Annotated in this window: 105 protein-coding genes and 1 pseudogene (2 of these 106 cut by a window edge); 75 read left to right on the top strand and 31 right to left on the bottom strand. The window is 59.7% G+C overall.

The genetic code is table 11. From position 1 onward, the window contains the following. The 4 genes from CCGE525_RS31765 to CCGE525_RS31755 form a co-directional block, all read left to right on the top strand. On the top strand, positions 1 to 159 hold the final stretch of the coding sequence (locus tag CCGE525_RS31765; RefSeq protein WP_120708161.1) for an ABC transporter substrate-binding protein. 861 nt of this gene lie to the left of the window's left edge; 159 of the gene's 1020 nt are visible here — the last part of the coding sequence; the start codon falls outside the window, past its left edge; it ends in the stop codon at positions 157 to 159. 107 nt (positions 160 to 266) lie between these two features. Then, the gene (locus CCGE525_RS39745; protein ID WP_342637445.1) at positions 267 to 728 is read left to right on the top strand and encodes an ATP-binding cassette domain-containing protein; all 462 of its coding nucleotides are present in this window, start codon (positions 267 to 269) and stop codon (positions 726 to 728) included. Continuing rightward, entirely contained in the window at positions 700 to 2739 is a 2040-nt protein-coding gene (locus CCGE525_RS31760) for an ATP-binding cassette domain-containing protein (RefSeq protein ID WP_342637444.1), read from the top strand. The genes CCGE525_RS39745 and CCGE525_RS31760 overlap by 29 nt, the downstream gene beginning before the upstream one ends. Next, on the top strand, positions 2736 to 3728 hold the full coding sequence (locus CCGE525_RS31755; protein ID WP_120708160.1) for an ABC transporter permease: 993 nt from the start codon (positions 2736 to 2738) through the stop codon (positions 3726 to 3728). The genes CCGE525_RS31760 and CCGE525_RS31755 overlap by 4 nt, the downstream gene beginning before the upstream one ends. Before the next feature lie 83 nt (positions 3729 to 3811). Here the strand turns inward: CCGE525_RS31755 and CCGE525_RS31750 are convergent, their stop codons facing one another. Next, positions 3812 to 4738: a L,D-transpeptidase family protein gene (locus CCGE525_RS31750; protein ID WP_342637443.1), complete on the bottom strand. Its 927-nt coding sequence runs from the start codon at positions 4736 to 4738 to the stop codon at positions 3812 to 3814. A gap of 429 nt (positions 4739 to 5167) precedes the next feature. Here CCGE525_RS31750 and CCGE525_RS31745 point away from each other — a divergent pair, with 429 nt between their 5' ends. Beyond that, positions 5168 to 5827 (top strand): peroxiredoxin, encoded by a 660-nt coding sequence (locus tag CCGE525_RS31745; RefSeq protein ID WP_120708158.1) that lies wholly within the window; start codon positions 5168 to 5170, stop codon positions 5825 to 5827. 72 nt (positions 5828 to 5899) lie between these two features. Here the strand turns inward: CCGE525_RS31745 and CCGE525_RS31740 are convergent, their stop codons facing one another. Next, on the bottom strand, positions 5900 to 7387 hold the full coding sequence (locus CCGE525_RS31740; protein WP_120708157.1) for a sulfatase family protein: 1488 nt from the start codon (positions 7385 to 7387) through the stop codon (positions 5900 to 5902). Positions 7388 to 7424: 37 nt separating this feature from the next. After that, positions 7425 to 8456, bottom strand: coding sequence for a LacI family DNA-binding transcriptional regulator (locus CCGE525_RS31735; RefSeq protein ID WP_120708156.1), 1032 nt, complete (start codon positions 8454 to 8456; stop codon positions 7425 to 7427). 185 nt (positions 8457 to 8641) lie between these two features. Between CCGE525_RS31735 and CCGE525_RS31730 the strand changes: the two genes are divergently transcribed. From CCGE525_RS31730 to CCGE525_RS31710, 5 genes and pseudogenes are all read left to right on the top strand, one after another. After that, complete coding sequence (locus CCGE525_RS31730) at positions 8642 to 10075, top strand: sulfatase family protein (protein WP_120708155.1); 1434 nt, start codon at positions 8642 to 8644, stop codon at positions 10073 to 10075. A 50-nt stretch (positions 10076 to 10125) separates the two neighbouring features. Next, positions 10126 to 11085, top strand: coding sequence for a formylglycine-generating enzyme family protein (locus CCGE525_RS31725; protein WP_120708741.1), 960 nt, complete (start codon positions 10126 to 10128; stop codon positions 11083 to 11085). Continuing rightward, positions 11082 to 11890 (top strand): annotated as a pseudogene (locus CCGE525_RS31720) (ABC transporter permease). The gene CCGE525_RS31725 and the pseudogene CCGE525_RS31720 overlap by 4 nt, the downstream one beginning before the upstream one ends. Continuing rightward, positions 11887 to 12657 (top strand): ABC transporter ATP-binding protein, encoded by a 771-nt coding sequence (locus tag CCGE525_RS31715; RefSeq protein ID WP_120708154.1) that lies wholly within the window; start codon positions 11887 to 11889, stop codon positions 12655 to 12657. Before CCGE525_RS31720 ends, CCGE525_RS31715 begins: the two are co-directional and overlap by 4 nt. 33 nt (positions 12658 to 12690) lie before the next feature. Continuing rightward, positions 12691 to 13665 (top strand): aliphatic sulfonate ABC transporter substrate-binding protein, encoded by a 975-nt coding sequence (locus tag CCGE525_RS31710; protein ID WP_414128039.1) that lies wholly within the window; start codon positions 12691 to 12693, stop codon positions 13663 to 13665. Positions 13666 to 13821: 156 nt separating this feature from the next. On the opposite strand, the gene CCGE525_RS31705 is transcribed toward CCGE525_RS31710, so the two are convergent. The 5 genes from CCGE525_RS31705 to bcsN are packed head-to-tail and all read right to left on the bottom strand — an operon-like array spanning position 13822 to position 22919. Then, positions 13822 to 16161, bottom strand: coding sequence for a cellulose synthase (locus CCGE525_RS31705; protein WP_120708152.1), 2340 nt, complete (start codon positions 16159 to 16161; stop codon positions 13822 to 13824). Further along, complete coding sequence (locus CCGE525_RS31700; RefSeq protein ID WP_120708151.1) at positions 16158 to 17207, bottom strand: family 8 glycosyl hydrolase; 1050 nt, start codon at positions 17205 to 17207, stop codon at positions 16158 to 16160. The genes CCGE525_RS31705 and CCGE525_RS31700 overlap by 4 nt, the downstream gene beginning before the upstream one ends. Then, positions 17204 to 19690, bottom strand: a complete 2487-nt coding sequence (locus CCGE525_RS31695; protein ID WP_205587495.1) for a cellulose biosynthesis cyclic di-GMP-binding regulatory protein BcsB — start codon at positions 19688 to 19690, stop codon at positions 17204 to 17206. The genes CCGE525_RS31700 and CCGE525_RS31695 overlap by 4 nt, the downstream gene beginning before the upstream one ends. Then, positions 19690 to 21879: a UDP-forming cellulose synthase catalytic subunit gene (gene bcsA / locus CCGE525_RS31690; RefSeq protein ID WP_120708150.1), complete on the bottom strand. Its 2190-nt coding sequence runs from the start codon at positions 21877 to 21879 to the stop codon at positions 19690 to 19692. The genes CCGE525_RS31695 and bcsA overlap by 1 nt, the downstream gene beginning before the upstream one ends. A gap of 56 nt (positions 21880 to 21935) precedes the next feature. Beyond that, on the bottom strand, positions 21936 to 22919 hold the full coding sequence (bcsN, locus tag CCGE525_RS31685; RefSeq protein ID WP_120708149.1) for a cellulose biosynthesis protein BcsN: 984 nt from the start codon (positions 22917 to 22919) through the stop codon (positions 21936 to 21938). Positions 22920 to 23259: 340 nt separating this feature from the next. Between bcsN and CCGE525_RS31680 the strand changes: the two genes are divergently transcribed. From CCGE525_RS31680 to CCGE525_RS31640, 9 genes are all read left to right on the top strand, one after another. Next, the gene (locus CCGE525_RS31680) at positions 23260 to 24210 is read left to right on the top strand and encodes a GGDEF domain-containing protein (RefSeq protein ID WP_120708148.1); all 951 of its coding nucleotides are present in this window, start codon (positions 23260 to 23262) and stop codon (positions 24208 to 24210) included. A gap of 243 nt (positions 24211 to 24453) precedes the next feature. Further along, on the top strand, positions 24454 to 25248 hold the full coding sequence (locus tag CCGE525_RS31675) for a bestrophin-like domain (RefSeq protein ID WP_120708147.1): 795 nt from the start codon (positions 24454 to 24456) through the stop codon (positions 25246 to 25248). Between the two features lie 101 nt (positions 25249 to 25349). Next, the gene (locus CCGE525_RS31670) at positions 25350 to 27911 is read left to right on the top strand and encodes a patatin-like phospholipase family protein (protein ID WP_245472220.1); all 2562 of its coding nucleotides are present in this window, start codon (positions 25350 to 25352) and stop codon (positions 27909 to 27911) included. 457 nt (positions 27912 to 28368) lie between these two features. Further along, positions 28369 to 30087 (top strand): thiamine pyrophosphate-binding protein, encoded by a 1719-nt coding sequence (locus CCGE525_RS31665; RefSeq protein WP_120708146.1) that lies wholly within the window; start codon positions 28369 to 28371, stop codon positions 30085 to 30087. A 169-nt stretch (positions 30088 to 30256) separates the two neighbouring features. Beyond that, a complete protein-coding gene (locus tag CCGE525_RS31660; protein ID WP_120708145.1) occupies positions 30257 to 33103 on the top strand; it encodes a peroxidase family protein in 2847 nt (948 codons plus the stop codon). Next, positions 33100 to 34515, top strand: coding sequence for a hypothetical protein (locus tag CCGE525_RS31655; RefSeq protein ID WP_245472219.1), 1416 nt, complete (start codon positions 33100 to 33102; stop codon positions 34513 to 34515). The genes CCGE525_RS31660 and CCGE525_RS31655 overlap by 4 nt, the downstream gene beginning before the upstream one ends. Before the next feature lie 128 nt (positions 34516 to 34643). Further along, entirely contained in the window at positions 34644 to 35138 is a 495-nt protein-coding gene (locus CCGE525_RS31650; protein ID WP_162950362.1) for a hypothetical protein, read from the top strand. A gap of 172 nt (positions 35139 to 35310) precedes the next feature. Next, positions 35311 to 37326, top strand: a complete 2016-nt coding sequence (locus tag CCGE525_RS31645) for an SUMF1/EgtB/PvdO family nonheme iron enzyme (protein WP_120708737.1) — start codon at positions 35311 to 35313, stop codon at positions 37324 to 37326. 61 nt (positions 37327 to 37387) lie between these two features. Next, positions 37388 to 37813 carry a Pepco domain-containing protein gene (locus CCGE525_RS31640; protein WP_205587494.1) on the top strand — a complete coding sequence of 142 codons (426 nt, stop codon included), beginning with the start codon at positions 37388 to 37390 and terminating at the stop codon, positions 37811 to 37813. 26 nt (positions 37814 to 37839) lie between these two features. Here the strand turns inward: CCGE525_RS31640 and CCGE525_RS31635 are convergent, their stop codons facing one another. Then, a complete protein-coding gene (locus CCGE525_RS31635) occupies positions 37840 to 38742 on the bottom strand; it encodes a LysR family transcriptional regulator (protein WP_120708143.1) in 903 nt (300 codons plus the stop codon). 94 nt (positions 38743 to 38836) lie between these two features. On the opposite strand from CCGE525_RS31635, the gene CCGE525_RS31630 reads away from it, so the two are divergent. After that, complete coding sequence (locus CCGE525_RS31630) at positions 38837 to 39871, top strand: aldo/keto reductase (RefSeq protein WP_120708142.1); 1035 nt, start codon at positions 38837 to 38839, stop codon at positions 39869 to 39871. Between the two features lie 9 nt (positions 39872 to 39880). Here the strand turns inward: CCGE525_RS31630 and CCGE525_RS31625 are convergent, their stop codons facing one another. Next, positions 39881 to 40651, bottom strand: a complete 771-nt coding sequence (locus CCGE525_RS31625) for a gamma-glutamyl-gamma-aminobutyrate hydrolase family protein (RefSeq protein WP_120708141.1) — start codon at positions 40649 to 40651, stop codon at positions 39881 to 39883. Between the two features lie 240 nt (positions 40652 to 40891). Continuing rightward, the gene (locus CCGE525_RS31620; RefSeq protein WP_120708140.1) at positions 40892 to 41629 is read right to left on the bottom strand and encodes a YoaK family protein; all 738 of its coding nucleotides are present in this window, start codon (positions 41627 to 41629) and stop codon (positions 40892 to 40894) included. 375 nt (positions 41630 to 42004) lie between these two features. Between CCGE525_RS31620 and CCGE525_RS31615 the strand changes: the two genes are divergently transcribed. From CCGE525_RS31615 to CCGE525_RS31585, 7 genes are read left to right on the top strand one after another with little or no spacing between them, the layout of a single operon-like run. Next, a complete protein-coding gene (locus CCGE525_RS31615; RefSeq protein WP_120708139.1) occupies positions 42005 to 42316 on the top strand; it encodes a helix-turn-helix domain-containing protein in 312 nt (103 codons plus the stop codon). Continuing rightward, positions 42313 to 44334, top strand: a complete 2022-nt coding sequence (hyfB, locus tag CCGE525_RS31610) for a hydrogenase 4 subunit B (RefSeq protein ID WP_120708138.1) — start codon at positions 42313 to 42315, stop codon at positions 44332 to 44334. The genes CCGE525_RS31615 and hyfB overlap by 4 nt, the downstream gene beginning before the upstream one ends. Next, complete coding sequence (locus tag CCGE525_RS31605; protein ID WP_120708137.1) at positions 44325 to 45281, top strand: respiratory chain complex I subunit 1 family protein; 957 nt, start codon at positions 44325 to 44327, stop codon at positions 45279 to 45281. Before hyfB ends, CCGE525_RS31605 begins: the two co-directional genes overlap by 10 nt. Continuing rightward, positions 45281 to 45946 (top strand): hydrogenase-4 component E, encoded by a 666-nt coding sequence (locus CCGE525_RS31600; protein WP_120708136.1) that lies wholly within the window; start codon positions 45281 to 45283, stop codon positions 45944 to 45946. The genes CCGE525_RS31605 and CCGE525_RS31600 overlap by 1 nt, the downstream gene beginning before the upstream one ends. After that, positions 45943 to 47406 carry a hydrogenase 4 subunit F gene (locus tag CCGE525_RS31595; RefSeq protein WP_120708135.1) on the top strand — a complete coding sequence of 488 codons (1464 nt, stop codon included), beginning with the start codon at positions 45943 to 45945 and terminating at the stop codon, positions 47404 to 47406. The genes CCGE525_RS31600 and CCGE525_RS31595 overlap by 4 nt, the downstream gene beginning before the upstream one ends. Before the next feature lie 12 nt (positions 47407 to 47418). Continuing rightward, positions 47419 to 48936, top strand: a complete 1518-nt coding sequence (locus CCGE525_RS31590) for a hydrogenase large subunit (RefSeq protein WP_120708134.1) — start codon at positions 47419 to 47421, stop codon at positions 48934 to 48936. A 12-nt stretch (positions 48937 to 48948) separates the two neighbouring features. Beyond that, positions 48949 to 49482, top strand: a complete 534-nt coding sequence (locus CCGE525_RS31585) for an NADH-quinone oxidoreductase subunit B family protein (protein WP_120708133.1) — start codon at positions 48949 to 48951, stop codon at positions 49480 to 49482. Between the two features lie 16 nt (positions 49483 to 49498). Here the strand turns inward: CCGE525_RS31585 and CCGE525_RS31580 are convergent, their stop codons facing one another. The 7 genes from CCGE525_RS31580 to CCGE525_RS31550 all read right to left on the bottom strand — a co-directional run bounded on the left by CCGE525_RS31580 (position 49499) and on the right by CCGE525_RS31550 (position 56791). After that, positions 49499 to 50356: a transporter substrate-binding domain-containing protein gene (locus tag CCGE525_RS31580; RefSeq protein ID WP_120708132.1), complete on the bottom strand. Its 858-nt coding sequence runs from the start codon at positions 50354 to 50356 to the stop codon at positions 49499 to 49501. 36 nt (positions 50357 to 50392) lie between these two features. After that, a complete protein-coding gene (locus CCGE525_RS31575; protein WP_120708131.1) occupies positions 50393 to 51157 on the bottom strand; it encodes an ABC transporter ATP-binding protein in 765 nt (254 codons plus the stop codon). Next, complete coding sequence (locus tag CCGE525_RS31570; protein WP_120708130.1) at positions 51154 to 51879, bottom strand: ABC transporter permease; 726 nt, start codon at positions 51877 to 51879, stop codon at positions 51154 to 51156. Before CCGE525_RS31570 ends, CCGE525_RS31575 begins: the two co-directional genes overlap by 4 nt. Further along, positions 51879 to 52598: an ABC transporter permease gene (locus tag CCGE525_RS31565; protein ID WP_120708129.1), complete on the bottom strand. Its 720-nt coding sequence runs from the start codon at positions 52596 to 52598 to the stop codon at positions 51879 to 51881. Before CCGE525_RS31565 ends, CCGE525_RS31570 begins: the two co-directional genes overlap by 1 nt. Positions 52599 to 52764: 166 nt before the next feature. Further along, on the bottom strand, positions 52765 to 53616 hold the full coding sequence (locus CCGE525_RS31560) for a transporter substrate-binding domain-containing protein (protein WP_120708128.1): 852 nt from the start codon (positions 53614 to 53616) through the stop codon (positions 52765 to 52767). Between the two features lie 75 nt (positions 53617 to 53691). Next, positions 53692 to 55374, bottom strand: a complete 1683-nt coding sequence (locus tag CCGE525_RS31555) for a M28 family peptidase (protein ID WP_120708127.1) — start codon at positions 55372 to 55374, stop codon at positions 53692 to 53694. Further along, complete coding sequence (locus CCGE525_RS31550; RefSeq protein WP_120708126.1) at positions 55367 to 56791, bottom strand: M20 family metallopeptidase; 1425 nt, start codon at positions 56789 to 56791, stop codon at positions 55367 to 55369. The genes CCGE525_RS31555 and CCGE525_RS31550 overlap by 8 nt, the downstream gene beginning before the upstream one ends. A gap of 191 nt (positions 56792 to 56982) precedes the next feature. On the opposite strand from CCGE525_RS31550, the gene CCGE525_RS31545 reads away from it, so the two are divergent. Next, the gene (locus CCGE525_RS31545) at positions 56983 to 57627 is read left to right on the top strand and encodes a GntR family transcriptional regulator (protein WP_120708125.1); all 645 of its coding nucleotides are present in this window, start codon (positions 56983 to 56985) and stop codon (positions 57625 to 57627) included. A 35-nt stretch (positions 57628 to 57662) separates the two neighbouring features. Here the strand turns inward: CCGE525_RS31545 and CCGE525_RS31540 are convergent, their stop codons facing one another. Together CCGE525_RS31540 and CCGE525_RS31535 are read right to left on the bottom strand one after the other, a co-directional pair. Next, a complete protein-coding gene (locus tag CCGE525_RS31540) occupies positions 57663 to 58751 on the bottom strand; it encodes a mandelate racemase/muconate lactonizing enzyme family protein (RefSeq protein WP_120708736.1) in 1089 nt (362 codons plus the stop codon). A 17-nt stretch (positions 58752 to 58768) separates the two neighbouring features. Further along, positions 58769 to 59524: a GntR family transcriptional regulator gene (locus CCGE525_RS31535; RefSeq protein WP_120708124.1), complete on the bottom strand. Its 756-nt coding sequence runs from the start codon at positions 59522 to 59524 to the stop codon at positions 58769 to 58771. Positions 59525 to 59701: 177 nt separating this feature from the next. Between CCGE525_RS31535 and CCGE525_RS31530 the strand changes: the two genes are divergently transcribed. The 4 genes from CCGE525_RS31530 to CCGE525_RS31515 are packed head-to-tail and all read left to right on the top strand — an operon-like array spanning position 59702 to position 64880. Next, positions 59702 to 60838: an ABC transporter substrate-binding protein gene (locus CCGE525_RS31530; protein ID WP_162950361.1), complete on the top strand. Its 1137-nt coding sequence runs from the start codon at positions 59702 to 59704 to the stop codon at positions 60836 to 60838. Between the two features lie 9 nt (positions 60839 to 60847). Then, a complete protein-coding gene (locus tag CCGE525_RS31525) occupies positions 60848 to 62581 on the top strand; it encodes an ABC transporter permease (RefSeq protein WP_120708122.1) in 1734 nt (577 codons plus the stop codon). Positions 62582 to 62594: 13 nt separating this feature from the next. Then, positions 62595 to 63680, top strand: a complete 1086-nt coding sequence (locus CCGE525_RS31520; protein WP_120708121.1) for an ABC transporter ATP-binding protein — start codon at positions 62595 to 62597, stop codon at positions 63678 to 63680. Between the two features lie 42 nt (positions 63681 to 63722). Beyond that, positions 63723 to 64880, top strand: a complete 1158-nt coding sequence (locus tag CCGE525_RS31515) for a mandelate racemase/muconate lactonizing enzyme family protein (protein ID WP_120708120.1) — start codon at positions 63723 to 63725, stop codon at positions 64878 to 64880. On the opposite strand, the gene CCGE525_RS31510 is transcribed toward CCGE525_RS31515, so the two are convergent. After that, the gene (locus CCGE525_RS31510) at positions 64874 to 65743 is read right to left on the bottom strand and encodes a LysR family transcriptional regulator (RefSeq protein WP_342637460.1); all 870 of its coding nucleotides are present in this window, start codon (positions 65741 to 65743) and stop codon (positions 64874 to 64876) included. The genes CCGE525_RS31515 and CCGE525_RS31510 overlap by 7 nt on opposite strands. Before the next feature lie 148 nt (positions 65744 to 65891). Here CCGE525_RS31510 and CCGE525_RS31505 point away from each other — a divergent pair, with 148 nt between their 5' ends. The 4 genes from CCGE525_RS31505 (at position 65892) to CCGE525_RS31490 (ending at position 69081) form a co-directional block, all read left to right on the top strand. Next, positions 65892 to 66569, top strand: coding sequence for a peroxiredoxin-like family protein (locus tag CCGE525_RS31505; protein ID WP_120708119.1), 678 nt, complete (start codon positions 65892 to 65894; stop codon positions 66567 to 66569). Between the two features lie 125 nt (positions 66570 to 66694). Further along, positions 66695 to 68095 carry an FAD-dependent oxidoreductase gene (locus CCGE525_RS31500; protein WP_120708118.1) on the top strand — a complete coding sequence of 467 codons (1401 nt, stop codon included), beginning with the start codon at positions 66695 to 66697 and terminating at the stop codon, positions 68093 to 68095. A 297-nt stretch (positions 68096 to 68392) separates the two neighbouring features. Next, positions 68393 to 68710 (top strand): DUF982 domain-containing protein, encoded by a 318-nt coding sequence (locus tag CCGE525_RS31495; RefSeq protein WP_120708117.1) that lies wholly within the window; start codon positions 68393 to 68395, stop codon positions 68708 to 68710. A 125-nt stretch (positions 68711 to 68835) separates the two neighbouring features. Beyond that, on the top strand, positions 68836 to 69081 hold the full coding sequence (locus CCGE525_RS31490) for a hypothetical protein (RefSeq protein WP_414127707.1): 246 nt from the start codon (positions 68836 to 68838) through the stop codon (positions 69079 to 69081). Positions 69082 to 69128: 47 nt separating this feature from the next. On the opposite strand, the gene CCGE525_RS31485 is transcribed toward CCGE525_RS31490, so the two are convergent. Then, positions 69129 to 69902, bottom strand: coding sequence for a TIGR01458 family HAD-type hydrolase (locus CCGE525_RS31485; protein ID WP_120708116.1), 774 nt, complete (start codon positions 69900 to 69902; stop codon positions 69129 to 69131). Positions 69903 to 70025: 123 nt separating this feature from the next. Then, positions 70026 to 70196, bottom strand: coding sequence for a hypothetical protein (locus tag CCGE525_RS38545; RefSeq protein ID WP_162950360.1), 171 nt, complete (start codon positions 70194 to 70196; stop codon positions 70026 to 70028). Positions 70197 to 70534: 338 nt separating this feature from the next. Between CCGE525_RS38545 and CCGE525_RS31480 the strand changes: the two genes are divergently transcribed. After that, positions 70535 to 71026, top strand: a complete 492-nt coding sequence (locus tag CCGE525_RS31480; protein WP_120708115.1) for a DUF4142 domain-containing protein — start codon at positions 70535 to 70537, stop codon at positions 71024 to 71026. 47 nt (positions 71027 to 71073) lie between these two features. Here CCGE525_RS31480 and CCGE525_RS31475 read toward each other — a convergent pair whose 3' ends face one another. Next, positions 71074 to 71514 carry a MarR family winged helix-turn-helix transcriptional regulator gene (locus CCGE525_RS31475; protein WP_120708114.1) on the bottom strand — a complete coding sequence of 147 codons (441 nt, stop codon included), beginning with the start codon at positions 71512 to 71514 and terminating at the stop codon, positions 71074 to 71076. Positions 71515 to 71662: 148 nt separating this feature from the next. Here CCGE525_RS31475 and CCGE525_RS31470 point away from each other — a divergent pair, with 148 nt between their 5' ends. Further along, on the top strand, positions 71663 to 72637 hold the full coding sequence (locus tag CCGE525_RS31470) for an alpha/beta fold hydrolase (RefSeq protein WP_162950359.1): 975 nt from the start codon (positions 71663 to 71665) through the stop codon (positions 72635 to 72637). A 65-nt stretch (positions 72638 to 72702) separates the two neighbouring features. Here the strand turns inward: CCGE525_RS31470 and CCGE525_RS31465 are convergent, their stop codons facing one another. Both CCGE525_RS31465 and CCGE525_RS31460 read right to left on the bottom strand, forming a co-directional pair. Next, on the bottom strand, positions 72703 to 73233 hold the full coding sequence (locus tag CCGE525_RS31465) for a chromate transporter (protein WP_120708113.1): 531 nt from the start codon (positions 73231 to 73233) through the stop codon (positions 72703 to 72705). 13 nt (positions 73234 to 73246) lie between these two features. Beyond that, complete coding sequence (locus CCGE525_RS31460) at positions 73247 to 73795, bottom strand: chromate transporter (RefSeq protein ID WP_120708112.1); 549 nt, start codon at positions 73793 to 73795, stop codon at positions 73247 to 73249. Positions 73796 to 73954: 159 nt separating this feature from the next. Between CCGE525_RS31460 and CCGE525_RS31455 the strand changes: the two genes are divergently transcribed. The 8 genes from CCGE525_RS31455 (at position 73955) to CCGE525_RS31420 (ending at position 82454) form a co-directional block, all read left to right on the top strand. Then, positions 73955 to 74653: an FCD domain-containing protein gene (locus tag CCGE525_RS31455; RefSeq protein WP_162950358.1), complete on the top strand. Its 699-nt coding sequence runs from the start codon at positions 73955 to 73957 to the stop codon at positions 74651 to 74653. Positions 74654 to 74721: 68 nt separating this feature from the next. Next, complete coding sequence (locus CCGE525_RS31450; protein WP_120708110.1) at positions 74722 to 75684, top strand: Bug family tripartite tricarboxylate transporter substrate binding protein; 963 nt, start codon at positions 74722 to 74724, stop codon at positions 75682 to 75684. Positions 75685 to 75739: 55 nt separating this feature from the next. Further along, positions 75740 to 76225, top strand: a complete 486-nt coding sequence (locus CCGE525_RS31445) for a tripartite tricarboxylate transporter TctB family protein (RefSeq protein ID WP_120708109.1) — start codon at positions 75740 to 75742, stop codon at positions 76223 to 76225. 10 nt (positions 76226 to 76235) lie between these two features. Beyond that, a complete protein-coding gene (locus CCGE525_RS31440; RefSeq protein WP_120708108.1) occupies positions 76236 to 77774 on the top strand; it encodes a tripartite tricarboxylate transporter permease in 1539 nt (512 codons plus the stop codon). After that, positions 77771 to 79153, top strand: a complete 1383-nt coding sequence (locus CCGE525_RS31435) for an MmgE/PrpD family protein (protein WP_120708107.1) — start codon at positions 77771 to 77773, stop codon at positions 79151 to 79153. Before CCGE525_RS31440 ends, CCGE525_RS31435 begins: the two co-directional genes overlap by 4 nt. After that, the gene (locus tag CCGE525_RS31430) at positions 79150 to 79905 is read left to right on the top strand and encodes an SDR family NAD(P)-dependent oxidoreductase (RefSeq protein WP_120708106.1); all 756 of its coding nucleotides are present in this window, start codon (positions 79150 to 79152) and stop codon (positions 79903 to 79905) included. Before CCGE525_RS31435 ends, CCGE525_RS31430 begins: the two co-directional genes overlap by 4 nt. A gap of 114 nt (positions 79906 to 80019) precedes the next feature. Continuing rightward, positions 80020 to 81387 (top strand): MmgE/PrpD family protein, encoded by a 1368-nt coding sequence (locus CCGE525_RS31425; RefSeq protein ID WP_205587493.1) that lies wholly within the window; start codon positions 80020 to 80022, stop codon positions 81385 to 81387. Continuing rightward, positions 81387 to 82454 (top strand): isocitrate/isopropylmalate dehydrogenase family protein, encoded by a 1068-nt coding sequence (locus CCGE525_RS31420; RefSeq protein ID WP_120708105.1) that lies wholly within the window; start codon positions 81387 to 81389, stop codon positions 82452 to 82454. The genes CCGE525_RS31425 and CCGE525_RS31420 overlap by 1 nt, the downstream gene beginning before the upstream one ends. A gap of 166 nt (positions 82455 to 82620) precedes the next feature. On the opposite strand, the gene CCGE525_RS31415 is transcribed toward CCGE525_RS31420, so the two are convergent. Together CCGE525_RS31415 and CCGE525_RS31410 are read right to left on the bottom strand one after the other, a co-directional pair. Then, positions 82621 to 83652: an aldo/keto reductase gene (locus CCGE525_RS31415; protein ID WP_120708104.1), complete on the bottom strand. Its 1032-nt coding sequence runs from the start codon at positions 83650 to 83652 to the stop codon at positions 82621 to 82623. Positions 83653 to 83883: 231 nt separating this feature from the next. Continuing rightward, positions 83884 to 84585: a GntR family transcriptional regulator gene (locus CCGE525_RS31410; protein ID WP_120708103.1), complete on the bottom strand. Its 702-nt coding sequence runs from the start codon at positions 84583 to 84585 to the stop codon at positions 83884 to 83886. Positions 84586 to 84739: 154 nt separating this feature from the next. On the opposite strand from CCGE525_RS31410, the gene uxuA reads away from it, so the two are divergent. The 10 genes from uxuA (at position 84740) to CCGE525_RS31360 (ending at position 93543) form a co-directional block, all read left to right on the top strand. Beyond that, on the top strand, positions 84740 to 85939 hold the full coding sequence (gene uxuA, locus CCGE525_RS31405) for a mannonate dehydratase (protein WP_120708102.1): 1200 nt from the start codon (positions 84740 to 84742) through the stop codon (positions 85937 to 85939). After that, positions 85936 to 87345, top strand: coding sequence for a mannitol dehydrogenase family protein (locus CCGE525_RS31400; protein ID WP_414128040.1), 1410 nt, complete (start codon positions 85936 to 85938; stop codon positions 87343 to 87345). Before uxuA ends, CCGE525_RS31400 begins: the two co-directional genes overlap by 4 nt. A gap of 132 nt (positions 87346 to 87477) precedes the next feature. Then, positions 87478 to 88500, top strand: a complete 1023-nt coding sequence (locus CCGE525_RS31395) for a Zn-dependent oxidoreductase (RefSeq protein ID WP_120708100.1) — start codon at positions 87478 to 87480, stop codon at positions 88498 to 88500. A gap of 59 nt (positions 88501 to 88559) precedes the next feature. After that, positions 88560 to 89369 carry a transporter substrate-binding domain-containing protein gene (locus tag CCGE525_RS31390; protein WP_120708099.1) on the top strand — a complete coding sequence of 270 codons (810 nt, stop codon included), beginning with the start codon at positions 88560 to 88562 and terminating at the stop codon, positions 89367 to 89369. 61 nt (positions 89370 to 89430) lie between these two features. Then, positions 89431 to 90105, top strand: a complete 675-nt coding sequence (locus CCGE525_RS31385; protein WP_120708098.1) for an amino acid ABC transporter permease — start codon at positions 89431 to 89433, stop codon at positions 90103 to 90105. Further along, a complete protein-coding gene (locus CCGE525_RS31380) occupies positions 90102 to 90779 on the top strand; it encodes an amino acid ABC transporter permease (RefSeq protein WP_120708097.1) in 678 nt (225 codons plus the stop codon). Before CCGE525_RS31385 ends, CCGE525_RS31380 begins: the two co-directional genes overlap by 4 nt. Continuing rightward, positions 90776 to 91525: an amino acid ABC transporter ATP-binding protein gene (locus tag CCGE525_RS31375; protein ID WP_120708096.1), complete on the top strand. Its 750-nt coding sequence runs from the start codon at positions 90776 to 90778 to the stop codon at positions 91523 to 91525. The genes CCGE525_RS31380 and CCGE525_RS31375 overlap by 4 nt, the downstream gene beginning before the upstream one ends. 4 nt (positions 91526 to 91529) lie before the next feature. Beyond that, complete coding sequence (locus tag CCGE525_RS31370; RefSeq protein WP_120708095.1) at positions 91530 to 92207, top strand: GntR family transcriptional regulator; 678 nt, start codon at positions 91530 to 91532, stop codon at positions 92205 to 92207. A gap of 104 nt (positions 92208 to 92311) precedes the next feature. Beyond that, positions 92312 to 92848, top strand: coding sequence for a recombination regulator RecX (gene recX, locus CCGE525_RS31365; RefSeq protein ID WP_120708094.1), 537 nt, complete (start codon positions 92312 to 92314; stop codon positions 92846 to 92848). A 95-nt stretch (positions 92849 to 92943) separates the two neighbouring features. Beyond that, on the top strand, positions 92944 to 93543 hold the full coding sequence (locus CCGE525_RS31360; RefSeq protein ID WP_120708093.1) for a DUF922 domain-containing Zn-dependent protease: 600 nt from the start codon (positions 92944 to 92946) through the stop codon (positions 93541 to 93543). Positions 93544 to 93557: 14 nt separating this feature from the next. On the opposite strand, the gene CCGE525_RS31355 is transcribed toward CCGE525_RS31360, so the two are convergent. Beyond that, positions 93558 to 94364 carry an IclR family transcriptional regulator gene (locus CCGE525_RS31355; protein ID WP_162950357.1) on the bottom strand — a complete coding sequence of 269 codons (807 nt, stop codon included), beginning with the start codon at positions 94362 to 94364 and terminating at the stop codon, positions 93558 to 93560. A gap of 152 nt (positions 94365 to 94516) precedes the next feature. Between CCGE525_RS31355 and CCGE525_RS31350 the strand changes: the two genes are divergently transcribed. From CCGE525_RS31350 to CCGE525_RS31325, 6 genes are all read left to right on the top strand, one after another. After that, positions 94517 to 95392: a transporter substrate-binding protein gene (locus CCGE525_RS31350; protein WP_120708091.1), complete on the top strand. Its 876-nt coding sequence runs from the start codon at positions 94517 to 94519 to the stop codon at positions 95390 to 95392. 80 nt (positions 95393 to 95472) lie between these two features. Then, on the top strand, positions 95473 to 96138 hold the full coding sequence (locus CCGE525_RS31345; protein ID WP_120708090.1) for an amino acid ABC transporter permease: 666 nt from the start codon (positions 95473 to 95475) through the stop codon (positions 96136 to 96138). A 1-nt stretch (position 96139) separates the two neighbouring features. Then, positions 96140 to 96787, top strand: coding sequence for an amino acid ABC transporter permease (locus CCGE525_RS31340; protein ID WP_120708089.1), 648 nt, complete (start codon positions 96140 to 96142; stop codon positions 96785 to 96787). A 5-nt stretch (positions 96788 to 96792) separates the two neighbouring features. Further along, positions 96793 to 97587 carry an amino acid ABC transporter ATP-binding protein gene (locus CCGE525_RS31335; protein WP_120708732.1) on the top strand — a complete coding sequence of 265 codons (795 nt, stop codon included), beginning with the start codon at positions 96793 to 96795 and terminating at the stop codon, positions 97585 to 97587. Between the two features lie 20 nt (positions 97588 to 97607). Further along, positions 97608 to 98069 (top strand): RidA family protein, encoded by a 462-nt coding sequence (locus CCGE525_RS31330; RefSeq protein ID WP_120708088.1) that lies wholly within the window; start codon positions 97608 to 97610, stop codon positions 98067 to 98069. A 13-nt stretch (positions 98070 to 98082) separates the two neighbouring features. Next, positions 98083 to 99285 (top strand): aminotransferase class V-fold PLP-dependent enzyme, encoded by a 1203-nt coding sequence (locus CCGE525_RS31325; RefSeq protein WP_120708087.1) that lies wholly within the window; start codon positions 98083 to 98085, stop codon positions 99283 to 99285. A gap of 12 nt (positions 99286 to 99297) precedes the next feature. Here CCGE525_RS31325 and CCGE525_RS31320 read toward each other — a convergent pair whose 3' ends face one another. After that, positions 99298 to 99717, bottom strand: a complete 420-nt coding sequence (locus CCGE525_RS31320) for a GlcG/HbpS family heme-binding protein (protein WP_120708086.1) — start codon at positions 99715 to 99717, stop codon at positions 99298 to 99300. 350 nt (positions 99718 to 100067) lie between these two features. On the opposite strand from CCGE525_RS31320, the gene CCGE525_RS31315 reads away from it, so the two are divergent. From CCGE525_RS31315 to CCGE525_RS31285, 7 genes are all read left to right on the top strand, one after another. Further along, on the top strand, positions 100068 to 101120 hold the full coding sequence (locus CCGE525_RS31315; RefSeq protein ID WP_245472218.1) for a LacI family DNA-binding transcriptional regulator: 1053 nt from the start codon (positions 100068 to 100070) through the stop codon (positions 101118 to 101120). Between the two features lie 82 nt (positions 101121 to 101202). After that, the gene (locus CCGE525_RS31310; RefSeq protein WP_120708085.1) at positions 101203 to 102810 is read left to right on the top strand and encodes an ABC transporter substrate-binding protein; all 1608 of its coding nucleotides are present in this window, start codon (positions 101203 to 101205) and stop codon (positions 102808 to 102810) included. Between the two features lie 10 nt (positions 102811 to 102820). Then, the gene (locus CCGE525_RS31305) at positions 102821 to 103789 is read left to right on the top strand and encodes an ABC transporter ATP-binding protein (protein WP_120708084.1); all 969 of its coding nucleotides are present in this window, start codon (positions 102821 to 102823) and stop codon (positions 103787 to 103789) included. Beyond that, positions 103782 to 104648 (top strand): ABC transporter ATP-binding protein, encoded by an 867-nt coding sequence (locus CCGE525_RS31300; RefSeq protein ID WP_120708083.1) that lies wholly within the window; start codon positions 103782 to 103784, stop codon positions 104646 to 104648. Before CCGE525_RS31305 ends, CCGE525_RS31300 begins: the two co-directional genes overlap by 8 nt. Before the next feature lie 12 nt (positions 104649 to 104660). Next, positions 104661 to 105587, top strand: coding sequence for an ABC transporter permease (locus CCGE525_RS31295; RefSeq protein ID WP_120708082.1), 927 nt, complete (start codon positions 104661 to 104663; stop codon positions 105585 to 105587). A gap of 24 nt (positions 105588 to 105611) precedes the next feature. Next, positions 105612 to 106499 carry an ABC transporter permease gene (locus tag CCGE525_RS31290; RefSeq protein WP_120708730.1) on the top strand — a complete coding sequence of 296 codons (888 nt, stop codon included), beginning with the start codon at positions 105612 to 105614 and terminating at the stop codon, positions 106497 to 106499. A 40-nt stretch (positions 106500 to 106539) separates the two neighbouring features. After that, positions 106540 to 107352: a glycerophosphodiester phosphodiesterase gene (locus CCGE525_RS31285; protein ID WP_120708081.1), complete on the top strand. Its 813-nt coding sequence runs from the start codon at positions 106540 to 106542 to the stop codon at positions 107350 to 107352. A gap of 35 nt (positions 107353 to 107387) precedes the next feature. Here the strand turns inward: CCGE525_RS31285 and CCGE525_RS31280 are convergent, their stop codons facing one another. Continuing rightward, entirely contained in the window at positions 107388 to 108314 is a 927-nt protein-coding gene (locus CCGE525_RS31280; RefSeq protein ID WP_162950356.1) for a succinylglutamate desuccinylase/aspartoacylase family protein, read from the bottom strand. A 350-nt stretch (positions 108315 to 108664) separates the two neighbouring features. On the opposite strand from CCGE525_RS31280, the gene CCGE525_RS31275 reads away from it, so the two are divergent. The 6 genes in view from CCGE525_RS31275 to CCGE525_RS31250 are tightly spaced (at most 46 nt apart) and all read left to right on the top strand, a layout consistent with a single transcriptional unit that may run on beyond the window. Then, on the top strand, positions 108665 to 109414 hold the full coding sequence (locus CCGE525_RS31275) for a GntR family transcriptional regulator (RefSeq protein ID WP_245472217.1): 750 nt from the start codon (positions 108665 to 108667) through the stop codon (positions 109412 to 109414). A gap of 46 nt (positions 109415 to 109460) precedes the next feature. After that, positions 109461 to 110390, top strand: coding sequence for an ABC transporter permease (locus CCGE525_RS31270; protein WP_120708078.1), 930 nt, complete (start codon positions 109461 to 109463; stop codon positions 110388 to 110390). Next, positions 110387 to 111247: an ABC transporter permease gene (locus CCGE525_RS31265; RefSeq protein ID WP_120708077.1), complete on the top strand. Its 861-nt coding sequence runs from the start codon at positions 110387 to 110389 to the stop codon at positions 111245 to 111247. Before CCGE525_RS31270 ends, CCGE525_RS31265 begins: the two co-directional genes overlap by 4 nt. A gap of 5 nt (positions 111248 to 111252) precedes the next feature. Further along, complete coding sequence (locus CCGE525_RS31260; protein WP_120708076.1) at positions 111253 to 112044, top strand: SDR family NAD(P)-dependent oxidoreductase; 792 nt, start codon at positions 111253 to 111255, stop codon at positions 112042 to 112044. Between the two features lie 20 nt (positions 112045 to 112064). Beyond that, positions 112065 to 113012, top strand: coding sequence for a polysaccharide deacetylase family protein (locus tag CCGE525_RS31255; protein WP_120708075.1), 948 nt, complete (start codon positions 112065 to 112067; stop codon positions 113010 to 113012). Beyond that, on the top strand, positions 113009 to 114072 hold the 5' portion of the coding sequence (locus tag CCGE525_RS31250) for a gamma-glutamyltransferase family protein (protein ID WP_120708074.1). It continues 481 nt past the right edge of the window; the window shows 1064 of its 1545 coding nt (coding positions 1–1064); its start codon is at positions 113009 to 113011; the stop codon falls past the right edge of the window. The genes CCGE525_RS31255 and CCGE525_RS31250 overlap by 4 nt, the downstream gene beginning before the upstream one ends.

Genomic DNA, 114072 nt, shown 5'->3' with positions numbered 1-114072 from the left:
GCGCTCGCAGAAGGCGCGAAGGCGCCCAAGATGATGATCATGCCGGTCGCGACCGTGGATTCCAGCAATCTCGCTGAATACGCAAAGCTGCCGGGCGGACAGATCATCAGCCCGACATACTCGCCGGATTGGGTGAAAGAGAACCTCCTAAGCAAGTGACGCATTGGCCGGGATGGCAGGCCTTGGGTCGCGCCATCCCGGCCGTTGACTGCCACGGCGCGGGATCGATGATCCGACTTCGTAATCGAAGGGTGCAAAACATTCCCATGAAGCTTAGTCCCCATGAATTTGATGCGGCTACAACGGAAGACGGCGCCGCATGCCTTGTGGCACTGAAAGACATCGTTAAGTCCTACGGTTCGACTATTGCGAATTCCGGCATCAGCCTGTCCATAAATCCCGGCGACGTCATCGGGCTCGTCGGCGGCAATGGTGCCGGCAAATCAACGCTGATGAAGATTCTCTGCGGAGGGGCATCTCCCGATTCTGGGAGGATCGCGTTTTCCGGCACGGAGATTCGCCCCGACGATTACGGTCCTGCCGAAGCTCAGGCGCTGGGCATCCGCATGGTGCATCAGGAGCTTTCGCTTTGCGGCAACCTGTCGGTGGCAGAGAACTTCTTCCTCGAGCTTCCTCAGGGCGCGAAATTTCTCCCGGGCTGGCGTTCCCGTTATCGCGATCAGGCGCGCACCGCGCTCGATGCCGTTTTTTCCGGGATCAGCCATTGATGTCGATTCAGGCGTTGCCAATCTGACGATCGGCGAAAGACAGATTGTGGAAATTGCTCGAAGCGCAGCCGTGCCAGGGGTGCGTTTGATCGTTCTCGACGAACCGACCTCGTCGCTCGATCAGGATCGTTCGCGTCAATTGCGTGCCTATATTCGTCGACGGTCGGCCGAAGGTGTCGCATTCATCTTCATCAGTCATAAACTGCAGGAGGTCATCGACATAGCGACGAAGGTCGCCGTCCTGCGGAATGGCCAGATGGTCTGGAATGGCGCTGCATCGGAAGCGTCGATAGAAAAGCTGGTTCAGCTCATGGGCGGCGACGTGAATGCGATCAAGGCGCATGGCACGGCTGCGACCGCCTCCGCTGCCGAGGAAATCATCAGGATCGGCGGGAAATTTACCGCGGGGCTAGACAGCGATGTCGCAATCCGTCGGGGAGAGATCGTCGGGCTGGCCGGCCTGGAGGGCAGCGGCCAAAAGGAACTGCTGGAAGCTATTTTTGCAGGGCGGCGCTTCGCGAAATCCGGTGTCGAACATCAGCAGAAAATCGGTTACATCGCCGGCGACCGGCCGAGGGAAGGCGTCTTCCAGCAATGGAGCGTGCTGTCCAATATCAGCATAAGCAAGATTGCCGGACTTAGCCCTCTCGCTTTCATCTCGGATAGCGCGGAACGCTCGGCCGCCGGAAGGCCCGCCGATGATTTGCGGCTAGCACGCAACCGGTTCGATTCCAACATATTGGAGCTGAGCGGTGGCAATCAACAGAAAGCGCTTGTGGCGCGCGCGCTTGTCGACGATGCGCCCGTCATTCTTTTAGATGATCCGACACGTGGCGTCGACATCGCCACGAAGCAGGACTTCTATCGCATTTGCAACGAGATCGCCGCTGCAGGCAGAACTCTTGTCTGGCTTTCGACCGAGGAGGCCGAGCTGCTCACCGCAGATAGGGTGCTGGTGTTTTCCGGAGGCCGCATTGTCGAAGAGCTCGTCGGTGAAGAAATCACGGAGGAAGCGATCGTCGCCGCGTCATTCGTTCATCAGTCGACATCGGCCACCTGGGCAGGCGAGGAAAAGGCAAAGAGTGGTCGTTACGCAAGGTGGGCAGTTCATCCCGCATCATTCGTGAGCTTGGCGGTGGTTCTCGCCGTGATGGGTGCGGTGAATCCCGCAACTGCTTCTGTCTTTGGTCTGGATCTTCTCCTCATGCCGGCGCTTTCGTTGGTCCTAGTTGCGATCGCCCAGATGTTTGTCGTCGGCGGCAGCGAAATTGATCTTGGGGTTGGAGCCTTTGCCGGATTGATCAGTGTCTTGAGCGCAACGCTTCTGTACGACCAACCGGGCTATGGGGTGTTCGCAATCACCGCGGCCTTGGCTGCCTATGCGGCGCTAGGCGCGCTGATCACAGCGCGAAAAATTCCGGCAATCGTCGTCACCCTCGGCGCCTCGTTCATTTGGCTCGGGATTGGTTATTCCATTCAGCCCACTCCCGGTGGATCCAGCCCTGATTGGCTGAGCGCCGCCTTCGGATGGTCGCTCGCTAGCCTGCCAACGTCCGTGATACTGATCATCGCCGTCGGCGTGGTTGCTGTCCTTATCGACCGAACGCCATTGGGTGTGGTGCTGCGCGGCTTCGGTGCCAATGCCAACGCGATGACGAAGTCCGGCTGGAGATCCACCAACTATGCGCTGTTTCGCTATCTTATCTCCGGACTGTTTGCCGCGGCTGCCGGGCTCTCGCTAACGGCGATCAATACCGCGAGCGACATCAATTCCGGAAATTCCTACACACTTCTTAGCATCGCCGCGGTCGTGATGGGCGGATCCAGCCTCATTGGCGGCATCATATCGCCGGCCGGAGTGGTAGCCGGAGCAGTCACCTTGTCCTTGATCGGCGCGCTGCTCGGTGTGCTGAACGTGTCAAGCGATTATAATGCGGCAGCCCAAGGCATCGTCCTCATACTGCTTCTTGCATTTCGAAGCATGGTCGCTGATCGCAGGAGCGAAAGATGAACCGGCTCAACACCTTTGCACAGAAAAACCGATGGGTTTGGTCGGTTTTGGCAGTCGTCATCCTGTGGATCGTTCTTTCCTCTGCCACCGGTCGGTTCAGCATCTCCAATCTGTCCGGAATCGTGTTGTCTGCGTCATTTCTGACATTGATCGGTCTTGGTCAGATGTTCATCGTGACGACTGGCAGGGGCAACATCGACCTGTCGATCTCATCGGTCATCACGCTCAATGCCTATCTTGCGCTTATCGTGATCCGTGGCGACGATCACAACCTTGCCATGGGACTGGCAGTCGCTGCTGTCCTTGGGCTGGCCATCGGATTGGCGAATGCGATCCTGGTTGTGAGGCTCCGGATTCCGGCAATCATTGCGACCCTTGCAACTGGCTACGTTTTGGCGACAGCCACATTGCTGGCCAACAAGGCAATTCCGGGCTTCGTCGTCAGTCCGACACTGAAATACATTGCCAGTGCCCGCCTCGCCGGAATTCCGGTGATGACGATGATCGCGGTCATCTGCGCGGGCGTGGCGGCTTATGTCCTGCGCTACACCGCCTATGGCCGCAAGCTGTCGGCTGTCGGGCAAAGCCGCGCGGCCGCCCATCTTGCCGGCATACGCGTTGGCCGGATCGTCACGTCGACGTTTCTGATCTCGTCGGTTCTTGCATCGTTTACCGGCCTTCTGCTTGGCGCATATGTTGGCGGGGCCTTTCTGGAGATGGGGCAGCCTTATTTGCTTCAGTCGATTGCCGCCGTCGTGCTTGGCGGAACGCTCATTTTTGGTGGCTCGGCGACGGCGCTTGGTACCGCCTTGGCGTCAGTGCTTCTCATTCTCATCGTGACCACCATGCAAATTCTTGGGTTGCCTCCAGGCGCTCAGGATATGGTGCAGGGGGTCGTTGTAATCCTCGTCCTTGCGCTGGCGGGCCGCGAAACTCGAACGAGACGCGTGGCTCGAGCTGCTCCAACTGGAGCACAGACGCCCGTTTGACGAAAGCACATGGAAGTGGCTACCGCCGCCGAAACAGGTCCAAACTATCATCCGTAATCCGTAATCTGTGCCGCGAGCGACGATCAGTCGACAAACTCGACGACCACGCCGGGCTTGACCATTCCGGCCAACTCTTCGACATCCCAGTTCGTCAGCCGGACACATCCATGAGAACCGGCCTTGCCGATCAGTTCTGGGTTGGGTGTTCCGTGGATCCCATAGGTGGGGTCAGTCAGATCGATCCAGACAGTGCCGACGGGGTTATTCGGTCCGCTGGGCAGCTTCAGTATCTTCCAATTGCTGCCCAGCTGGAAGTTGATTTTCGGATTATACGTGTAGGGCGGCATCCGCGCGACGCCTTTGACCTTATGCGTGCCGGTCGGCGAGGGCGTTTCCTCGCTGCCGATCGTGGCCGGGTATGCGGCCAGTAACGAACCATCTTTCGCAAAGGCCATGACCTGTCCCGATTTCTTGTGCGCCTCGATCCTTTTGACCTGGCCGGAGCGTGCGGCACCGGGCATGGCCACCGAAACCGATTCTCCTGCAGCAAAGGAGGCACCAGGATTGAGAGCCTTGAAGAGATTGATATCCATATGGAAACGCTCGGCAAGCTTTTCGGCGATGCTCGTATAGCCGAGGTGGTGCATCTTTGCCTGTTCGGCATAATCCTTCGGAATCCTGTCGACGAGATCCTTTCCGTCGTCTTCCGATATGACATACGGCTGAATGGCGGGGGCATCGTCAGGGAGCCGGCCGATGACGTCCGGATCCAGCTTTCCGTCGACCGGAAGATGTTGCATGATCTCGAAGCCGGCAATCGCCTTGCCGAGGTTTTCGCCGTTATGACCGTCGATTACTCCGGGAGACGAGCCGGTGCGGTCGAGAAGTACCTGAAGATGGGCGATCGCGGGATCAAATCTGGATCGGGAGTTGGCCGGTCGGTCGGTCGATATCGACGTGATAGCAGCGTTGTTGACCTCTTCCGCTGTGAGCGTCGCTGCGGCAGCCATGCCAGCCAAGGTCAGTGAAAAGATGGGTACGAGGCAGAACGCATTATTCATAAATAAAAGAAGCGGCAGGCAAGGAACTTGTTCCGCCGCTCGCGCTGAATTTCGGTAAACCGCTCTGTCACCGCGGCGATCCTATCTGGTGGCGGGCACACTTACGAGCAAGAACGTAGACTTTTTCAACAATAAGGCGCCCGAAATGGCACCGTTGACGCAGTAGGTGCTGGCAAGGCCGTATATTCAGCTTATTGATTTTATAGCAATATTTCTCCTCCAAGGCGGCATTGAGTCTCGAATTTTGCGCTTGACTCGGATCTAAGAGAGGGCTTCTTTCGCTGAAATCGTCCAATCAATTTTTCCCTAGGAAAACTCTAACTGGACGCGACAAGATAATTTTGACCAGGACGACGATCCGATGATGGAGGACACACCATGAGCCTGCGTATCAACGATGTAGCACCCGATTTTACCGCCGACACGACCCGCGGACAGATTCAATTTCACGACTGGATCGGCAACGGCTGGGCCGTGCTGTTTTCGCATCCCAAGAATTTCACGCCGGTCTGCACCACCGAGCTCGGGGCAATGGCGGGTCTTGAACAGGAATTCGCCAAGCGTGGCGTCAAGATCATCGGTATTTCCGTCGATCCGGTCGAAAGCCACAGCAAGTGGAAGAGCGACATCAAGACGGCGACCGGCTTCGAGGTCGAATATCCGCTGATCGGCGACAAGGACCTCAACGTCGCCAAGCTCTATGACATGCTGCCGGCCGGCGCCGGTGAAAGCTCGGAAGGCCGCACGCCTGCCGACAACGCGACCGTGCGCTCGGTTTTCGTCATCGGCCCCGACAAGAAGATCAAGCTGATCCTCACCTATCCAATGACGACGGGCCGCAACTTCAATGAAATCCTGCGCGCCATCGACTCCATTCAATTGACGGCGAAGCATCAGGTTGCCACGCCGGCGAACTGGCAGCAGGGCGAGGATGTCATCATCACGGCCGCGGTATCCAACGAGGACGCCATCACGCGTTTCGGCTCGTTCGACACTATCCTGCCCTATCTCCGCAAGACAAAGCAGCCGTCGGCCTAAGCAGGCCACGTCCGGGAACGCCGGCTCAGATCTGAGCCGCGTTCCTTCCTCACCGGCCGATTGCCTTGGGCTTCAGCGGGCTTCGGGTGTCTTCTTGATCGGGCTGTGGCCGGCACCTGCTTGGACGATTGCTTCCGTCCAGCCCTGTGTCTTGAGATCGCTGCGAATGCGCCATTTGAGAATTTCGTTGATCAGCAAACGTTTCGTATCCTGATGTTCGGGCTTGTCCCATAGGTCGTCGATCTCTTGCGGATCGGCGACAAGATCGAAAAGCTGGCCTTCGTCGCTCTCGACAAAGTGGATGAGTTTCCAGCGTTTGTCGCGGATCATCGTCATGAACTCGGTGCCGCTCAGGATGCGGTCACCCGCATGTTCGGCGAAGACGAACTCCCGACCTTCCGTCTGCTCGCCCGTCAAGTAGGGAAGCAGCGAGCGGGCTTCCATCCATTTGGGTTTTTGCATTCCCGCTAGTTCCAGGATTGTCGGCCCGAAATCGAACAGCGATGCGAGATCGTCGACGACGCGCCCGGACTGCACACGGCCCGGCGACCAGACGATGGCGGGAACGCGGACGCTTGGCTCGTACATCGTCCACTTCTGGCTGTGTCCGTGATCGTTGAGGCAATCGCCATGATCGGAGGTGAAGATGATGACGGTATCTTCCAGCACGCCGCGCCGGTCCAGCGCCTCGATCAACTTGCCGATTTGCGTATCGATCATGGAAACATTCGCGAAATAGTGCTCGCGCTGCCGGCGCAGTTGCTCCGGCGTCGGATCGGCCAGGTGCACGACGGCGTCATGGTCGACGGCGATGTGCTGTTCTCGGAGCTTTTTCAACGCGGATGGCTGGCGGTCCATTGCTACCTGGTCGCGAATGGCTTCCGGCAACTCGCGATCCCTGTATTTGTCGATATAGGCCTGGGTTGGGTCATAAGGCGGATGCGGACCGGGAATGCCGATCTGCAGCAGGAAGGGCTCCTCGCCGCGATATCGGTCAAGCCACATGGCCGCAAATTCCGGAACGAAATTGTCGGAGTGCAGGTCCTCCGGCAGCTCCCAGACGAAAGCGCCGAGCCTTTCATGGTAATCCTCCCGCCGCCGGTAGGTGACGCGACTTGGTTTCTCGTAGCCCCTTGCCCAGAAGGCCTTGTCCCAATTGTCGAGATAGAAAGGCAGGCGCTCGGTGGCGCGATCCTTGTTCTCGACAACATGGCGTTCGTGAAAACCGAAGGAATCCTCGAAGGGTGAGGTATGCATCTTGCCGACGTTCACACAGCGATAACCGGCCTCCGCAAGCTGCTGCACCCAGGTATGCGTCCACCGCTCATCGTTGCGGAAAACACCGTTGGTATGAGGATAGAGGCCGGTGAAGAGGCTGGCCCGCGACGGGGCACAGGAGGGCGAGGTCACGAACATATGGCTGAAGCAGACGCCCTCGCGCACCAACCGGTCGAGATTGGGCGTGTCCATATAATCAAATCCCGCCGCCGCGATCGTGTCGAAACGCTGCTGGTCGGTTATGATAAAAACGATATTGGGGGCTTTTTTTCCGTCTGGCACTTCGTTCTCCGTGTATCGGACCTTGCGAGCCCTTCTTTTAAATTTTGCCGGTGCTTTCCCGCCCCACGAGTTCCCATTCGACCGCAATAGTTCGGGGATCGCCGCCGTTGATCCGCGAGAGGATGGCGTCGGCAGTGAGCTGACCGATCCGCTGGCGGTTCGGCCGTACGGTCGAAAGGGTCGGAAACATGCAATTGGACGCTTCGCTATCGCCGAAAGCGATGACGCCGATATCGTCGGGAACCTTCTTCCCGCGCTTCCTCAGGGCGCGCAGGACGCCGAAAGCAACGACATCGCTGTTGCAGATGATGCCATCGATTTCGGGATCGGCATCCAGCAAGTCGTTTGCAAGCCTTTCGCCCAGGTCCGGATTTCCGCCCTCCTGGCTGGTGGACTTAACGACGGAGCGGAGCCCAGCTTCGGCGATACGCCGCGCCACACCGCGGGCACGCTTTTGCGCTCGCGTATCGTTTTCGCGGACACTTCCGACAAAGGCGAGCTTGCGGTAGCCGCGTTCCATCAGATGTGATGCCTGCGCCGCACCAACCGCCTCGTGATCGATACCGACGGCGGAATCGATAATGTCGCCACCGATATCCCACATCTCGATGACCGGCATGCCGGAGGCGCGAAGAAGCTCACCGACCTTGGGCGGATGGTCGACGCCGATGATCGCGACGGCGGCGGGCCGCCAGCTCAAAATCGAGCGGACAAGCCGGGTTTCCTGCTCGGGATCGTAGCGTGTATTGGCGAGCATCACCTGCAAGCCGCTTTCGAGGAGGGCGGACTGAAGCGTGTCGATGATCGACGCAAATTCGGAATAATAAAGCGACGTCACCACCACGCCGACGATATCGGAGCGGGTTCCGGCCAGCCCTCCCGCCAAGCGATTGGGAACATAGTTGAGCTCTTCCATCGCCTTGTTGATCTGCCGCCGCAGCTCCGTCCGCACGGTATGCGGCGCTCTCAATGCCCGCGATACCGTATTGACCGAAACGCCGACTCTGCCTGCAATCGATGCAAGCGTGGGTGCGGCTCTGCTCTCGTTTTCATCCGTATCGGCATTCATCGGGGCGGAGAACCTCTCGCAAAAAGTCGGAAAGTGAACGTTGCGTTAGCGATAACTTTATGCCATCGTTTCTATGAGGAGACAAGAGCGGATGCTTAATCAAGCCAGGTGTGACTGCTGGGGAGTTGGTCAAGACATCACGGCGCGGGCGTCCCGGATACAGCAATCTAGGAGCGTGTGTGCTGATGGCTGACAAGCCGAACATCATCCTGATCATGACCGATCAGCAGCGTTATGATTCCATCGCTGCGCTCGGTTTTCCCTATGCATCGACGCCCAATCTGGACGCGCTCGCCAAAAATGGCGTCACGTTCACGGACTGCCACATCACGGCTCCAAGCTGCGTTCCATCACGCGCTAGCCTCTTTACCGGATATTATCCGCACACGACCGGCGTTCTCAGCAACGGGCAGGCATGGCAACGCACTTGGGTCGAGCAACTGCGCGACGCCGGCTATCGCTGTGTGAATGTCGGCAAGATGCACACCATCCCCTACAATTCCGATTCCGGCTTCCATGAGCGTTACGTCGTCGAAAACAAGGACCGCTTCATGGAAGGGCGTTGGTATTTTGACGAGTGGGACAAGGCGCTCGCGGCACACGGACTGGTCAAGCAGCAGCGCGAACTCTACCGCAAGCGCGACGACTACAGGGAACGGCTTGGCGCCTTCGATTGGGAGTTGCCGGAGGAGCTGCATTCGGACGCCTTCGTTGCCAATATGGCGAAGTGGTGGGTCAATACCTATCCGCCGACGGAGCCGCTTTTCCTGCAGGTCGGTTTGCCCGGCCCGCATCCGCCTTATGATCCGCCTGCGCGCTACTCCGAAGCCTATCTGAAACGCGACGACCTTCCCTTGCCGAAACCGTCAAAAGAGGAGCTGGAGTCGCTGCCAACGGCCCTCAAGGAAAAGCGCATCCACGACGTCGAAGTGGATCACGATTCCGTCGTCTGGAGCCTCGATCCGACTGCGGAACAGATGCAGCGTCTTTGGTCGCATTATCTCGGCAATGTGACGCTCATCGATGACAAGATCGGCGAATTGCTGGAAGCCTTGCGGGAACGTGGCTATCTCGACGATGCGATCGTCATCTTCACATCCGATCACGGCGAATGCCTCGGCGAGCATGGCCTTATCCAGAAATGGTCGATGTACGAAGTCGTAACGCGCGTCCCGACCATCATCTGGTCGACAGCCGGCCGGTTCCAGGGTGGCCGCGAAGTCAACGGCCTTTGTCAACTTTTCGATCTCGGTCCGACGATCCTTGAATATGCAGGCATCCAGCCGCCGCAATCCTTCGAGGCACGCAGCCTCAGGCCGGCGCTTGAAGGAGGAGACTGGACGCCGCGGACGCATGTCTTCTGTGAGCAGGCCGGCGACGTCACGCTTACCGGCACTGATTTTATCACCGGCGTTCGCAGCGACCGCTGGAAGCTCGTGCATTTCAAGGGATCGGAGGAAGGTCAGCTATTCGACCTCGAGAACGACCCGAAAGAGATTCACAATCTTTGGGGCGATCCCGCGCACGCCGGCAAGCGGCAGGAGTTGCTGGATGTGCTGCGCGATTGGCTGATCGAATCGAATTTCCGGACGCGGGATGTGATGGTAGGTGCGCGGTGATATCGGCGAGCGTTTCACATCAGCCGACCATACCGGGTTCGCCCGACACCATGGTTTGGATAGAAGGCGGCAGTTTTCGGATGGGCTCCGAGAACTTCTATCCGGAAGAAGGCCCTGTTCACCGCGTTCGTGTCGATGGCTTCTGGATCGATCCTGCGCCGGTGACCAACCGTCAGTTTGCGCGCTTCGTGGCGGAGACCGGCTATGTCACGGTCGCCGAACTTCCGCCGGACCCGGCGCTTTATCCCGGTGCGGACCCGGCAATGCTCCAGCCGGGCTCTCTCGTTTTCCGGGCACCGAAGCGCCCCGAGGATATGCGGTTCTGGGGCGACTGGTGGCACTATGTTCCGGGCGCATACTGGCGTCGGCCCGACGGCATATCCGATCTCTCCGAAGACCTGATGGACCATCCCGTCGTTCATGTCGCCCATGTCGATGCCGACGCCTATGCGCAATGGGCGGGCAAGTCGCTGCCGACGGAGGCCGAGTGGGAATTTGCCGCGCGCGGCGGGCTCGATGGCGCCGATTATGGCTGGGGCAACGAATTCGAGCCCGACGGACGAAAGATGGCGAATGTCTGGAACGGCGCGTTCCCCATGCAGCCTTCGGCCGGCAAAGGAGATTTCGGCACATCGGCTGTCTGTTCCTATCCCGCGAATACCTTCGGCCTCTTTGATATGGTCGGAAATGTTTGGGAATGGACGGACGACTATTGGACGGACCGGCACCCCGGCGACGCGGAGAAAGCTTGCTGCGTTTCGGTCAATCCACAGGTCAGGGAGGCTGCGCAGAGTTTCGACCCGCAACAGGCGGCAATACGCATTCCGCGAAAGGTGCTGAAAGGTGGATCCCACCTCTGCGCACCGACCTATTGCCGGCGCTACAGACCGGCAGCGCGCCATCCGGAAATGATCGACAGCGCGACGACTCATGTCGGATTTCGCTGTGTCGTCCGGAACAAGCGAGGCGACGGCAGTTTTGCCGGCGCAGTCGAGAGGATTGATGGATGAGCGTAACGACGACCGATACTTCAACCGGCAAGGACCGCCCGATCAGACCGTTTCTGTCCCGTCCCGTCGGCATGTTCGCCGTCAATGTGCTTGCGGTCGTTGCCGGCATCCTGCTGTGGGGCTCCGTGACATCGCAGGGCGTCGTCGGGCTGCCCGGACCGATTACGGTGGCCTCCCAGGCTGTTGCTCAGGCTGAGAACGGACAGTTGCTTTCGGATGCGCTGGCGAGCGTCGGTCGCGTTCTGGCGGGCTTTGCACTTGGCGTGGTCGTCGCCGTTCCTGTTGGCTTTTTGATGGGCTGGTATCGTGTTGCGCGCGCCATCATCGAGCCCTACGTGCAGTTCTTCCGGACCATTCCGCCGCTCGCTATTATTCCGCTTGCCATCGTCACGATGGGCATCGAGGAAACGCCGAAGATTTTCGTGATTTTCCTGGCGGCGTTCCTGTCGAGCGTGGTCGCGACCTATCAGGGGTGATCAGCGTCGACAAAACGCTCGTCAACGCGGCGCGCGTCCTGGGAGCAGGAGACTTCACCATCTTCCGGCGCGTCATCATTCCCGCATCCACGCCTTACATCATGGTTGGCGTCCGCATCGGGCTTGGTTCTTCATGGGCAACCGTTGTTGCCGCAGAGCTGATCGCCGCCCAATCGGGACTCGGATTCCGGATGCAGCAGGCTCAACTCTACTACGATCTTCCGACCATCTTCGTGAGCCTGATCGCCATCGGTGTGCTCGGTCTCATCATGGACCGTATCGTTATGGCCGCGGACAAGGTTCTGACGGCCTGGCAGGAAAAATTATGACGACGAAAATCTCGTTTCAAAACGTATCGAAGAGTTTTGAGCTTACCAGCCAGAATGCGTTCGTGGCGCTGCAAAACCTGAATCTCGATATTGAAGACGGGGAGTTCATTACCGTGGTCGGGCCGTCCGGGTGCGGCAAGTCGACGGCGATGAATATCGCTGCCGGCCTCACCGCGCCTTCTTCCGGTCAGGTGCTGGTCGATGACGTAACGGTTAGAGGTCCAGGCCCAGAGCGCGGCGTCATCTTCCAGCAATACGCGCTTTTCCCTTGGCTGACCGTGCGCGAAAATGTGGAGTTCGGATTGAAGATTGCGGGACTTCCCAAGGAAGAGCGCCGCAGGATTGCCGATCACTTCATTGCGCTCGTCGGTCTTACCGATTTCAGCGATTCACTTCCGAAAACCTTGTCCGGCGGCATGAAGCAACGTTGCGCGATTGCGCGAGCATATGCGGTCAATCCGAAGATTTTGCTGATGGATGAACCTTTCGGTGCGCTCGACGCACTGACCCGCGTTCAGCTGCAGGACCAGCTTTTGACGATGTGGAGCAAGGAACGCCGTACGGTGATGTTCATCACCCATGATGTCGATGAGGCGGTCTATCTGGCAAGCCGCGTGGTCGTGATGGCTGCCCGGCCTGGGCGGCTTTACAAAATCATTCCGGTCGACCTGCCGTTCCCGCGCACCGAAGAGGTGAGGCTTTCGCCTGAATTCGCCGAGCTGCGCAATCAGGTGTGGCGTGCGGTCTACCATCCTGCATCGCATTAATGCGCAGACGATCACAAGGAGGAAATGGTCATGCTGACGAGACGTAATTTCATGATGACGACGGCAGCAATCGCTGCCGCCGGCAGTCTGCCGATCGCCTGGTCGGCGCGTGCCGCATCGGACACGATGAGCATCGGTTACATCGCGGACTTTCCCAACACCAGCGTCTTTGCCATCGCTGAAGATCAGAAGCTGTGGGATGCGGAAGGGGTCAAGCCCGACCTCAAGGTTTTCACGAATGGCCCGATCCAGATCCAGGCCATGGGGGCCGGCAGCCTGAATTTCGGTACCATCGGGCCAGGCGCTCTCTGGCTGCCGGCAAGCGGCCGTTCAAAGATGATTGGCGTCAACGATATCGGCTTCAGCGACCGTGTGATTGCTCAGTCGAGTATAAATTCGATCCAGGATTTGAAGGGCAAAAAGGTCGGTGTGCCGCAGGGCACATCCGGCGACATGATCCTTCGTATGGCGCTCGCCAAGGCCGGCATGTCCATTGCAGATATCCAGGTCGTGCCAATGGATCCGAGCACCATTGTTGCGGCGTTTTCCTCCAAACAGATAGATGCCGCGGGCATCTGGTATCCGCTGATCGACGCCATCAGGCCGCGCGTTCCGGATTTGAAGGAGCTCGCGGCAAATAAGGATTTCTATCCTGCCACTTCCTTCATCAACGCCTTCGTCGCTCGCAATGAAGTCGTCCAGGAGAATCCGAAACTGGTCACCAGCTTCCTTCGCGTTATGAAAAAGGCCATGGACTATAGGGTCGCCAATCTCGACCGTTCCATCGAATTGACGACGGCCTTTCTCAAGGCGCCGGCGGACACGACCGCCAAGGTCGCGCGAAGCCGCAAGATGCTGACAAGCGCCGAACTCGACAAATTTACGGAAGACGGGACGGTCAACAAGTGGCTCGCCGACTTCAATAGGATGTTCCAGGAATTCGGCACGGTCAAAAACCCGCTTCCGCCGGAGCAATATTACGAAGCAAAGCTGTTCGCCTCGGCATAAGCCAATCAACGCATACTTAAGATGCGGTGGCAGAACGGATCTCGCTGCCGCATCCGTTCCGGTGACTGGAAAGAGCGTCTGGCCCCTCACTTCACAAGGCTCAATGCTAACCGAGCTGGTAGGCGTCGGCCTGCTGCCGAACGTCAATCAATGAAATCAGTCGCTACGGTCCGGGTGGGTGGCGAGTCTCAGATCGATAAGGCCGCGATTTCCGTCCCTGTTGCCAGTCGCGGCCACGGCGTTGAATACTCGCCCCGCATCGTCGTACATTTTGAGATTGAGATAGCAGTAGCCGCGCAGAACCATCAGATCGACGCGTTCCTGCTGCAATTGCGCACGTTGATCGAGATAGATCAGGGTTTCCTGATAGCGCTTGGCGGCAAATGCCGTAAGCGCACGATCGGCCAGGATGGCAACCTGCAGCTCAGCGGCACGTTGGCGGCTGAGAGGAGCCTTGGCCGCGGCTACGGCCGCATTGTTGGCGAGCCCGGCGCGCAGATAGGCGAGGCTCTGTCCGTAGGCAGCGTCTTCGCGCGCCCTGCCGGGCGGGCCGTTCAGGGCGACCTCGAAGGCTTCGATGGCTTCCATCGGGCGGTTGAGGTCCATGAGGCACCAACCACGGGACAGCGCATCCGCCGGATTGAGGCGCTGGGCATTGATCGTCATAGAACAAGCGCGCGGCCCGCGTATGCCGCGTCGAGTGGTCGTGACTTGCGTCGCTGGCTGGCCATATCCCGTAGGCGCGACTGTGCGCTGGCGCGTGTTGACGCTGGTCTCGCGTGTCGCAGGCGGGGTTGCGAGCGGCTGCGGGCTGATGGGCGGAACGGTCGTTTGCGGTATCGTCTGATTTGGCGCAGGCAGCGGCACAGAGCCGAGGGGTGTTCGAGGTGTGGTCTCGCCGAGCCTGGCAATACGCTCCGAACGGCCCGCCCACAGCCGTTGAATTTCGGCCACGCCCTGCCGGTCATTTAACTGGTTGCGGGTGATGGCCAGGCCATAGGCCGAAGGTTCATCGTCCGGTTTCCAGCGCAACGCGGTTTCGAACCAGCGTGCAGCAGTTTGCGGCTGATTTAGCGAACGCGCGTACCAGCCGAATTCCTGTGCGGTCGGGACGTATTTCTGCTCAATGACTTCGGCGGCCATGCGGCCGAGCACGTCTTCACTGAGATTGGCGGGCGGTTGCAGCGCCATCACATTGGCGGTGGCCGCGAGGTAGGTTGCTGTCGCGTCCTTGGAATCGTTGCGCCATCTATACATGACGTCTTCAGCTTCCAGAGGCTTGTGATCGGCGATCAGGATCAGGGCCAAACCCTGCGATGCCGAGGCGGAATCATCCTTACTGCGTGCTGCGCGGAACCATTTTTCCGCTTCGCCATGGTTTTCCCGGCGCAGATGATACCAACCGAGGAGCAAGGCATCGGACGCGAGACCCTGGGTCTGAGCCGCGCGTTCAACCTGCGACAAGTAATCCGGTGCTACAGACAGTTTCGGATCATCATTGCCTTCAGCGACGAAGCGGCGCGCAAGGTCTGTGCGGATGCTGTCAAATTCCCGCCCGCCATTGCCGTCAGGTCTCTCCAGTGAAAGAAGATCCTGCATGAGCTGATAGGGCAGCAGCGCCGATGCCTTTTGTATGGTCGCCAGCCTCTCCTGGGGATTGACGCAATTCTTCAGGATGTAGACGTAAGCGTCCTGGCCGCGGGCGGCGCGGTTGGTCTTGATAAAAGCCTCCGCGACCCGCCACAAAATATCGATCTCGCTGCAGGTGAGCAGGCTCGGCGTGTTGGCGCCGATATCGACCACAGTTGCATATTGCTTGAGATCGGACGCGTTGACCAAACGAGCACGCGCTTCGGCGACATCGAGACGTTCCAGCAAATCGGCAGGTGGTTGCCATCCGGTTTCCGCCGCCTGGCGATCCGCAATTGCCTTGCGCAATTCGGCGTAGCGCCCTTCGGAATAGAGCTGCCACATGGCTTCGAGCTGCTTGTCGCTGTTTTGCGGGATGGCCAGCGGATCGGCGGGCGGCACCCAATTCGGATAAAGTGCTTGTAGGCGGGAAATCTCCGCCTGAAGGCGGGCCTTATCGCCGCGGCTTGCGAAATAGCGAAGTGCGCTCTCGTCGACTTTTGGCGGCTGCGCGGGCTGCGGTGTAGCCGATTGAGGCGCCGCTTGGGCAACGGTATCCGATGAGCCTGGTGCCACTTGCGATTCCGCTGACGTGTCGGGTGCCGCTTGAGCAGACGCTGGTGTGTCGGACAAAACTGCGGAAGGTGCCGTCGCCTGGATGCGATCGGCAACTGCTTTCATATCGATTGGTGGCGAGTTGAAGGCGGTATCGGTTGGCTTGATGCTTCCGGTCTGCGTAACTTGGTTATCCGGACGATTTTGCGCGACCAGTCTCAACCCCTCTTCGAGGCTCCCACCGTCTTTCATCGCGATGACAGATCCTGCCACCACGACTGCCGCAGAAACCGTAAGCAGCAAGGATTTCATAAACACTCCGGATGTTTTTCCTCGACAAAAGCCAAGCCCAACAATTGAAGGGTCGACGGATAGTAGAGTGACGGCACAAACTGCCGAACCGAAGCGGGCAATTTCGCCCCGCTTGTTACACACGCCAGAACATCATCAACAATTCGGTAACCTGGGTCCGCAAGGGGCTGCTTTGGCTTGCCCGTTGCCAGGTCGATGGTAGCCGGCTCATCGCCTTCGAACGTTATACCCGCCTGCAGCCGCGTCAGCAGTGCCGTATCGGATATCCCCGCTCGCGCAAGGTAAAGTGGGATGCGAATCGCATTATAGCCGAATTCGGCCTCGAAGCCGTAAGCGGGTCTGGGCATGGTACGCAGGCTCACCCAGTCCGCCGGCAACTTCCGCGGCCCGACCTGCATCGAGCGAAGCAGGGAAAGGCCGTCATCCGTCAGCCTTTGCCATTCATCCGAAGGCGCCAGCAGCGCCATAACGGGGATGGCTTCATAAACCCAGTAGGAGGGATTGACGACCGGTCCGTCATCACGTTCGGAGGCCGTATAGCCCTTGATACCTGGGAGGAGCAGCGTGCGACCCCCGGCGTGGACGACGGCATGTGAAAGAAGCGACTGTGCTATCGTCGCCGCCGCTTCCAAATAGTCTTTCTTATTCCATGCGGATCCCGCCAGCGCCAAGGCGTAGGCGATCAGCATGTCACCATCGGAGGCATTGTTCGTGTCCGTCACGTGGGGAGTAACGGCCGGGTCCCATTTCCAGGCCGCAAGACCATCGTCGCGCAGCAGCAATTCGGTTCGCGTGAAATACCAAATTTGCTCGAAATCGGCAGGACTGTTTGAAAGATAGGCAAGCAACAAGCCATAGCCTTGCCCCTCGCTGTGGCTGATATTGCCGTTTCCGTTATCGACGATGCGGCCGGTCGCATCGAGGAATTTCGCCTTGTAGGCAGCCCATGCTTGCGGATCAATTGCGGCGTGTTGCGCCGCAATTTGCTGGCACATCGTCATGAGAGCGATACAGCCGGTAACGACCATGGTGCGCCAGCGCCTCATTCGTGCCTGCCGATCTTTGCAAGAATTCCGGACGTCGTGACGCCGATCAGCACGAAGAGGATGACGAGGAGGAATGCGTAGGACAGAATGTTGGTCGAAAGCCAGTTGGCGGCAATCAGACGGTAGTTGGTGAACGACCAAGGCTGAGACATGACAAAGTCAAAACGGCTGACAGGTACCGTGTCGACCTTTCCGGTCTTGCTGGAATAGACGGTGATATGACCGGCGATCTTCGGCCAATCGAGCTGGGACGTTATGGCTTCGGCCCCTGCTCGCAAGTCCTTTGCCGAGGGCGCGGAGACGATCGTCCACGTGGATTCGCCTGTGACGCTTGTTCCCTGGGCAATCATGAAGCTGTTGACATTCGAGGGCGTGAAGACCTGCTCCGCACCGGGAATGAACTGCAGGGAACTCAGCGATATGTCGAAGTTTCGGCGCATCCAATCCTGAAACGACGAAATCTGTCGCTGCAATGCGCCGCCGCCAATTCTCGAGCGCCACTCGGCGAATGTGACTGCCGTTTCCGGCTCGGCGCTTTGGCCGGCTGTGACGGGACGCCAGGATGCCTGACTGGTGGTAGCGATATTCATTTGCGACAACGTCGTCGTGGGCATCTGGGAAATCGAGCCCACAAAGATCGCATCGCGGTTTCCGACGCCGCTCGGCGAAGCGATAAGATCCACCGCGATCGGATGTCCCGCGACGACAGCCATCTGGCCTAGCAATGTTGCGGTTGCAGATAAGGTGTCGGGATCTGCCCGATCGATGAACAGGGCTGCCGGCACGATACCGCGGTTGTAGGGATACCCGGTGCCCGCCAGTGCCGCGAGATTCGGACGCTGGGCGACCCGGGCGAAATCCGGCATATGAAATTCGCTTGTATCGAAAAGTGCAAAGCGCGGCGTTGTGTTGGAGGTGGTGCCAGGCAGGCAAACTTGGTCTTCATTGGTCAGCAACATGGCTTCCAACGTCACGGTGTTGAGACCTGGCTTGAAGTGGCGCATCGTCACGCGGATAGGCAAGTGCCGGAAAATGCCGCCGCTGGTCGCGGTAATAGGCTTCGTCGTGGCAATGCTTCCGTTTACATAGACATCGATATGGCTGCCCGGCTGGACATTTTTCGCATAGGCGGCATCGAGGAAGATCGTCGCCTCGCCATAAGCATTGGCATAGAAGTCCGAAGGGACCGCCACGTTGAAGCTGGTGTGGAAGCGGCGACCAGAAAATTCCGTGGTGTTGATTCCCAATTGCGAGAATGAGAGGCTTGTATCCCCAAAGAAGAATGGCGCGTCCGGCGCGGTCCACCGCTGGGTTACCAACATATCGCGAAGGACGTTCGGGTCTCTGTCTGTCGGCGAAACGATGGTATCGATTGCGCCAGAAACCGCCTGCCAGGACGGCCCGCTGACGAGCAGGATTGTTGAGCCGGTGCGTGGATCCTTGACAAACGTTGCCAATGCGGCGGTCTGTGCTGCCTCGGGTGCCGAAAACAAGGGCTGCAGTTCAGCGGGCGTCCCGACGAGCACTGTCATCTTTCCGGGACCGGGCGGAGGTAACGAGTCCGTACTGAAAGAGAAGGTTTCATTCGGCATTCCGCTCAGTAGCGAGAGGCCCTGAGCAAGTCGCAGCAGCGGTTTTGTGGTACCCGGCTGCGCCAAAGCCGGCACGACGAGGTTGAATTCAGTCTTGCCGGCGCCATCGACGCCGATTGCGCGGATCGCATCCGTGTTTGACGGTTTCTGCGCATCCTGTTCGGCGAAGCTCAGATAGGTCTGTGAGGGATCGATATCGGACCAGAGTTCATAGGTTGATTGCATGTTGCAATCGGTGCGGTGGCGTTGTGTTGCTTCGAAGGTCACCAGATTGGCGCCCGGCTGCAGCAGACCACGGGGGATGTCGAAGCTTATCGCCGACGCGTTATCGGGCGAACCGATCTGCTGCTGGCCAATTGCGCGATTGTTGAGAAGAATGGTCAGTTGCGACGCTTCGGGCGCTACGACGACGGCATTCTGATAGGCGAAATGGAACTTGGCTGGAGCGGCAGCCTGTTCCGGAGTGAGATAGATCGACCAGGATCTCCGATCATATTCGCCCTCCAGTCGAAAATCTGCAAACGGCATCACATATCGCCGGAATTCGCCGGCCGCGGGCGTTGCAGTGGCCTGTTTTACCACCGGAACGTTTTGCGCCGGGACGATGGGCGTGACAGCTTGCGGCACGCTTGTTTTGGGTGTGGTCGCTGGCGGGGTCACCACTTGCGGAACTGCCACTTGCGGAGTGGTCATTTGTGGAGCGGTCGCGGCTGGCGTCGTCACCTGCGGGGTGGTCGTTTGCGGTGCAGTTACCCGTGGCATCAATGTTTCCGGCACAATCGGCTTCGAACCTTTCGACCGTTCGCCGGACATGTCGAAGGGTGCCGTCTGCGCATGAACGATCGTGGCGGCGCCAAGCAGGAAAATAAGCGCGGAAAGGACGCTTTTCATCAATTGCTCGCCTCTACCCCTCGCTGCTCCGTCTCACGTTCGGATCGCACGCTGCGAAAAAGATAAAGCAATCCGCGGCTTGTCTGGTAAAGCGACAGCCCCAGGAACCAGATCGTTCCGCGAATGATGCCGGGATTGCGGCGACGAGCCTGCTGGAACTGTGTCCATTGATCGGAGTTTGCAAACACCAGATCCGCAATCAAGCGGTGATCCAGAGCTCCTTTGGGAACATATTGGCATCCTATTGTCGTTATCTCGCCAGCTCGCTGGATGTTGCGGACGATCACCGGCAGCGTCTCCATTTCCGCGCCGCTATATGGTTGAAAGCGGAGCACTCCTTCCGCACCCACGGCAATCGGATCAAGCTCCTTGTTGAAGACATTCAGCCGCGCGCCGTGAACGGAAACGTCCTCGATCGAGGCGGAATTCCACTTGCCGTTGACGCCGAATTCGCTGCGGCGATTGACCCTGACGCGGCGTGAGGATGCTCGCTCGCCACGCTCCGAAACGACGCCAAGCGCACAACCGGACAGGATCAGGTTGATCATGTTCCAGCCACCGACGACAAGCGTGACATCCGCTTTGTACGGCTCGGCATAGATGCGGTATATTGTTACCGCAACTGCGATGATCTGGACGGCGAAAATAACAAAGAAGGGGCGACTGATCTCCGAGAGACGACTGACCGAGATCGATTCGTCCTTGGCCGTGACCTTGAAAGTCGGCTTTCGCGGATTGAGCATGACCGAGATGACGGCAGGCAGCAAATGCACGGTCTGGACATATTCGTAGAGTTCCGAAATCCACGGCCAGCGGAAGGAACCGTAGAGATAGTTCTGCATCATCAGGTTCACGAGCATGTAGGCAAGCGTGTAGGCGAGAAATTCGCCGCCGGACGCCGTGAAGATTTCGAGATCGAAGAAAAGGTAGAAGAGCGGCGCGAACAGGAAAATGGTGCGAGGAAAGGGGAAGAGCCAGAAGAGTGTGGACGACATGTAGCAAAGGCGCTGCGGCAGCGTGAGGCCGCGTTTTAGCAGCGGGAAGCGAAAGCGGAGGATTTGCATCATGCCCTGGGCCCAGCGACTGCGCTGGCCGATGAAGCTCGCAAAGGTCGCGGGCTGCAAACCAGCGATTAGCGGCCTGTCAACATAGATACTGTTCCAGCCGCTGCCGTGAAGAGCCAATGCCGTTTCGCAGTCCTCGGTGATGCTGATCCCGCTGAACCCTTTTTGGGATTCCAGCGCGGTGCGGCTCAATACGGCGGCCGAACCACAAAAGAAGGCGGCATTCCACTTGTCCAGACCGCGTTGAATGATGCCATAGAACATCTCGTTCTCGCTCGGCATGTTGTCGAAAGTCCGAAGATTGCGCTCCAGCGGATCGGGATTGATGAAGAAATGCGGTGTCTGGACAAGAAAGAGTTTCGGATCGTCCTCGAAATAGCCGACGGTCTCGAGCAGGAAATCGCGGGCCGGTGCATGGTCGGCATCGAAGACGGCGATCAGGTCTCCGCTCGAATGTTTCAAGCCGTTATTGAGGTTGCCGGCCTTGGCATGCTCGTTGCGATCGCGCGTCAGATATTGGACGTCGAGATCTTCGCAGAGCTGTTTGAGTTCGTCGTGGCGCGCAATCGCTGCCTGTGATTCCAGAAGTTTGGTGGAGTTGCGCTTCTGCAATGTGCCGCCATCGTCGAGCAGCCAAACTTGGAGCTTGTCTGCTGGATAATCCATTGCCTTGGCGGAGGCGAGCGTGTTGGCGAGAAGCTTTGTGTCTTCATTGTAGGACGGGACGAAAACGTCGACGGAGGGAAATTGCTGTACCTTGGATGCGCGGGCGGGGCGTGAGGGCAGGGGCGTCGCAACGATGAAAAGGCTGAGCATCAGCATGGCGACGTTGTACATTTCTGCAAGATAGAGCAGCAGGCCAGGGATGAAGTTTTCCGGCTGGTTGACCGGCGGCAGCGTGTTGGTGGTTCGCCAATAGACGTAGCGCAACACGATCGATGTACCGAAAGCGAGCGCGATCAGACGCCAGGTTCCTTGAGCCTTGAGGACCTTGATGATCGCCATGAAGGTGACGATAGCCGTGCTGGCGACGAGTTGGGTCTGGAGATTAACCGGCAGTGTGATCAGTACGATTCCGCACAGCGAAACCAGAACCCATGTCAAGATGCTTCTTGCCGTATGCATCGGCGTCCCTTCGACGGTGATGAGCTGGGCGCCTGCCGGCGCGCCGTGTTATTTCATTACTTCCTGCAGGCCGCGGTCGTGACCGCGTTGCCGATACAATCTGGCGACGGCACTGCCGTGCCGTTGGTTCCCATCGTTCCCGGCTGACCCTGTATTTGTGCTGGCTCGGCTGTGACACCTGTCTGGGGCGTGGCACCTTGCTGGTCCGGCAAGGGTACGCGAGGGCCGACTGCTTGAGGTGGAGCCACGGTGACGGCTTGCGGCTTGACCGCGGCCCGGTGGCTGACGATTGCCGGGCGGATCGCCGGCGGCCTGGATTCATAGCCGATAGGCATCCCGGAGTTGCGGTAACCGCCCACGTCGGGATAGATCGGATCGCCAGGATGACCGAGCAACGCATCGGCTCCGCGTGGGGAACCGTAGGGGTTCAAGCTCTCGCCTTCGAATCCGCCGGCGATTGTATAGCCGTAGACGGTGCTCAGAAGCTGGCGCTCGGTTGCGTGTGCATCACAGAGCCGAAGTCGAACCTGAACCATGCTGAAGTTGCGCTGCTGTGCCGGCGTGGAGCGACCCGCACGGATTTGCTGCCAGGCATAAAGGCACGTATCTCCAGACCGGCTTCGGCCTGCAGCATAACCGAAAGGTCCGTAAGTGTTCTGCACGAAGTTTGCGGAGCGAGTGAGTCGAATACTCGGTATGGTTGCGGATATTTCACGGGAGATCGCACCTTCGCTGATCATTTTATAAGGTGTGCTGCCCAACCCGGGAGTTGATCCGGACACTCCGAGAAACTGTACTTTGAGGAAATTCTGACCGGGAATCGTCGATGAGGTGGAGAGCGAAATCGTCTGCTCAACGTCGTCTCCGTGCCCACGTTCGACCACGTTGACAATCGCAGGGCCGCCTGGCGGCGGGAACGCCAACGCTTTTTCACTCGGGACGGTTGCAGCGCCAGCCGATTGCCGCACCCCACCCGTTGTCGTGCAACTGGTCCCCAAAACCGCCAACGTTATGAACGTTATTATTTTGAGTAAGTGCATCTGTGATCGCGGCAATCGTTTGTCGTTATATTCACGGGCAAATTACGCGATTAATTTTGAAATCAAGCCCCTGTGTTCGGTATTTAGAATAAGCTCAATTATGGTTAACTATCAATTAACAAAGGAGAGGATTAGAGAAATCCGCGAACCCGGGACAACAGTTTCCCCCGCTTTTTCGAATGGACTTGCCAACGCACCGCCCATTGGCGGGAGCAGCTGGATGAGGCGTCGGTGCGTCAGAGCGCCACGATCTTTAAGCAAGCCGGTATTTTAGCTTTACGAATTTTTTCCGGCGGAGCATTTAGGTTCAAAGCTCCGAGTCCTTGTTACGAAGCGGGTTATGATTTCCCTGAACAACGGCACAAGAAAACTTCTTGACCAACTCGGCCCGATGGCGGCGGACACGCAGGTGTTGATCGCGCTCTATGATGCCGAGGATCGACTGCAATTTGACAATCCCGCATTTCGCTCTGCCTTCTTTATCGCGGCGGATGAGCATCCGCTCTGGGCGGATCTGATGCGACGCAATTACAGATTGAGACAGGGCACGGTGATCGCCGCGGCGGATTTTGAGGAGTGGCTGCGCTCCACGCAGTCACGGCGCGGCAAAGTGAGCTTTCGCGCCTTCGAGACGGACCTCCACGATGGCCGTTGGCTCTGGATGACGGAGACTGTGCGCGAAAACGGTTGGATGTTGTGCATTGCGAGCGACATCACTCGAATCAGGGCGAATGAGCGTGACTTGCGACAGGATCGCGATGTGGCAATCAAAGCTGCGCAGACGGACGAGCTGACGGGCGTCGCCAACCGACGCTTCGTCATGGCACGGCTGGAGGAGCTACTGGCAATACCGGTGGCCGCCGATCAAGCGCTCGGATGCCTCGCCGTCTTTGACATCGACAATTTCAAATATATCAATGACACTCTTGGCCACCACGCCGGGGATGTGATCTTGAGAGACTTCGCCGGGCTGATCCAGGCTCATGTGCGTCGAACGGATTGCTTCGGCAGGGTGGGGGGAGAGGAATTCGTGCTGGTCATGCCACGGACGCTGGCCGACGAAGCCGCGTGCATCATTCACCGCATGCTTGCGATCGTACGCGACAGCAGGCCGCTTCCGGATTCATCGGATTTTTCCTACACGTTTTCGGCTGGCCTGGCCGTCGCCAGACGGGGCGACGCGCTGGCGGAAGTTTATCGACGTGCTGACCTTGCCCTCTATGGGGCCAAACTCGCTGGTCGCGACCGGCTGCAGATCAATATAGATTTGCCTTCCGGAGAAAAACGATAGTCTCAATGCGCTCCTTTCGTGGCTATTCTCCACCTTTGGCCGGACATACTTATACTCGCGCTTTGTGAACAGGCCAAAATGATGGTGCATGCGCCCTGTCGTCTCGCCCGCGCTTGCGTTGGTCCGGGAATGGCAGGATTATGAATTGGGGACTGTTTCTCGTTTCTTGAAAACAGAGCAACCGGGTTTGCACGGGACCCGGCGCGATGAGGACTGAACGCGAACCAAGCTGGCGGCGAGATCATGGGCGAAATTCAGACAGCTATCGTGGCATTCGGTCTGCTGGCGGCGAGTGCCGCTATCGGATTTTTCTTGAGACAACGGCTGTCGGATCAGCATCTCTCGGATCAGAATATCGAGGCGCTACGGCTCGTGACGGGCCTGCTTGTGACCTTTACCGCCCTGGTTCTCAGCCTGCTCCTGGCATCGGTGAAGTCTTCTTTCGACACCACCGATCGTGATCGTCGCATGTATGCCGCAAGCCTTGCGGCGTTCGACCAATGTCTGCAGGGCTATGGAGCTGAGGCCGAAGCCATGAGAGCTATTCTGCGCGAATATACCGCCGGCGTTATCGCGAGCACTTGGCCTGATGAGGAGAAGCCGACCGGCGTCGCGCTTCCCAATCTGGCAGGAGTTGCTCGCGTCGGTGAGGATCGCACTTTGAAGGCCCTGATTACCGGTGTCGGGCTATCGCTTGCAGCGCTCGACCCAAAGGATACATTTCGTCAGAACCAGCTTGCTGCTTGCCGCCTCTCTTTTGACGACGTCATGCACCGGCGGGAGGCAGTGATCGAGGATGCACAAGGCACGATGTCTGGTCTTTTTTCGCGCGTATTGATGTTCTGGCTGATGTTGGTTTTCGTCAGCTTTGGCCTTCAGGCAAGACATAATCGCTTTACGGTCGTTGCGATCGGCATTGGGGCGCTGGCGATTTCGACCGTCATCTTCGTTATCGCCGATCTGGACAAGCCCTACGGCGGTGTCTTTGGAATACCGAGCACCTCCATGCGAAACGCGCTGGCGGATATGTCGCGTTAGTGGCGACGCTGGCAGGCTCTTTCGCCGCAAAACATTTCTGGTACTTTTCTAAAGCGCATTTTCTTCGGACAACAACCGTTCTCGGCGATTGGATGGGGCGCATGACCCTGGATTTCGAAGCAATCTTCAGGCGGGAACTGGATGTCGTCAATTTCCGGCGCCAGTCATTAGAGAGTGGCCGAGTCGAAGCGGACCGCGCCCGGCGCCACTCCACGACGCAAGGCACGGCGAGCACGAGGTTCCACGTCCCCCGTCATCTGGCGAAACTATCGCATGACCAAACCGGGGCAGGCAGACATGGCACGGTGCAAATGGAGACCGGCAGCAACCTGACGGGGCTTGCGTTTTCCGGCGGCGGCATCCGTTCTGCCGCCTTTTGCCTGGGTGCCTCGCAGGCGCTGGATTCGCTGACGCGTGACGGCGAGCCACATGTCTTCGACGCCTTCGATTATCTCTCTACCGTGTCCGGCGGTGGCTACATTGGCACATCCATCGTCTCGGGCATGATGCAGGAGCCCTATACGTTTCCTTTCACCAGCAAGCTCGATTCCCAGGAGACGCCGGAAATCCAGCATCTGCGAAACTATTCGAACTTCCTCGTCCCGAACGGAACGATCGACTATCTGACGAGCTTTGCGCTTTTGATGCGCGGATTGCTCGTGAACGCGCTGATCGTCCTGCCAGTCCTGCTTCTGCTTGCCGTGTTCACCGTCGCCTGCAATCCTCGTTCCACTGATCTGGGAGAGCCGGACATCATCGGCTTTCCGCTCAGCGCCAGCACGCTCCCCTTGATCACCATCAAGGGGCTGGAAGCCTTCACATTGACGATCAATGTTACTATCGTCGTCCTATTCTTGATGTTCGTGAGTGCGATCGCAACCTCCGTGACATTTCAGACCAGCCGGCTGGTGACGCGCGAACGGCTTGCATGGATGCTCGGTGCGCTCGTGGCTGTCATCGCCGGCGCCTTTCTCATCGAACTTCAGCCACTCATCCTCAACGACATGTTCGAGGGGACAACGACCGCTACGGTTAAAATCGCTGGTCTCGAAAACAGCAGCCTGAACAGCCTCCTTCTGGCCATCGCGCACGTCGTTCCTGGGCTTGCCAGCGTTCTCCTCCCTACAGCGCTCGCGTTGATAAGTGCGGCACAAAAGCTCGCGAACATCGCAAGAGCGACGCTCGGAGAGGCGACCTGGACGGCAGCGCTGCAGAAATACGCGAGCCGCACCGCACTCTATCTTGCGGCCTTCGTGGTGCCGCTGCTGCTATGGGTCTCCTATCTCTATCTCAGTTTCTGGGCGATTACGCCCGTTGCCGACCTGGCCTCCGCTCCACCGCCTGCGCCCGTCGCGCCATCATGGCTTTCCGCCGTGTCTGTCCTTGTCGCGGACCATGTTCCGGCCATCGGGAGGCTCGGCGTCATCGGCTCGCTCTATCTGTGGGTGGCCTTGCTGCTTGCCTTCGTCTGCCTCTTCATCGGTCCCAACTCCAATTCGCTCAACCAGCTCTACAGGGACCGTCTCAGCCGGGCCTTCCTGTTTGAGCGTGTGCGTCTTGGAAGCCACAAGCCGTCGATTGATGTCGACCGGTGGAAATTCTCGTCGCTGAAACAGTTCGATGCGGAGAGAGGCCATTGGAACCGGGGAGCGGCCTATTCGCCCTATCTTCTCGTCAATACGACCATCAATCTGATCGCGTCGAAGGCCCTCAACAAGCGCGGCCGCAACGCCGACAATTTCATCTTCAGCCCCTTGTATATCGGCAGCCAGGCGACGCGCTATGTGCCGGTCAGGGAGATGGAGGATGCCGTCCCATCGCTGAGCCTTGCGACGGCCATGGCCACATCCGGTGCGGCAGCGTCTGCGAACATGGGAAATCATACCGTCAGAATATTGACCTTCAGCCTTTCCTTGCTGAACGTCCGCCTCGGCTATTGGCTCGCCAATCCAGCGAGGCTCGCCGCATTGCACCACTGGTGGAACCGATGGTGGTCGAATTTCGGTACCTGGTATTTTGCCAATGAATCCGCGGGCCGTTTGGACGAGAAGAAGCTGAATGTCTATCTGACCGACGGCGGCCACATAGAAAATCTCGGCATATACGAATTGCTGCGCCGCCGCTGCAAGGTCATCCTGGCAATCGATGCGGAAGCCGATCCGAGCATGACGTTTGAATCCTTCGTGAAACTCCAGGTCATGGCGCGTATCGATCTCGGTATCCGTATCGATCTCCCCTGGCAGGACATCCAGAAGAGAACATTGGAAGTGGCCAACGAGATAGCATCGAACACGGGTGCGCCGACGAGATCCAGAGGACCTCACGCAGCCGTGGGGATCATAGAATATGGCGAGGACGAGAAGGGCATACTGCTCTACGTCAAGTCATCGCTGACCGGCGACGAGAACGACTACATCTTGGATTACAAGCGGCGGAATCCGACGTTTCCGCACGAGACGACACTCGATCAATTTTTCAGCGAGGAACAGTTCGAGGTCTATCGCGCGCTCGGCTTCCATGCCGTCCAGCATTTTCTCAGTGGGACTGATGAGCTCGCACAGCCATCGGCTTTACCAGCCGGCTGGAGCGACGATCTCGTTGCCGCACTCGCCTTGCTCAATGTCCCGCGCCAGATGCGCGATGCCTTCAGCGCACGGCTTTAGAATCATGCCATGCGCATGCCTCCCGAAGTCGTTCCTGAACTTGAGTCGACCCGCCAGCGGCCGCGGCCTGACGGAATGGACATACGATCATAAATTGCTTTAGAAATCTGCGTTAAGCATAGTTGCGGCCGAGAAAAACCGGAGCACCGGTATGGTACTGTTTCCTTGTGGTAATCTGAGGTTGAAGTTTATTTCAAAATGCGCAAAGATAGCCTGAACGATCAGGGATGGCGCCATCATCCCGCCTAGTCGCAGTTTGATTCGACAGCATATTTCAGCTTCGATTGTTTGGATTTTTCGCGCGAAACGCGACGGGTCTGAGCAGGCAGATTTGGCTCTTATAGATATTTCCTAATATTCGCGAATGCTTGAAACGCAGGCAATGTCTTTCCGCATTGACAGTGCAGTTAGGAAATAGGCGCACCGGTTCATATGTGCGTTTTGGGGGGCGTTCTCGATGAGAGTCTACGAGGCGATCGTAAAGGCACTTGAGGGGGTAGGGGTCGGCGCCGCTTTTGGCGGAGCGGGCGAGAATGCGGCCGGTCTGATGCTTGCCCTCAAACATTCGTCAATCAAGGCCGTCATTACCCGCCACGAACAGGCGGCTTCATTTATGGCGTGCGGCTATGCCATGCATTCGGATCATTTGGGGTTTTGCTTTGCGACCGCGGGGCCAGGCGCCTTCAATTTGTTCTCCGGCCTGGCCGTTGCCATGTCGGATTCCTATCCGGTGCTGGCCGTTTCCGGCTATGCCTCCCTCGACTGGAAGGGAAAGGGCGCGCTGAACGAAACCTCCGGCGTCAGTCGCACTCCGGATTCGCAGGCGATGTTTGCGGCAACCACGAAGAAGTCATTTCTGCTGACCGATGCTGCCAAGACCTGCGACGTCGTCGAAGAGGCTGTTAATCTGGCCTTCGATGGCCGCCCCGGCCCGGTTCACATCCATGTCCCGGAAAACCTGACGCATCACGGCGTTTCCGTCGACAACTACCGCGATATCAATCTCCAGCGGCGTCCGGTGATACCGGATCCCAAGCGGGTGAGCGAGGTTGCCGGGCTTCTGGCGGATGCTGTTGCCAAGGACAAGAAGATATTGGCGCTGGTCGGCTTCGGTGCCGTTCGCAGCGGCGCCGGGCCGGAATTGACGGAACTTCTGGAACGCTATCAGATTCCCTTCGCGACGACGCTCGATGGAAAAGGCATCATCTCGGAGCGTCACCCTCTCTCCGTCGGTGTGTTCTGCGACAGCGGCCACAGCGCCGCATGGAAGGCTTTCCTTGATGCCGATGTGATCCTCGCGGTGGGGAATTCCTTCGCGCAGCACGCCACCTTCAATTTTCGCGATGACCTCCTGACCGGCAAAGCACTCGTCCATATCAACATCGATATCGGCGAGATCGACAAGGTCTACAAGGCCGATGCCGCGGTCATCGGCGATGCGAAGCGCGCGGTCGCTGCGCTCAACAAGGAAATGTGGCCGAAGGCCGCCGCCGTGCCGTCGAGACCTGCCGTGGGGCGCGAATATGACGCGGAGCGGATCGTCCACCTCACCGATAAAATCCATCCCGGACAGCTAGCCCAAGCCGTCTCCAAGCGCCTGCCGCAGAATGCCATTATGCTTGCGGATGCGGGCGCTCACCTTGCATGGCTCGGCTATTATCTGGAGCTTTCGCCGGGCCAATTCTTCCGCAAGCCCGGTGGGTTCGGGCCGATGGCTGGACATGTGAACGGCGCGCTTGGTGCCAAATGCGCCAATCTCGACCGCCCCGTTATCGTCGGCTGCGGCGATGGATGCTACCTGCTGTCGGGTTTCGAGCTCCTGACCGCCGTGCAGTATGACATCCCTGTTATCTGGATCATTTTCAACGACGGCGAATTCAAGCTCATCAAGCTCTATCAGCTCGAAGCTTATGCGGAATCGGGTCTGGTCGAATTCGGCAATCCGGACTACGTCGCCTATGCCAGGGCCTGTGGTGCCCAGGGATATAGGGTCGAGACGATCGAGGAATTCGAAAGCGCCTTTGAAGAGGCGCTCGCGCTGGGCAAGCCGGCGATCATCGACGCCCATATCACGCGACTTGCACTGCCGCATTACAGTCCTTCGCCGAAAGGGCTTCTCTCTGGGATCGCGGAAATGGTCGAGGATGGCATTCTCCCGGGTCGAGGCACGCAATAGCCACTTTGTTCGTCGACGCCATGCGTCGAAATGGGAAGGCGTTTCCCCGTCGCATCGCGGACGGCGCCGGGAAACGGGGGATCGTCCGCCTCTTTTTAGTCCCATGCATTCCCATCGATACAATGTGCCCGAAGCCATTGTCCGATGCGTTCAAGGAGGGTGAACGAGAATGGAGTGGAGTGAATCCTATCAAGGGGGCGTGGAGGCCGAGCGCTTGATGTTCGAGCGCCTCGCTCAGGATATGATGCGTGTCCAATACAAGACGCGCGCTTTTGCCAAAGCGGCCGATATTCAGCGCGCGTTTCACAGCAAGGCGGTCTTTGCGGCTATCGATGCCGAGCTGACGTTCGTCAATGACTTGCCGGAAAATCTGAGGGTTGGCTTTGCCGAGCCGGGTAAGAGCTATTCCGCGATCCTGCGTCTATCGAACGCCAGCGGTTACGGCCAGCCGGACTATAAGCCCGATCTGCGTGGCTTGGCGGTGCGGATCAACATCTCGAATCAGGAGACACACGATCTCCTGGCGACAAATTTTCCGGTTTCCCATGCACGCGATGCCAGGCAGTTCGTTGCCTTCGCCAAGGCGACGGCGGGGGGAGGCTTAAGCCGGCTCTTCGGCGTGATCGGCCTCGCCTTCACCTTCGGACCCTCCGAAACCCTGCGGATGATCCGCAACGTCACGACCGGCCGCAACCGGAAAATCCGCAGCCTGGCGCTCGAGACGTTCTGGAGCCGCGGCGCGATCTGCTGGGGTGACAGGCTGGCAGTGCGCTATCTCTTCCGTCCCGCACCGAACGCACCGCATGCCCCCGATCCGTCCGATGCCGACCCCGGCTATCTCTCCACCGAGCTCGCCCGGCGGCTGGAGGTCGGGGACATCAATTACGAACTCTGCCTCCAGCTTTTCGTCGATCGGAAGTCGACGCCGATCGAGGATACGTCCATCGAATGGACGGAGACCGCTTCACCTCCGATCAAGGTGGCGGACCTGAAGGTCAGCAAACCGAAGACCGGCGATGCCGAAACTATCGCCAATGCCCGCCTGGTCGACGAACTGGCTTTCAACCCCTGGAACACGACGGACGACTTCAGGCCGCTTGGCAATCTCAACCGGGCGCGCAAGGTGGTCTATGACGCCAGTGCCGCCTATCGCCATAGTTTCCGCTGGACGACCCCGGTGCCGCTTCGCAATCGGATAGCGGGAGGCATCGCGCGCGCCGCCTTCCTAGTCATCAACCGGTTCATCGCCTGGCACAGATTGCCGCTGCGGCTGAGCCTGCTCAATCTCGATGCCTTCCGCTACGTCTTGCGCGAAAAGAATCTGATCGGGACCGACCCTGTCGAGGCGCCGCCAGTTGCCCGCCCGACGCCGCCGCCGGGGATTGCCGAAGGCGAGCGGCAGATGCGGACCTATGACGGCACGTTCAACGATCTATCGGCGCCGAAGATGGGTGCGGTCGGCTCGACTTTCGGCCGCAACCTCCCCCCGGTTTTTGCGCCCGAACTCTTCGACACGCCCAATCCCGTGGTAGTCGCGCAGCAATTGCTGCATCGCGACGCGTTCATTCCGGCGCGTTCGCTCAACATCCTCGCGGCCGCCTGGATCCAGTTTCAGGTCCATGATTGGGTCAACCACGCCCGCCATCCGCTGGGGGAAAAGGACGTCGTCGTTGGTCTTCCCGCCGGGATGAAATGGACCAGCGAGGTCGGCGGCAAGCCGGAAGACGTGATGCGCATTGCCGGAAACATGGAAATGAGCGGCTATGACGGGAAGCCGCCCATCTATTTCGGCAATGCGGCCTCGCATTGGTGGGACGGATCGGAGGTTTACGGTCCCGATAGCAAGAAGGCAAAGGACCTGCGTGAGGGCCCGAAGATACGCCTGGTCGACGGGCACCTGCCGGTCGATGTCCACGGCTTCGAGGTGACCGGCTTCAATGAAAGCTGGTGGCTCGGCTTGAGCGCCATGCACACGCTGTTTGCGCGTGAACACAACCTGCTCTGTGACGAGCTTCGACGTCAGTACGGCAATTGGGACGACGAACGTGTCTACCAGACCGCCAGGCTGATCGTCACGGCGCTGATCGCCAAGATCCATACGGTCGAATGGACGCCGGCAATCCTTGCGACCAAGGCGATCGAGGTTGGCCTTTCCAGCAACTGGAACGGCCCACCGGCCAATGACTGGCTGACGAAGGCAGGCCTCTGGCTGGTAGATGCGCATGCATCCACCGGCATTCCGAAGACGATGCCGGACCATCACGGCACGCCCTATTCGCTGACCGAGGATTTCGTCACCGTCTACCGCATGCACCCGCTGCTGCCGGACGATTACTGTTTCTACAACCACAAGACCGGAGCGAAGATCGCCGAAAAGAGCTTCATGGATATACAAGGCCCGGGCGCCGACGAGATCATGCGGCAATATGGTCTTCGCAACACGCTCTATTCCTTCGGCACGGCCCATCCTGGCGCCATCACGCTGCACAACTTCCCCCGCGCACTTCAGGCGTTCACGCGTGACAAGGAGATCATCGATCTTTCCGTCGTCGACCTCGTGCGTACGCGGCGCCGTGGCGTGCCGCGCTACAATGATTTCAGGGCCGGCCTGCATCGGCCGCGCATCAAGCATTGGGAGGAGTTGTCGACCAATCCCGAGGACGTGCGGCTGCTCAAGGAGATTTATGGCGATATCGACCGCGTCGACACCGTGGTTGGCCTCTTTGCCGAACCGCCGCCGGAAGGCTTCGGTTTCAGCGACACCGCTTTCCGTATCTTCATCCTCATGGCGTCACGCCGGCTGCAGAGCGACCGGTTCCTGACGGTGGATTTCCGTCCGGAAGTCTATTCGCCCTTCGGGATGGACTGGATTGCCAATAACGGCATGACGAGCCTGATCCTGCGCCATTGCCCGGATCTGGCGTCGATGCTGCCGCGCAACGCCAGCGCCTTTGCGCCCTGGCGACCCGTCCTTTTCGGCGGCGAAAAGCAGGATCTGGAAAGGAGGGCATCATGACCGATCTTCCTGGAACAGATGATCTTTCGCCAGCAGGTGCGACTGGAACCTCGACAGGGAATCGCGGCCTCGACGCGCTTTTCCGCAGGCCACTGATCGAGACGATCTGGCGACGGCGTACCCATCGTGTCAGCCAGGGGAGCTCGGTGCTGGCCGGCACGATGAGCTACCAGTCGGAGCAGCCGCGCGAACCTCTTTCGGAACTCGAGGAGGCGATACTAATCGCCATCACCGGTTCGACGGGGCTCACCATGCCCGACCGGCCTTTCGAGGATCCGGCCACGCATCAACCGATCATGGCCAAGCCGAACCTTGTCATGGAGGGCCGCGCCGCTGGCAGCCCCGACAACGCCCAGGGCACGCATTTCTTCATGATCAACGACAGCGGCACCTATTTCATCCGCAAATTGTCGCCACCACCGGACGGCGAAAAAGCGCTGACGGCGGAAAGGCTGATTGCCCGGGCGGCAGAGGCGAAGGTGCGTATTCTCGATCACCGTCTTGATGTTCCGGACGGCAAACGCGCCTTTCCGGCCTATCTCGATTCCAATCGCTTCCTGTCGAACCTGCCGGGCACGACGATCTTCCTGCCGGTCGTCGATCTCTCGCGGCAATATATCAACGGCATGATGTACCTGTTGACCCAGCCGGACGGCGCCAGGCCGGCAATCGTGGATGACCGCAATTTCTATCGGCTCGCGGGTGTGAAGCGCTGGGTAGACAAGGGCTTTCTGAACAAGGATATCAAGATCCCGCTCGGCGTCATTGGTTCGCTGCGCACGCAGATCGAGGCCGACCTGCTGTTGCAGAATATATTCCTGACCGCCGACGCCATGGGGCTCGGTGCGTGGATCCATGGCTCCATCAGCCCGCCGGTTCTCGTCGGCGACCCGAAATTCGTGAAGACGTATGGCCCGATGCTGGGCTTCGACGTCGTCACGCCGCGCTGGCGCCTGATGGACATTTTGCGCTGGCAGGTACCGCTGCCGCGTTATTCGAATCTACGCAGCAACCCGATCGGACTCCGCTTCAAGGGCGAGCACCTGATCAAGGGCATGTCGCCGCCATATTACAACAGCATGGCTGACGCCGTTACTGCCGTCGTCGAGGAGAAGTTCGGCAAGAACGGCCTCTTTAATGACCAGGCGCTCTTCGCCGAGATTTATAAGGATGACTACGGCAAGCGCTATCTGGCGGAGGCTGCCGTCTACAACGACGATGTCATCGGCTGCGCGCGCGATATCTGCACCTATATCTACGAAACGCATGGCCGCTTCCCCGCCCATTGCGATGCGATCCACGTGCCGGGCGTCTGGTTGCAGGCGCATCATGTTGAGATCGATTACTATGACCGGTTCTTCAGAAACGGACTTACGGACGTTCACCGTACCCATCATCAGGACTGGCATTGACAAGGGCGCGGGCGCGTTTCTCGGACGCCGCCAAATCATGCGGGTACCTCTGGGCGTGATTTGTGTTTCGTCGTGCAAGGGAAGGTTTTGTATATTATAATTTTATCACGCAGTTTGGGGAGGTCGCGATGAACGACTCATGCGTGATATTGGCAATGGCCGCGATAGTCGGCTCCGGTTTGGGGGCAGGTGGCGCAGGTGCCTACGAATTCAATTCCGAGCGTGTCGTCTTTATGGATCCGATCAGGCCCCCGAATTCTGTCGGCGGCAATTCCGCCACTCAGCGGCCCGCACTTCCTGCGGCGATCAATGAAGGCAAAGTAGAGAACTATGGCGATGTGGCCCGCGATCGGACAACGGGTTCCGTCATGATCGACAGTCAATATGTCCGTAAACGGTTCATATGGCCTTGGGCTTCGTCGCCGACGCAAGATAGCCCGATGGGGGAAACACAGCGGAGCCGTGGAAATCGTAGCGGTGGTAACGGCGGCGGGTCAGGCAGTTCCGGATCGAGTGGTAGCGGCAATATGGGCAGTGGCTCGAGCACCGGCGGCTCGAGCGGCAACATGGGTAGCGGCTCGAGCACGGGCAGCCCGGGCGGGAGTGGCAATATGGGCAAGTAGCCGTTCAGGCAGTGGCGACAGCATGAAGTGAGTCAGCTTCGACAATGGGGGCAGGGGCGGCGAGACGAAGGATTTCGGTGGCTGCAATGTGCGAGATGGCTTTCCCGATGGATAGGATGCGAAACCGCTGTTTGCATTGGTCGACATTGTCTATGGGGCGGGCAATCCGGGCATGAGTGAGAATTGGGCGATCTGCATAGGGATAAATCGCTACGACAATTTGAGGCCGCTCGAGTACGCTCAACAAGATGCTCAAGCGATGAGCGATTTTTTCAGTACGACCGCGCATTTCAGCCGGGTCTATTTTCTCGCGGAGGACGCGCCGCCCTTGCCTTCGGATTTCGGAAGCCCGCTGCAGTCACGTCCGACCTTCGGCAATCTGATGCGTTTTCTGAGGGTGCGCTTCGAACAGCGTTTTCTTCGGCCGAGCGACAATCTCTGGTTCTTCTTTGCCGGCCACGGGCGGCGCGATCGGGATCAGGACTACCTGCTGCCGATCGATGCCGATCCCGGCAATGTCGAGGAAACGGGAGTTTCGGTGCATCATATTGCCGAGCGACTAAAACGCAGCGGCGCGGACAATGTCGTTCTGCTTCTCGATGCCTGTCGCAACGAAGGTGCGCGCGACGGTGAAGGTCTCGGTCTCGACAGACAGCAGGGCGCCGTCACCATCTGCTCCTGCAGCCCTTCGGAGTTCTCCTATGAGATCACCGAGCTTCGTCATGGCGCCTTCACCTATGGACTGCTCGAAGGCCTCAGAATGGAAGGCCAGCAGAACTGCGCGACGGTCGAGCGGCTGGACAATTATCTGAAATTCGCCGTCCCGGACCTATGCCGCAAATATGGAAAGCCCCGCCAGACGCCCTCGACCTTTGTCGAGCCGCTCGCCAAGCGCCACTTCATCTTGCTCCCTGCTCTTGCCTTGCCCGAGGATCTGGAGCCGCTGAAGCTCGAAGCGCTGGAGGCCGAAGCGAACGGAAATTTTGCCGAAGCCGAGCAATTGTGGTGGCGCATCAACGCTGTCGCGCCGGCGGACGCTCAGACGAGGGAAGGTATCAGGCGCGTTACCTTAAAACGCGAGTCCGACAACCTGGACAATCCCGGTGTTGCTGGATCGTCTCTGGAGGCCGCAAGCCGGGGACATGCCGTCAGTTCTCCAAAGATCCCGCGGCGGACGCTTCTCTACAGTGCCGGTGCCACGGGTCTTCTTGCAGCGATCAGCACAGGAGCATGGGTGGTTCGCAACAGGGGGATGCTGCGTCCTTCGCCCATACGTGCAGAGACGGTACCGGTGACGACCGTCGACGACAAGGGCGAGCTGCTTGATACGCGTTGGGAGAGTGTCGAAACCTTTAGCCAGCCTATCGATGCCGACAACGCCATCGAATTCAGCATGCTGCCGGCTGGCACTTACAAAATGGGTTCGCCAAATGACGAACTGCTGCGTGTCGGCAAATTCGAGCAACAGATTGACGTTACCGTCGGCCGTATCGCCGTCAGCCGCACGACGATCACGCAGCGAATATGGCGTGCCGTGCTTGCTGCCCATCCCGGCCAGATCGGCATTTCGCTGTCGGCCGCGCCGTCCTCTTTTCCTGGCGACGACCGCCCTGTGGAAACCGTCACCTGGCAGCAGGCCGACGAATTCTGTGCCAGGCTCTCCGATCTGACCGAACGCTCCATTCGACTGCCAAGCGAAGCAGAATGGGAACGTGCCTGCAGGGCGGATACGACGACGGCTTTCCATTTCGGACCGACCTTGACGCCGGTGCTTGCCAATTATTGCGGCACGGGCGGCGCGGTTTGCGGCATGAGCTTCGGTGAAAACGTCTCCCGCCCCGATTATGCCGACGTCGCTTATCCCGATGGGGCCTATGCCAAGGGGCCGCAGGGGACGTTTTACGGGTCGACGAAGCCTGTCCGATCCTATCCACCGAACCGCTTTGGCCTCTTCGAAATGCACGGGAATGTCTGGGAGCATTGCCTCGACAATTGGAGCGCCGATCTCGGATCGATACCGCGCGACGGCAGCCCATTTGTCGATCCTAAATCCGACATCCGCGTGCTTCGCGGCGGGTCCTTCTCGCACAACCCGGCGATTTGTCGCTCGGCCTATCGAGACTGGATGAAGGAAACCCTGACGGGATGGGAGGGGCGGGTCGGTTTCAGGGTGGTCTGCGTGATTTGAGCGGCATGCAGAGAATTTTCCGATGCACATCCGTTGACAGGACACGATAGGAGCACATGACATGAATAGGGAAATCACGATCATTACCGACGCGGCGTCCTCGGCTGGTTTTGCGACCGGGCCGATCATCGGCGACCAGGGTGCGCGGGGTAGCGACGATATCGGAGGCGGTTTCGGCTCCATCCTGGGCTCGCCGTTCAAGGCCGTCAGCATCGGCGCGGATGCGCTGAAGGAGCAGATGACCAACCTGCTCGAGGTCGTGCAGCATGTCTTCGACCAGCCGCTTAGCAGGCTGGCGTTGGCACTTGACGAAGTCGAGCTCTCGGTCGAGATCAGCTCGGAAGGCGAGGTTCGCGTCTTTGGTAGCGGCGGCAAACTGGGCGGCAACGGCGCAATCAAACTGGTCTTCAAGAGGCGAGAGCCTCCTGTTGCGACGCAAAGTTTCGCTGACGCAAGTGGAATTCCAGATGGAGCTCGGCGGTCATAAAAGGAATGTAGGCGCGGCCAATCTCGTCACAGTCTGACTTTGTTGCGCAGGAACTCCAGAAGTGCCCGGACACGCGCCGGCAGGGGGCCGCCCAGACCGATGTAGACGGCATAAAACTCCTCCACATCGCCTAGGTTGAGTTCTTCGAGAACGGGCACCAGACGGCCCGCATCGATATCCGCTTTGACTGCGAAGGCCGTAAGCCGCGCCATGCCGGCACCCACAAGAGCAAGGTGGCGCATGGCTTCGCCATCGCTGACCTGCAGGCCCGGCGTAACGGGAATTGTGACTGTTTCGCCGCCGCTCCGCATGGGCCAGCCTTCGATGGCACGCGAATAGGAAAAGCCGATGCGGCTATGTTTTTCGAGCTCGGCGACCGATTTCGGCGCGCCGTGGCGTCGGAGATAATCCGGCGAGGCTACGATGACCTTACGTGCGACGCCGAGTTTGCGGATGGTCAAGCTGGAATTCTTGAGCGGACCGGTGCGGATTGCAACATCGGCTCGCTCCTCCATCAAATCCACGACCCTGTCGGTGTGAACGATATCGAGCGAGACGGCGGGATGCAGCGCCGTGAAAGAGGGGATGAGTGGCGCCAGCACATGATTGCCGAAGGAGCCGCTGGTATTGATGCGGATGCGTCCGGCGGTCTGCTCGCCGGCCGAGGCGTAGCGCTCGGCTTCGGCAATATCGGCGAGGATCGTAACGCTGCGCTCATAGAAAGCGCATCCCTCCGGGGTCAACTGCAGGCGCCTTGTCGAACGGTTGACAAGGCGCGCACCGAGGCGCGCTTCAAGGCGGGTGACCAGTTTGCTGACGGCCGATGGCGTCATGCGGCAGGCTGCCGCCGCGGCGGTGAAGCCGCCGAGTTCGACGGCGCGCACGAAGACCTCCATTTCGCCGGAGCGATTAATGTCCTGACGGCTCATGATGAATTGAAATCACAAATGAGTTTCTCCTAAGCAATCTATATCACGTCAAATGCAACGTCTATCTCTCTTGAAAGCGACAGGAGACAGAGCAATGGAATACAGAAATCTCGGCGCATCCGGCCTGAGGGTGCCGGTGTTGAGCTTTGGAGCCGGTACCTTTGGCGGCAGCGGTCCGCTGTTCAGTGCCTGGGGAACAACGGATGCGATGGAGGCGCGGCGTCTCGTCGATATCTGCCTCGAGGCCGGCGTCAATCTTTTCGATACCGCTGATGTCTACTCTGCCGGTGCATCGGAAGAGGTGCTCGGCCAGGCGATACGGGGCCGGCGTGACGCCGTGCTGATCTCGACCAAGACCGCGCTTCCTACGGGCGATGGACCGGGCGATTGGGGAACGTCGCGCTCACGGCTTATCAGATCGGTTGACGACGCTCTCCGCCGCCTCGGCACGGACTATATCGATCTGCTGCAACTGCACGCCTTCGATGCCTCGACGCCGGTCGAGGAGACGCTCTCCGCACTCGATCGTCTCGTGGCGGCGGGAAAGCTTCGCTATATCGGCGCCTCCAATTTCGCAGGTTGGGAACTCATGAAATCGCTGGCTGCCTCAGAAAAGCATGCCTATCCGCGCTACGTGGCGCATCAGGTCTATTACTCGCTTGCGGGCCGCGACTACGAATGGGAGCTTATGCCGCTCGCCGCTGACCAGAATGTCGGCGCGCTCGTCTGGAGCCCACTTGCATGGGGTCGGCTGACGGGCAAGATCCGCCGCGGCCAACCGCTCCCCGAGAAAAGCCGCCTGCACGACACCGCGGCTTACGGGCCACCGGTCGACGACCAAGGGCTCTTCGACATTGTCGAGGCGCTCGATGGCATCGCGGTAGAAACAGGCAAGACGGTGCCGCAGATCGCGATCAACTGGCTCATCAACCGGCCGACCGTTTCAAGCGTCATCATCGGCGCGCGCAACGAGGAGCAGTTGCGACAAAATCTCGGTGCGGTCGGCTGGTCGCTGACGAAGGAGCAGATCGACATGCTGGATCAGGCAAGTTCGGTGACGGCGCCCTATCCTTATTTTCCCTATAGGCGCCAGGAAGGGTTTGCGAAATTGAACCCGCCGCTTGTTTGAAGCTTTTGCTTACCGGCTTTCCCGATGCCTTCTTACCGCGTCGCCGAAGGTCTGGAACAAGGCACGGTTCACGGGATTGCTTTGGGGATCGTATTCCGCATGCCATTGCACGCCGAGCGCAAAACCCGGGGCGTCCCGGAACCGGATCGCCTCGATCGTACCATCCTCAGCAACACCCTCCGCGACGACCCTCTCGCCGAGCTCCAGAATGCCTTGCCCGTGAAGGGAGTTTACCCGGATCACGTCCCGGCCAAAAATGCGCGCGAACGTTCCGTCCGGGACAAGCCGGACATCGTGGCGATCGGCAAAAACCACCTCGGGATCGGGGTGGATTTCGCCATTCTCCAGGCGGGGCATCCGATGGTTCATGCGTCCCGGCAATTCCCGAATTTCGGGATGCAGCGACCCGCCGGCCGCGACGTTCATTTCCTGAAAACCGCGGCATATTCCGAAGACAGGCAGGCCAAGCGCAACGCAAGCCTCGATCAATGGCAATGCCAAGGCGTCGCGCTCCTGGTCATAGGGTTCATGTTTGGGGTCCGGCGCGGTGTTGAATCGACTCGGATGTACATTGGCCCTTGCACCCGTCAGGAGCACGCCGTCGACGATCGCCAGCAAATCCGGAATGTTGGTGAGTTTCGGATTGCCGGCAAACATCAGCGGTAATGCGCCGGCAACCTCGGCTATGGCGCGGAGATTGTTTTCTCCGACGAGCTGGGCGGAATATTGGCTCTCCACAAGGCGGGTGTTCCCAATTACGCCGATCACGGGTCTCGTCATTTTCTGGTTTCACCTTCAAGTCGCAAATGCCAGCAGCGTGCGCCTCAATCGTCAGGTTTATCCGAGAGGTTAGCCAACACTATCGCCGTTTGTGCGACGAAGGCGCAAGAACTATCGCGGCCTCAAAGCGAAATACACAATTTCGAAATCTGAACAGAGCGGGCGATGAGCGAGGGGGAAATCAGGACTTCGCTATAAAGCATTGAAGGGGCGCCGCTAGCGGAATCACCGGCTCATGTTCTACGAGGCGGTACCCAGAGCGGACAGCGTCCTTTTCGCGCGCCGAATTGCGTCCAGCGCGATCATCATCAGCAATACCGCGGCCATAATGAGAAGGTATCCGCCGACGGCCCGGTAGATGACGACGCCCAGAATGCCGCCGATCAAGAAGGCAGCAATCGTGTAGAGATGCAGCCGGAGCTTGGTCAGATTGTGCCGAGCCTCGGTTTTGGGCTCGCGTCCGCATAAAATGTCGAAGGCGATCGCGAGCTCGATGCCGAGATCGGTGGCCATCCCCGACACATGCGTGGTACGCACACGAGCGTCCGAGATGCGAGTGACAACAGCATTCTGCACGCCCATCAGGAAAGCAAGGCCCGGAACGAGAACCGGCACGCGCCAGCTGGCCAGCAGCCAGAGATCTGCGCAACCGAGAAGGGCAAGCAAAGCCGCTTCGGTCAGAATGCTGTAGGCGTAAATGGCGTGGACGTTGCGGCGACGTCCCTCGTTGACGATCAGTGTCGACACTGCCGCGCCAAGCACGAATGCCACCACGATCCCGCCGTAGAACAGAGCGGAGAGCCCTTGGCCGATGGCGAGATGATCGGACAGCGTGGATACATTGCCGGTCATGTTGGCGGAGAAAAAGCCGACGGAATAGAAGGCCGAAGCGTTTAGCGCGCCGGCGATCGCGGCAAGCGAAGCGGCAAGACCACGATCGATCTTTTCGTTACGGTGAGAACCCTGTCTTACGAGCATGTGGTGTGAGCTACTGGCGTGGCGGCGTGGGGATTGCCGAGAGGGGAGGGACTTTGGATTTAGGTGCTTTTATCTGTTGCCTTGCGGGAAAATTTCATTGGTTCGATATCGGAGGAGCTTTCGTTTGCAGGCGCTTGAGCGGGCCGGTTCGTCATCCTGAGCGATAACGGCTAACTCCTGTGGCGCTCTCGTCGGCCACGAATGACTCCTTGGTGGATCAAATAATTTCAAACTTACTCCCTGGCATCGCATCTTAACAAGTGACGATTCGCCTCAGGAAGATGCTGATACATCAGAATCTTGATTTTAGACATCAATAGGCACATCATAGACGTTAATTATCAGTGTCTGTGCAAGATAAGCGATGGTTGAATCGTGATTACTGCCGCTCAGATGCGGGCCGCCCGGGCCCTTCTCGGTATCGACCAGCGCCAGCTGGCCGAATTGGCGGGAATTTCTGTTCCGACAATCCAGCGAATGGAGGCGAGCGCCGATGTGGTGCGCGGCAATGTCGACTCTTTGATGCGTCTCCTGGCTGCACTTGATGTTGCCGGCGTGGAGGTGATCAACGAAGGCGCGACAAGTGTGGACGGCGGGCGAGGGGTCAGGCTCAAGTCGAAATTGAAGCCCTCCGGGAGCGGTGCGGTCGAATCATCTGCGCCGCCCGCAGCGAGGGGGCAATCGTGACGCCGGTTTCCGTCTTGTTGTTATGCGTGGCGGCATTGCTTGGGACGGGGGTTCTGGCGGTGCCGCTGATCCGTTCGACGCGATCAATGCAGGTTGTCTACGGCGCGAGCCTGGTTTTCTCTGCCATCGCCTTTGTAATCGCGCTTGCATATCTCGTCGCGGGACTTCCTTCCGCCGAAGCGTCCGGGCTGGTTCTTCCCTTCGGTCTGCCGTGGCTCGGAAGCCATTTCCGGCTCGATGCGCTTGCGGCCTTTTTCCTGATGGTCGTCAATCTCGGCGGTGTCCTTTCGGCTCTCTATGGCCTTGGATACGGCCGTCATGAACACGCGCCGCATCGCGTGCTGCCGTTCTTTCCCGCCTTCCTTGCCGGTATGAACCTGGTGATCCTGGCGGACGATGCCTTCACCTTCCTCATTTCCTGGGAGTTCATGTCGCTCGCTTCCTGGGCGTTGGTGATGGCCCACCATCGCGATGCCGACAATCGAAGGGCGGGCTACGTCTACATCGTCATGGCAAGCTTCGGCACGCTGGCCCTGTTGCTCGCCTTCGGCCTGCTTGCAGGATCTGCCGGCGATTATAGCTTCACAGCCATGCGGGTATCCGCCCCTCCGCCATTCGTGGCCGGTCTCGCACTCATCCTGCTGCTGCTCGGCGCCGGTTCCAAGGCTGGTCTCGTGCCGTTGCATGTCTGGTTGCCGCTGGCGCATCCGGCCGCCCCAAGCCATGTTTCCGCGCTGATGAGCGGCGTCATGACCAAGGTCGCGGTCTATGGCTTCATCCGGGTGGCCTTCGACCTGCTCGGCATGCCGAGCTGGTGGTCGGGTATCGTCGTGCTGATCATCGGCAGCGCAACCGCTGTCCTCGGCATCCTGCAGGCGCTGATGGAGAGCGATCTGAAACGGTTGCTCGCCTACAGCACCATCGAAAATATCGGAGTGATCTTCGTCAGCCTCGGGCTGGCGCTCGCCTTCAAGGCGAACAATATGGGGCTGGCGGCGGCATTGGCGCTGACGGCCGCGCTCTTCCATGTCCTCAACCATTCCTTTTTCAAGAGCCTGCTCTTCTTCGGCGCTGGCGCGGTGCTAACGGCGACGGGTGAGCGGAACATGGACAAGCTCGGCGGCCTGATCCATCGCATGCCGGTCACCAGTGTCTTTTTCCTCGTCGGCTGCGTCGCGATCTCGGCCCTGCCGCCATTCAACGGCTTCGTTTCCGAGTGGCTGGCGTTCCAAGCCATCCTGCAAAGCCCCACGGTGCCGCAATGGGGCTTGAAGATTCTCGTGCCTGCAGTGGGCGGCATGCTGGCTTTATCGGCTGCCCTTGCCGCTGCCTGTTTCGTCAAGGCATTCGGCGTCACCTTCCTCGGCCGTCCTCGTACGACTGTGGCCGAACAGGCGGCGGAGGTCGATCGCTTCTCGCTCGCGGCCATGTCTGTGCTAGCCGCGCTGTGTCTTTTCGCGGGCATCCTGCCCGGGATCGTCATCGATGGGCTTGCGCCCGTAACATTGTCGTTGATCGGAGACCGGATGCCCGTACAGACGGATATTCCGTGGCTGTCGATCGTGCCGATTGTAGAAAGCCGCAGTTCCTATAACGGTCTTCTGGTATTCCTGTTCACCCTCTTCTCGGCGTCGCTGACCGCCTATCTCATCCACCGCTTTGCCTCGCGGGGGCTGCGCCGGGCACCCGCGTGGGATTGCGGCTTTCCACAGAGCAGCCCGGCAACACAATATACCGCGGGCAGCTTCGCCCAGCCCGTACGGCGTGTTTTCGGAACGCTGGCTTTCCGCGCCCGTGAGGAGGTCGACATGCCGGCGCCCGGTGATCTCCGACCGGCACATTTTGTCGTCGAGACACATGATCTCATTTGGGAGCGGCTCTACCTGCCGATCGTCGGCGCCGTCGGTTTCGCTGCCGAAAAGCTCAACCATCTGCAATTCCTGACGATCCGGCGCTATCTAAGCCTGGTTTTCCTCGCGCTCGTTTTCCTGCTGTTGGTGCTGGCGCTATGGTCGTGATCTCCGCTCTTTTCATCCAGGCTTTTCAGATGGCGCTCGTCGTGCTGCTTGCGCCGCTGCTGACCGGTTTCATCCGTCTGATCAAGGCGCGATTGCTGCGTCGGCGGGGGCCGTCCATGATCCAGCCCTACCGCGACATCCTGCGGCTCCTGCGCAAGGAAGTGGTGCTGGCCGAGAACGCGTCATGGTTGTTCAGGGTAACGCCCTATCTGATCTTCGCCGTGACCTGGGTCGCAGCCGCTATCACCCCGACTTTCGCAACCGGCCTGATTTTCAGCTGGACAGCGGATCTGATCGCTATCATTGCATTGCTTGGCAGCGCGCGTTTCTTTCTGGCGCTTGCCGGCATGGACGTCGGTACCAGTTTCGGCGGTATCGGATCGAGCCGCGAAGCGATGATCGCGACGCTGGCCGAGCCGTCCATGCTGCTGATCATCTTCACGCTGGCCCTCATAGCGGGTTCGACCCAGCTTTCGACCATCGCCACTTTCATGACCTCCCCGCAAGTGGGGCTGCGCGTCTCGCTGGCAATCGCCTTGATCGCCCTCGTGATGGTCGCGATCGCCGAAAACGCCCGTATCCCGGTCGACAATCCAGCAACTCATTTGGAGTTGACCATGGTGCATGAAGCCATGGTGCTCGAATATTCCGGACGGCACCTAGCGATGATCGAACTGGCCGCATCCCTGAAGCTCCTGCTCTACATGTCCCTGATCGCCTGCATGTTCGTTCCGTGGAAACTTGCCGTGGAGGGAGAGGGTCTTGTTGCCTATCTGGTGGGCATATTTGCTTATCTCGCCAAGCTTGCGATCGGCGGCGCTCTGCTTGCGCTGTTCGAGACCGCGACCGCCAAGATGCGGGTCTTCCGAGTACCCGAATTCCTGGGCGCGGCGCTCATGCTTGGTCTGCTCGCGACCCTGCTGCGATTCGTTTCGAGGAGCCTGTGATGAACGGACCGGTCTTCGACATCGCCCATATGCTCGCCGGCGGCCTGGTCCTGGTCAGCATGATGATGCTCTATCAGGATCGTCTCTACGCACTGCTCAACGTCTTCGCGTTGCACTCCTTGATATTGACCCTGTCGGTAGCCTGGCAGGCTTTCGTCCACGATGCCCCGCATCTCTATGTCACGGCGGCAATCGCCCTCGTCTTCAAGGCCATGGTCATCCCCGTGGTGCTCCATCGCATGATCCGCCAGCTCGGCATCCACCGCGAGATCGAGACCGTCGTCGGCATCGGCCCCACGATGCTCGCCGGCATCGGCCTTGTCGCTTTGGCGACGGTGGTGATGCTTCGGGTAACGCCGGGGGCCGATCCTTTGGCGCGGGAGGACCTCGCTTTCGCCTTGTCGGTCTTGCTGCTGGGGTTGCTCATCATGGTGACGCGCCGCAACGCCGTCAGCCAAGTCGTGGGCTTCATGTCGCTTGAGAACGGGCTGGTGCTTGCGGCAACCGGCGCCAAGGGCATGCCACTGGTCGTCGAGATCAGCGTCGCCTTCTCGATCCTGATCGCCTTCATTGTCATCGGCGTCTTTCTGTTTCGCATCCGCGAACGCTTCGATACGGTCGACGTCCGGGCGCTTGATGATTTCAAGGGGAGACGGCGGACATGAACGCGTTCTCCTCCGTCTTGGCCTTCGATGCGGTGACCGCCGTCCTCGTGATACCGGTCGCTGCGGCCGTACTCCTGGCGCTTTTGCCCGGCTATCGGATGACGGCGCGGCTGAACGTATTCGCAAGCCTGCTGACCTTGCTCGCCGCTCTCTCCCTGTTCGTCACCGCGCGGCCGACACCGGGACAATATTTGCTTGTCGACGATCTCAATATCGTCTTCATCGTCCTCAACAGTTTCGTGGGCTTTACCACCAGCATATTCAGCGCCACCTACATCGCGCATGAATTGGAAACCGGCCGGCTGACGCCTGCGAACCTTCGTTTCTACCACGCCATGTATCAGATCATGATGTTCGGTATGAATCTCGCATTTGTGTCGAACAATATCGGTCTGATGTGGGTTGCCGTCGAGCTTGCGACGCTCACCACCGTATTGATGGTCGGCATCTACCGCACCCATGAAGCACTGGAGGCTGCCTGGAAATATTTCATTCTGGGCAGCGTCGGCATCGCGTTTGCGCTCTTCGGCACCATTCTCATCTACCTCGCGGCGCAGCCGGTTGTCGGCGAGGGCTATGATGCCATGGTCTGGACTATCCTGATCGATCACGCCTCGGTTTTCGATCCAGCGCTTCTCAACGTCGCCTTCGTCTTTCTGCTGCTTGGCTATGGCACCAAGGTCGGTCTCGCGCCACTGCATGCCTGGCTGCCGGACGCCCATGCCGAGGGGCCGACGCCGATTTCGGCGGTTCTGTCCGGCTTGCTCCTGAATGTCGCGCTCTATGCGGTCTTGCGGTTCAAGATGCTGCTGTCGGCCAATCCCGAAGCTCTTGCGCCCGGACCGCTGATGATGACGATGGGGCTTGCCTCGCTGATTTTCGCGGCCTTCATGCTCTACCGCCGCCGCGATATCAAACGCCTGTTCGCCTATTCTTCAATCGAGCATATGGGCATTATCGTCTTTGCCTTCGGCCTCGGCGGACCGCTCGCCAATTTCGCCGGACTATTGCATATGGTCATGCATTCGCTGACCAAATCAGCGATCTTCTTCGCGGTCGGCCATATTGCTCAGGTCAAGGGAACACAAAGGCTCTCCGCCATCCGCGGCTTGACGGAAACGCATCCGGGGCTCGGCTGGGGCCTGCTGACCGGCGTCATCGCTATCGCCGGCCTGCCTCCGGCGGGAATATTCATGAGCGAGTTCCTGATCGTCAGCTCAGCTTTTGCCAAGCAGCCGCTGCTTGCCATTCCGCTCGTCTTCGGATTGCTGGTCGCGTTCGGTGCTTTGTTGTTGCGGCTGACGGGGGCCGTATTCGGGCAGCCACGCGGCAATACTGCGCCCGCCGAGGCATCCTATGTGCCGATGTATGCTCATCTTGCGCTGGTGCTCATCGCTGGCGTCTATCTGCCGTCACAGCTGGTGGCCTGGTTCCAGCATATCGCCAACCTTCTTCGATGATGCGGGGGAGAGATGTCGACGCTCAGTTATATCCTCGAGAAAGGCCGTTCCGTCCCGCACCACGCTCCGTGGCCGCGCGCCATCGCTGATGCGGATTTATGGACATCGGCGATGCGGGCGTTGTCCGAAGGAGGCCTGGTCCTACTCGGTCTTTGGGGCGAGGGAAGCGCGGTTCATATGGCCTTGCTGGATGAACCGGCCGGCACGATCGGCGCCCTCAGCCTGGAAGGGCTGGACAGCGCCGGCTATCCTTCCGTCGCGCAATCGCATCCGCCGGCGCTGCGGCTGGAGCGGGCAATCCGCGATCTGACCGGGCTCGAACCCCAGGACTTGCCGGACAGCCGGCCGTGGCTCGATCACGGCCGCTGGGATTTGCGCCACCCCTTAGGAGAACGCGGGAGTGCGTTGCCAGAAGTTAGTCCCTATGCCTTTTTGCGTGCCGAGGGCGAAGGCGTGCACCAGATCCCTGTCGGCCCGGTCCATGCCGGCATCATCGAGCCGGGACATTTCCGCTTTACAGCCAATGGCGAGACGGTCGTCCGCCTCGAGGAGCGGCTCGGCTATGTCCACAAGGGGACCGAGGCGCTGATGGCAGGCGCGGATCTGAGCCGCGGAGCGCAGCTCGCCGGGAGAGTGTCCGGCGACAGTACGGTCTCCTACGCCTATGCCTTTGCGCAGGCCGTTGAGGCCGCAGTTGGGCTCGTCGTTCCGCCGCGGGCGATCTGGCTGCGCGCTTTGATGGCGGAATTGGAACGGCTCGCGAACCATGTTGGCGACATCGGCGCCATCTGCAACGACGCGGCGTTCCCGCTGATGCTGGCTCATTGCGGCGTGTTGCGCGAGCGCGTGTTGCGCGCGTCCAATGCCGCCTTCGGTCACCGTCTCATGCGCGACCGTATCGTACCCGGCGGCGTCGCCAGCGATCTGAACGACGATGGAGCGGCCGGTTTGCGAAGCCTGCTCGCTGAAATCCGCCGCCGATTTCCGCCTCTGGTCGAGCTCTACGACAACACCACCTCGCTGCAGGACAGGACGGTCGGCACAGGCAGGCTGCGCGCTGAACTGGCACGCGAATATGGGGCAGGCGGCTACGTCGGGCGGGCCTCCGGACGCGGTTTCGACGCCCGGCAGGTCTTGCGCTACCCGCCTTATGATAGCCTGGCATTCGACGTTCCGGTACTCAACGACGGCGATGTCAACGCTCGCGTCTGGATCCGGATTCGCGAGGTGGAGCAGAGCCTATCGCTTGTCGAGCAGATACTCGACCACCTTCCAATCGGACCGATCTTCAACGCGATCCCTACCGTTGACGACCGTCGGGAAGGCATAGCGCTCGTCGAGGGTTTTCGCGGTGACATACTGGTCTGGTTGCGGCTTGCGCCGGGGGGCAGGATTGACCGCTGCCATCTGCGCGATCCATCCTGGTTTCAGTGGCCGCTGCTGGAAGCGGCGATCGAAGGCAACATCGTTGCCGACTTCCCGCTCTGCAACAAGTCGTTCAATTGTTCCTACTCCGGTCATGATCTTTGAGGGCAAGGTCGAATGCGAAAGCTCCTCTTCGGAAACCTGATGCGCCTGCCGCTGACTGAACCGGCGCCACTGCCTTCCGATGCGGCGATGGAGGAACTCGCCAATGCCGTCGACACCGCATCCCGCCGGCGACTCGGCCGCAGCCTGTCGATCCGCGCAGTCGATGCCGGTTCCTGCAACGGTTGCGAGCTGGAGATGCAGGCGCTGAACAACCCCTTTTACGACATAGAGCGCTTCGGTATCCGCTTTGTCGCCTCGCCACGCCATGCCGATGTGCTGCTCGTGACTGGACCGGTGACGAAGAACATGCGGGAAGCCCTTGAGCGGACGTATAATGCTACGCCCGCTCCCAAATGGGTCGTGGCACTTGGCGGCTGCGCCCGCGACGGTGGCTGCTTCGCAGGCAGCTACGCCGTCGTCGGAGGAGTTTCGAAAGTCGTACCCGTGGACCTCCATATTCCCGGCTGCCCGCCATCGCCGACGGATATTCTCCGGGGTTTGCTTGCTTTGCTTGAACGCGCGAGCATGGGAGGCCGCGCGTCTTGACGGCGGGCCTCAGGCTTTAGCGCGGTGTTACGTCGAAGCCGAACCATTTTTGCGAGAGCTTCGCGATCGTTCCATCGGCTTTGGCGGCGGCAATGGCGTCGTTGAACATTGCCTTCAGTTCCGGATCGGTCTTGCGCAGGCCCACGGAGCTGCCGCGTCCAAGCAGGCCGCCCTGAAAGCGCGGACCGGTCAGCACGAAATCGCCGTTACCGGGTTTGGTGGCCGCCGTCGACAGGTAAGCGGTCGAAGCCATAATCAGATCGACGCGGCCGGCCTTGAGATCCAGATCGTGTTGTTCAGTCGTCTTGTATTCCTGGATGGTAACGACATCCTTCAAGTATTTCTGCAGGAAGGTCTCGGCGATCGATGCCGTCTGCACGCCGATGGTCTTGCCCTTCAGCATGGGTTCGAGTTGCTTAAGAGCGTCGATCGCGCCCTGCTCGTTCGATGCCAGCGAGAAGACCTGGTCCTTCAGCGGCAACTGCGCAAGCGGATCGGATTTCAGGGTTGCGAAAGTTTGGCCGGTCGTGCCGTAGGAATCGCTGAAGGCAATGATTTCTTCGCGCTTCGGCGTTGCCGACATGCCGGAAATGATGGCGTCGAACTTGCCGGCTTGCAGGGCGGGGATCATACCGTCGAAGGACTGGACGACGGTCGTGCATTCCACCTTCATGTGGGCGCAAAGATATTTGATCAGGTCGATTTCGTAGCCGTCCAGCGTGCCGTCCGCCTTGGTGAAGTTCCAAGGGCGGAATTCACCTTCTGTGGCGATCGTCACATGCGTCCATTTCTTTTCCTCCGCATGTGCGACGGTCGACGCAAGGACGAGCGTCAAAACGCTGAGAGCCTTCAGCAGAAACCTCAGATGTTTCATTGTCATTGTTCCCTTTTTTGTTGTGAGATGAATGGTTTATTTGGAAATGAACCGGCGGAAGCGCTCCGATTGCGAGCCGCCGAAAACCTCATGCGGCTCGCCGTCTTCTTCGATCTGCCCCTTGTGGACGAAGATCACACGGCTGGAGACGTTGCGGGCAAAACCCATCTCGTGCGTGACGACCAGCATGGTGCGTCCTTCCTCTGCGAGCCCGCGCATGACGCGCAGGACTTCGCCCACCAGCTCGGGATCGAGCGCCGATGTCGGCTCGTCGAACAGCATCACCTTCGGCTGCATGGCAAGCGCGCGGGCGATGGCGGCGCGCTGCTGCTGCCCACCGGAAAGATGGGAGGGATAATGATTGCGCTTATCAGCGATGCCGACCTTGGCAAGCAGTGCCTCCGCCTCCTCGACGCATTCCGCTTTTGGGCGGCGCTGCACGTGGATAGGCGCTTCGATGATATTTTCCAAAACGGTCTTGTGGCTCCAGAGGTTGAAGCTCTGGAACACCATGCCGAGCCTGGAGCGGATGCGGTCGACCTGCCGGCGATCGGTCGGACGGGCGCCTTTACGGCCGGACTGCATGTGAATGGCCTCGCCGGCCACTGTGATCTCGCCGGAATCGGGCGTTTCCAGCATATTGATGCAGCGAAGGAAGGTCGATTTTCCCGATCCGGACGAGCCGAGAATGGAGACGACGTCGCCCTCTTGGGCATCAAGCGATATGCCTCTCAGGACTTCCACCGGGCCGAAGCTCTTGTGCAGGTTCCTGACGCTTAACGCGGGAGCCGTGTCGGTCATGGCGCATCTCCTTCGGTGGTCGGGATAAGAAAGGGCCGAGGTTCGCGCAAATGTGGGCTCAGCCAGTATTCGAGCAGTTGAACGAGGCGGGTGAGCACGAAGTTGATGGCAAGATAGATCGCGCCCGCAACGACGAAGACTTCGATGGCGCGATAGGTTTCCGAGATGATTTTGGCGGCAACGCCGGTCACCTCCATCAATGTGATGATCGAGGCAAGGGAGGTCGCCTTGACCATGGAGATCATTTCGTTGCCGTAGCCCGGAAGCGCCTGGCGGATGGCGAGCGGCAGGATGATGCGACGAAACTGCATGAAGCGCCCCATGCCGCAGGCGCGCGCCGCCTCGACCTGCCCATGCGGAACCGACAGCAGACCGCCGCGGATGATTTCGCTGGCATAGGCGGCGGTATTCAGCGTGAGCGCCAGGACGGCGCACCAATAGGGTTGGCGCAGGATCGGCCAGAGAATGCTGTGACGGATCGCCGGGAATTGACCGAGACCGTAGTAGATCAGAAAGATCTGGACAAGTAGCGGCGTCCCTCGAAACATGAAGACATAGAAGCGTGCGAACCAGTCGAGGACTGCAACGCCTGACAGTCGCGCCATGGCGAGCGCCAGCGCCAGCGCGGCGCCGAAGAGGATCGACAGGCCGGCGAGCGAGAGCGTCAGCGGGATGGCCGCAATCAGGCTGACGAAGGTTTCGCTGAGGAAATTCCAGTCCATCAGGCCCTCCTGACGCCGCGGTTGAAGTAGCGCTCCGCCTGACGCATCAGCACACCGGACATCGTCGAGATGGCCAGATAAAGGAGCCCGGCGATCAGATAGAAATCGAAAGGCAGGCCGGTGGAGCCGGCGCCGACCTGTGCCTGACGCAGCAGTTCAGCAACTCCGGTGATCGAAACGAGGGCCGATTCCTTCAGCACCACCTGCCAGACATTGCCCAGGCCAGGCAGCGCATGCCGCAAGGTGAGGGGGGCTACGATGCGCCGGAAGCGCAGCCAGCGCGACATGCCGCAGGCGATCGCCGCCTCGATCTCACCGCGGTGCACGGCCTTGAAGGCGCCGCGAAAGACTTCCGTCTGCTGCGCGCCAGATGTGATCCCGACTGCCAGCGAGCCTGCCAGGAAGCCCGGAAAGCCGACAAAACCTTCCGCACCGAACAGGCGCCCGATAGCCGTTACCGCCGTGCTGCCGCCGAAATAGAGAAGATAGATGACCAGCAGATCAGGGATGCCGCGCAAAACGGTCGTGTAGGTGTCGGCGGCAATGCGCGTGGCGCTGCCACCGGAAACCTTGGCCCAGGAGCCGAAGCCGCCGATGACGATGCCAATGGCATAGCCGGTAATCGCGATGAGAATGGTCATCCAGGCGCCGGCCAACAATGCCTTCGCCCAGCCGTCGGGTCCGAAGCTCAGAATGTCGAAGAAGCGCGGCTGGTTCATTGTCGAACCAGCCGGATGCTGGGGGTCAAGACGGGGATTGGAGATGACATATCCATGATCTCGCTTGCGGAGGATGCCTTCCGACCGGGTTCATACGTTGCAAAGCCACGTCCGAGCGCCGGCCGGTGCCGTCATGTTCGGAAATGGCCGCCGGACGGAAAATGCCTCAGTTCGTGCCGAAGGTCGGCGTCAGGTCAAGCTTGCTCCACTTTTCCGAGAGCGTCTTGATAGTTCCGGCCTTAGCGGCATCTTCGATCGCCGCGTCGAACTTCGCCTTCAAGTCGGTTTCGCCCTTACGCATGCCGATAGCGACCTCCGTTGCCAGCATGGCGCCCTTCATCAGCGGGCCGGACATTTCCAGATCCTCGTTTCCGGGCTTGGCAAGTGCCGTCGTGCCGTAGACGCCGCTGTCGAAGCCGGCATCGATGCGGCCGGCCTTCAGGTCGAGATCGCGCTCGCCCGAGTTCTGGTAGGAACGAACGGTGACGTTGCTGCCGAAATAGGCATTGATCAGCTGTTCCTGGCTGGTCGACTGCACGACGCCGATAGTCTTACCCTTCAGTTTCTCGCCGATCTCAGCCATGACTGGATCTGCCGCCGCCTTGTCATTGAGATTCAGGCATTTGCCGGTATCGGGCAGCTCGTCGACTGTGCCGCCCTTCAGCAGCAAGAAGGATGCAACGCCGCTGGCATAAGGTACGGTGAAATCCACCACCTGCTTGCGCTTCTCATTGATACCGAGGGTCATGATGAGATCGTATTTTCCGGCATTGAGGCCGGGGATCATGCCGGCCCAATCGCCGGCGATCAGCTCGCAATCGACCTTGGCGCGAGTGCATAGGTCATTGATGAGATCGACATCCAGCCCGGCGAGCTTGCCGCTGGAGTTCATGAGATTCCAGGGAGGAAAGGCGCCCTCAATGCCGACTTTTACATGAGTCCAATCCTTGGCGTTCGCAGCGACTGGCGCAAAGGCAAGGGCAACGGCAATGGCCGTCAGGATAAAATTCTTCCTCATCTTTTCATTCCCCTTTTCGGTGCGGCGTCGTTGCCGCCAGTTGTGTGGAGCGTTATCCGCCCCTTGTCGGTTTCGTTAGTCGAGGGCGCCCTTGAGGACGGCGTTGGCTTCCCGCAGCGCATGCGCGATGCGATTGCGGGTCTGACGCGCATGGACCGTATAAAAAGCAGTGTCTTCGGAATGGGCCGGCAGTCGCGCAAGCTCCCGTATGCCATCGAGCGACGGCCAGGGTGTGTGCGGCAGAGCGGAATCCGGATGGAAGCGCTCACCGCTGGTATAGTTGAGCGGCACCAGCAGACGTGACGCACGCATCAGTGCCGCGTTTATCCGTTCCGCGGCAGCCTCCGTCGCGCCCGCCGAACGCTGCATCAGCGTTGTCGCCCATTGCTCGAGGTCCGCGGCCGAAGTTCGGAGCGTGCCGATATCCAGCTGCCCGGAGAGGTCTTTATCGAGACGCGCGAGCTCGTCGCCGAGCGATCGTGCATAGACCGCATAGTCGAGAGGGAGGACTTGAGCCGTCAGCAGACGGTGCAATACCAAAAGGATGATGCGCGTATCGCGGACGAGGTTGTCCGGGTCGATATGCTCGACAGTGTCATGCGGTGTATGCCACCACCAGCCAAGGGCCGTCAGCATCTTGACCGGGGACGGTGGCTGGTGGCTGAGGCTGCCGAACATGGAGGGAATGCCGACGCCCCAGAAAGATTGATCGGCGGCGCGGCCATGACGCCGGCCGGCATGTTTCTGCCCCGATACGGCTTCGATCGCTTCGGCCGCGACGGACCGCAATTCGTCGATGACGCCGGAGTTGGTGAGGACGGTCGCGCCTTCGCCGCCGGTGGAATCGACATTCACATGGGCGACGCAGCGGCGGTCGAGCTCGTCGAAATATTCGTCGGCGTACCAGGCCGAGCCGGAATAGCGGCCATGGGAATGGCCCGACCAGAAGCAGATACGTAGTCCCCGCTTCCATTCCCGCCGTCCGATGGCCAGCACTCGCGCCGCCTCGAGCATGGTCGCATTGGCGCCGCCATTGTCCATGACGCCGAAATGCCAGGTGTCATGATGGCCGGAGAAGAGGACGAAGGGGACGTCTTCGGCGCCGTCCGGGCCAAGCTCGGCAACGAGGATGGGCGTCTTGCGCCAGCCGGTATCGACTTCGGTTTCGATCGAGGCGCGAATCGTTTCACCATCGGCAAGCCGCTTACGAAGGGGCTCGCCGTTTTGCAGTGTGATTGTGCAGATCGCCGTCGTCGGAAGCCTGTTGCGCGTATGCTGCGAAGGGCTTCCCCACACCGGCGAGACGCACATTTCGTAAAGATGTTCGTTGGGGCTGATATGGATTTGTCCGATAGCACCGGCAGCACTTGCAAGTGCTGCCACCTCCTCTGTCGCGATGCCATCGACGAGAACGATCTTGCCATGGACATTCCGCCCGGAGAAATCAGCTTCATGCCCTTCGCCAACATGGACCAGTTCGGCGTCGATACCGCCGGCCGGCGTGGATATGGACATGGAATGCGTAATGCAGCGCAAAGCCTCGCCGTCGATCTCCACCCTGGCCTTGCCCGGCAGGCTGATGAAGGCATCATGGGATAGCAGCCGGGTATGATAGCCGTAAGCGCCCATTTCGGCCTGGAGATAGTGGAAGCTCTCCAGCTCTTCGGGAGTTCCCGAGAGTTTTACGCGCCGCGAGAATTCGCGGATATGCGCCATGAGGCGGTTGTAATCGGGCTGCAGGCCGGTGGCGTCAGGCATTGTTCTTCTCCGGCAGCGGCGGCTCTACATCATCGGGGATCGGATTGACGAAAGGCGTGCCGTCGAGACGCGCCTTATGATCCGACTTGGCTGCCTCGATGAGAGCGGGATTGCTGATGAGATCGAGGGCAGTGCTCGCCATGATCTTTGCGGCATGCTCCATGCCCTTATGGGCGGCAGGAAGCTTTCCCTGCGCAACAAGCTGCCAGGAATGGCCGGGCGTGCCGATGGCATAGGTGGCGCCGCGCATCTGCACGGTCGGCACGACCCAGCTCACTGTGCCGACATCCGTCGAGCCGACCAGCGTCCCGTCGCCGGCATCGAGCGGGAAGATGATATCGCAAAGTCCCTGGCTCTTCTTCGGCTTCAAACCGAAGCGGCCATAGGAGGCTGCGATATCCTCCGCGTTGAATGTCTCCTGGAATTTGCGTGCCGCCGCCTCATCTGCGCTGTCGAAGGCCGGCGGGCCAAGCCTTTCGAGATTGGCAAACATCAGCTCTTCCAGCGGCGTATTGCCGACCAGATTGGCGTCGCCGCTGATAATCTCGCTGCGCACAGTGGTCTCCGTCATCAAGGCGGCGCCTTCGGCGACCTTCTTTACCCGGGCAACAAGGCTCAACAATTCGGGGAGCGTGCGAGCCCGCACCAGGTAGCGCACTGTCGCTCGCGCTTGCACGACGTTGGGTGCTGCGCCGCCGGCATCGGTGATGGCGTAGTGGATGCGTGCCGTCGATGACATGTGTTCACGCATATAATTGACGCCGACATTCATCAGTTCCACGGCGTCAAGCGCGCTGCGGCCGAGATGAGGTGTCGCCGCCGCATGCGATGCGCGGCCGGAAAAATGGAAATTGATCTCGTTGCAGGCAAGCGAGATCGGATTGTTGACGCCGACAAAGGCAGCCGGATGCCAGGATATGGCGATATCGACGTCGTCAAAGACGCCGGCGCGCACCATGAAGCCCTTGGACGAGCCACCTTCTTCCGCAGGGCAGCCATAATAGCGCACCCGGCCTTTCAGGCCATTTGCGGTCAGGAAATCCTTAACCGCGGCGGCGGCCAACATCGAACCGGATCCGAGCAGATTATGACCGCAGCCGTGGCCATTGCCGCCGGCGACGAGCGGTCGTTCCTCGGCGATCCCCGCTTCCTGGCTGAGGCCAGGCAGGGCGTCGAATTCGCCGAGGATCGCAATCACGGGACCACCTTCGCCGGCTTCACCCATGACGGCCGTCGGCAGGCCGGCCACATTACGCTGAACGCGGAAGCCTTCCTGCTCGAGCAGAAGCGCGTGCTCGGCCGAGGAGCGGAATTCCTCATAATTGGTTTCCGGCATGCCCCAGATGCGATCGCTAAGGTCAAAAAAGGCTTGGCTTTTTTCTTCGACCGTATCCCAGATTTCTGATGAGTTTTTCATGGCGTTTCGATGAGGCTCGGATTATAGAGTTACCAAAATTGGCGCCAATTTAGGATACAAAAAATTTTTGCGCAATATATCGGCATGGATATTTTTTCATCAGCAGGGGTTTCCGGTGAGTTGCGCGCAACCGGCTACAGAAGTCCGCGGCAACATGATATCGATCGCAAGTAGATGGCAGGGGAATTGAGATGAGTGATGTCGGATTGAAGAGCGGCGACACGGGTGCCGAAGATGAGGCAACTCGCGACGTCACTGATCTCATTCTCCAGGATATCCTTGGAGGATTGCTCCTTCCCGGAACCTGGCTCAAGCAGATTGATCTTGAAAAGCGCTATGGCTGCACGCGGCCGGAAGTGCGCCGCGCACTGGACCGGCTAGCGCAGAAGCGGCTTGTCGAACACGTGCCAAATCGTGGCTACCATGTCTATGAGCCGGACGGCCGGCGCGCCGCGGAAGTCAGCGATATCCGCATAATATTGGAGACGGCGATTGCCGGCCAGATCGTCCAGAACGCTTCGCCCGACAGCATCCGGAAATTACGCATTCTGGCGAAGCGGTTCGACGAGACGGTTCTCCTCGGCACCATGCTGGAACTGTATGAAGCCAATCTGGCGTTCCATCGCGAATTGCTGACGCTCGGCGGCAACAAGGAATTGGTCGAGCTGATCACCGAGATCCGGCAACGCACCTCATCCGCGCCGGTTTCGCAATGGCGTACCCGGGCGCGTGTCGAACAGTCCGGCCGGGAACATCATCTGATGATCGATGCCATCGACGCCGGCGATGTCGAGGAACTGAAACGCCTCACGATACGCCATATCCGCCAATCCTAAGATCCCCACTGCACCTTCATTGGCAAATTGGTACCTCAACCCTCGACCTTGAATTTCTCCAATGCGATGTGGTTGAGGTCGAAACCGAGACCGGGGCGTGCCGGAGCGCTGATGGAGCCATCTGCATTCACCTCGAGTTGCTGGTGGAACATCGCGTCCTTCAGGCGATTGAGGCTGTTGTCGTAATATTCGACGATCAGCCCGTTCGGTACGGCGGCAACGAGATGGACGTGAATTTCCTGGTCACCGTGCGGCGCGACCGGGACATGGTTGGCGTCGGCATAATGGGCGCATTTTTGCCATTCGGTGATGCCGCCGAGAATCTGCGCGTCGGCGTTGAGCACATCTGCGGCGCCTGCGGTGATCAGATCGCGGAAACCGGTGATCGTATATTCGTTTTCGCCAAGCGCGATCGGGATATCCGTCCGGCGGACCAGGGCGGCAGCGCCGGCATTGTCCTCCGGCGAAAGCGGCTCTTCGAACCAGAAACAGCCGCGTTCTTCGAGAAAGCGCGCCATCTTCAGGGCGTCCAGGCGATTATAGGCATTGTTCGCGTCGGTCAGGACCGAGACTCCGGGGCCGACTGCTTCGATGACGGCATCGACACGGGCGAAATCATCAGCCAGCGGCACGGCGCCGATCTTCATCTTGATTGCTTTGGCGCCCTTTGCCGCCTTGTCGGAAACTTCCTTCTGCAAGCCGTCGAGACCCTTGCCCTTGCCGTAATAGCCACCCGCGACATAGGCGGGCACCGTATCGCGATAGCCGCCCAGCATCTGGTGGACGGATCGGCCGCATTCCTTGCCGATCGCGTCCCAGACCGCGATGTCGACGGCGCTCTGGGCGCGGGTTTCAAGGCCGCGGCGGCCGAACAGCTTCGGCTGGTAGATGAGTTTCCAGATCCGCTCGGTGTTGAGCGGCTGGCCGACGACGAGCTGCGCAATTTCGCGAAGCGCCTCGTAGACGATCTTGCCGCCATGCGTCCATCCGAGGCCGACGACCCCGGACTTCGTCTCCAGCTCAACAATCACGATTTGCGTATGGGTGTAGGTATAAAGCCCGTTGGTGATCGGTTCGTCATACGGCGTAGCATAGGCGGTGACGCGTGCGGACTGGATGGTCATGATATTCTTACCAATCGTCAAAGGGTCTGGTCAGGAATGCCTTGGGATGGCTGCGTTCCAGTTTGCGGCGCGGCATCGGATGTGAACCTGTGGGTCTCTGCCATCTTTGCCAAGAGGCGGTCGCGCGCCGCGGTGACATGATCGAAGACGGCGTCGCCGGCGGCTTTCGGGTCTTTTCGCTCGAGGGCCACAACCATTTTTTCGTGCTCGGCGATGACGGTTTCGAAAACATCCGGCGTATAGCCGCCGAAGCCATCGCCGACGCTGCGGACAACGCGGGTCCGTCCTTCCAGAATGAGCTCGGCCTCCGGATTGCGGGCGATAGCATAGATCCGCTTGTGGAATTTGACGTTCTCGAGCGCGGCGGGCACGCCGCCGCCGCTGCGGATCAAGGCGGACAGGGTCTCATGCAACTGTCTGATATCGCGAATGTCCTCATCGGTCGCGAGCTCCGCTGCCCGATGGGCAAGCAGGGATTCGATGCCGACACGGATGTCGTAGATGTTGCGGATATAGTCCTCGGTCACGGATTCGATCTTGAAGCCACGATGGGCGAGCGAGATCAGGATACCTTCACCCTCCAACTGCCGCAGTGCTTCCCGGATCGGCATATGACTGACGCCGTAACGCGTCGTCAGCGTGTCGATGGTCAGGTGCATGCCGGGCAAGAACTCTCCTGAGACCAGATCGGCCACGATCGCTCGTTTGACACGCAGATAAACCGGTTCATTGAGCGGGGGGACGCTGGCCAGACTCTTGGAACTCACCCTCATCAATCGGTCCTTTCGTTGCTCTGGAGCGGATCATAGCCGAATAGCCGGGCTTTTGCATCAAATCCTATATTTGCGCAAATCTTCCGATCAAGCGTTGACTCATCCTATATTTGCGCAAATATAGGATAGCAAGCGGCGATGGGGAGGAGCCTGTCGTCTTGTCAGGGAGGAATGCGAATGACGACCGATGATAGCGGCGGCGTGCCCGGATTCCGTCGGGAGATTTCCCGGCGACATTTGCTTCAACTGGGTGCAATGGGAGCCGCTGCCGCCGCGATGCCCTTTTCGGGCCGCGCTCTGGCCGAGGCAGCTCCGGACGCCGATCTGATCGCCGCCGCCAAGGCCGAGGGAACGCTGACCTATTATCATACGACTGCGATCGACATAACCGCGACCTGGACGTCGGCCTTCACCAAGAAATACGGTATCAGCACGCAGAATGTCCGCGGCCCCAGCTACCCGCTTTTCGACCGGTGGCTGACGGAGGAACGTGTCGGTCAGCACATCGCCGATGTCATTCAGATCACTGATACGGTGCTCATCGAATCCGCACATGATGAGGGGTTGATCGGCGAATATACGCCTCCCTCGGGCGCAGGCATTCGTCCGTCGATGAAAAAGGAGGGCATCTGGTACACGATCTTCGTCAACGCGATGGGGATCGCCTGGAACTCCCAAAAGGTCACGCCGGAGGAGGATAAATTGATCCGCGAAGGCGGCTGGCAGGCGCTGACAGATCCGCGTTGGACCGGTCGTATGGCCACCTCGACGCCGGCATCCGGCGGCAGCAGCTATTCCTTCGTCTATATGTTTCTGGGCGGCAAGCGAGACCAGTTCGGTCCCGCTTACGAGGCCAAGATCGCTGCCCTGAAACCGCAGATTTATGAAAGCAAATCGCCGATGTATGACCGGGTCGGTGCCGGCGAACATGCGATTGTCGATCAGGCGTCGCAGAGCGATATGGGCAATCTCTATCTCAAGGGCGCGCCGATCCGCTGGGTATTTCCTTCGCCGACGCCTGCCAATCTCACCGTGCAGGCGATTTCCGCCCATGCGTCGCATTCCAATGCGGCAAAACTCTTTCAGGATTGGGCCGCAAGCTCCGAGGGCCAGGCCGAGTGGTTCAAGCTCTCAGGCGTTGCCTCCGCGCGCGAAGATACCGTCGACGGCCGCAAGGCGAACAAGGGCGACTGGTACAAGGAGGATTGGTATGCCGATCCCACGGACCTTTACCTCGATTATCTGAACGATCCTGGCTACGTCGATCCGGGCAAACCCATCATCGCCGAATGGAACCAGATTTTCGGACGGTGAGGTGGCGACGTGTCGATAACGCAAACACAAACGCAGGCCATCCCGGCCGGTCGAGCCGAGGGCCTGCGGCGCCGGCGTGGGCTGGCATTACCGCTCGCGCTCGGCACTTTGCTGACGGTATTGGTGCTGCTGCCGATCCTGTTGATGTTTCTCGGCGCGATGCGGACGGGAACCTTCGTCGACCCCCGTGCTCAGTTTTCCCTGAGAAGCCTGCAGACCGTCTATACGACGCTGCCATATCTCAAGACGCTTTCCGTCACCATCGGCGCGTCGCTTCTCGTTTCGCTGATCGCCTGCCTTGTCGGGATCGCGCTAGCCTGGCTGTTGTCGCGGACAGACATCCGGGCGCGTGGTTTCATGGAGCAGTGCGTGATTGCGCCGCTCTATCTCTCGCCTTTCGTCGGCGCACTCGCCTGGCTGATCCTGGCCTCGCCGAATGCGGGCTTGATCAACGTGATAGCTCGCGACCTCCTCGGTATCCAGGGCGCCATAATCAATGTCGTCAGTGCCACGGGCGTCATCCTGATCATGGCCCTCTACAATGTGCCCTATGCCTATATGACTGTATCGTCAGCGCTGAAGGGCATGGACCCCTCGATGGAGGAGGCATCCTATCTGAACGGCGCCGGCGCGTTTACGACGGCTTATAAGATCACGCTTCCGATCGTGCGTCCGGCCATCATCTCGGCCTTCTTCTTCGTTTTCGTCCTGACCTGCGGCACCTTTTCCATTCCGGCCGCTCTCGGCGGTACGCAGGCAATGCCGTTCCTCGCCGTCGATATCTATCGTGCCGTCGCCACTTTTCCGCTCGACTATTCGCGAGCGGCAGCGATTGGAACGCTGATTTTCTGGATATCGCTGATCGGCGTGGCTTTTTATCGTTTTGCCTCACGGGTTGCGACGCGTTTCGTCACGGTGACGGCGAGAGGATACCGCGCCCGGCTCGTGCGGCTTCGCGGCTGGCGGTTCGCGGCTTTGCTCTTCATCCTGGCCTACGTGGTACTCGCGATCATCCTGCCTTATCTGGCGCTGCTCTATGTTGCATTCACTCGCTTTACCTCGTCGTCGATCCTCGATGCTCATTTCACGCTTGCCAATTTCGCGGCGGTTCTCGGATCGGTTTCGGTTCAACAGTCGGTTTTGAACACGCTGCTGGTCGGCATTCTTTCTCCCACGTTTTGCGTCGCGCTTGGCATCGTCCTTGCCTATGCGGTCCGCCGCCTTCGGGTGAGGGGTGGCGACATTCTCGATTATATCGCGATGTTCCCGATCGCGGTGCCGGGCATCGTCTTCGGCACCGGCATCTTCTGGACTTATCTGATGACGCCGGCCTACGGCACGATCTGGATCCTCGTCATTGCCTTCGTCGCCTCGTACATCCCCTTCGCCTACCGGATGATCGACACGTCGATGATCCAGATCGACAAGTCGCTGGAAGAAGCGTCCTCCGTCTGCGGCGGTTCGCATTGGCATACGGCACGCAAGATCACCTTCGCGCTGATCAAGCCGGGCGTGCTGTCGGCCTGGATCCTGGTCTTCATTTTCTCGATCCGCGAGATCAGCGCTGCGATTCTCCTGGCATCACCGAGCAATAAGGTGCTGTCGGTCATGTCCTGGGACTACCTCGAATTCGGCAATGTCCAGAACGCTACCATCATCGGCCTCCTGCAAACCGCGATCCTTGGCGCCGGCATTTTCGTTGGGCGTTTCGTGTTGCGCGTGAAGCTGTCGCAGGCCACCTAACGGAGGAAGTCTCATGGCTAGGCTGAAGGTCGAGGATCTTGTTGTGGCGTATGGCGCCGTAATCGCCGTCCGCGATATCTCCTTCACGGTCGAGGACGGTGAATTCGTTTCGTTGCTTGGACCGAGTGGTTGCGGCAAGACGACAACGTTGCGATGTATTGCCGGTCTCGAAGGTTCTTCAGGCGGAACCATCCGCTTGGGCGAAGCGATCATGGCGGCGGATGGCCGCGATGTGCCGCCCGACAAGCGCGGCATCAACATGGTCTTCCAGTCCTATGCTGTCTGGCCGCACATGTCGGTCTTCGAGAACGTCGCCTATGGGCTGCGCATCCGTCGCGAGCCCGCGGCCGATATCGCCAGGAAAGTCGGCGAGGCACTCAAGATCGTCGGCCTCGATGGCTTTGCCGGCCGCTATGGAACGGAGCTGAGCGGCGGGCAGCAGCAGCGTGTGGCGCTTGCCCGCGCCGTCGTCACCTCGCCGCGGCTGCTGTTGTTCGATGAGCCGCTGAGCAATCTCGATGCTGGCCTGCGCGACCGGATGCGCTTCGAATTGGTGGAACTGCAGCGCCGGCTGGGCCAGACGTCGCTTTACGTGACCCACGATCAGTCCGAAGCGATGCTGATGAGTGATCGCATCATCCTGATGAAGGACGGGCGGATCATGCAGTCGGGCACGCCGCGCGACCTCTACGAGCGGCCGGCTAGCCGCTTCGCCGCCGAATTCATCGGCAACGCCAACATCGTTGAAGCCGCAGTCATTCGCTCCGCCGGCGATCGCTCGGCGCAGGTAGTGCTCCCCGGCGGCGTGACCGTGGAAGGGCATTTTTCGCGCGGGCAAGACGTCCGCGCCTCAGGCCCGGTTCTCGCCTGTATCCGCGCCGAGAGCATCAGCCGCATCCCTGGCGACGAGGCTGGCGCGAATTGCTTCGATGCGCGGGTCGACTCCCTCGGTTTCCTCGGCCCGCTCGTCACCTGCAGTTTGCGGCTGGGCGAAGTGACGCTGCGTGCCGAACTGCCAGCGCGCCGGCCTCCGGCCATCGGCGACACCATCCGGATCCGGATCGAACCCGACGACGTCATCATCATCCCGGAATTGTGACCCGCATGCCCTGCGGACGAAACGGCACGAAAGGATTTGAACATGCGCATTGAAAGCATTGAAAGCATTTTTATCGACAAATATTTCTTCGTCGAGATCCGCACGGACAACGGACTGGTCGGTCTGGGCGAGGGCGGCGCCTGGGGGTTTCATGAGGCAACGGCCGGCGCGGTGACACGATTCAAGGACTACCTTCTGGGTGAGGACCCGCTGCGCATCGAACATCACTGGCAATACATGTATCGCTGGGCGCATTTCCGCGGCTCGGCGATCATGGCCGCGATCAGCGCTATCGATATCGCGCTTTGGGACATCGCCGGAAAGCATTACGAGGCGCCCGTACATGCCCTTCTCGGCGGCAAGGTGCGAGACAAGGCACGCGCCTATTATCATGTCTTCGGCGAGACCAAGGAAGAGCTTTTCACCGGTATCGAGAATGCCAAAAAAATGGGTTTTACCGCCGTCGGTCACCTCACCCCCTTTCTCGATTCCCGCCGCGAAGTGCCCTTTTTCCAGACGCATGCGCAGAAGATCGGCGACGCCATCGATACGGTTCGCGAATATCGCAAGATTGCCGGACGCGACATGGATCTCTGCATTGAGATCCACCGGCGGATGGCACCTTTCGAAGCCGTGCAGCTTGGCAGGGGGATTGAGGAGTTCCTGCCGCTGTTCATGGAAGATCCGGTCACGCCCGATAATCTCGATGAGATGGCCTATGTCGCCGACAAGATCGGCATTCCGATCGCGACCGGCGAGCGCATGACATCGCTGTGGGAGTTCCAGATGCTTCTGGCGCGCAATGCCGTGCAGATGGTCCGCCCCGATATCTGCATCGTCGGCGGCATTTCCGGCGCCCGCAAGATCGCTGCCCTTGCCGAGGCGTCGCATGTCGGTGTCGTGCCGCACAATCCGTTGAGCGCGGTGTCGACGGCGGCGTGTCTCCAGATTGCGGCGACGGCGCCGAACTTCGTGCTGCAGGAGTTCCCGAACGACACCTGGGACGTCACGGACAAGCGCCCGGACACCGACAGTTTCCTCGCCGGCGCCTCGCAACATGACGGCGAGGGCTTTCTGACGATCAGCGACGAGCCCGGAATCGGCATCACTCTGCGGCCGGACGCGGCAACAAAATATCCGTATCGCCCCCGAAAGATGCATACCCGTCTTCACGTCGACGGCTCCGTCGTCGATCAATGATGGAGCACTAAAGCTCGGATCGCAGCGTGTTTGCCAAATACTCGGTAAGCGCGCGCGCCTTGTGGGACGGCTGACGACCGCCCGGAAATACCGCATAGGCATCGACAGGATTCAAAGTGTAGTCGCTGAGAAGGCACGAGACTTCCTGCGGTTAGTTCGGTACGGCACATCCATACTGAAACGAGGGCTAGTCCCAGGCCTTCGACCGCGCAGGCAATCAGGCCGCTGGCAGAACTGACCCGTATTCGCCCGCTGACGGCGATAGAAGTCACAGTGTCGCCATGCTTGAAGGACCAGCCTTCTGGGCCGGGGTCGGACGGTCCTCTCAGGCAATCATGTTGGGCGAGTTCTGCGGGCGTGGCCGGCGTGCCCCGGCGAGCAAGATAGTCGGGCGAGCCAACAATAAGGCGCCGCGCGCTGGCCAGCCGCCGCGCGACGAAGCTCGAATCCGGCTGCCGGCCGAGGCGTAACGCCATATCGACGCCTTCGGCAACGAGATCCTCAAAGCGATCCGCCATCAGCATATCGATCGTGAGTGCCGGATGTCGGTCAAGGAATGGACGGAGCAGGGGCGCGATTTCCCGCGTGCCGAAGGCGACCGGCAAGGCAAGGCGCAGGACGCCCGAGAGACTGTCCGCTCCTCGCGCAGCGCTCTCGGCCTCATCGAGCCCGCTAAGGATCTCCCTTGCCTGATTAAAAAAAACACGGCCGGCATCCGTAGGCATCAGCTTGCGCGTGGTTCGCAGCAAAAGCTTGACGCCAATCCGTTCCTCCAGTTCCGCGATGTTGCGCGACACGGACGGCTGGGACAGACCAAACTCCCGCGCAGCCTTGGAAAAGCTGCCCGCTTCGATAGCGCGCACGAACAAGGTCAATTGCTGGAGTCGATCACTCATATGTCAAACGTATAGATCATATCCGATATCGACGGATACCCGCTTTTTCGTGAATAGGGCATCTTTTGGATGTGCGGTCGGTATAGGGCTGATCGGCAAGCCAAGGAGCACCGCCATGTTGCTTCAAGATCGCCTCGACGCTTTCAAAAGGGATTTCGAGTCCGGAAATCCCCCCTACAACATTCCCCGGACCATTATCGACGCTTTCCATCGGTCGACAACAGCGTTGGTTGCAACGGGTCAGGCAGAACGAGCTCTGCGCGCCGGCGACGTTGCCCCCGACCTTACGCTGGAAGGCTCCGACGGCACATTGGTCAGCCTCTCGGACTTACTTGCCAAGGGTCCCGCGGTGCTGACCTTCTACCGAGGCGCATGGTGCCCCTATTGCAACCTGGAACTTGCGGCCTTGCAGGAGGCGCTGCCCGAGATTGTCGCCCGTGGCGCCAGTCTTGTCGCCATTTCTCCGCAGACCGCTCCCAATAGCCGCAAGTCGATCCGTCAGCACAATTTGACTTTCCCCATGCTGCGCGATGACGGCGGTGAACTGGCAGCGAAGTTCGGCCTTCGCTGGAAGCTCTCCGAAGAGATGATAGGCGTTCATAAGAGCCTTGGGGCCGACCTTGAGGCGTTCAACGGCAATAACGCATGGACCCTTCCAATGCCCGCCCGTTACATCATCGATCGCGACAGTGTTATCGCCTATTCAGAAATCAATCCGGACTACACCAAACGGCCGGATCCTTCGGAACTTCTGCCGACCCTCGACCTTCTGGCGAGCAGGCGCGGGGCGTGACAGCCCGAAGACCCATAACCCAACCATCGCGCCCGGTGGTCAGCGGCAGCCTCACATCACTTCGATCGTGCCGATGGTGGCGATCTGATTGCATCAGCGTCAATGATTCCTGAAGGAGGAAACCCATGTCCAATCCAGAACAGTTCGATACCCTGATCCTCGGCAGCGGGCAGGGCGGTAAGTTGCTTGCCTGGCACTTGGCTCGTTCAGGGCAGAAGGTTGCCGTCGTCGAGCGGCGTTGGGTCGGAGGCTCCTGCCCCGCCGTCGCCTGCCTGCCAAGCAAGAACGAGATCTGGAGCGCCAGGGTTGCGCACGTCGCCCAGAATGCCGCCCCGTTCGGCACGGTCACGGGTCCCGTCAAGATCGACATGGCCAGGGTTCGCCAACGCAAACAGGAAATGGTCGATCGCGAGATTGCCTTTCACCTGAACGCCTACAAGACCAGTGGCGCCGAGCTGATCATGGGAAGCGGGCGTTTCGTCGCTCCCAAAACCATCGAGGTGGCGCTGAATGACGGCGGCACGCGCTTGCTGACCGGCAATGAGGTGGTCGTCAATGTCGGTTCGCATGCGGCTATCCCGAACATTCCCGGTATCGAAGCCGCCCGTGCTCTCACCCATATCGAAGCGCTGGAACTCGACTATGTGCCGGCGCATCTTCTGGTGCTCGGCGGCGGTTATGTCGGTATTGAAATGGCCCAGGCCTACCGGCGTTTCGGCAGCCGTGTCACGATCATCGAACCCGGCTCCCGACTGATGGCCCGTGAAGACGCCGATGTCGCCGAGGAAATGCTGCGTATTCTGACGAGTGAGGGCATAGAGGTGCTGCTCGGCGTCGAACCGATCAATGTTCGCGGCCTTTCCGGCGATGAGGTGAGCGTGACAGTGCGCTCGTCTGCCGGTGAACAGAGGATCGAGGGCAGCGACCTTCTTGTTGCTGTCGGGCGTGTTCCCAACACGGCGGATATCGGCTTGGAACAAGCTGGCATTGAGCTGAACGCTCGCGGTTTCATTCGCGTCACCGAGAGGTTGGAGACGACTGCGGCCGATGTCTGGGCGATCGGTGAATGTGCCGGCAGCCCGCAATTCACCCATGTTTCCGTCGACGATTATCGGATCGTCAGGGACAATATGGCGGGCGGCAACCGCAGGGCGGACGACCGGCTGGTTCCCTATGTCATGTTCACCGACCCGCCACTTGCTCGTGTTGGACTGAGTGAGGGCGAGGCGCAGCGGCAAGGTATTGCTGTGCGCATGGCAACGCTGCCGATGAGCAATGTTCTGCGCACGCAAGCGACAGAGGAAACCGAGGGCTTCATGAAAGTGCTGGTCAGCGCCGAAGATGACCGCATTCTGGGCTTTACCATGATCGGCTCGGAGGCCGGCGAGGTCATGGCTGCGGTCCAGACCGCTATGTTGGCGGGCCTGCCTTACTGGAAACTTCGCGACGCCGTTATCGTCCATCTGACGATTGCTGAAGGCCTGGGTCCGTTGCTGGGGAACATAGCGCCGCGATCGGCACGATAGTCGAATCGCCACGGTCGGCAAACAGGCCTGCGCCTGCTTGCCGACCCATCATGACGCCCTCAAGTGAAACGTCAGCAGCATGCCGCATATGGCATGCGTTGGTTTCGGCGAAGACTGCGAAATTGAGCATTCACCAGGGGATCTTTATCAACGGCACATGGACGGAAGATTATCTGGGCTTGTTTGAAGGGGAGACATCGACTTCGGAATGCCACCGGCCGCCCCTTGAACATGAAGGGGACGAGGGAATATCCTTAACTCAGGGTGATTCGAACAGCCTTCGAAAGGAGGAGGAAAATGCGGATCAACAACGCTCCCTGGATGCGGCCTGTCACTATTCGATTGCAGTGCGGTCTGGAACGGAGCTTCGGCGGCGCATACGATGCGCTGGATTTCCTCGAAAATGAGTGGCCCCTCCGGAATGGAGAGCCGTATGACCGCGCAGTCAAGACATGCTGCGGAGCATTGAATGGCGCGATCCCCTCGATCATCGCGCGCGAGGCTTTTGTTGCTGCGTGCCTGGAGGCAGATATGCCGGCGGTGTTGGCGCCTCGCAAGGCGATGCGGCAGCCGACTTCGGGATCTTCGCGGACAACGCGTTATACTGCAAATTGAGCAGACAGCTCCGCCCGGGCGGAGCTCCCTATTGGTGGGTATAGGTATCCCGTCGTCGCCGAACGAAGCTAATCTCTCCGGTCCGCGATGCCCGATATCAGCAGTGTTACAAGTTGGAGAAGACAATGGCTCCCGAAACAATGCCTCCCGAAGAGATGAACGACGTACTGACGAAGCTTCCGCTCCGCATCGGGGCCTATGTGCCCGAAGATCTGCTTGAAGATTGGTTTGCGCCGGGGACCGGCATGAACCCGGTCAGCAAGATCGCCCTCGATAACGCCGAAGCCTATGGCCGGCGCTTCGAGTGCGAATTCAAGTATTATCCGGAACGCTTCGAGGGCGTGTTTTGGAAATTCGTACCGGCGATGTAGGTCGGAAGCACCTCGACGTTCGCGGCACAATCATTTCCGGCACTCGGCTAGACACTGCGCGTCGCCACGATCCAATCGACAGCGGCGGAAATATCGTTGACCGTGGCTGTCGGCTGAGATCTGAAACGCTTCTCATCGCCGCGACGGTACTTGCCCGTACGGACCAGCAAAGCGTGGGAAAGTCCGGCTCGCAAGGCCCCTGCAACATCGGTTTCGGCATCATCACCCACCATAACAGCTTCCGTTTTCGGACAATGCATGCTGGCAAGCGCGGACAGGAAGAATTCGGGCGACGGCTTGCCCAGGACAATAGCGCGTCTTTGACTTGCGAACTCCAACGCTGCGACGAAAGCGCCTGCATCGAGGCTGAGCTTCCCATCCGCATCCTTGAACGTCCGATTCGGTGCGAGCGCCAGGAAGTTCGCGCCCTCGATCAATTGTCGAAATGCAGCGTTCAGGGTTCGGTAGTCGAAAACCTCGCCGGCATCGCCAACGACGAGAGCCTTGCCTTTGCCGCCCGCCAGATCGTGGAAATCCGGCGCCAGATCAGGGTGGACCAGGAGGTGGGGTGATCGCTCGTTGCGGCCAAGCCAATCGCGGGCGGCCTGCGCGGGGGTGAAGAGTTCGTTGCTCGCTACGGAAAGTCCGAATCTCTCAAGCCGGTTCAGAATCGCCTGCTTGTTTGAGCGCGTCGTGTTGCTGACGAAGCGGATGGGAAGGCCTGCTTCATGCAAGCGGGCAACGGCTGCTGTTGCGCCGGCTATAAGGTCTTCGCCATCATAAATGACGCCCGCGAGATCCAGAAGTACGCCGCTGATCATCGAAGCATATTACCCCAATCCTTCGCCGATAGCACCGTTGGTGGCGACAACCGGCGACTTGACTGCGATATTGTCCCTGAACACAGCACGCAGCCGCACCCGATGCGCTGCTGTCGCACGCGGTCAAAGTTTCAGTGCCAGGAGAAGCGCCAACAGCACGATGCCGACCAGACCGGCAATAAATACCCACCGCTGCCAGCGCCGCCACAAAATGATTTCACCCTGACGGACGTCCTCCGCGGAGAAAGTCGGTGGATGCTTGTTGGTGTCATCCGGGTTCTGCCGCTTGCTCATCCGGTTCCGTTCTCCGCTTCTTGTCCCTCGGACGATCTAGGATTTCAACTGCCTTGTCGGCCAAATGTTCCGGAAGGTCGGGATCGGCGGCCTCCGCGTATCGCCGTTTATGCCGGCTGCTCGCGGTTATCTTCCGTTGAAGATGATCCCGACAAAAAACGCAGGAACAATGTCCCTTCCCACACGGTTATCGCCAAAGCGGGAGAAGGCCACGAGCGACACGACAAGACGTGTCGTTGGGACAGGGGTTCACGGCGATTATCCCCGCCGACGTCAAACTCGAAATTTGGATCTTTTAACTGGAATGACGCCGGATCGTTCAAGCACGAGGTGTAGCGATGAAAAGCAAAATAATACTTGCGACTGCGACAATAATAGCCGGATGTCTGGTGGCTTCGTCGGCATTGGCAATAAGCGATAAGCAATTCCTGAGCGATGCGATCAAAGGCGACAACGCGGAAATCACACTCGGTCAGTTGGCTGCTCAAAAAGGCAGGAGCGATGGCGTGCGCTCGTTCGGGCAGACCTTGGTCACCGATCACCGCAAAGCGAAGGACGAGGCGACCGCTCTTGCGGCAGCTCTCGAAGTCAATGTTTCCGGCGGGGTTGCGGGGGAGGCACAACAAGAGCTCGATAAGCTCCAGCATTTGACCGGTTCCGACTTCGACAAGGAGTTCGTAAGCTTCATGGTGACGGAACATGAGAAGGCCATTGCCGAGTTCAAGCAGAAGGCCAGCGAAGGCAACAGGCAGGTCCCTGAACTTGCGGCGAAAGCTTTGCCGACGCTGCAGAATCATCTGCAACTCGCGCAGTCCCTGAGTGGGCATTGAGTACGCCGCTCGATGGCAAGTAGGCCGAGTGTTTCCCTAGACTCCGGCTATCGATCTCCTCCGAGCACCTTGCGCAGCTCCCGGACGTTCTGGTTCAACGCTTCGAATTGCTCAGGCGTCATGCCCGACCGCTCCACCAAGGTCTCGCCGAGGCAGCTGCTTCGGCTGAACAGAGCGCGACCGGTCGCGGTAAGCCACACATGGACCTGGCGCTCGTCGATCTTGCTGCGTCTGCGCTCGACGTGGCCGGCTTGTTCCAGCCGCTGCACCGGGGGTGTGATCGTACTTGATTCCAGTGCGAGCCGATCCGCAATTGCGCCGACCGTCAGCCCATCGTTCTCGCCCAATGTACATAGAACGAGATATTGCGGATAGGTGATGCCCATCGCATCCAGCATCGGCTTGTATGTGCGATTGATGGCGATGCTTGCAGCATAGAGCGAAAAGCAAAGCTGATTGTCCAACGGGACGGGCTTAGGTTCGGACATGGATGTCTTCCAATTGACACGCGCCTCCTTTATCTATCACGAAAAATGATATCGCGATAATTTTTTTATAGACAACAATTTGAAATGGCCTTAAACGTATATATATCGCGATAACAAATATCGCGATATGAAATTAATGGAGATTGAAATGAGCCAGTCGATCAATCAAGTTACCCGCCGAGGTGTCATGACGGCCGGACTCGGCCTGGCCGCCACGGCCGCCGTTATGCCCTTCGCTCAAACCACACAAGCCTCTCCCGCAAAGCAATCTTCGAAAGGTAAGGACACTATGAGCAGCAGCACGATTACGACCAAGGACGGAACGCAGATCTTCTACAAGGACTGGGGTACAGGTCAGCCGATCGTCTTCCATCACGGCTGGCCGCTGAGTGCCGACGACTGGGATGCGCAGATGCTGTTTTTCCTGAACCAGGGCTACCGCGTCATCGCCCATGACCGCCGCGGTCACGGCCGCTCGAGCCAGACGGCGGCCGGCAATGAAATGGATACCTACGCCGCTGACGTCGCAGAACTCGCCGCTCACCTCGACCTGAAGGGTGCCATTCACGTCGGCCATTCGACCGGCGGCGGTGAAGTTGCCCGCTATGTGGCCAAGCACGGCGGTAACGGCCGGGTTTCCAAGGCGGTACTGATCGGTGCGGTTCCTCCGATTATGGTCAAGTCCGAGAAGAATCCTGGTGGTCTGCCGATCGAAGTGTTCGACGGTTTCCGTGCAGCGCTTGCGGCCAACCGCGCCCAGTTCTTCCACGATGTTCCCGCCGGCCCATTCTACGGCTTCAATCGTCCGGGTGCGACTGTCTCGGAGGGCATCATCGATAACTGGTGGCGTCAGGGCATGATGGGCGGCGCCAAGGCTCACTACGACTGCATCAAGGCCTTCTCGGAAACCGATTTCACCGAGGATCTGAAGAAGATCGATGTGCCGGTGCTGGTGATGCACGGCGATGACGACCAGATCGTGCCGATCGCAGATTCAGCGCTTCTGTCTTCCAAGTTGCTCAAGAACGCGACATTGAAAGTCTATAAGGGCTTCCCGCACGGCATGGCCACCACCCATGCAGACGCCATCAATGCCGACCTGCTTGCCTTCTTCAAGGCATAACTATTCTCAGAAGAAGAGAGCGCCCGCCGGGAGGCGGGCGCTTGACGGACAATGTGTTGTCCGTCTCACACAATTCCATGCAGGCTTACAAAAATGCCGGCGCCGCACGCCAGCAAGAGCAGGGGATTGATGCGTGTTAACATGAGAACCGCAGTGGACGCGAGCGCGACACCTTCAGCCACCCACCCCCCATCCATCGCGTTGAAGAGAATATAGGTTGCGGCCAGGATCATGCCGGCGGCGATCGGCCTGAGGCCGGTTTCCAGGGCGATCTGCCAGCGCGCGCCCTGGAAACGCGACCAGACATGAGCCACGCCGTAAATCAGGAAGGCGGTAGGCCCAAACAGGGCGAGTGTTGCGACGACGGCGCCCCAGAAGCCTGCGACCTGCCAGCCGATTAACGTCGCCAACAATGAGCCTGGCCCTGGGGTCATCCGCGAAATGGCGAAGGCGTTGACGAATTCGGCTTGCGTCATCCAGTGGTGGACGTCGACGACCTGACGATGGATGTCGGCGATGGCGCTTTGCCCGCCGCCGATCGTCACGATGGAAATTGGTGCAAAGACGGTCAGCAGATCCCAAAGCGGATTTGACATCGGTCCGTCGTCCTCAGACATTGAAATAGGAGAGGGCGACGCTGACCGATCCGGCACCCAGCACAGTCCAAATCAGGGGCCAATGGAGGATGCCGATTGCAACGAAAGTGGCGATCATCAGGGCAATCGGCATGACCTCGCGCGGAACGCGCCAAGCTGCCGTCAATCCCATCGACAGTGATAATCCCACAGCCGCGGCAGCTGCTCCTTCGAGAAGCAGATGGGTTACATCGAACCGCATCAGTGAGGCGAACAAAGTCCCGAGCAGGACGATGACGATCCCGGGTGGGACGATGATCCCGAGAAAACCGGCAACGGCGCCCTTGCGGCCGAGCATGCGATAGCCGATCCAGATGGCCAGGTTCTTGATGTTGATCCCGGGCAAAGCCTGCGAAATGGCCAGCCCGTTGAAAAACTCTTCTTCCGTCATCCATTTCCGCATCTGAACGAACTCTCGCAGAAACCAGCCGCTTAATCCGCCACCAAAACTGGTGAGGCCGATGCGGGCGAAGATGAGAAACAGTCCGAGAGCAGTCGGGCTTTGACCTTGCGAATTCCGCATGGTGGCGCGTCCTTCTATATGTGCGGCGTCTGCAAATGGAGGATAGGGGCGCCATCGTTCTTATTGGCCGCCACGGCCTTTAGCAAGCGATGGAGGTACGGCAATTTCGTAAATTGAAATTTGTTGACAATTTACAGAATGCGATTTACGACTTCGGCCATGAAGACACCAGACCTAGATATCCTCCGTTTCCAGTCGATGACGAGCGTGCTTAAGCACGAGATCGAGCAGCTTGTTTTGTCGGGCCATTTCGCCAGTGGAGAGCGGCTGAACGAGAACGCCCTTGCGACGCGCTTTCAGGTGAGCCGCGGGCCGATCCGTGAGGCGTGCCGAGCGCTTGCAGAGAGTGGGTTGCTGGAGCTTATCCCCAACCGCGGCGTATTCGTGCGCAGCGTCAGCGAAGAGGAGGCTCTGGATGTCTACGATGTGCGCGCGGCGCTTTTCGGCTTGGCTGCCAGGCTTTCGGCCGCACGCATGAGTGAAGCCGACCTCGCCAAATTGGACGAGCTGTTGGATACGATGGACAGGTTCGCCGAGCAGGGGTCGCTCGACGAATATTATCCAGTCAACTTGAAGTTTCATCAGGCGATCTTGCAGGGGTCCGGCAACAAGCGGCTGGTTGATGACTATGCGGCTTTGATCAAGGAACTGCATCTCTTCCGCGCGAGAGGTCTGCTGCATGGCGGCGGTCTCGAGCGCTCGAACCTGGAGCACCGGCAGATTGTCGATGCCCTCAAGGCGCGCGATCCCGAGGCTGCATTCAGGGCAGCCTTCGATCACGTTCAGCGGGGTAAGGATCGAATGCTGCATGTCGAAGATCCCGGCAGAGCCAAGGAGCTAGCCGGCAAGACTGCCTAATTCATTTTTCTGAGATGGCGCTGAGGGAGCGACGTTCAACATCCAATTGCGATGGGAGGAAATATCGCATGGGAATTAATTTTAAACCTAAAGCAATTTCATTGGCGCTTGCACTCGTAACCCTGCCTTTCAGCGCGGCTATCGCTCAGCAAAAGTATCCTGCGCCGATCGTCAAGCTCGTCACGCATTCCAGTCCCGGCGGCGGTAGTGACGTGTTTCTGCGTGAAATGCTGCCCTATCTCCAGCCCTATCTGGGGCCGAAGCTGGTCGTCGAAAATGTCACCGGTGGCAGCGGTGCCAAGGCCATGTCGACGGTAGCCTCCTCAACGCCAGATGGTAGCTGGTTCTACGCGACGACGCCGACCTATATTTATACGTCCCTGCTCAGCACGCCCGAAGCGACCTACAAGGATATGGAGCCGCTGGTAAATGTCTTCTACGATCCTGAGGTGATCTACACCTCGGTGGATTCCAAGTTCCAGACGCTGCCGGATGTCATTGCCGCCGCTGAGGAGGGTCGTGGCAAATGGGGTGCTGCGAACCCTGCCTCGCTCGAGCGGCAGGTTCTCGAGCAGATCAAGGCGAAGACCGGCGTCAATGCGTCCATCATCACCTTCGAAGGCGGTGGCGATATGCAGATCAACGTGCTGAATGGCACGCTGGACATCGGCGTTGGCGAGATCGGCGAAATTCGCGCCCAACTCGATGCAGGCAAGCTGCGCATGCTGGCCGTTGTCGGCGACCACCGTCTGAACCTCTTTCCAGATCTGAAGACGGCGAAGGAACAGGGCATCGATGTATCGGTGGTCAAATTCCGCGGCCTTGCTGGCCCGAAGAACCTGCCCCCGGCGGTCATTGCGGCCTGGGAAGCGGCGATCCCGAAGCTGCTCGCAGACCCGAAATACAAGAAGATCTACACGGAAAACGATCTTGAGCCGGGCTTCATGAAGCATGATGAATACGTGAGCTTCATGAACAAGTTCGGCAGCGATACGCAGGCCTTCCTGAAGGCTTCCGGCGTCATCCAGTAACAAGCGGCGGCGCTATCGCCGCCTGCTTTCCCTTCGAGTTCAGAGGCTTCGTCCCATGAAACGCGATCTCGTTTGCGGCATCCTGATGCTCGCGCTCGCCATAGCCTATTACAGCGTTGCAGCAGCCATCCCGCACAGCATGCTCGCCGACTCCGTCGGACCGCAGGGCCTGCCGATCAGCTACGCGATCGTGCTCGGTATTTTGTCGCTGCTCTTGATCGCCAACACGCTTCTCGGGCGCGGCGGCGGTGTTCATGCCGTCGTCAGCGCCGGCAAGAACACGGTAAAAAGCGACCGTTACGCCGCGTTGCGTGCTGCCGGCATGGTGCTTATGGGCGCAGCTTACATCGCGATCCTGCCTTGGCTCGGATACATTCTGTCGCTGGCCCTCCTGATCTTCTTTGTCGCCTGGTATCTGGAACGTCGCCTTACGCCATGGATGCTGCCGATTGCCGCAGCCGGCGGCGTGGTTTTCTGGGTGATCTTCGTTGAAATCCTGCAAGTTCCGCAGCCTGCCGGGCTGTGGCCGTCGCTGATCTGAGGAGGACGGCATGGCTGTTTTCATGCATCTGCTCGATGTCCTGACCACGCCGGGCATCATCTTCGCAGCCTTCGCCGGTGTCGCCTGGGGCGTCGTTGGAAGCTCGATGCCGGGCATCTCCGCATCGATCGCAATGGCGCTCCTCCTGCCCTTCACTTACGGTATGCAATCGTCGATGGCGATCGTGCTTTTGGCGTCGGCCTATTTTGGCGCGGAATATGGCGGCTCCATTCCGGCCATTCTGATCCGCACGCCGGGGACCAATGCGGCGGCGGCCACTGTCCTTGACGGCTATGCAATGAAGCAGCAGGGTCGGGCGGGCGAAGCGCTTGGTATCTCGCTCTATTCCGGTATTCTCGGCGGCATTTTCGGGCTCGTTGTCCTGGTGCTGCTGACGGAGCCGTTGTCTCGTCTGGCGCTGGCCTTTCATCCGACCTCTTATTTCGCGCTAGGCATCCTCGGTCTGAGCGTCATCGGGTCGTTGGCCGGTGAAAATCTGATCAAGGGTTTGATGGCCGGCGTTCTCGGACTGATGATCGCAGCCATCGGCACCGATCCCGTGACCGGCCTCAATCGCTTCACCTTCGGCAGCCCGGAACTTCTCTCCGGCATTCCGCCGATCCTCGTTCTCGTCGGTCTCTATGCGCTGAGCGAGTTGATGGCGACGGCAAGCGAGCCCGCGTGGGACAAGGCGGATGCGGGTTCGGCTCGTGTCAGGTTCCCGAGCAAAGCCATCTGGAAACGGATCTGGCCGGCGCAACTGATCGGCATGATCGTCGGCGTCATCGAAGGTGTGACGCCTGGCGCCGGCGGGACAGTGGCAGCCTTTCTTGCCTATAACGAAGCGCGCCGCTGGTCGCGCCACAAGGACGAGTTCGGCAAGGGCGCACCGGAAGGCATCGCCGCGCCGGAAACCGCCAACACCACGGTTTCCAAGACCGCGCTCATTCCGCTGCTGAGTCTCGGTATTCCCGGTACGAACTCCACGGCCGTCCTGCTCGGCGGCTTCCTGATCCAGGACCTTATTCCCGGACCGATGCTGTTCGTGCAGCATGCCGATATCGTGTTTGACCTCTATGTCGGCCTTGGCGTCAGCGTCATCGCATTGCTTGTCGCAGGCTACGCCTTCATGCCGCCTTGCATCTGGCTGGTGAACCGGCCGAAATCCTACCTGATGGCGTTCATCTTCGCATTGCTGGTCTCCGGCGTCTACGCGATCGAATACAGCCTGTTCCAGGTCGGCGTTGCGCTGTCCTTCGGCGCCCTCGGCTATGCCATGCGTTATTTCCGGCTGCCGTTCCTGCCGATGGTGCTCGGTGTGGTTCTCGGATTCCTGATCGAATCCAACTATCGGCGGGCGCTGGTGCTCTCGGCCGGTGACTACTCGACCTTCATCACCGATCCGATCTCGGCCGGCCTGCTCGCCGTCGCACTTCTCTTCATCGTCGGCTCCCTCGTCGGACATGTCCGCGGCCGCCGCAGGAATGACAAGACAGCGCAGTCCTCCCAGCCTGCCCAAGAGTCCCAAATCGTGAAAGGCCACTCGTGAACCAGCATAGTCCTCTTGCCACGACCACCATCGCCGAGACTCTGGCGCAGTGGATCGCCGGCCTCTCCCGTGACGGGATTTCGAAAAAGGCGATCGACATTTCGCGTATGTTGATCGTCGACGTGGCGGGCCTCGCCATCGCCGCCCGGAACGAAGACTATGTCGCCGCAACGATTGCCGCGACCGACAAGGGTGTCACCACCGCGATCGGCCATCACGGCGGTTTCGATGCTTTCAGCGCCGCACTAATCAACGGCACCGCCGCGCATGGCGAAGATTACGACGATACTTTCGAGGGCGGGCCGGTTCATTCCGGCGCCGTCATCGTGCCGGCGGTGCTTGCCATTTGCGAGCGTGAGGGGCTTAGCGGCGACAGGCTCCTGAAGGGGGTCGCTGTGGGCGTCGAGCTTCTCTGCCGTCTGAGCCTCGTTGCACCGAAGGCAATCCATACAGCGGGGTTCCATCCGACCGCCGTTATCGGCACGGTCGCTGCTGCTGCGGCCGTTTCCGCCAGTCTCGGCCTCAGCGAAAGCGAGACGGTCTCGGCGATCGGCATTGCCGGCAGCATGGCGGCGGGTATCATAGAATACCTGGCCGAAGGCACCTGGACCAAACGCATGCATGCCGGCAACGCCGCCCAGTCCGGCATACGCGCGGCGCTCATGGCTCGCGGCGGGTTCCTCGGCCCTCGTACAGTGATGGAAGGCACACATGGTTTCTTCCACGCCTTTGCACCGTCACGTGAACCCGACTTCGGCGTTCTTCTCCGCGATCTTGGTCAAGATTGGATCATGGAGACCATCGCCTTCAAGCCCTATGCATGCGGGACGATGACGCAACCGTTTATCGACTGCGCTGTCCAACTCGCCGAGACCGGCGTCAGCGCGGATCAGATCGTGGAGATCGTCTGCGATGTCGGCGAAGGCACGGTGCATCGGCTATGGGAACCGCTTGCGGTCAAGCACGCGCCGCAGACGCCCTACGCCGCGAAATTCTCGACCCCCATCTGCATGGCTTTCGGCTTCCTCGATCGCAAGGCGGGGCTCGCGCAATTCACTGGGGAACGCATCGCCGATCCGGCAGTAAGGGCGCTTGCGGCGAAGATCCGCTATCGCATCGATCCGAACGACGAATATCCGAAGAACTTCACTGGCCATCTCCTGGCGACGCTTTCGGACGGTTCGCAGCTGGAATTCCGTCAGCCCTATATGCGCGGCGGCAAGCATGCGCCGCTGACGGTGGAAGAGATAGAGACGAAGTTCGTCGACAATGCCGTCTATGGCGGCTGGAGTCGGGAGACGGCACTCGCTTTTCTTACACTCTCGCAAACGATTTTCGACGGCGCTGATATCGATCGATTGAAGGAGTTTGCGCTGTGAGCGAACAGAGCCTCGCAGGCCGCGTCGCAATTGTGACAGGCGCTGCCCGCAACATTGGCCGTCAGATCGCGCTCGACTTGGCATCTGCCGGCGCCGCCGTAGTGGTCAATGCCCTCAGTTCTCGGGCAGAAGCGGAAGCAGCCGCGGCGGAGATTCAGTCCGCCGGCGGTCGCGCGATCGTAACATTGGCGGATGTCGCCACCGAGGAGGGAGCTCAACGGTTGGTCGCAAGCGCGCTTGACGCCTTCGGCAAACTTGATTGCGTCGTCAACAACGCCGCTAACCGCCGTGAAACGCCCTTTGCCGATCTCTCATACGCGGAATGGCGTGAGGTGTTGAGCATCATCCTAGATGGCGCCTTCCTGATGGCGAAGGCCGCGCAGCCGGCGCTTTCACGTTCCGACAATGCAGCGATCATCAACATCGGCGGCATGTCCGCCCATACGGGCGCGGCCAATCGTGCGCATGTGGTGACAGCCAAGGCGGGCATCGTCGGACTGACGCGCGGACTCGCGCATGACCTGGCGCCGCAGGGGATCACCGTCAATTGCGTCGTGCCCGGTATGATCGGCACAGCGCGTGGCCGTTCCTCAGCACAAAATCCCGCCCATCACGCCGTGCATGCCCCTTTGGTCGGTCGTCGCGGACGGCCGGAAGAAGTGGCCGCCCTGGTTCAGTTCCTCGCCGGTCCGAATGCTCGTTACCTGACCGGTCAGACGATCCATGCCAATGGTGGGGTCTTCCTGCCATGAATTGCAGTTTGCGCGATCGGCCTCCGGCCGGTCTTGCGACTTTCAACGGCAGCGGCTTTTCCCGAGCGCGTCTGCCGGCTCCCAAGACATTATTATTTTCGAAAAGGAATACCCATGACTGAAGTGACCCGGATTCTTGCGCGCTATCTGGTTCAGGCGAAGCCGGACGATGTTCCCGCCGCCGTCAAACGGGAAGCCGTGCGCTCGTTCCTGAACTGGCTCGGCTGCGCCGTCGGCGGTTCCGTTCATCCGACTCTCGATCGAGCAACGGAAGCGCTGCGGCCATTCATAGGCGCAGGCCAGGCAACCGTGCTTGGCCGCGGCGAGAAGACCGATATTCTCAATGCCGCGCTGCTGAACGGCATTTCGAGCCACGTCTTCGATTTCGACGATACGCATCTGCGCACGATCATCCATCCCGCCGGTCCCGTCGCTTCGGCCATTCTGGCCTTTGCAGAGCATCATCCGGTTTCCGGTGCCGATTTCCTGCATGCCTTCATTCTCGGCGTCGAAACCGAATGCCGGATCGGTAACGCGGTATATCCCGCCCATTACGATATCGGCTGGCATATCACCGGCACTGCAGGAGTCTTCGGCGCGGCGGCGGCGGTCGGCAAGCTCTTGAAGCTCGACGAACAACAGATGGTTTGGGCGCTCGGCATCGCCGGCACCCAATCCTCGGGGTTCCGCGAAATGTTCGGAACGATGTGCAAGAGCTTCCATCCCGGCCGCGCCGCACAAAACGGCATGACGGCCGCATTGCTCGCCAAACAAAATTTCACTAGTTCCGACCGTGTGCTGGAAGCGCCGCGCGGTTTCGCGCATGTGATGTCGGCCGCCCGCAATTTCGATGAGATCACCCAGGGCCTGGGCGAGCATTTCGAGATCAGTCTCAACACCTATAAGCCGTTCGCCTGCGGCATCGTCATCCATCCGGCGATCGACGGTTGCGTGCAGCTTCGCAACGAACACGGCCTGAAGGCCGAGGACGTTGCTTCGATCGAACTTGAGGTACATCCGCTGGTACTGGAACTCACCGGCAAGAAGACGCCGCGCACGGGGCTCGAAGGCAAGTTCAGCGTCTATCACTCGGCCGCTGCCGCGATCATCTATGGCGCGGCCGGCGAAGGCGAATATGACGACGACGTGGTGCGCGATCCTAAGGTCATTGCGTTGCGTGATCGGGTGAGCACCACTGCAAGCCAGAGCATCCACGAGGACGAGGTGAAGGTGCGGCTGACGACGATCGATGGCCGCGTTCTCGACAAGCATGTCGCCCATGCGATCGGTAGCCTGGAACGGCCGATGAGCAATGCGGATCTTGAAGCGAAATTCCGTGGGCTTGTCGATCCGGTGCTTGGTCAAGCCGGCTCGGCGGCTCTGCTCGAACTCGCCTGGAAGATCGGCGAACTCGCAGATGCCTCCGAAATCGCCCGCGCCGGCGCGAACGTTGCCAGGGCACGACAGGCGGAGGCTGTCTGATGCTCAGTATCGGGATCTTGAATGGCGACGATATCGGCCACGAGATCGTCCCCGAAACAATCGCGGCCATGCGCGCGGCGGCGGCCGTGACCGATCTGGAAGTTGCCTGGACGGCGTTGCCGATCGGCCGCGCCGCCTATGACGAACTCGGTACGACGATGCCGGCCGACACCTTGGAGCAGTTGTCGAAGCTTGACGGCTGGGTGCTGGGGCCGATCGGTCACCAAGCCTATCCGAAGAGTCCATCGGCGATCAATCCGCACCCGATCCTGCGCAAGCACTTCGATCTCTACGCCAACATAAGGCCGGCGCGTTCCTATCGCAGCCTTCCTTGCGTGCATCAGGGTGTAGACTTGGTAATCGTGCGGGAGAACAATGAGGGCTTTCAGCCGGATCGTAATGTCGTCGCCGGATCGGGTGAGTTCCGCCCGAGCGAGGAGATGACGATTTCGGTGCGTGTCATTACGCGCAACGGCTCGTCCAAGGTCGCGCGTGCGGCTTTCGAATTGGCCCAAAGCCGCCGCAAGAAGCTGACGGCCGTTCACAAGGATACGGTATTCAAGCTCGGCTGCGGCATGTTTGCCGAGGAATGCCGGCGCGTCGCCGAAGATTTTCCGGACGTCCAATATGAAGAGACGATGGTTGATACCTTCGCCATGCGTCTCGCAATGAAGCCACAGCAATATGACGTCGTCGTCACCACCAACATGTTCGGCGACATTCTTTCGGACGAGGCTGCCGGTCTTGTCGGCGGGCTCGGCATGGCGCCGGGCCTGTGTGCCGGGCCGGATCTGGCCATGGCGCAGGCGACGCATGGGTCTGCACCCGACATCGCCGGAAAGGGCATTGCCAATCCCTTCGCGATGATCGTGTCGGGGGCCATGCTTTTCGATTGGCTCGGTCGGAAGAAGCGGGAGCCGAAAGCGATCACGGCAGCTTCGCTTATGCGCGAAGCAGTCGACTCAATCATCGAAGAGAAGCAATTCGTTACCCCGGATCTCGGCGGCCGGTCGTCGACAAGTGAAATGGGCGAGGCCATCCGATCGAAGATCAAGGCGTTGGCCTAGCGTATGAGGTTGATAAAACTTGCTGTTCGGGATGTTTTGGCGCGATAACCTGCCATGTCCCGACCGGTAAGATTATCCTAGTGACGCCAATCTGCGCGTGACGAAGGCACTTCGCTTCGGTTGCGACTGGCGGAGAAGCAATGCCGCTCCGCCGTCTCGACACATCTTACCGGCCACCTTCGATCTTGCGGTGGCGCTGGTTGATGCCACCCTTGCCGTAGGGGTATTCTGCAGGCTGCGGCGCGCTGATTTCGTTGAGCCTGTTCATCTCCGCTTCCGATAGAGTCAGTTCTGCCGCACCGAGATTGTCGGCAAGCTGACCGGGTGTGCGGGCGCCGAGGATGACGGAGGTCACGGCCGGCCGTGCTGCCGTCCAGGCGAGTGCCACCTGCGCCATGCTGACGCCGCGTGTCTTGGAAATCTCTTCGACGACTGCGATGATCGCCCAAGTCCGTTCCAGCGCGTTGCGGGCGGCGTAGGATTCGCTGCCGCGATTGGGGTTTTCGCCGAGGCGGGTCGCCCCCGTCGGCATCTGGTCGCGTTTGTATTTGCCGGTCAGCCAGCCGCCGCCGAGTGGCGACCAGGGCAGAAGGCCCATGCCGGCATCCTGGCAAGCCGCGACGATTTCAAGCTCGATATCGCGGACAAGCAGGTTGTATTGCGGCTGAAGCGTGACCGGGCGCGTATAGCCGCGCGCCTTGGCGATTTCGACGGCCTTGGCGATATGCCAGCCGACATAGTTGGAAAAACCATAATAGCCGATCTTGCCGGCAGAGACGGCATCGTCGAGGAAACGCAGCGTCTCTTCGATCGGGGTCAGCGCGTCCCAGGCGTGCATCTGGTAGAGGTCGATGTGTTCGACACCGAGGCGTCGCAGCGAGTCATCCAGAGCCCGGTTGAGGTGCCGGCGTGACAGGCCGATATCGTTCGGTCCAGTGCCCATCGGGAAGCGCCCTTTGGTGGCGATAACCGCCTGTCGCGCCTCGGTCGGCCGCGCTTTGAGCCAGTTTCCAATGATCTCCTCCGACCTGCCGGCGCTGTAGACGTCAGCGGTGTCGATGAAATTGCCGCCCCAGGCGAAATAGTCGTCCAGCAATCTATGAGATTCCATTTCGTCCGCTTCTGCGCCGAAGGTCATGGTGCCAAGGCAATATGCCGTGACGACTGCCCCGCTGGGGCCGAGCTTGCGATAATCCATTCCTGCCTCCTCTGGTGGAGCACCTGCACCTGCACCCGCGCCGCAAAGCGGCCGGCAGAGCGAGAGCTCCGTGATCTATAGCGATGTCGTGCTTGAGATGGCCTCCAGCCATCGAATGACGTTCGGCGCTCCACGCGCTTCAGCGCGGGGGCCGCACTGCAACCATAGCCAATCATATCGCTGCAACCAAGTGGGTTCGGAAAATAAGCGGCGTCACTTTTGCTTTGTGGATCAATCAAAGATCTCGGGTCTCTTTGCCAACAGAGAATCGATGGTGCGGAACACCTGCTGGAGATGTTTGGCCATATGTTTTTTGGCAGCCGAAGAATTGCCCGATTCGATGGCGGCTACGATCGCCAGATGCTGCTCGTAGAGTTCAGCCAGGTGGCCCGGTTCGGGCAGGCTCAGAACACGAACGCGGTCGAGCTGGCCCTTGACATTCTGGATGACCTTCCAGGCTCGTGTCAGATTGACGGATACGGACAGAATGAAATGAAAATTTTCATCCTCCGCCAAGAAACCATCCAGATCGCCATGGTCGGCCGCACGCTTCTGCCGCGCCAGGCTCTCATGAAGACGGGCGGTGACGGCGGGGTCGGACATTCCCGCCACGCGCGCGACAACGGACACTTCAAGCGCTTCGCGAATGAACTGCGCCTCCAGAACTTCCGAAACACGGATCGGCGCAACGAATGTGCCGCGCTGGGGAAAGATATCGACCAACCCATCCTCGGCGAGCTTGATCAGTGCTTCTCGAACCGGTGTACGGCTGACGCCGAGCATGAGGGCGAGTTCCTTTTCGCTCAGGGCCTGCTTGGGCACGAGACGGAGATTGAGGATCGACTGGCGAATATTGCCGTAGATCTGCGGCGCCATCGGCAACTTCGGATCGATCGCAAGCAGGGATGTCGATTGTCTATCGGTCAGAGCCAATGTCGTTCTCCGGTGCGTGGTGGAACGCTTTTACCACAAAGGCGTGATGGCGCTCACAGACTAGCTTCATTGACATATTACCATGGTAGTGTATTTGAATCGAGAGTGATTATTGCCGGATTTGGTGGCGTCGGTTTTCAAAGGAAAAGTCAGGATGAGACATACGTGGAGATGGTTTGGACCGATCGACAAAGTCAGCGTCAGGGATGCCGTTCAGGCCGGCGCGGATGGCATCGTCAGCTCGCTCCACCACATTCCGACCGGCGTCGCTTGGCCATTGGAGGAAATCCGCAAGCGGCAGGATGAGATCCGGCAGGGCGGATTGGAGTGGGAGTTGGTCGAAAGCATTCCCGTTTCCGAGAGCATCAAGACCATGTCCGGGGATTGGAAAGAGCATGTGAAGGCGTGGGCGGAGACGCTGCGCCGTCTGGCCGAGGCAGGAATTTCCACGGTCTGCTACAATTTTATGCCTGTTCTCGATTGGACGCGTACGGATCTGCGCTGGACGACTCCAAGCGGAGCGAAGGCCATGCGTTTCGACCTCGTCGATTTCATCGCCTTCGATCTGAATATCCTGCAGCGGCCGGATGCGGCGACTGATTATTCCGCTGAATTGGTGGAGGTTGCCGCGCAGCGTTTTGCCGAGATGCCGGAAGAAAGGCGTTTGATTCTTTCGCGCAGTGTCGGCGCAGGGCTTCCCGGGCAGGCAGAAGCCTATACTCTGCCGGAACTGCGCACCGAACTCGCGCGCTACGGCGCCATCGATGCGGAACGCCTTCGCAGCCATCTGATCGACTTCCTGTCCGAGGTCGTGCCGGTCGCGGAAGGACTGGGCATGCGGCTTTGCGCGCATGGAGACGATCCGCCATGGCCGCTTCTCGGCCTGCCGCGTATCCTCTCGACTGAAGCGGATTACGCGCACATTCTGAAGGCGGTCGACAGTCCCACCAACGGCGTCACCTTCTGCACGGGCTCGCTTGGCGCGCGTGGCGACAATGATCTGCCGGCAATGGTCTCGCGGCTGGCTTCTCGCATCCATTTCGTCCACCTCCGAAATGTTCGCCGCGAAACGACGGCGCAGCCGGGTTCCTTCTTCGAGGACGAGCATCTTGAGGGAAATGCCGATATGGTCGCGGTGATTGCTGCAATCCTTTCGGAGGAGCGGCGGCGGAAGGCCGAGGGGCGTGCCGATCACACGATCTTCATGCGGCCCGACCATGGCCAGGAAATCCTTGATGACTTGGCGCGCGGGGCACAGCCGGGCTATCCTGCCATCGGCCGGTTGAAAGGCCTCGCAGAACTGCGTGGCATCGAGCGCGCCTTGTCGCACCCCCAATATGGATTGGCCCGCTGATGGAACGATTGACTGCTCGCACGCGATTACCCGCTTCGATCCACTCCCCTGCTTATGACAGGCACGCGCTAAAGCCGGGGATCGTTCATATCGGTCTCGGTGCTTTTCACCGCGCGCACCAGGCGGTTTACACGGATGCGGCGCTGGCGCATGCATTTGGAAACTGGGGCATTGTCGGCGTCAGCCTGCGGTCGACAGAGATCGCCCACGATATGCAGGCGCAGGATTGCCTTTATAGCGTTGTTGCGCGTGACAGCTCCGGCGATAGCGTTAGGGTTGTCGGCTCGATCGTGGAGGCGCTTGCGGCCAGCGAGGATGGGGAGGCTGTCCTTGCGAGGCTTGCCGATCCAGCTGTCCATGTCGTCACGCTGACTGTCAGCGAAAAGGCTTATGGCATCGACCCCGTCGGCGGTGGAATTGATCACGCCCATCCCGCGATCGCCAGTGACCTGAAATCGCCGACCCGCCCGACCGGCGTGATCGGTTATTTGACGGAGGGGCTCGCTCGACGACGGGACGCCGGTCTACCACCGTTCACGGTACTTTGCTGTGACAATCTCCCGAGCAATGGACGCATCGTCCGGCGCCTTGTGACCGAGATGGCCGCTGCGCTCGATCCAGGCCTGGCGGCATGGATCGAAGAAAACGTATCCTTTCCCTGCAGCATGGTCGATCGCATCGTTCCGGCTGCGACGGCCGAAACCCGCGCTCGTGCCGAAAAGCTGCTGGGAGCGGAGGACAGACTGTCGATCGAGGCCGAGACTTTCTCGCAATGGGTGATCGAGGATGATTTCGTTTCGGATCGCCCCGCTTGGGAAGCGGGCGGCGCGCTCTTCGTCGAGAATGTCGAACCCTACGAGAAAATGAAGCTGCGGCTGCTGAATGGTTCGCACTCGCTAATCGCCTACCTCGGGCAATTGCAGAAGCTCGAATTCGTCCGCGACGTCATGGGGGTGCCCGAGAATGTTGCGCTGGTCCGCCGGCACATGCAGGCGGCGGTTCGCACGCTCGATCCCGTGCCGGGCATCGATCTCGCCCACTATATGGATCAGTTGGTGGAGAGGTTTGCCAATCCGGCCATCGCCCATCGCACGCTGCAGATCGCGATGGACGGCTCACAGAAACTGCCGCAGCGCCTGTTTCAGCCTGCCGTCGACGCTCTTTCTTCGGGAAGCGACGGGGCTGAGTTCGCCTTCGCTACGGCCGTCTGGATAGCCTTTCTCAAACAGGCCGATACTCTAGACGATCCCCGATCCGGGGAACTGTTGAAGGCGGCGGCGGATGCGGTGCAGGCGGACGACGAAACCGCTTCCTTCTTTGCTGTGCCGGGGCTTTTCCCCCGGGGATTACAGGCAAACAGGGCCTGGAGAAACCGAGTGAATTCGCTTCTGAAATCCCTAGGCTGAGGTGAGAGACGCTTTGTCGACCGCATCTTAAAAATGGCCTTGCGCCTCCCAGGATTCTTGGATACAAGTATGCAAGCTTCACTTTCGCCGCTTCTTTGAAGGCGGTCTCGTTGGTCGGAGCAGGGAGGATACATGGTTGCGATAGCGGTACGCGCGCCTTATCGGCTGGCGTTGGAGGATGAGAGTTCTGTTGCGGGAGTGGGGCCCGGCGAGGTTTCGATCCGGGTCAATCGGGCCGGTATTTGCGGTTCGGACATCCACATTCTGCACGGCTCGAACCCGTTCGTCGTTTATCCCCGTATCATTGGTCATGAGTTCGCCGGCACAGTAGAGGCGATCGGTGCGGGCGTATCGCGCCTGGCGGTAGGAGATCATGTGGTCGCCGATCCAGTCATTTCTTGCGGAAAATGCCATCCTTGCCGTATCGGCCGGTCGAATGTCTGTGCCAATCTGCAGGTCATAGGTGTGCACCATGACGGCGGCTTTCGGTCGGTGGCTGTCGTCCCGGAAGACAATGCAGTAAAGGTTTCGCCATCTCTCGGCTTCGACATCGCGGCTCTTGCCGAGCCGCTGGCGGTTGCTGCGAACGTGCTGTCGCGTACCGGCTGCGGCCCCGAGGATACGGTGCTGATTTATGGCGCCGGCACTGTCGGTTTGACTGTGCTACAGGTTGCCAAGATGAGAGGCGCGCGTTGCATCGTCGCCGACATCGACGACAGGCGGCTTGAGCGTGCTCGTGAATTCGGGGCTGATGTAGCGTTCAACTCTTTGGAAAAGTCAGTTCCGGACATGGTGGCCGGCGAATTGGATGGGCTCGGTCCATCGGTCGTTGTTGACGGTGCCGGAATTCCGTCCCTGCTGGAGGAGGCCTGCCGTGTGGCGGCGCCGGCCGGTAGGATCGGACTGCTCGGATTTTCTTCTGCACCTTGCAATGTCAGCCAGCAGGAGATCGTCCGCAAGGAGTTGAGCCTCGTCGGCTCCCGTCTCAATCGCCGCTTCATTCCGGAAGTGGTCCGCTGGCTGGAAAGCGGCGCCCTCAAGCCGGCGGCGATGATCACGCAGACCTTTGCCGCCACTGACGCGGCCGCCGCTTTTGACCTCATCGAGCGGCATCCCGAGCAGACACTCAAAGTACAGCTCGCCTTCGATTCCTAATCACCGCCGCACTCGTTTGGCGGAAACATTCATCTTTCTTGACCTTGGGAGGGTTATCTATGTCTTTGAAACGCGCATTTTTGGGTCTTCTCGGCGGCCTCGCGATCGCTGCTGCCATTTCGATTCCAGCCTTCGCGGAGTCCGGCAGTGTTCTCCAGTCGGTTCTTTCCAACGGCAAGCTTCGCGTTGCCGTACTCGGCAGCCTGCCGCCTTACGCGACTGTTGGTGCCGACGGCGTACCTGTCGGCTACGACATCGAAATCGCGAAAAAACTTGCGGCGGCATTGAAGGTTGATCCGGAATTCGTCGTTACCGATATTCCGAGCCGTGTCACGTCGCTGCAGACCGGCAAGGTCGATGTGACGATCGCCGATTTCACCCGCAACGTCGAGCGTTCGACATCGGTTGCTTTTTCGAATCCCTATGTCGTGACCAACATGCGGCTCCTCGTGCCGGAAAGCGCACCTTACAAGACGATCGATGAGGCCAATGCGGCCAAGATCCGCGTCGCCATTTCCCGCGGTGGTACGGCGGAGCGCGCTGTCCCGGCCCATATGCCCAATGCCCAGCTCGTCCGTTTCAACACCCAGGCCGACGAGCTCAGCGCTCTGCTGTCTGGACAGGTCGACGCGATGGCGGAAGACGATTTCTACAATCGCAAGGCCATCAGCGATAACGCAGGCAAGCTTCGCCAGGTCGACGGTTCGCTTGCGCGCGCCGAAATTGCCATCGGTGTTCCGGCAGGGGACGCCGAATGGTTGCGGGTCGTCAACCTGTTCGTCGACCAGTTCAACGCTTCCGGTGACAACAAGGCGCTTTTCAAGACCTGGTTCGGCTTCGACCAGCCTTTGCTGCAGGCGCAATATTGATCCGACCGGAGCGGCGTAAGCCGCTCCATTATCCCGCGGAGAGAACCTGGCGGAGAGGACCATGCATTATACGCTCCAGTTTCGCAGCATTCGCGAATATCTGCCGCTGCTCTGGGATGCCGCACAAACCACACTGAGCATTTCGGTTCTAGCCATCATCCTCAGTGTGATCATCGGCTGCGGACTGGCGATCATGCGTCGCAGCCAAAGCCGGCTCGCCCGCGTCTTGGCTATCGCCTATATCGAGATCATGCGGAACACGCCGCTTCTGGTCATTCTTTATATCGTCTATTTCGCGCTTCCCGCCATGGGATTGCGTTTCTCCCCCTTCTCGGCCGCTTTGATCGGATTGACGCTCAACAGCGCCGGCTACATGGCGGAGATCATCCGTGCAGGGCTTGTCGCCATCGCGCATGGCCAATTCGAGGCGGCGCGGGCGCAGGGTTTCAACCCCGTCCAGACCTATCGCCATATCATTCTGCCGCAGGTCTTTCGGGTTATCTACGCGCCGCTTGGCAATCAGGTCATCGCGGTCATTCTCGCATCCTCGCTCGCTTCAGCGGTTGCCGTGGAGGATGTGGCCTCGTGGATGCAGACGGTCGGCTCCACCTCCTTCCGCTTCTTCGAAACTTTTTTGGTGGCTGCGGGCGTTTATCTGGTTCTCTGCCAGGCGGTGAACCTCATTCGCCTTGCGATCGGCCGCATGCTTTTCAGGGATAATGGTGTGCGCCGATGAATCACGACCTGTTTTCCTTTCTGCCGCTTTTTCTGAAGGCGGCCGCACTCACGATCTGGCTGTCATGGCTGGCTCTGATGATCGGCGCCGTCGCGGGTGGCTTTGTGGCGCTGGCGCGGACGTCCCGCTGGCTGCCACTGAGAGTACTGGCTCTGCTTTTCGTCGAGTTCTTTCGGTCCATCCCAATTCTGATCGTGCTGTTCTTCGCCTATTTCGGCCTGCCGGTCATGTTCGGGGTCGATATCTCGACGTTCACCGCGGCGACCCTTGCGTTGGCACTGCACGCCACCGCCACCATGTCCGAGGTCATGCGCGCTGGCATCGAGAGTGTCGGGCGCGGCCAGTGGGAAGCGGCGCAATCCTCGGGAATGACCTTTGCCCAGACCATGCGGCATGTGGTCGGCCCGCAGGCATTGAAGGTCGTTCTGCCGCCTTCGGTCGGTGTTTATGTAACGACGCTGAAGGAATCCTCGCTCGCCTCGATCATCGGCTACATCGAATTGACCAAGACCGGTCTTCTCGTCCGCGAAAGCACGGGCGGCAGCTTTGCTCCGCTTCTGCTCCTCGGTGTCCTTTATTTTCTCATCAACTATGGAATCTCGCTGGCGGGAGGCGTGCTTGAGCGGCGCTACAACGTCGGAACGAAGCTCGTGCTCGCGGGAGGTGGACTATGACGCAGGCAGTTCTTGAATTCGACAATGTGGTCAAGCGCTTTGGCAAGCGTACCATTCTTAATGGTATTTCCATGCAGGTGCGGTCCGGCGAGATCGTCTGTTTTATCGGACCTTCCGGCACGGGCAAATCGACGCTACTGCGCTGCGTCAACGGGCTTGAGGATATTCAGAGCGGAGAGATCCGTTTCGAGGGCCGGCCTGTGCTGGCGCATGAGCGTGGCGCCATAACGACTGTCCGCCGTCGGATCGGCATGATCTTTCAGCACTTCAATCTCTATCCGCATCTCACAGCCTTGCAGAATGTCGTGCTCGCCTCGGTCGTCGTACATAAGCAGGACCGGAAAACGGTCGAAGCGCGCGCGAAAGCCCTGTTCGAGCGGGTGCGCCTGTCCCACCGGATGAATGCTTATCCGGCGCAGATGTCGGGCGGCGAGCAGCAGCGGGTGGCGATCGCCCGTGCGCTTTGCGCCGAGCCTCATATCTTGCTTTTCGATGAGCCGACCTCCGCGCTTGACCCGGAAACCGTTGGCGAGGTGCTCGGCGTCATGCGCGACCTTGCTCGTGAGGGTCGCACAATGCTAGTCGTCACGCACGAAATCCGTTTCGCCGCCGATGTCGGCACGCGGATGATTTTCATGGACGAAGGCAAGATCGTGGAAGACCGAGAGCCTCGCGCGCTGATCGCAAATCCGACTAGCGAACGGGCGCGGCGTTTCCTGAGCACCATCACAGCAGAGGCGCATTGAACCGATGGCCGTATCACCAATCCGCCCAAGGATGAGTATCAAGGACCTCTATGACGTCCTCTACATGCGCATTCTGACCGGCGAACTTCGACCGGGCGCGGCCATTTCGGAAACACGGATCGCCGATGAGGTCGGCTTGAGCCGAACGCCGGTTCGGCAGGTGTTTCAGAGGCTGGCCGACGCGGGCTTTCTGGTCGTCGTGCCTCAGGTCGGCACCTATGTCGCGCCCATCGAGATCAGCGCGGTTCGTGACGCGCAGTTCGTGCGCGAAATGCTGGAATGCAGCGCGGTCGCGGAGGCCGCCACGTCACCTTTGGCGGACAAGGAAGCGAGGCTGCACCGGTTTCTGGAGGATCAGCGGCGACTGATCGGCAAGGGCGATCATATCGGCTTTTTCCTGTCGGATGAGGCGATGCACCGGGCGCTGATGGAAATCGCCGGGCATCCCCATGTCTGGGGCATGATTGCTTCGGCAAAAGTTTCCCTTGATCGTCTTCGCTATCTCTCCCTCGAGCGGATCGATTGGCTGGAGATGATCTTTCGTCAACATGAGGATTTGGTTAATCGCGTGGTCGCAGGCGATCCGGATGGCGCGACCAAGGTGATGCAAGCCCATCTGCGCACCGCTTTTGCCGCCATCGAACGCATCGCCGCCGAAAATGCGGATTTCTTTGCGGAGTAGCCTTCGGGTGTCGGAGAGGGGTTTCATTGCGAAAGCAGGGTGCGTGGCGTAAAGACCCTTTACGCCGAATCTCTGTTTCCCCCGACTCTGAACATCTTCCGCCTATGGACGAAACTCCAACACCCCGAATGTTGTCTTGGGCACGTAATTCGACGATCTATCGTCTTGAACGCAAGATGATGACCGAGAAGCAGTTGTTCGATGCAATTGCGAGAAAAGCGAAACAGAAGTTCGAAGGCATCAGCGATGCGCAGATCAAGGCCGTCGCTGATTTCGCGGTGAAGTTCGCTTACGATCAGAAGGCCCTCGACGACGTTGCCTATGCCGAAATCAGCACACGGTCGGCGGTGCGCTCCGGCAAATCAAGGAAGGCCATCTCTTACAAGCTCGCTTCGAAAGGCATAGAGAGTGATACGGTGGCGGCGGCTTTGGATGCTACGAACGACTTGTTCGCGGCGATTATTTTTGCCCGCAAACGTGGCTTCGGCCCCTTTCGGAGAGGTGAACTCGATGAAAAGCGAAAGACGAAAGAACTATCCGCATTCGCCCGCAATGGTTTTGGCTTCGAGATCGGCAGGGCGATTTTCGATATGAGCCGACAGGAGGCTGAAGAGCATCTGAATTCATCATCGGTTTTCTAAGCGAAACAAGTGGTTCGAATTCTCATAGTCCGATTGAAAGGGGAACTTGCACCCGGTAGTTTCGCCGCATTTAGGCATGGTTCGCGGGGATTTGTATGAAGGCAGTCGTTCGATTTTGTTTGCTGACAGCTTGTCTTGCGTCATTGCCGGTGGTTGCGCGTGCGCAATGGCAGGCCGTCGAAACCGTGAAGACCTATGCCATTGCGGGGAAATCGGGCGCGGAGCTCTATGAATCGATCGGCGCGCGAGGTCCTGAGGTTGCAAGCAAGGTTCGTGCTATCGCACATACAGGCTTTAAACTGACCTGGACGAGGAAATACGAGCCGCAGGGAGATGCCTGCGTCCTAGTTTCCGCACAACCGAAGCTGACCATCACCTATACCTTGCCCAAGCCTGCGGAGCAGTTGCCGGCCTCAACGAGGAGAAGCTGGGATACATTCATTGCCGGCGTGCACAAACATGAGCTCGTGCATGGCGAGATGATCAAGGACATGGTGAAGGAGATCGAGGCCGCGAGTGTCGGCTTGACCGCCGCCGACGATCCCGATTGCCGAAAAATCAGGGCCGACCTGACGACGCGCTTGGCCGAAATCTCAAACAAACAGCGGCAGCGAGCCCGTGATTTCGATAAAACCGAACTCAGCGACGGGGGCAATCTCCAGCAACTCGTCCTCAAATTGGTGAGGGAGCAGTAGATTCTGCCGGCGCCTTATTGTGCGGCGACCAGATGGCTGTTGCCGATCGAAAGAGCTTCTGCGGTGCGAACGAGCTCCGCGCCAAGAGCCGTCTTATGATCCTCGGAAACATCGATCGGCAGGACGAAACAGATCGTCGCTTCCACGATGCCGTTCGAGTTCCAGATGGGGGCGGCCATGCATTGGGTAAAGCTGTTGATCAATCCTGTCGTGACGATCAGTTTCCGTCTCCTGGCCTCGCTGCATTCGCGGGCGAAATCCTCAAGGTCGACGGCACGCCCATCGGGAAGCGTCAAGTCGCCTTCCTCCAGCAATCTGCCGATTTCGTCCTGGGATAGATGCGACAGCAGCAGTCGTCCTGATGCCGTCCAAGGGATCGGCACCTGTGAACCGATCTCCGAGCTGATGCGAAGGGGCCGGGAACCTGGGGCGGCATGGACAATCGCCTGCTTGTTCCTGTGGCGCACGCATAGCTCGCTCGTCTCGCCCGTCTGTTTCGACAGCCGTTCGACGGCTTCCCTGCCGCGGATAACGATGTCGTTTTCCTGCAGGTAGCGCGTGCCGTAGAGATAGAGCAGCTTGCCGAAATAAACCCTGTTGTCGCTGCCGTTGGTCTCCAGAATACCCGCATCCGAGAGGATGCCGACGAGATCATAGATGGTCGATCGTGGCGCATCTATCGCTTTCGGCAGATCAGCGAGCCGCACCGGTTGTCCGGCCTTGTTCAGATAAGCAAGCAATTTCAAGACTCTGTCGATGCCGCGCTCGCGGGGGCCGTGGGCCTCTCGGGTCTTTCGCGCACCTTCGCCGTTCGAAACCATGCCAGAAATGCTCCATTGCTGCCGCTCTGGCATTGCGCCAGCGCCAAAATCGGTATATCGTCCTAAATATAAGAAACAAGTCTTATATATAAGACAAAAGCTTGAAAAACAAGCTTGCATGCGGGAACTCTATCTCAAACGCGGAGGCTAACATGAACGATATTTCGCAGCGTCGTGATTTTTTGAAACTGGGCCTGGGTGGCCTGGCGGTCGGTACGGCCGTTGGCCTGATGGCCAGCAGCGAAGAGGCGGCAGCTCAGGCGGCCAGCGATAGTCTGTTGCGCACGGTCTTGGATCGCGGCCATCTGATTGTCGGCACCGGCAGCACCAATGCTCCCTGGCATTTCGAGAACGACGCCGGCGAACTGGTCGGCATGGACATCACCATGGGCCGGATTCTTGCCAAGGGCCTGTTCGACGACGAGACCAAGGTCGAATTCGTCAAGCAGGATGCGCAGCAGCGCATTCCGAACATCGTCACCGGCAAGGTCGACATTACCATCCAGTTCATGACGATGACGGCGCAGCGCGCGCAGCTCATCAACTTTTCCCGGCCTTACTATGTCGAAGGCGTGGCTCTGCTGACCCGTCCGGACGCCGACAACAAGACCTTTGACAAGCTCCTGGCAGGCGGCAGCAACACGCGCATTTCCATTCTCCAGAACGTGGATGCGGAACAGACCGTTCACCTCGTTCTGCCGGATGCGCAGGTCATGCAGATTGACACTCAGGCTAACGTCATTCAGGCATTGGAAGCCAAGCGCGCAGATGCCGCCGCGGTCGATTTGTCGACGGTACGCTGGCTCGCGTCGCGAACGCCCGATCGTTATTTCGACGCCGGCAAACAGTGGAATGCCATGCTTTACGGCGCCGCCGTCCGCCAAGGCGATCTCGACTGGCTGTATTTCGTCAATACGACGTTCAACACCGCCATGTTCGGTCATGAATCGGCGCTCTACGACGCCGCTTTCAAGCAATATTTCGGCCTGGACGCGCCGGTGCGCAAGCCGGGTTTCCCGACCATCTGATCTGAACGGAGCCAGCGCGGCCTCAGCTGGCGCTGGCTCCAAAGCAGATATCGATCGCATCGCGGGAGATAACGGCCGGCATGGGCTATCATCTGAATTTCAATCTTATCTGGCGACACATCGACAAGCTGTGGGGCGGACTTCTGCTCAGCCTCGAGCTGGCTGTCATTTCCATTGCCATCGGTGCCTTGATAGGGCTCGTCCTCGCTATCTGGTACGTATCGGCTGGCAAAGTTGTCCGCGGCTTCATCGCGGCCTACGTGGAGTTCATCCGCAATGTGCCGCTGATCCTGCTCGTTTATCTCGTCTTCTATGGACTGCCGACCGCGGTGAACATCGCCTATGGCGCGACGACATCCTTCGTCATTACTCTGTCGGTCTATGCCGGTGCCTATCTCGTCGAGGTGTTCCGGTCCGGTCTCGAGGCCGTGCCGCGCGGCCAGATCGATGCGGGCAAGGCGATCGGGCTGACGCCCTTGCAGCGTCTCCTCTACGTCCGTCTGCCGACGATGACGCGCATTACCCTGCCTGCGCTTTCCAACACCTTCATCTCCTTGTTCAAGGACACATCGGTCGCCTCGGTCATTGCTGTTCCGGAGCTCACCTACGGAGCGCAATGGATCAATTTCAATACGTTCCGTATCGTCGAGGTCTATATCATCACGACCGTGATGTATCTCGTCACGGGCTATCTCATCCTGTTCGGCCTGCGTCGGCTGGAAGGTTATTTCAGGGTGGAGCGCTAGAATGGCCGCGATCGTCTATGCTCTGCCGTTCCTGCTGAAAGGCCTGCTGATCACGCTTTGGGTCTCCGCGATCGTCGTCGCGCTTTCGCTTTGCATCGGCATCGTCTTTGGCGTCGGGCTTATCTACGGCCCCTGGCCTGTCAAGCTGGTGGTGCGCTTCTTTAGCGATTGCATCCGAGGCATCCCAATCCTCGTTCTCATCTTCATCGTCTACTACGGATTCCCGGCGCTCGGTCTGCACATTGTCGCCTTCTGGGCCGGTGTTGTCGCGTTGACGCTGTTCAAATCGGCACAGGTGGTCGAATATGTGCGCGGCGCCGTTCTCTCCATTCCCAAAGGACAGATGGAAGCTGGTATGGCCATCGGCCTCACCTTTGTGCAGCGCCTTCGCTACGTCATCTTCCCGCAGGCGACCCGCCGCTTTCTGCCGCCGTGGATCAATGGCGTGACCGATGCGGTTAAGGGAAGTGCTCTGATCTCGCTGCTTGGCATCGTCGACCTCATGCAGTCGATCAATGAAGTGATCGGCCGGACCTATGAGGCCATGCCGCTCTATCTTCTCGGGGCCTTCATCTACTTCGCCATCAACTACAGTCTCTCCAGCCTGAGCCGGAGAATGGAGCGCCGCTACTCCTACATCAGGGAATGACCGTCATGAACAACACGCAATCGGCAACGCCGCTCCTCAGAATACGAAATGTCGCCAAGGCGTTCGGCCCCGTTCAGGTTCTGCATTCCATCGATATGGACGTCGCGAAAGGCGAGGTCGTCTCGGTCATAGGCCCTTCGGGCAGCGGCAAGACGACGCTTTTGCGCTGCGTGAACTTTCTCGAAAGCTACGATAGTGGCTCGATCCAGATCGACGGAGCCGAAGTCGGCTATCGGGACGCCGCCAATCAGCAGCGCCGCGGCGAGAGGGATCTGGCGCGTATGCGTGCCGAAACGGGCATGGTTTTTCAGAGCTTCAACCTCTTTCCGCATTTGACTGCTGCGGAAAATGTGATGCTCGGCCTTCAGAAGGTCCGGGGCAAGTCGAAGAAGGAGGCGCGGGAGATAGCCGAGCATTGGCTTAATCGCGTTGGTCTCGGGCACCGCATCAACAACCTGCCGTCGGAGTTGTCGGGTGGTCAGCAGCAGCGCGTCGGCATCGCGCGCGCCGTGGCCATGGACCCCAAGATCCTGCTGCTCGACGAAATCACCTCGGCACTCGATCCTGAGCTGGTGAACGAAGTTCTCGATGTCGTCAGGCAATTGGCGGAGGAGGGCATGACGATGCTGATGGTCACCCATGAGATCGCCTTTGCCAGGGATGCCAGCGACCGCATCATCTTCATGGCCGATGGAAAAGTGTCCGCCCAGGGCGAGCCGAAGGACCTTCCGGCGCTTGTGGCGGAGAATGAACGGCTGAAGGCTTTTCTGTCCCGTTTCCACGCCACCCCGGCTGTCTGAGATCGAACGGGAGTAGGGAGATGACGCCTCATGAACGGTTGAACGCTCTCGGTCTGCAGCTCTTCACACCGCCAACGCCAATCGGCAATTTTCGCAATGTCGTCCGCTGCGGTTCACTGCTGTTCATGTCGGGGCAGGGACCTTTGGGCGCCGATGGTACGCTCAGCACGGGCAAGGTTGGGCAGGATGTGGATGTCGCAACCGCGTACCAGCATGCGCGGCTGACCGGGCTCAATCTCCTATCGGCGCTGTCGGCCAGCATCGGTGATCTCGGCCAGGTCAAGCAAGTTATAAAGCTGCTGGGATTCGTGAACGCGACACCGGAATTTACGGAACACCCGAAGGTCATCAACGGCTGTTCGGATCTGTTCGTCGATGTTTTCGGCGACATCGGCATGCATGCACGCTCGGCAATCGGCGTCGGTTCGCTGCCGAACAATATTACCGTCGAAATCGAAGCGATTATCGAAATTGATAGCTAGAAGGCCCGATGCCATGGATACGACTGCCAAAGGCGCCGAACAGCCGATCAGAGAACGGCTTAATCTCCGCCCAATCATTAACGTCTCAGGCACGATGACCGCCTTGGGTGCGTCGATCATCGTGCCTGAGGCGATCAAGGCGATGAGCGAGATCGCGTCTCAATTCGTGGAAATGGACGATCTGCATCGGCGCGCGAGCGAGGTGATCGCGCGCCTTACCAGCGGAGAAGCGGGTTTTGTCACAGCGTCCTGCGCGAGCGGCATCAGCCTGTCTCTGGCTGCGGCGATCACCGGCGACAACCTCCTGGCGATCGAGAATCTTCCGGACCGGACCGAGGGACTGAAAACAGAAGTCATCGTCCAGATCGGCCACATGGTCAGCTTCGGCGGCAATATCGATCAAGCGGTCCGGCTCGCTGGCGGCAAGGTGATTGCCGCCGGGACCGTCAGCGTCGTCAATGATTATCACGTCGCCGACGCGATCAATGAGCGCACCGCTGCCGCCCTCTATGTGGTTTCGCACCATACGGTACAATACGGCATGCTGTCCTTGCCGGAGTTCGTGGCCATCTGCCACGCCAAAAATGTGCCTGTTATCGTCGACGCCGCATCCGAATATGATCTGCGAATCTTCCTGCAGCAGGGTGCGGATATCGTCGTCTATAGCGGGCACAAGTTTCTGGGCGGCCCGACCACCGGTATCGTCGCTGGCCGCAAGGACCTGGTGCGGGCTACTTTCCTGCAGAACCGGGGTATCGGGCGCGGCATGAAAGTCGGCAAGGAAAGCATTGCCGGTGTCATGGCGGCGCTGGAGGCGTGGGAGCATCGCGATCATGACGGCATTCGCCGTCGCGAGCGCGCTGCGCTGGATCTATGGAAACACGCGCTGGAGGGGTTTGCGGGCATCGAAGCCGCCATCGTTCCCGATCCGACCAACAATCCCCTGGACAGGCTGGAAGTCGATGTACGGCCGAAGAGCGGCTTTACGGCGGCAGGGCTTGCCGCCGCTCTTGCTCGGGCTCAGATACCGATTATTGTCCGCAATCATGAGGTCGAACGCGGACACTTCTTCCTCGACCCCTGCAATCTTCATCCGGGAGAGGCGGAGACGGTTGCCCGCGAACTTCATTCGCTGTTGTCAGCCAAAGAAAGGCCGGCGGACGCGATGCTGGTGCCGCAGAAATCGACACGCAACGTTCGCAAGTGGCCGGACTGAAAGAAGCTTGCCTTAAACGGCATCGGCTCCAATGGCAGCAAGTGCGGCGCGGGCGACTTCGAAATCCTGATCGCCCGTGCCCGATCCAACGCCGATCGCACCGGCAAGGCGGTTGCCGAAACGGATCGGCAGACCGCCCGGCAGATGCGTGACGCCGCCCTGCGAGGCGATGCCGGCAGCGGTGCCGAATTCGAAAGACATGGCACCCGTCGGCGCGTTGCTCGACGCGGCAGTGCGGGCCTTGGCGCGAGCTGTGTGCATGCTCAGATATTTCGCGCCGTCCATCCGGATGCTGGCAATGGTTTCGCCGCTCGCGTCGACAACGAAGACGCATTGCGGGATACCGATCTTCTCGGCATGAGCGATCGCAGCCGCAAGAGCCTGCATTGCACCGGCATGGGACAGGATCAGCGTTTCGCGCGTGACGGACATGGGCTTGTAACTCCTTGATATTAAATTCTTATGGTGAACACTGGCCGTTGGGACCGCGCCAATAGAGGTCTTCGCGGACGCCTGTCCATGCGCCACGCTGGTCGTCCCTAGCTAGACCGGCATTCTCCCTGTTGGCAACGCGGAGAAGTGAAGTTGCTCCCATGAAGTCTGGCGAAACTGATTTTCCAGAAAGGCATAAACCCGTTCACCGGCTGGTCTTGATGGCATCGGAGGCCCTATCCACGTGACTCGCTGGGGGCGAGTGCGCCTGATATCGACGCTGACGACTTGCTCCTGTGATCGCGTTTCGCCATTGTCGCCGCACGGCAGAAGAGTGCTTCGGGGGAGATGTGAAAACTCGGGCGAGAATTGGAATTCTGGAAGTCGCGCGGCTGGCAGGGGTCTCTGCCGCGACGGTATCGCGCGTTTTGAATGATCGCGCGGATGATGCCCGTATTAGCTTGGAAACTCAGGAGCGCGTCAAGGCGACGGCGCGCGACGCCGGCTATGTCGTCAACCGGCTGGCGACCTCGCTCAGAACCCATCGGACGGGCGTCTTCGGTGCGATCGTCGGCAGCCTTTCGGGGCACTACCAGCCACATCTGACCAGTCGCTTGCAGGCGGTGGCGCAGCGGCGAGGGGTGGAACTGCTGGTGGCACAGGCCAAGGCCGATGCCGGCGAAGTCGCCGGACAGCTCCACCTGTTCCAGGACGATTTTTTCGATGGCGTGATTATGGTCAGCGATCTCCCCGGCCATCAAGCTCTGTGTGAGCATCTCGATCGGATGGGCAAGGCGCATGTTACCCTCTGCGGTGGCCTTAGTGGCCCGACGCCGGCCGTGCTGACCGATGACCGGCTCGGCATGCGTTTGCTGTTCGACCATTTGGTGGCGCTTGGACATCGCCATATTGCTTTTGTCTATCGTGTAAGCCGGCTCGCCCTCAGTGATCGCCGATCAATTTTCCAGGAAATGATGAGCGAAGGCTCAGCTGGGATCGGAGGGGAGGTCATTTCTTTCGAGAGGGCGGAGATCGATCGTGAGGCATTCCGCCGGATGTTGGCCGTCCCGTCGGCACGCCCGACCGCATTGATCTGCGGAAGCGACGGCCTGGCAATTGAGGTCGTTGCACTGCTGCGGGAGTTGGGGATGAAGATTCCAGACGATATTTCCGTTGTCGGTTATGACAATGTGCCTGACACGGCCTATTGGTCGCCGCCTTTGACGACAGTGGCGCAACCGACGGATTCTCTTTGCGAAGCTTCGCTCGATCTGCTTCTTGAACTGACGAACTTTTCGGCGGACGCCCGTGCCGCCATGCGACCGATGCAGCTTATTCCGCCCGAACTTGTCATACGTGCGTCATCGGATTTCCCTAGCCTGCAGCACATTCCTCCTGCGTAGTTGAAAAAGCAATTTTCACCGCAGGTCGCGCTTTTTTGTGTTGCGCAAACGTTTGAGCAACCACTAACAGGAGAGTTTGCTGATGTCTGAGCACACGTTCACCGGCCTCAATGCGGCCGTCACCCGGCGCACGACCTTGCTCATGGGAGCTGCGGCCGGCCTCGCGGCTTTGGTGCCGGCGCTCCCCGCGGCTGCGGACGATGCCGGCGACATCAGGCCGGAACTTCGCATCGCCGTTCAGCAGAACCCGACCTCGCAAGAGCCGGTTGATGCGGCCAGCAATGTTGCCTTTCGCAACAACTACTCGATCCATGAAACGGTTCTCGCCATCGACATGCGAGGCGATTTCTCCGTAAAGCCCAATCTCGGGACCTCCTGGACCTGGGTTTCGCCGACCATTCTGGAAATGAAACTGCGTCCCGGTGTGATTTTCCATGACGGCCGCGAGATGACCGCGGATGACGTCGCCTTCTCCTTTGGTCCCGAGCGGCTGCTCAATAAAAATGCGCCGGGCTATCCGGTCTATCTCACCAGTTTCACCAGCCTCGATCACGTCGAAGTAGTTGATCCGCTGACGGTGCGTTTCATCACCAAGTTCCAGGATCCGATCTTCCTGCAGCGCCTGGCGTGCTATGCCGCCGTCGTCATCAGCAGGGATGCCTGGCAGAAGAACGGTGGCAACTGGACGACATGGCGCCAGAAGCCGATCGGCGCCGGCCCCTACAAGGTCGAGAGCTACGCGACGAACGAAAACGTGGTTCTCGCCTCCCACGATCAGGCGTTTCGCGGCAAACCGGCTGCAAAGCGCGTGACCCTGCGCATCGTGCCGGAAGTCTCCTCGCGCATCGCCGGACTTCTTGCCGGCGATTATGACATCGCCACCGACTTGCCGCCGGATCAGCTTTCGGCTGTTACTGGCAGCCCTGGTCATTCGATCGTCGGCGGCCCGGTTCCGAACCACCGCATCCTCTATTTCGACAAGACCAATCCAGCGCTGAAGGATCCGCGCGTCCGCCAGGCCCTCATCCTTGCCATCGATCGCCAGGCCATCGTCGACTCGATCTGGGACGGCCGCACCCGAGTCCCGAACGGGCTGCAATTCGAGCTCTATGGTCCCGTCTATCTCAAGGACTATCCCGCCTATAAATATGATCCCGACCAGGCCGCGAAGCTTCTGAAGGACGCCGGCTATAACGGCGAGGAAATCGAAGTTCGCTCGCAGAACAACTACTACACGGCGGAAAATCCGGTCACGCAGGCCGTGGTTGCCATGTGGCAGGCGATCGGCGTCAATGCCAAGATGAAGTTCGTCGAAGGCGGCAAGCTGTTTGAAAATGCGCCCGGCCGGGCAACCGGCAACTGGTCGAGCACGGCACAAATCCCGGATCCCTATATTTCCTTCTACACACAGTTCGGCTCGGCCGGCTCCTTGAACTCGTTCAAGATCTGGCAGAATGCGGATTTTGACGCTCTCGGCGCCAAGATGGAAAAAGCCGTCGATCCGGCCGAACGCGCCAAGATATTTCGCGACATGCTGCAACTGATCGAGTGGAACGATCCGGGCGTGACGGTGCTGCACCAGAATGCCGTCTTCTATGGCATCCGCGATGGTATCAAGTGGCAGCCGTTGCCGGCCTTCCAGATGGATCTCGGCGCGGGCAGCCTTTCCTTCGAAGAGCAGAAGAGCTGAGCCGTTCGCGATGGCCACTCCCATCGTCTCCGTCGACAACCTGAGCGTAACCTTTCGGACAAGGGCTGGCCGGTCCTATCCGGTCAACAATGTCTCCTTTGACCTTGCCGAAGGTGAAATCCTCGGCATCGTCGGGGAAAGCGGCTCGGGCAAGAGCGTGACGTGCCTTGCTCTTGCCGGCCTGCTCGGACCGACGGCGCGCGCCACGGGGGTCATCTCCTTCGAAGATGCCATGTACGATGTCGGCGAGCTCGGAGCGATGGCGCGCTCGAAACTCCCCTCCATAGGCCTGATCTTTCAGGAGCCGGTCTCCTGTCTCGATCCGGTCCGCACCATCGGTTCGCAGATCGCCGAGGCGGCGATGAGCGCCGGCATGTCGGCGAGCGAAGCGAAGGCCGAGGCGCTCCGGCTGCTGGCGGAAGTCGCCATCCCTCAGCCTGAGACACGCTACGATGCCTATCCGGCGCAGTTTTCCGGCGGCATGTGCCAGCGTGTGATGATCGCGACCGCCCTTGCCATGCAACCGCGGCTGATCATTGCCGACGAGCCGACCACGGCGCTCGACGTCACCATACAGGCGCAAGTGGTGGCGCTGCTGGTCAAGGCAGTGCGCGAACGCGGCATCCCCATGATCTTCATCAGCCATGATCTCGATCTCGTCTCCGAGGTCTGCGACCGCATCGCGGTGATGTATGCGGGATCGCTGGTCGAGATCAACAACACCGAAGGCATCTACGATAGGCCCCGCCATCCCTATACGCGGCTGTTGCTGGAGGCGATGCCCGGGCACGGCACGCCGCTGGAAAAGCTGGCGGATATTCCGGGCGAGCTGAAACTGCATGACGCAGCACCGTCCGCCTGCGCTTTCGCACCGCGCTGCCCGCGCGCCGAAACGCATTGCGCGACGGCGGTTCCGCCTTTGATCGCGGGCGCGGCTTCGCTCGCCTGCTTCAATCCATGGAGCGCCCTTGATGCCTGAGGAAAGATCACCGCTGAATGGGAGTGGGACGGATATCGCTCTCGCCGCCCGTAATCTGCAATTTTCCTATTCGCCCGGCTTCATGATATGGCCACGCCGGACCGAAGGCTTCCATGCGATCAGGGATGTCAGCCTTGAGCTGAAATCGGGCGAGACGCTGGGCCTGGTCGGAGAATCCGGCTGCGGCAAGTCCACGCTTGCCTCGCTTCTCTGCGGCGACCGGGTTCCGACGTCCGGTGAAATCGAACTCTTCGGCCAGCCTTTCGGCAGCCTGATGAAGCCGAACCGGCGCGGGTGGGCGAAGCACCTGCAGGTGATTTCGCAGGACACCTTGGGCGCGCTCGATCCGCGCCGCACCGTTGGGCATCAGATGCTGGAGACGCTGGCGATCCATGCGATCGGCGAGCCGGCAAGCCGCCGTGACCGCACTGCCGAGACGTTCAAGGCCGTCAGCCTTCCGGTTTCGGCCTTACAAAAATTTCCACACCAGCTTTCCGGCGGCCAACGCCAGCGCGTCGCCATCGCCCGCGCCCTGATTGTCGAACCGCAAATCCTGCTCTGCGATGAGCCGGTCTCGGCGCTTGATGTGTCGGTGCAGGCCCAGGTTCTCAATCTCCTGCTTGAGCTTCAGCGTACCCGCGGTCTGTCATTGCTGTTCATCAGCCATGACGTCCGGGTCGTTCGTCATGTCTCGCATCGGGTCGCGATCATGGAGGCGGGACAGATCGTCGAGACTGGTCCATCCGAAGAGGTCTTTTCGAACCCGACGCATCCCTACACAGCGAAACTTCTGTCCGCCGTTCCGCGCGGGCGGCGGCAGAAATTGCGTCAGGCAACCACCATTCTCGAAACGCTCTGAAGGAGATCCGCCATGTTCCAGGCCGTCATGCGGGCCTTTCTCAGGGCTGTCGTCACGCTTTTCCTCGCCATTACCTTTACCTTCATCATCCTGCGCGTCAGCGGCGATCCCCTTCATTCGCTGCTGCCCATCGAGACGCCGCCCGAGGTGGTGGCGCTGATGCGTCAGCAATGGGGCCTCGATCAGCCGCTCTACGTCCAGTATTTTTCCTATCTCGGCCACCTTCTGCGTGGTGACTTCGGCACGTCGCTGCAGAATGGCCAGAACGCGCTGGTGCTGGTTCTTTCGAAGGTTCCCGCAACGCTCGAACTGATGGGTGCTGCCCTGGTGGTGGCATTCGGCGCCGGCGTACCGCTCGGTATCCTGGCTGCGCAGAACCGCGGCAGTCTGATCGACCGCCTCGTCATGGGGTTGGCGGTCCTGACACATTCGCTGCCGAATTTCCTGATCGCCATTCTGCTGATCCAGCTCTTTGCCGTGTCGCTGCGTCTGCTGCCGAGCGGCGGCGGATCGACACCGGCCCATCTCGTCATGCCAGTTCTGGTCATAGGCCTTGCCAATGCCGGTATCATCGCCCGCTTCGTGCGCTCCAGCGTGCTGGAGGTATTGGGACAGCGATATATCCTGGCAGCGCGCGCCAAGCGGATCGGCGAGCGGGCCGTGTTGCTGCAGCATGTTATGCCCAACGCCGCCCTGCCGCTCCTGACCATGCTCGGCTTCCTGGTCGGCGGGATGATCGGCGGCGCGGCGATCGTCGAGACGGTTTATGCCTGGCCGGGCGTCGGCCGCTTTCTGGTTTCATCGGTGGCGCAGCGCGACCTCAACATCGTGCAGACCATCGTCATCCTCATCACCGCCACCATGGTGAGCGCCAACCTGCTGATCGACTTTCTCTATATTCTCGCCGATCCGCGCCTGCGGCATCGGACGGCGGCCTGATCCACGTTTTCGAAAGGGATGACCATGGCGAATGCAGCGACCGGCATCGATGGCCTGACCGAGACGAAAGCCGATAGATTGCCGCGCAGCGCGCGGCTGGACCTGACTACCTCGATTTGCCTGGTCGTTCTCGTCACTTTCATCGTGCTTGCGGTCTTCGCCAATGTGCTTGCGCCTTATGGTTTTGCGCAGATTGATCTTCATGCCCGAAAGGCTCCGCCGTTGCTGTTCGGAGGTACTCTCAAGCATGTTCTCGGCACGGACGAACTCGGGCGCGATATTCTGAGCCGCGTCTTTTACGGCGTTCGCACCAGCCTTTTGATCGCGCTTGGCGCCTCGGCAATCAGCCTGGTGCTTGGTACGACGCTCGGCCTCCTCGCAGCGTTTCGTCGTGGGTTTGCCGATATGCTGATCCGCGTTGCAGTGGATTTCCAGGCCTCGATGCCGTTCCTCATCATCGCGCTCGCGGTGCTCGCCTTCTTTGGTGACAATCTCTGGCTCTTCATGGCGCTGCTCGGCCTCTATGGCTGGGAGCGCTATGCACGGCTCGTCCGCACCATGACCGGCCTGGAGCTGGAACGAGGCTATGTCGCGGCGCTGAAACGCAATGGCGCGAGCACGGCACGCATCGCGGTCATGCACGTGCTGCCGAACATTCTCTCGGTGGTTTTCGTCAATTTGACTGTCGTTCTGCCCGACATCCTGATGCAGGAATCGGCGCTGAGTTTCCTCGGCCTTGGCATCCAACCGCCCATGGTCAGCCTCGGCAGCATGGTCGGCGCCGGTCGCGACTACGTGATGACCGAGTGGTGGATATCGACATTGCCGGGGATCGCGATCTTCCTGCTGTCTCTTTCGATCAGCCTGATCGGCGACTACCTGCGCGACGCCTTCGATCCGACGCTGCACTGAGCTTCGAAAAAGCCTTCTCATAACCCAAGGAGAAATTCCCGTGCCTTTGCCCCTTCATGCCGCCCGTCAAGGATCGCTCCGCATCGCCGCCCATCGCGGCTTCAGCCGGCACTTTCCGGAAAATACAATTCTCGCCTATCAGAAGGGCGTGGATGCCGGCGCCAATGAATGTGAGATCGACCTTGTACTGACGCGCGACGATCAGATCGTCGTCATACACGATCTGACGCTGGCCCGCACCACCAATGGCTGGGGACTGGTTGCCGACCATGATCTAGACAATATCCTGACCCTTGACGCGGGCGCGAAATTCGATCCGCGTTTTGCCGGAACACGCGTTCCGACATTCGCCGAAGTGGTCGCCTGGGCCAAGCAAACCGACACGCGTCTTGCAGTGGAAATGAAGGAAAGGGAGCGTGCCAATCGAATGACCGATGTGATGGTCGATTTGATCAGGGAAGCCAATGCCTTCGATCACGTCGCCATTTCGTCCTTCGATCATCACGATCTACAGCGTGTCAAACAGATCGAGCCGCGCCTGCAGACTGAAGCGATTGTCTATCACCGCCCGCTCGGCCTGATCGAGACGATGCGTTCGGGAAATATCGACGGCGTGTCGCTTGAGCTCAACCATTTTCATCGCGCCGACGCAGAGGCTTTACGGGAAGGGGGGATCGCGGTGCGTCTGAGCCTGCCACTTCCGGAAAAGCTTGCGGTATTCTGGCAAAGCGGGCGTGACAAGCTGCCGATGATCCGCCGCTGCATCCAGGATGGGCTTATCGACGCGCTGATCGGCGACGATGTCGATTTTCTCTGCATGTTGGCGAAAACCGCCGCGGAGATCGAAGACTAAAGATCCTGACCCGCCTTCTGCGACGCGATGCCAGCTCAGGCCGCCACCCCGACGCCCAGCAGCGCTTCGCCCTGATTGACCGACAGGCTCGACATTCGGTAGAGGATGAAACCGTCGTTCTCGGAGATGACGGTTGCGAGAACCTCGCCGAAAACATTGCGGATTTCGCCGAGGATGTCACCCTTGGCGACAGTCTCGGAAAGCTCCTTCTTCGCATACCACAAGCCGGTAACCGGTGCAGTCGGAACCCACATGGTGAAGACGTTCATCGGTTCCTGCTTGGGGGGCTTGGGCGCGTCGACGATCATGCCGAGATGCTGCATGACGCGGTGAATGCCCGCGACCATCAGGCCGACTGTATCCTCGTTCCATAGGCCGTTGCCGCCGATTTCCGGCAGGATGCTGGGGATGCCGACTTGCCTGGCGCCATTGACGCTGTTGCCGGGCCGGCTGGAGGCGACAGCGATCGGCAGGCCGAAAGCCTCGGCCAGCGCTTTGGATTTTTCGCAGCCGGCCGGAAAGATCGTGAACGGCGCCAGGCTCTCGTCAAGATCCCCACCATGCAGATCCATGTAGGCATCGACCTGAGGATAGACGCTCGTCATGAGCCAGTTCGCCAGCCGTGCGCCTGTCGTTCCCTCGATATTGCCCGGAAACATGCGGTTCAGGTTCTTTCCGTCCTGCGGCATGATGTAGATGCTGCGTTTGCTGAAGCCTTCGATGTTGAGGATCGGCAGAATGACGAGCGTGCCCTTGATCTGTTCCGCCTTCGTCTGCATGAGCCGAACCGCGGCTTCGATCGAGCAGAATTCGGAGGCATGCACGCCCGCGGTGATCAGCAGGGTCGGGCCGCCCTCTGAGCCTTCGATGATGGCGAACGGGATTTCGAGATCCTCGATGGGTTTGACATGGCCGAATTCGGTCCGCCGTTGTCCGGTCTTGAAGGCTGGTAAGCTATTCATGAATGAACACCCTTTCTGGAAAAGTTGCCGACTAAGGTTTATCGAGAAAAGCATAGCGATGTCATCTCGTCGATCAAAGTCCGCCACCAGCAAGTGGTCGAGCTGGCGACGCGCAAGCATCTGATTACGGCGAGCAGCCGGATCAGCCAGGGATTGGGCCCCATTGCCCTTCTGCAGCGCATCCCAATCATTTTTTCTTTGAGAGATGTCGATCGCGATAAAAAAGTTCGGAATACGGCTTGTCTGCGTAAATCTAACACTTCAGTTAACAAAACTGAGATGTTAGTTTGCACTTTATGTTCGATGTTCAAAGCCCTTTCTTGCTAACCGGCACGCCTGACTCGGTTTCGATGGCCGAGAATAAGCTGAGGCATGCCATCATCTCCGGCGCGCTTGCCCCTGGTGAGCGGTTGTCCGAGATCGAGATTTGCCGGGACTATGGGCTGGGCCGCGGCATTGTTCGCGCGGCGCTTGTCCGGATGGCCCATTCCGGCTTTGTAGCCTCGCAACCACGCAGCGGTTGGAAGGTGACGCCGATAACGGCCATCGGCTTGCGCGAAGCGATCCTCGGTCGCCGTCAATTGGAGCCGCTGCTAGCCGATGTCGAACTTCCGCCGGAAGAGTTCATGCGCGTGGAGACGCTATGCGATATGCACGCGGCTTTGACGGCCGCGCAGGCAACAGGTCTGGATGAACAGATGGTCCTGGCGCGCCGTTACGAACGGCAATTGAAGCACCTCCTGGCAATGCATCTCAAGGCGCCGCTGATCGCCGGCTGGCTCGAAAATCTCTGGGATAAATCGGATCGATATATCGGGTTCCTCGAGGTGAGCGGCACGCAGAAGTTCCCGCTCGTCGATTGGAGCGCATTTGTCGAAGCCAAGCGGGTAGGCCGGACGGAGGCTGCACGCGAATTTCTGGCGGAGGTCTGCGAAGCCTTCGCGCGGTTCGCCCAAGTTCGGTTTCTGGAATCGGACGTTGCGGCCATCGAGGCTGCCTCAAAGAAGTCGAGGGCGCCGGTGGACGCAAATTTGAGGGACGCGGAGTTCCCCGCAACAGTTTTATCCAAAAACGAGGTCAATCCGAAGCGGACGAGTTAGGTCGCCTCTCCGGTTTCCCATAGTCTCCAACCGACGGGAGTAAAACGTGCCTGCATTCATCGCAAAGCGTCTGTTGCAGGCCGTGATCGCTCTGTTCGGTGTAGTGACGCTCGTCTTTTTCCTGCAGCGTCTGACCGGCGATCCTGTGTTGCTGCTCGTGCCGCCGGACGCGAGCGAGGCCGATATCGACACCATGCGGGCGGCGCTAGGTTTCGATCAGCCGCTTTATTTGCAATATCTGCATTTTCTGGCGGGTCTGCTGCGGTTCGATCTCGGCCAATCCTATGTCCAGAATCTTCCGGTGCTGGATATCATCGGCAGCCGTGTGCCCTATACATTGTCGCTGGCGGCAGGAGCGTTGGTGGTTGCGCTTGGTCTGGGCGTGCCGATCGGCATTCTCATCGCGGTGCGCCGCCATTCTTGGGAATCGCGCTGGCTGATGAGCTTCGTGCTGATCGGTCAGTCGATGCCGACCTTCTGGACCTCCATTCTTCTCATCATGCTATTCGGCGTCGCGTTGCGGTGGCTGCCGACCTCTGGCGCAAGCGGCGTAACAAGCCTGTTGATGCCGGCCTTCGCGCTCGGGTTTCTGTCGATGGCGACCTTTGCCCGTGTTGCCCGCACCTCCGTTCTGGATGAGCTGGAGAAGGATTATGTGCGCACCGGCCATGCAAAGGGCTTGTCGATGACGCGCATTGTCGTGCGCCATTTGTTGCGTAATGCTGCGGTGCCGCTGGTGACGATATCGGCGCTCGAGATCGCCAATCTGCTGACCGGCGCGATCATCATCGAGACCGTGTTCGCGTGGCCCGGCCTTGGCCAATTGACAATACAGGCGATCAGCGCGCGGGATTTTCCGATCGTTCAAGGTGTGGTGCTGATCGGCGCGGCCGCCGCCATTCTGCTCAATCTCCTGGCCGATATTCTCTACAGCGTCATCGATCCGCGCATTCGTCTTTCCGGGAGGCCGGCATGAGTGTGGTGTCTCCCGCCGGATCGGCAAGGCTGGTGCGCGGCATGCCGGCCGGCGTTGTCGTCTCGGTCGTCATCCTGATCCTGATCGTACTGATGGTGATCTTCGCTCCGTTGATCGCGCCGCATGACCCGAATGTGCAAAACCTCCTCGGCCGGTTGAAGCCGCCTGGCACGGTGGTGCGTAACACGCTCTACGTCTTCGGTTCGGATGAACTGGGCCGCGACACGCTGAGCCGGCTGATCTACGGCGCTCGGGTCTCGCTGTTCGTTGCGGTTGCTTCGGTGCTGCTCTCGGGCATTTCGGGATGCGTCATCGGCATGCTTGCGGCCTTCTATCGTGGCTGGACCGAGACATTCATCATGCGCCTGGTCGATATCGTTCTCTCGGTACCCGCCATTTTGCTGGCGATCATCACGGTTGCCGTGCTTGGGCCGGGCCTTCTGAACGTCGTCCTGGTTCTGGCGCTGACCCGTTGGCCGCGCTATGCGCGCGTTGCCTATGGTCAGACACTGACGGTCGCCAATATGCCCTATCTGCGTCTGGCCCGGTTCATGGGGGCGGGGTGGTTTCGTGTGCTGTGGCGACACGTGCTGCCCAACATCGCCGGCGCACTCATCGTCGTCGCTACGCTTGAATTCGGGCTGATGGTGCTGTTCGAAGCGGGCCTTTCTTTCCTCGGCCTCGGCGTGCAGCCGCCGACGGCGAGCTGGGGCGCGATGCTTTCGACAGGGCGCAACTACGTTGCGACCGCATGGTGGCTCTCGGTCATGCCCGGCCTTGCACTCTTTCTTCTCGTCCTGTCCGTCAATTTCATCGGCGACCACTTACGTGATCGCCTCGACCCACGGAGTAATTGAATCCCATGGTTGATTTTTCAGAAGACTTCAAAGGTAAGCGCGTTGTCGTCACCGGTGCGGCGGGCATTTTCGGCGGTTGGATCGCGCAGGCCTTCGCAAATGCCGGCGCGCGCGTCCTGCTGACTGACAGGGATCCGGATAGGCTTGCTATCGCCACCGAAAATCTCGGCGGCGGCGCACATCTGCAATTTGCGGCAGACCTGACCTCGGATGCCGACATCAAGGCGCTGCTCGCCTACATCGCCGAAAACTGGGGCGCGGCCGACGTTCTGGTCAACAATGCCGGTATCTATCCGTCCGGCTTCCTCCTCGATATCAATGCGGATGATTGGGATAAGATTTTCGGCATCAATCTGCGCGCCCCTTTCCTGCTGTCGCAGGGTGTTGCGCGCCAGATGATCGATCAGGGCGTCAAGGGTTCGATCGTCAACATCTCTTCCGGCGCATCGCGCAAGATGCGGCGCAGCGTCGTGCCTTACTGCGTTTCCAAGACGGCGCTTGACCGGTTGAACAAGGGTCTTGCCCTTGAGCTTGCTGAATTCGGTATCCGGGTCAACATCGTCGAACCGGGCTTCGCGCCCGGCAGTGAGGTCAGTCACCTGACTCAGGAGCACATCGACAATGTGCGCGGCAATATTCCGCTTGGCCGTCCCTCGCAGCCGACCGACGCGGCGAACGCCGTCCTCTTCCTTGCCTCGGATGCCGCCGCCTATATCACCGGCGCCACGCTGGCCGCCGATGGCGGCAATTCCATCGGCTCGCTCGCCGTCTATCAAGCTAAGAAGAAGCCGCTGTAAGCTCCTGAAAGGAAAGCATTATGACCCAGGGTGCGGTTGAGCGTCGCGGCGGCTTTTCATCTTTCCCCGCCTATGAATGGCCAGTCGGCAAGAAAAGCGCTGTGCTCTTGAGCGTCGACGTCGATGCGACCGCTCCCTTTCTCTGGGAGCAGCGCGACGGCGCGTCCAATCGCTTGTCGCGATTGGAAATCCGCCGCTTCGGCCTTCGCACGGGCATAACGCGCATCCTCGATCTCTTTGCTCGCTATAACGTGAAAGCAAGCTTCTATGTGCCTGCTGTCATTGCCGAATCCAATCCAGACCTCCTGCCGGCGCTGATCGAGGCAGGCCATGAGATCGGGTTGCACGGATATTTCCACGAGCTCGTCGGCGATATCGGTGATGAGGAATTCAGCGCTGCTCTTGACGCCAGCCTGGCGCTCTTCGTGGCGCAGACCGGGCAAAAGCCGGTGGGTTTCCGCTCGCCGGCCTGGGAACTGACACCGCATATGCTGGCAGAAATCCGCCGCAACGGCCTTGCTTACGATTCGTCTCTCATGGGCTTCGATCATCCCTACGAAATTGACGGGGCGGTCGAAATTCCTGTGCAATGGGCAATCGATGACGCGATCTTCTTCAAGTTCGAGAATAGCGGCAATGAACGTTGGGCTCCCTATCCCGGCTCGCAAGTGCTGGACGATTGGCTGACGGAATGGCGCACGCTGCATCGCTTCGGCGGGCTGTTCACGCTGACCATTCACGACTGGATATCTGGCCGGGCACAGCGAATCGCCATGCTCGAAAAGCTGCTCGACACGATCACCGCCGAGCCATCGAGCTGGGTCGCCACCGCAGCAGACATTGCCTGTCACCACGTAGCGTCGGGTAATAAGGGGCGCTTCGCGGTCGAGCCTGCCATTCCCGCCGCAATTGGCGCTTCGCGGTTCGGCTCTCGATCGGGCCCCCATCAATCTGGACTGCGCAAATGAACGAGACCTGGCAGATCGGTAAGCGCGAGGTGCGCAGCAAACACGGCATGGTCGCCTGCCAGAATTGGCTTGCGGCAGAGGCAGGGGCAGCCGTGCTTTCGGCAGGCGGGAATGCCGTCGACGCGGCTGTAACCACCGCGCTGGTCTTGAGTGTCGTCGAGCCGTGGCTATCCGGCATTGGCGGCGGCGGTTTCATGGTTCGAGCCGAGGGCGGCAGCGGTGCAGTCGACGTTCTCGATTTCAACGTCATCTCGCCGGCAGCGCTTAATCCTGCCGATTATCCGCTCGTCCCGGGCCGCGACGGCGACTGGTTCGATTGGCCGTCGGTCGAGGGTGACCGCAATCTGATCGGCTATGGATCGATCTGCGTGCCGGGAGCGGTAGCCGGCTTTGCGGAAGCCCTTTCGCGTTATGGCACCATCTCCTGGGCTGATGCCCTGGCCCCTGCCATCGAGCAGGCGCATCGCGGCTTGCAGCTCGATTGGTATGCCGCGCTGGCGTTGGCGATCGACGGCGCCAATTTGGCGCAGTTCCCCGCGGCATCGGACTTGTTCTTGCACAATGGCCGCGCACCGCGCGTGCCGGAGGGCGGGCGAAAAGCCTTTCTGCTGATGAAGGCAAAGGCAAGGATGCTGGAAAAATTGGCCGCGGCCGGCCCACGCGATTTTTACGAGGGCGAGATCGCCGAGCTGCTGGTCGCAGGCCTAGCCGGCGGCGGTTCGGTGCTTTCGAGAGAGGATTTTTCCGGCTATGCTCCGCGCTGGCTTGCGCCGTTAACGCAGGATTTTAGGGGCCTGATCGTCCATGCGGTCCCTGGCCTGTCGGGTGGCCCGACGCTCTGCGCGGCATTGGCAAAACTGGAGGCGAGCCTGCCGAAGGACGATCCCTTTGGTGGGGCTGCGGCATTGGCCTTTGCCCGTGCGATACGCGGTGCCAGCGAATACCGCCTCAAGCATCTCGGCCATGCCGCAGGCGAGAGCTGCACCAGCCATATCAGCGTCGTCGACGGCGATGGCACCATGGTCGCACTGACGAACACGCTCCTGTCGCGCTTCGGCTC

Origin of the sequence: Rhizobium jaguaris (genome assembly GCF_003627755.1) — a bacterium.
In the GTDB taxonomy this organism is placed as follows: Bacteria; Pseudomonadota; Alphaproteobacteria; order Rhizobiales; family Rhizobiaceae; genus Rhizobium; species Rhizobium jaguaris.
Note: the sequence above shows the minus strand (reverse complement) of the source record. Positions and strands in the feature narration are given on the sequence as shown.

Bases quoted from the DNA above. Each gene is read 5' to 3' on its own strand.
- CCGE525_RS31395 (WP_120708100.1), top strand. From the start codon at position 87,478: ATGGTTGCGATAGCGGTACGCGCGCCTTATCGGCTGGCGTTGGAGGAT.
- CCGE525_RS31470 (WP_162950359.1), top strand. From the start codon at position 71,663: ATGAGCCAGTCGATCAATCAAGTTACCCGCCGAGGTGTCATGACGGCC.
- CCGE525_RS31380 (WP_120708097.1), top strand. From the start codon at position 90,102: ATGAATCACGACCTGTTTTCCTTTCTGCCGCTTTTTCTGAAGGCGGCC.
- CCGE525_RS31680 (WP_120708148.1), top strand. From the start codon at position 23,260: ATGATTTCCCTGAACAACGGCACAAGAAAACTTCTTGACCAACTCGGC.
- CCGE525_RS39745 (WP_342637445.1), top strand. From the start codon at position 267: ATGAAGCTTAGTCCCCATGAATTTGATGCGGCTACAACGGAAGACGGC.
- CCGE525_RS31485 (WP_120708116.1), bottom strand. From the start codon at position 69,902: ATGATCAGCGGCGTACTTCTGGATCTCGCGGGCGTCATTTATGATGGC.
- CCGE525_RS31565 (WP_120708129.1), bottom strand. From the start codon at position 52,598: ATGAACCAGCCGCGCTTCTTCGACATTCTGAGCTTCGGACCCGACGGC.
- CCGE525_RS31330 (WP_120708088.1), top strand. From the start codon at position 97,608: ATGACGCCTCATGAACGGTTGAACGCTCTCGGTCTGCAGCTCTTCACA.
- CCGE525_RS31370 (WP_120708095.1), top strand. From the start codon at position 91,530: ATGGCCGTATCACCAATCCGCCCAAGGATGAGTATCAAGGACCTCTAT.
- CCGE525_RS31505 (WP_120708119.1), top strand. From the start codon at position 65,892: ATGTTGCTTCAAGATCGCCTCGACGCTTTCAAAAGGGATTTCGAGTCC.
- CCGE525_RS31290 (WP_120708730.1), top strand. From the start codon at position 105,612: ATGGCGAATGCAGCGACCGGCATCGATGGCCTGACCGAGACGAAAGCC.
- CCGE525_RS31360 (WP_120708093.1), top strand. From the start codon at position 92,944: ATGAAGGCAGTCGTTCGATTTTGTTTGCTGACAGCTTGTCTTGCGTCA.
- CCGE525_RS31645 (WP_120708737.1), top strand. From the start codon at position 35,311: ATGAGTGAGAATTGGGCGATCTGCATAGGGATAAATCGCTACGACAAT.
- CCGE525_RS31670 (WP_245472220.1), top strand. From the start codon at position 25,350: ATGACCCTGGATTTCGAAGCAATCTTCAGGCGGGAACTGGATGTCGTC.
- CCGE525_RS31490 (WP_414127707.1), top strand. From the start codon at position 68,836: ATGGCTCCCGAAACAATGCCTCCCGAAGAGATGAACGACGTACTGACG.
- CCGE525_RS31675 (WP_120708147.1), top strand. From the start codon at position 24,454: ATGGGCGAAATTCAGACAGCTATCGTGGCATTCGGTCTGCTGGCGGCG.
- CCGE525_RS31450 (WP_120708110.1), top strand. From the start codon at position 74,722: ATGGGAATTAATTTTAAACCTAAAGCAATTTCATTGGCGCTTGCACTC.
- CCGE525_RS31715 (WP_120708154.1), top strand. From the start codon at position 11,887: ATGACGACGAAAATCTCGTTTCAAAACGTATCGAAGAGTTTTGAGCTT.
- CCGE525_RS31275 (WP_245472217.1), top strand. From the start codon at position 108,665: ATGGCCGAGAATAAGCTGAGGCATGCCATCATCTCCGGCGCGCTTGCC.
- CCGE525_RS31530 (WP_162950361.1), top strand. From the start codon at position 59,702: ATGACGACCGATGATAGCGGCGGCGTGCCCGGATTCCGTCGGGAGATT.
- CCGE525_RS31415 (WP_120708104.1), bottom strand. From the start codon at position 83,652: ATGGATTATCGCAAGCTCGGCCCCAGCGGGGCAGTCGTCACGGCATAT.
- bcsN (WP_120708149.1), bottom strand. From the start codon at position 22,919: ATGCACTTACTCAAAATAATAACGTTCATAACGTTGGCGGTTTTGGGG.
- CCGE525_RS31550 (WP_120708126.1), bottom strand. From the start codon at position 56,791: ATGAAAAACTCATCAGAAATCTGGGATACGGTCGAAGAAAAAAGCCAA.
- CCGE525_RS31635 (WP_120708143.1), bottom strand. From the start codon at position 38,742: ATGAGCCGTCAGGACATTAATCGCTCCGGCGAAATGGAGGTCTTCGTG.
- CCGE525_RS31695 (WP_205587495.1), bottom strand. From the start codon at position 19,690: ATGAAAAGCGTCCTTTCCGCGCTTATTTTCCTGCTTGGCGCCGCCACG.
- CCGE525_RS31560 (WP_120708128.1), bottom strand. From the start codon at position 53,616: ATGAGGAAGAATTTTATCCTGACGGCCATTGCCGTTGCCCTTGCCTTT.
- CCGE525_RS31760 (WP_342637444.1), top strand. From the start codon at position 700: ATGCCGTTTTTTCCGGGATCAGCCATTGATGTCGATTCAGGCGTTGCC.
- CCGE525_RS31455 (WP_162950358.1), top strand. From the start codon at position 73,955: ATGAAGACACCAGACCTAGATATCCTCCGTTTCCAGTCGATGACGAGC.
- CCGE525_RS31295 (WP_120708082.1), top strand. From the start codon at position 104,661: ATGTTCCAGGCCGTCATGCGGGCCTTTCTCAGGGCTGTCGTCACGCTT.
- CCGE525_RS38545 (WP_162950360.1), bottom strand. From the start codon at position 70,196: ATGAGCAAGCGGCAGAACCCGGATGACACCAACAAGCATCCACCGACT.
- CCGE525_RS31385 (WP_120708098.1), top strand. From the start codon at position 89,431: ATGCATTATACGCTCCAGTTTCGCAGCATTCGCGAATATCTGCCGCTG.
- CCGE525_RS31305 (WP_120708084.1), top strand. From the start codon at position 102,821: ATGGCCACTCCCATCGTCTCCGTCGACAACCTGAGCGTAACCTTTCGG.
- CCGE525_RS31665 (WP_120708146.1), top strand. From the start codon at position 28,369: ATGAGAGTCTACGAGGCGATCGTAAAGGCACTTGAGGGGGTAGGGGTC.
- CCGE525_RS31745 (WP_120708158.1), top strand. From the start codon at position 5,168: ATGAGCCTGCGTATCAACGATGTAGCACCCGATTTTACCGCCGACACG.
- CCGE525_RS31425 (WP_205587493.1), top strand. From the start codon at position 80,020: ATGACTGAAGTGACCCGGATTCTTGCGCGCTATCTGGTTCAGGCGAAG.
- CCGE525_RS31620 (WP_120708140.1), bottom strand. From the start codon at position 41,629: ATGCTCGTAAGACAGGGTTCTCACCGTAACGAAAAGATCGATCGTGGT.
- CCGE525_RS31655 (WP_245472219.1), top strand. From the start codon at position 33,100: ATGACCGATCTTCCTGGAACAGATGATCTTTCGCCAGCAGGTGCGACT.
- CCGE525_RS31520 (WP_120708121.1), top strand. From the start codon at position 62,595: ATGGCTAGGCTGAAGGTCGAGGATCTTGTTGTGGCGTATGGCGCCGTA.
- CCGE525_RS31595 (WP_120708135.1), top strand. From the start codon at position 45,943: ATGAACGCGTTCTCCTCCGTCTTGGCCTTCGATGCGGTGACCGCCGTC.
- CCGE525_RS31420 (WP_120708105.1), top strand. From the start codon at position 81,387: ATGCTCAGTATCGGGATCTTGAATGGCGACGATATCGGCCACGAGATC.
- recX (WP_120708094.1), top strand. From the start codon at position 92,312: ATGGACGAAACTCCAACACCCCGAATGTTGTCTTGGGCACGTAATTCG.
- CCGE525_RS31625 (WP_120708141.1), bottom strand. From the start codon at position 40,651: ATGACGAGACCCGTGATCGGCGTAATTGGGAACACCCGCCTTGTGGAG.
- CCGE525_RS31540 (WP_120708736.1), bottom strand. From the start codon at position 58,751: ATGACCATCCAGTCCGCACGCGTCACCGCCTATGCTACGCCGTATGAC.
- CCGE525_RS31320 (WP_120708086.1), bottom strand. From the start codon at position 99,717: ATGTCCGTCACGCGCGAAACGCTGATCCTGTCCCATGCCGGTGCAATG.
- CCGE525_RS31480 (WP_120708115.1), top strand. From the start codon at position 70,535: ATGAAAAGCAAAATAATACTTGCGACTGCGACAATAATAGCCGGATGT.
- CCGE525_RS31445 (WP_120708109.1), top strand. From the start codon at position 75,740: ATGAAACGCGATCTCGTTTGCGGCATCCTGATGCTCGCGCTCGCCATA.
- CCGE525_RS31650 (WP_162950362.1), top strand. From the start codon at position 34,644: ATGAACGACTCATGCGTGATATTGGCAATGGCCGCGATAGTCGGCTCC.
- CCGE525_RS31570 (WP_120708130.1), bottom strand. From the start codon at position 51,879: ATGGACTGGAATTTCCTCAGCGAAACCTTCGTCAGCCTGATTGCGGCC.
- CCGE525_RS31390 (WP_120708099.1), top strand. From the start codon at position 88,560: ATGTCTTTGAAACGCGCATTTTTGGGTCTTCTCGGCGGCCTCGCGATC.
- CCGE525_RS31700 (WP_120708151.1), bottom strand. From the start codon at position 17,207: ATGAGGCGCTGGCGCACCATGGTCGTTACCGGCTGTATCGCTCTCATG.
- CCGE525_RS31575 (WP_120708131.1), bottom strand. From the start codon at position 51,157: ATGACCGACACGGCTCCCGCGTTAAGCGTCAGGAACCTGCACAAGAGC.
- CCGE525_RS31590 (WP_120708134.1), top strand. From the start codon at position 47,419: ATGTCGACGCTCAGTTATATCCTCGAGAAAGGCCGTTCCGTCCCGCAC.
- CCGE525_RS31335 (WP_120708732.1), top strand. From the start codon at position 96,793: ATGAACAACACGCAATCGGCAACGCCGCTCCTCAGAATACGAAATGTC.
- CCGE525_RS31555 (WP_120708127.1), bottom strand. From the start codon at position 55,374: ATGCCTGACGCCACCGGCCTGCAGCCCGATTACAACCGCCTCATGGCG.
- CCGE525_RS31730 (WP_120708155.1), top strand. From the start codon at position 8,642: ATGGCTGACAAGCCGAACATCATCCTGATCATGACCGATCAGCAGCGT.
- CCGE525_RS31340 (WP_120708089.1), top strand. From the start codon at position 96,140: ATGGCCGCGATCGTCTATGCTCTGCCGTTCCTGCTGAAAGGCCTGCTG.
- CCGE525_RS31255 (WP_120708075.1), top strand. From the start codon at position 112,065: ATGACCCAGGGTGCGGTTGAGCGTCGCGGCGGCTTTTCATCTTTCCCC.
- CCGE525_RS31280 (WP_162950356.1), bottom strand. From the start codon at position 108,314: ATGAATAGCTTACCAGCCTTCAAGACCGGACAACGGCGGACCGAATTC.
- CCGE525_RS31460 (WP_120708112.1), bottom strand. From the start codon at position 73,795: ATGCGGAATTCGCAAGGTCAAAGCCCGACTGCTCTCGGACTGTTTCTC.
- CCGE525_RS31355 (WP_162950357.1), bottom strand. From the start codon at position 94,364: ATGGTTTCGAACGGCGAAGGTGCGCGAAAGACCCGAGAGGCCCACGGC.
- CCGE525_RS31500 (WP_120708118.1), top strand. From the start codon at position 66,695: ATGTCCAATCCAGAACAGTTCGATACCCTGATCCTCGGCAGCGGGCAG.
- CCGE525_RS31375 (WP_120708096.1), top strand. From the start codon at position 90,776: ATGACGCAGGCAGTTCTTGAATTCGACAATGTGGTCAAGCGCTTTGGC.
- CCGE525_RS31260 (WP_120708076.1), top strand. From the start codon at position 111,253: ATGGTTGATTTTTCAGAAGACTTCAAAGGTAAGCGCGTTGTCGTCACC.
- CCGE525_RS31465 (WP_120708113.1), bottom strand. From the start codon at position 73,233: ATGTCAAATCCGCTTTGGGATCTGCTGACCGTCTTTGCACCAATTTCC.
- CCGE525_RS31725 (WP_120708741.1), top strand. From the start codon at position 10,126: ATGGTTTGGATAGAAGGCGGCAGTTTTCGGATGGGCTCCGAGAACTTC.
- CCGE525_RS31325 (WP_120708087.1), top strand. From the start codon at position 98,083: ATGGATACGACTGCCAAAGGCGCCGAACAGCCGATCAGAGAACGGCTT.
- CCGE525_RS31750 (WP_342637443.1), bottom strand. From the start codon at position 4,738: ATGGCTGCCGCAGCGACGCTCACAGCGGAAGAGGTCAACAACGCTGCT.
- CCGE525_RS31265 (WP_120708077.1), top strand. From the start codon at position 110,387: ATGAGTGTGGTGTCTCCCGCCGGATCGGCAAGGCTGGTGCGCGGCATG.
- CCGE525_RS31755 (WP_120708160.1), top strand. From the start codon at position 2,736: ATGAACCGGCTCAACACCTTTGCACAGAAAAACCGATGGGTTTGGTCG.
- CCGE525_RS31705 (WP_120708152.1), bottom strand. From the start codon at position 16,161: ATGAAATCCTTGCTGCTTACGGTTTCTGCGGCAGTCGTGGTGGCAGGA.
- CCGE525_RS31735 (WP_120708156.1), bottom strand. From the start codon at position 8,456: ATGAATGCCGATACGGATGAAAACGAGAGCAGAGCCGCACCCACGCTT.
- CCGE525_RS31600 (WP_120708136.1), top strand. From the start codon at position 45,281: ATGAACGGACCGGTCTTCGACATCGCCCATATGCTCGCCGGCGGCCTG.
- CCGE525_RS31475 (WP_120708114.1), bottom strand. From the start codon at position 71,514: ATGTCCGAACCTAAGCCCGTCCCGTTGGACAATCAGCTTTGCTTTTCG.
- CCGE525_RS31660 (WP_120708145.1), top strand. From the start codon at position 30,257: ATGGAGTGGAGTGAATCCTATCAAGGGGGCGTGGAGGCCGAGCGCTTG.
- CCGE525_RS31515 (WP_120708120.1), top strand. From the start codon at position 63,723: ATGCGCATTGAAAGCATTGAAAGCATTTTTATCGACAAATATTTCTTC.
- CCGE525_RS31640 (WP_205587494.1), top strand. From the start codon at position 37,388: ATGAATAGGGAAATCACGATCATTACCGACGCGGCGTCCTCGGCTGGT.
- uxuA (WP_120708102.1), top strand. From the start codon at position 84,740: ATGAGACATACGTGGAGATGGTTTGGACCGATCGACAAAGTCAGCGTC.
- CCGE525_RS31495 (WP_120708117.1), top strand. From the start codon at position 68,393: ATGCGGATCAACAACGCTCCCTGGATGCGGCCTGTCACTATTCGATTG.
- CCGE525_RS31535 (WP_120708124.1), bottom strand. From the start codon at position 59,524: ATGAGGGTGAGTTCCAAGAGTCTGGCCAGCGTCCCCCCGCTCAATGAA.
- CCGE525_RS31345 (WP_120708090.1), top strand. From the start codon at position 95,473: ATGGGCTATCATCTGAATTTCAATCTTATCTGGCGACACATCGACAAG.
- CCGE525_RS31545 (WP_120708125.1), top strand. From the start codon at position 56,983: ATGAGTGATGTCGGATTGAAGAGCGGCGACACGGGTGCCGAAGATGAG.
- CCGE525_RS31350 (WP_120708091.1), top strand. From the start codon at position 94,517: ATGAACGATATTTCGCAGCGTCGTGATTTTTTGAAACTGGGCCTGGGT.
- CCGE525_RS31580 (WP_120708132.1), bottom strand. From the start codon at position 50,356: ATGAAACATCTGAGGTTTCTGCTGAAGGCTCTCAGCGTTTTGACGCTC.
- CCGE525_RS31310 (WP_120708085.1), top strand. From the start codon at position 101,203: ATGTCTGAGCACACGTTCACCGGCCTCAATGCGGCCGTCACCCGGCGC.
- CCGE525_RS31585 (WP_120708133.1), top strand. From the start codon at position 48,949: ATGCGAAAGCTCCTCTTCGGAAACCTGATGCGCCTGCCGCTGACTGAA.
- CCGE525_RS31300 (WP_120708083.1), top strand. From the start codon at position 103,782: ATGCCTGAGGAAAGATCACCGCTGAATGGGAGTGGGACGGATATCGCT.
- CCGE525_RS31440 (WP_120708108.1), top strand. From the start codon at position 76,236: ATGGCTGTTTTCATGCATCTGCTCGATGTCCTGACCACGCCGGGCATC.
- bcsA (WP_120708150.1), bottom strand. From the start codon at position 21,879: ATGCATACGGCAAGAAGCATCTTGACATGGGTTCTGGTTTCGCTGTGC.
- CCGE525_RS31605 (WP_120708137.1), top strand. From the start codon at position 44,325: ATGGTCGTGATCTCCGCTCTTTTCATCCAGGCTTTTCAGATGGCGCTC.
- CCGE525_RS31630 (WP_120708142.1), top strand. From the start codon at position 38,837: ATGGAATACAGAAATCTCGGCGCATCCGGCCTGAGGGTGCCGGTGTTG.